At 59.7% G+C, this 110832-nt stretch carries 113 protein-coding genes, 1 tRNA gene and 7 pseudogenes (1 of these 121 only partly in view); 66 read left to right on the plus strand and 55 right to left on the minus strand.

Annotation, left to right across the window (positions count from 1 at the left end; all coding sequences use genetic code 11):
- Positions 1–209: pseudogene (locus tag ACKJSM_RS13365) on the minus strand (IS3 family transposase); the annotation flags it as partial.
- A gap of 76 nt (positions 210–285) precedes the next feature.
- On the opposite strand from ACKJSM_RS13365, the gene ACKJSM_RS13370 reads away from it, so the two are divergent.
- Positions 286–558 carry a bacteriocin immunity protein gene (locus ACKJSM_RS13370; protein ID WP_192560763.1) on the plus strand — a complete coding sequence of 91 codons (273 nt, stop codon included), beginning with the start codon at positions 286–288 and terminating at the stop codon, positions 556–558.
- Positions 555–842: a bacteriocin immunity protein gene (locus ACKJSM_RS13375; protein WP_410237810.1), complete on the plus strand. Its 288-nt coding sequence runs from the start codon at positions 555–557 to the stop codon at positions 840–842. The genes ACKJSM_RS13370 and ACKJSM_RS13375 overlap by 4 nt, the downstream gene beginning before the upstream one ends.
- Before the next feature lie 3 nt (positions 843–845).
- Here ACKJSM_RS13375 and ACKJSM_RS13380 read toward each other — a convergent pair whose 3' ends face one another.
- The 3 genes from ACKJSM_RS13380 to ACKJSM_RS13390 form a co-directional block, all read right to left on the minus strand.
- A complete protein-coding gene (locus tag ACKJSM_RS13380; protein WP_410238022.1) occupies positions 846–2054 on the minus strand; it encodes a DSD1 family PLP-dependent enzyme in 1209 nt (402 codons plus the stop codon).
- 74 nt (positions 2055–2128) lie between these two features.
- Positions 2129–3457 (minus strand): D-arabinono-1,4-lactone oxidase, encoded by a 1329-nt coding sequence (locus ACKJSM_RS13385; protein ID WP_410238023.1) that lies wholly within the window; start codon positions 3455–3457, stop codon positions 2129–2131.
- A gap of 76 nt (positions 3458–3533) precedes the next feature.
- Positions 3534–3896, minus strand: a complete 363-nt coding sequence (locus ACKJSM_RS13390) for a c-type cytochrome (protein ID WP_410237812.1) — start codon at positions 3894–3896, stop codon at positions 3534–3536.
- Between the two features lie 230 nt (positions 3897–4126).
- Between ACKJSM_RS13390 and ACKJSM_RS13395 the strand changes: the two genes are divergently transcribed.
- Entirely contained in the window at positions 4127–5752 is a 1626-nt protein-coding gene (locus ACKJSM_RS13395) for an NADP-dependent glyceraldehyde-3-phosphate dehydrogenase (RefSeq protein WP_410237813.1), read from the plus strand.
- A 46-nt stretch (positions 5753–5798) separates the two neighbouring features.
- Entirely contained in the window at positions 5799–6839 is a 1041-nt protein-coding gene (locus tag ACKJSM_RS13400; RefSeq protein WP_236182619.1) for an FUSC family protein, read from the plus strand.
- Between the two features lie 3 nt (positions 6840–6842).
- On the opposite strand, the gene ACKJSM_RS13405 is transcribed toward ACKJSM_RS13400, so the two are convergent.
- On the minus strand, positions 6843–7736 hold the full coding sequence (locus ACKJSM_RS13405) for a DMT family transporter (RefSeq protein ID WP_236182606.1): 894 nt from the start codon (positions 7734–7736) through the stop codon (positions 6843–6845).
- Positions 7737–7873: 137 nt separating this feature from the next.
- Between ACKJSM_RS13405 and ACKJSM_RS13410 the strand changes: the two genes are divergently transcribed.
- Both ACKJSM_RS13410 and ACKJSM_RS13415 read left to right on the plus strand, forming a co-directional pair.
- The gene (locus tag ACKJSM_RS13410) at positions 7874–8311 is read left to right on the plus strand and encodes an Lrp/AsnC family transcriptional regulator (RefSeq protein WP_236182605.1); all 438 of its coding nucleotides are present in this window, start codon (positions 7874–7876) and stop codon (positions 8309–8311) included.
- Between the two features lie 40 nt (positions 8312–8351).
- Positions 8352–8678 (plus strand): YceK/YidQ family lipoprotein, encoded by a 327-nt coding sequence (locus ACKJSM_RS13415; protein ID WP_236182604.1) that lies wholly within the window; start codon positions 8352–8354, stop codon positions 8676–8678.
- 72 nt (positions 8679–8750) lie between these two features.
- On the opposite strand, the gene ACKJSM_RS13420 is transcribed toward ACKJSM_RS13415, so the two are convergent.
- The gene (locus ACKJSM_RS13420; protein WP_095135472.1) at positions 8751–9422 is read right to left on the minus strand and encodes a Bax inhibitor-1/YccA family protein; all 672 of its coding nucleotides are present in this window, start codon (positions 9420–9422) and stop codon (positions 8751–8753) included.
- A gap of 122 nt (positions 9423–9544) precedes the next feature.
- Here ACKJSM_RS13420 and ACKJSM_RS13425 point away from each other — a divergent pair.
- Positions 9545–9632: transfer RNA gene (locus ACKJSM_RS13425), tRNA-Ser, on the plus strand.
- Between the two features lie 420 nt (positions 9633–10052).
- The gene (locus tag ACKJSM_RS13430; RefSeq protein WP_410237815.1) at positions 10053–10742 is read left to right on the plus strand and encodes a lipopolysaccharide kinase InaA family protein; all 690 of its coding nucleotides are present in this window, start codon (positions 10053–10055) and stop codon (positions 10740–10742) included.
- Positions 10743–11076: 334 nt separating this feature from the next.
- Here the strand turns inward: ACKJSM_RS13430 and ACKJSM_RS13435 are convergent, their stop codons facing one another.
- A complete protein-coding gene (locus tag ACKJSM_RS13435) occupies positions 11077–14166 on the minus strand; it encodes an efflux RND transporter permease subunit (RefSeq protein ID WP_410237817.1) in 3090 nt (1029 codons plus the stop codon).
- Positions 14163–15272, minus strand: a complete 1110-nt coding sequence (locus tag ACKJSM_RS13440) for an efflux RND transporter periplasmic adaptor subunit (protein WP_410237818.1) — start codon at positions 15270–15272, stop codon at positions 14163–14165. Before ACKJSM_RS13440 ends, ACKJSM_RS13435 begins: the two co-directional genes overlap by 4 nt.
- Positions 15273–15483: 211 nt before the next feature.
- Here ACKJSM_RS13440 and ACKJSM_RS13445 point away from each other — a divergent pair, with 211 nt between their 5' ends.
- Positions 15484–16944, plus strand: coding sequence for an efflux transporter outer membrane subunit (locus ACKJSM_RS13445; RefSeq protein WP_410237819.1), 1461 nt, complete (start codon positions 15484–15486; stop codon positions 16942–16944).
- 75 nt (positions 16945–17019) lie between these two features.
- Here ACKJSM_RS13445 and ACKJSM_RS13450 read toward each other — a convergent pair whose 3' ends face one another.
- The 3 genes from ACKJSM_RS13450 to ACKJSM_RS13460 form a co-directional block, all read right to left on the minus strand.
- The gene (locus ACKJSM_RS13450; protein WP_410237820.1) at positions 17020–18291 is read right to left on the minus strand and encodes an OmpP1/FadL family transporter; all 1272 of its coding nucleotides are present in this window, start codon (positions 18289–18291) and stop codon (positions 17020–17022) included.
- A 202-nt stretch (positions 18292–18493) separates the two neighbouring features.
- On the minus strand, positions 18494–19114 hold the full coding sequence (locus tag ACKJSM_RS13455) for a TetR/AcrR family transcriptional regulator (protein ID WP_236182598.1): 621 nt from the start codon (positions 19112–19114) through the stop codon (positions 18494–18496).
- A 129-nt stretch (positions 19115–19243) separates the two neighbouring features.
- Positions 19244–19840, minus strand: a complete 597-nt coding sequence (locus ACKJSM_RS13460; protein ID WP_410238025.1) for a TetR/AcrR family transcriptional regulator — start codon at positions 19838–19840, stop codon at positions 19244–19246.
- Between the two features lie 149 nt (positions 19841–19989).
- On the opposite strand from ACKJSM_RS13460, the gene ACKJSM_RS13465 reads away from it, so the two are divergent.
- From ACKJSM_RS13465 to ACKJSM_RS13480, 4 genes are all read left to right on the plus strand, one after another.
- The gene (locus ACKJSM_RS13465; protein ID WP_410237821.1) at positions 19990–21090 is read left to right on the plus strand and encodes an alkene reductase; all 1101 of its coding nucleotides are present in this window, start codon (positions 19990–19992) and stop codon (positions 21088–21090) included.
- A gap of 39 nt (positions 21091–21129) precedes the next feature.
- Entirely contained in the window at positions 21130–21918 is a 789-nt protein-coding gene (locus ACKJSM_RS13470) for an SDR family NAD(P)-dependent oxidoreductase (RefSeq protein WP_410237823.1), read from the plus strand.
- An 82-nt stretch (positions 21919–22000) separates the two neighbouring features.
- A complete protein-coding gene (locus tag ACKJSM_RS13475; RefSeq protein WP_410237825.1) occupies positions 22001–22870 on the plus strand; it encodes an alpha/beta fold hydrolase in 870 nt (289 codons plus the stop codon).
- A 67-nt stretch (positions 22871–22937) separates the two neighbouring features.
- A complete protein-coding gene (locus ACKJSM_RS13480) occupies positions 22938–23936 on the plus strand; it encodes an NADP-dependent oxidoreductase (protein ID WP_410238026.1) in 999 nt (332 codons plus the stop codon).
- 199 nt (positions 23937–24135) lie between these two features.
- On the opposite strand, the gene ACKJSM_RS13485 is transcribed toward ACKJSM_RS13480, so the two are convergent.
- A complete protein-coding gene (locus ACKJSM_RS13485; protein ID WP_410238028.1) occupies positions 24136–25344 on the minus strand; it encodes an MFS transporter in 1209 nt (402 codons plus the stop codon).
- 230 nt (positions 25345–25574) lie between these two features.
- Between ACKJSM_RS13485 and ACKJSM_RS13490 the strand changes: the two genes are divergently transcribed.
- The 4 genes from ACKJSM_RS13490 (at position 25575) to ACKJSM_RS13505 (ending at position 30660) form a co-directional block, all read left to right on the plus strand.
- On the plus strand, positions 25575–26507 hold the full coding sequence (locus tag ACKJSM_RS13490; RefSeq protein WP_410237826.1) for an AraC family transcriptional regulator N-terminal domain-containing protein: 933 nt from the start codon (positions 25575–25577) through the stop codon (positions 26505–26507).
- A 78-nt stretch (positions 26508–26585) separates the two neighbouring features.
- Positions 26586–27041: a (2Fe-2S)-binding protein gene (locus tag ACKJSM_RS13495; RefSeq protein ID WP_027613020.1), complete on the plus strand. Its 456-nt coding sequence runs from the start codon at positions 26586–26588 to the stop codon at positions 27039–27041.
- Positions 27041–29290 carry a molybdopterin cofactor-binding domain-containing protein gene (locus ACKJSM_RS13500; protein ID WP_410237828.1) on the plus strand — a complete coding sequence of 750 codons (2250 nt, stop codon included), beginning with the start codon at positions 27041–27043 and terminating at the stop codon, positions 29288–29290. Before ACKJSM_RS13495 ends, ACKJSM_RS13500 begins: the two co-directional genes overlap by 1 nt.
- A gap of 17 nt (positions 29291–29307) precedes the next feature.
- On the plus strand, positions 29308–30660 hold the full coding sequence (locus ACKJSM_RS13505; protein WP_410237830.1) for a c-type cytochrome: 1353 nt from the start codon (positions 29308–29310) through the stop codon (positions 30658–30660).
- Between the two features lie 83 nt (positions 30661–30743).
- On the opposite strand, the gene ACKJSM_RS13510 is transcribed toward ACKJSM_RS13505, so the two are convergent.
- From ACKJSM_RS13510 to ACKJSM_RS13530, 5 genes are all read right to left on the minus strand, one after another.
- Positions 30744–32354, minus strand: coding sequence for an AAA family ATPase (locus ACKJSM_RS13510; protein ID WP_410237832.1), 1611 nt, complete (start codon positions 32352–32354; stop codon positions 30744–30746).
- 27 nt (positions 32355–32381) lie between these two features.
- On the minus strand, positions 32382–32903 hold the full coding sequence (locus ACKJSM_RS13515) for a 4Fe-4S single cluster domain-containing protein (RefSeq protein WP_410237833.1): 522 nt from the start codon (positions 32901–32903) through the stop codon (positions 32382–32384).
- On the minus strand, positions 32904–33536 hold the full coding sequence (locus tag ACKJSM_RS13520; RefSeq protein ID WP_410237835.1) for a DUF2997 domain-containing protein: 633 nt from the start codon (positions 33534–33536) through the stop codon (positions 32904–32906). It abuts the gene before it with no gap.
- 2 nt (positions 33537–33538) lie between these two features.
- Entirely contained in the window at positions 33539–34489 is a 951-nt protein-coding gene (locus ACKJSM_RS13525; protein WP_410237837.1) for a hypothetical protein, read from the minus strand.
- Between the two features lie 310 nt (positions 34490–34799).
- Positions 34800–35477: a hypothetical protein gene (locus tag ACKJSM_RS13530; RefSeq protein WP_410237839.1), complete on the minus strand. Its 678-nt coding sequence runs from the start codon at positions 35475–35477 to the stop codon at positions 34800–34802.
- Positions 35478–35647: 170 nt separating this feature from the next.
- Between ACKJSM_RS13530 and ACKJSM_RS13535 the strand changes: the two genes are divergently transcribed.
- Positions 35648–37822 carry a TonB-dependent siderophore receptor gene (locus tag ACKJSM_RS13535; protein ID WP_410237840.1) on the plus strand — a complete coding sequence of 725 codons (2175 nt, stop codon included), beginning with the start codon at positions 35648–35650 and terminating at the stop codon, positions 37820–37822.
- Here the strand turns inward: ACKJSM_RS13535 and ACKJSM_RS13540 are convergent.
- Positions 37819–38736 (minus strand): LysR family transcriptional regulator, encoded by a 918-nt coding sequence (locus ACKJSM_RS13540; RefSeq protein WP_236182595.1) that lies wholly within the window; start codon positions 38734–38736, stop codon positions 37819–37821. The genes ACKJSM_RS13535 and ACKJSM_RS13540 overlap by 4 nt on opposite strands.
- A 100-nt stretch (positions 38737–38836) precedes the next feature.
- Complete coding sequence (locus ACKJSM_RS13545) at positions 38837–40036, minus strand: MFS transporter (RefSeq protein ID WP_410237842.1); 1200 nt, start codon at positions 40034–40036, stop codon at positions 38837–38839.
- Between the two features lie 309 nt (positions 40037–40345).
- Between ACKJSM_RS13545 and ACKJSM_RS13550 the strand changes: the two genes are divergently transcribed.
- From ACKJSM_RS13550 to ACKJSM_RS13565, 4 genes are all read left to right on the plus strand, one after another.
- Positions 40346–41605 carry a c-type cytochrome gene (locus ACKJSM_RS13550; protein WP_410237844.1) on the plus strand — a complete coding sequence of 420 codons (1260 nt, stop codon included), beginning with the start codon at positions 40346–40348 and terminating at the stop codon, positions 41603–41605.
- Entirely contained in the window at positions 41602–42075 is a 474-nt protein-coding gene (locus ACKJSM_RS13555) for a (2Fe-2S)-binding protein (protein ID WP_236182592.1), read from the plus strand. The genes ACKJSM_RS13550 and ACKJSM_RS13555 overlap by 4 nt, the downstream gene beginning before the upstream one ends.
- Positions 42072–44309 (plus strand): molybdopterin cofactor-binding domain-containing protein, encoded by a 2238-nt coding sequence (locus ACKJSM_RS13560; RefSeq protein ID WP_410237846.1) that lies wholly within the window; start codon positions 42072–42074, stop codon positions 44307–44309. Before ACKJSM_RS13555 ends, ACKJSM_RS13560 begins: the two co-directional genes overlap by 4 nt.
- Positions 44310–44457: 148 nt before the next feature.
- Positions 44458–45573, plus strand: coding sequence for an alkene reductase (locus ACKJSM_RS13565; RefSeq protein WP_410237848.1), 1116 nt, complete (start codon positions 44458–44460; stop codon positions 45571–45573).
- Positions 45574–45636: 63 nt separating this feature from the next.
- On the opposite strand, the gene ACKJSM_RS13570 is transcribed toward ACKJSM_RS13565, so the two are convergent.
- Together ACKJSM_RS13570 and ACKJSM_RS13575 are read right to left on the minus strand one after the other, a co-directional pair.
- Positions 45637–46062: a cupin domain-containing protein gene (locus ACKJSM_RS13570; protein WP_410237850.1), complete on the minus strand. Its 426-nt coding sequence runs from the start codon at positions 46060–46062 to the stop codon at positions 45637–45639.
- A 123-nt stretch (positions 46063–46185) separates the two neighbouring features.
- Positions 46186–47088, minus strand: a complete 903-nt coding sequence (locus ACKJSM_RS13575) for a transcriptional regulator GcvA (protein WP_339488526.1) — start codon at positions 47086–47088, stop codon at positions 46186–46188.
- 108 nt (positions 47089–47196) lie between these two features.
- On the opposite strand from ACKJSM_RS13575, the gene gstA reads away from it, so the two are divergent.
- On the plus strand, positions 47197–47811 hold the full coding sequence (gene gstA / locus ACKJSM_RS13580) for a glutathione transferase GstA (protein ID WP_410237852.1): 615 nt from the start codon (positions 47197–47199) through the stop codon (positions 47809–47811).
- Between the two features lie 155 nt (positions 47812–47966).
- Here the strand turns inward: gstA and ACKJSM_RS13585 are convergent.
- A pseudogene (locus ACKJSM_RS13585) lies at positions 47967–48158 on the minus strand (hypothetical protein); the annotation flags it as partial.
- A gap of 205 nt (positions 48159–48363) precedes the next feature.
- On the opposite strand from ACKJSM_RS13585, the pseudogene ACKJSM_RS13590 reads away from it, so the two are divergent.
- Positions 48364–48465 (plus strand): annotated as a pseudogene (locus ACKJSM_RS13590) (paraquat-inducible protein A); the annotation flags it as partial.
- 96 nt (positions 48466–48561) lie between these two features.
- Here ACKJSM_RS13590 and ACKJSM_RS13595 read toward each other — a convergent pair.
- The gene (locus ACKJSM_RS13595; protein ID WP_011333861.1) at positions 48562–49311 is read right to left on the minus strand and encodes an SDR family NAD(P)-dependent oxidoreductase; all 750 of its coding nucleotides are present in this window, start codon (positions 49309–49311) and stop codon (positions 48562–48564) included.
- A 150-nt stretch (positions 49312–49461) separates the two neighbouring features.
- Between ACKJSM_RS13595 and ACKJSM_RS13600 the strand changes: the two genes are divergently transcribed.
- From ACKJSM_RS13600 to phnE, 5 genes are all read left to right on the plus strand, one after another.
- Entirely contained in the window at positions 49462–50358 is an 897-nt protein-coding gene (locus ACKJSM_RS13600) for a LysR substrate-binding domain-containing protein (protein ID WP_410237854.1), read from the plus strand.
- 248 nt (positions 50359–50606) lie between these two features.
- Complete coding sequence (locus ACKJSM_RS13605; protein WP_339488518.1) at positions 50607–51458, plus strand: putative selenate ABC transporter substrate-binding protein; 852 nt, start codon at positions 50607–50609, stop codon at positions 51456–51458.
- Positions 51455–52252, plus strand: coding sequence for a phosphonate ABC transporter ATP-binding protein (locus ACKJSM_RS13610; protein WP_410237856.1), 798 nt, complete (start codon positions 51455–51457; stop codon positions 52250–52252). Before ACKJSM_RS13605 ends, ACKJSM_RS13610 begins: the two co-directional genes overlap by 4 nt.
- On the plus strand, positions 52246–53073 hold the full coding sequence (locus ACKJSM_RS13615) for a PhnE/PtxC family ABC transporter permease (protein WP_410237857.1): 828 nt from the start codon (positions 52246–52248) through the stop codon (positions 53071–53073). Before ACKJSM_RS13610 ends, ACKJSM_RS13615 begins: the two co-directional genes overlap by 7 nt.
- Entirely contained in the window at positions 53070–53837 is a 768-nt protein-coding gene (phnE, locus tag ACKJSM_RS13620; RefSeq protein ID WP_410237859.1) for a phosphonate ABC transporter, permease protein PhnE, read from the plus strand. Before ACKJSM_RS13615 ends, phnE begins: the two co-directional genes overlap by 4 nt.
- A gap of 70 nt (positions 53838–53907) precedes the next feature.
- Here phnE and ACKJSM_RS13625 read toward each other — a convergent pair whose 3' ends face one another.
- From ACKJSM_RS13625 to ACKJSM_RS13635, 3 genes are all read right to left on the minus strand, one after another.
- The gene (locus ACKJSM_RS13625; RefSeq protein ID WP_410237861.1) at positions 53908–54129 is read right to left on the minus strand and encodes a hypothetical protein; all 222 of its coding nucleotides are present in this window, start codon (positions 54127–54129) and stop codon (positions 53908–53910) included.
- A 379-nt stretch (positions 54130–54508) separates the two neighbouring features.
- Positions 54509–55222, minus strand: coding sequence for a peptidoglycan recognition family protein (locus ACKJSM_RS13630; RefSeq protein ID WP_085611814.1), 714 nt, complete (start codon positions 55220–55222; stop codon positions 54509–54511).
- Between the two features lie 6 nt (positions 55223–55228).
- Entirely contained in the window at positions 55229–55762 is a 534-nt protein-coding gene (locus tag ACKJSM_RS13635; RefSeq protein ID WP_410237863.1) for a PAAR domain-containing protein, read from the minus strand.
- A gap of 279 nt (positions 55763–56041) precedes the next feature.
- Here ACKJSM_RS13635 and ACKJSM_RS13640 point away from each other — a divergent pair, with 279 nt between their 5' ends.
- The 8 genes from ACKJSM_RS13640 to ACKJSM_RS13675 all read left to right on the plus strand — a co-directional run bounded on the left by ACKJSM_RS13640 (position 56042) and on the right by ACKJSM_RS13675 (position 60457).
- Positions 56042–56629 carry a hypothetical protein gene (locus ACKJSM_RS13640; RefSeq protein ID WP_410237864.1) on the plus strand — a complete coding sequence of 196 codons (588 nt, stop codon included), beginning with the start codon at positions 56042–56044 and terminating at the stop codon, positions 56627–56629.
- Between the two features lie 112 nt (positions 56630–56741).
- The gene (locus tag ACKJSM_RS13645) at positions 56742–56867 is read left to right on the plus strand and encodes a hypothetical protein (protein WP_410237866.1); all 126 of its coding nucleotides are present in this window, start codon (positions 56742–56744) and stop codon (positions 56865–56867) included.
- 206 nt (positions 56868–57073) lie between these two features.
- Complete coding sequence (locus ACKJSM_RS13650) at positions 57074–57292, plus strand: hypothetical protein (RefSeq protein ID WP_011333849.1); 219 nt, start codon at positions 57074–57076, stop codon at positions 57290–57292.
- A gap of 220 nt (positions 57293–57512) precedes the next feature.
- Complete coding sequence (locus ACKJSM_RS13655) at positions 57513–57869, plus strand: hypothetical protein (RefSeq protein WP_410237867.1); 357 nt, start codon at positions 57513–57515, stop codon at positions 57867–57869.
- Between the two features lie 356 nt (positions 57870–58225).
- On the plus strand, positions 58226–58585 hold the full coding sequence (locus tag ACKJSM_RS13660; protein ID WP_410237869.1) for a DUF6124 family protein: 360 nt from the start codon (positions 58226–58228) through the stop codon (positions 58583–58585).
- A gap of 317 nt (positions 58586–58902) precedes the next feature.
- Complete coding sequence (locus tag ACKJSM_RS13665; protein WP_410237871.1) at positions 58903–59325, plus strand: DUF4952 domain-containing protein; 423 nt, start codon at positions 58903–58905, stop codon at positions 59323–59325.
- 60 nt (positions 59326–59385) lie between these two features.
- A complete protein-coding gene (locus ACKJSM_RS13670; RefSeq protein WP_410237872.1) occupies positions 59386–59742 on the plus strand; it encodes a hypothetical protein in 357 nt (118 codons plus the stop codon).
- A gap of 355 nt (positions 59743–60097) precedes the next feature.
- A complete protein-coding gene (locus ACKJSM_RS13675) occupies positions 60098–60457 on the plus strand; it encodes a DUF6124 family protein (RefSeq protein ID WP_410237874.1) in 360 nt (119 codons plus the stop codon).
- A gap of 150 nt (positions 60458–60607) precedes the next feature.
- Here the strand turns inward: ACKJSM_RS13675 and ACKJSM_RS13680 are convergent, their stop codons facing one another.
- Positions 60608–61129, minus strand: a complete 522-nt coding sequence (locus ACKJSM_RS13680) for an AidA/PixA family protein (protein ID WP_236182693.1) — start codon at positions 61127–61129, stop codon at positions 60608–60610.
- A gap of 331 nt (positions 61130–61460) precedes the next feature.
- On the opposite strand from ACKJSM_RS13680, the gene ACKJSM_RS13685 reads away from it, so the two are divergent.
- The 3 genes from ACKJSM_RS13685 to yfcF all read left to right on the plus strand — a co-directional run bounded on the left by ACKJSM_RS13685 (position 61461) and on the right by yfcF (position 62865).
- Positions 61461–61607, plus strand: coding sequence for a hypothetical protein (locus ACKJSM_RS13685; protein WP_373874353.1), 147 nt, complete (start codon positions 61461–61463; stop codon positions 61605–61607).
- A 143-nt stretch (positions 61608–61750) separates the two neighbouring features.
- On the plus strand, positions 61751–62110 hold the full coding sequence (locus ACKJSM_RS13690; RefSeq protein ID WP_410238029.1) for a c-type cytochrome: 360 nt from the start codon (positions 61751–61753) through the stop codon (positions 62108–62110).
- A 122-nt stretch (positions 62111–62232) separates the two neighbouring features.
- Positions 62233–62865, plus strand: a complete 633-nt coding sequence (yfcF, locus tag ACKJSM_RS13695) for a glutathione transferase (RefSeq protein WP_410237876.1) — start codon at positions 62233–62235, stop codon at positions 62863–62865.
- A 114-nt stretch (positions 62866–62979) separates the two neighbouring features.
- Here yfcF and ACKJSM_RS13700 read toward each other — a convergent pair whose 3' ends face one another.
- Entirely contained in the window at positions 62980–63477 is a 498-nt protein-coding gene (locus ACKJSM_RS13700) for a hypothetical protein (protein ID WP_007955240.1), read from the minus strand.
- A gap of 73 nt (positions 63478–63550) precedes the next feature.
- The gene (locus ACKJSM_RS13705) at positions 63551–63748 is read right to left on the minus strand and encodes a hypothetical protein (protein ID WP_236182695.1); all 198 of its coding nucleotides are present in this window, start codon (positions 63746–63748) and stop codon (positions 63551–63553) included.
- A gap of 227 nt (positions 63749–63975) precedes the next feature.
- Here ACKJSM_RS13705 and ACKJSM_RS13710 point away from each other — a divergent pair, with 227 nt between their 5' ends.
- Both ACKJSM_RS13710 and ACKJSM_RS13715 read left to right on the plus strand, forming a co-directional pair.
- Entirely contained in the window at positions 63976–64275 is a 300-nt protein-coding gene (locus ACKJSM_RS13710; RefSeq protein WP_339488484.1) for a hypothetical protein, read from the plus strand.
- Positions 64276–64550: 275 nt separating this feature from the next.
- Positions 64551–65024 (plus strand): hypothetical protein, encoded by a 474-nt coding sequence (locus ACKJSM_RS13715; protein ID WP_339488482.1) that lies wholly within the window; start codon positions 64551–64553, stop codon positions 65022–65024.
- A gap of 39 nt (positions 65025–65063) precedes the next feature.
- On the opposite strand, the gene ACKJSM_RS13720 is transcribed toward ACKJSM_RS13715, so the two are convergent.
- The gene (locus ACKJSM_RS13720; RefSeq protein WP_410237879.1) at positions 65064–65510 is read right to left on the minus strand and encodes an anti-virulence regulator CigR family protein; all 447 of its coding nucleotides are present in this window, start codon (positions 65508–65510) and stop codon (positions 65064–65066) included.
- Positions 65511–65570: 60 nt separating this feature from the next.
- On the opposite strand from ACKJSM_RS13720, the pseudogene ACKJSM_RS13725 reads away from it, so the two are divergent.
- A pseudogene (locus ACKJSM_RS13725) lies at positions 65571–65846 on the plus strand (alpha/beta fold hydrolase); the annotation flags it as partial.
- A 165-nt stretch (positions 65847–66011) separates the two neighbouring features.
- Positions 66012–66269 carry a hypothetical protein gene (locus ACKJSM_RS13730; protein ID WP_410237880.1) on the plus strand — a complete coding sequence of 86 codons (258 nt, stop codon included), beginning with the start codon at positions 66012–66014 and terminating at the stop codon, positions 66267–66269.
- A 101-nt stretch (positions 66270–66370) separates the two neighbouring features.
- Here ACKJSM_RS13730 and ACKJSM_RS13735 read toward each other — a convergent pair whose 3' ends face one another.
- Together ACKJSM_RS13735 and ACKJSM_RS13740 are read right to left on the minus strand one after the other, a co-directional pair.
- The gene (locus ACKJSM_RS13735) at positions 66371–67105 is read right to left on the minus strand and encodes a DUF695 domain-containing protein (protein ID WP_410237882.1); all 735 of its coding nucleotides are present in this window, start codon (positions 67103–67105) and stop codon (positions 66371–66373) included.
- 237 nt (positions 67106–67342) lie between these two features.
- Complete coding sequence (locus tag ACKJSM_RS13740) at positions 67343–67645, minus strand: hypothetical protein (protein WP_410237884.1); 303 nt, start codon at positions 67643–67645, stop codon at positions 67343–67345.
- A gap of 155 nt (positions 67646–67800) precedes the next feature.
- Between ACKJSM_RS13740 and ACKJSM_RS13745 the strand changes: the two genes are divergently transcribed.
- Positions 67801–68283, plus strand: a complete 483-nt coding sequence (locus tag ACKJSM_RS13745; RefSeq protein WP_410237886.1) for an HIT family protein — start codon at positions 67801–67803, stop codon at positions 68281–68283.
- Between the two features lie 33 nt (positions 68284–68316).
- Here the strand turns inward: ACKJSM_RS13745 and ACKJSM_RS13750 are convergent, their stop codons facing one another.
- Positions 68317–68763, minus strand: a complete 447-nt coding sequence (locus ACKJSM_RS13750; RefSeq protein ID WP_339488479.1) for an anti-virulence regulator CigR family protein — start codon at positions 68761–68763, stop codon at positions 68317–68319.
- Positions 68764–68907: 144 nt separating this feature from the next.
- Here ACKJSM_RS13750 and ACKJSM_RS13755 point away from each other — a divergent pair, with 144 nt between their 5' ends.
- Positions 68908–69600: a phytanoyl-CoA dioxygenase family protein gene (locus ACKJSM_RS13755; RefSeq protein WP_410237888.1), complete on the plus strand. Its 693-nt coding sequence runs from the start codon at positions 68908–68910 to the stop codon at positions 69598–69600.
- 57 nt (positions 69601–69657) lie between these two features.
- A complete protein-coding gene (locus ACKJSM_RS13760; RefSeq protein WP_410237890.1) occupies positions 69658–70575 on the plus strand; it encodes a GNAT family N-acetyltransferase in 918 nt (305 codons plus the stop codon).
- A gap of 67 nt (positions 70576–70642) precedes the next feature.
- On the opposite strand, the pseudogene ACKJSM_RS13765 reads toward ACKJSM_RS13760, so the two are convergent.
- Positions 70643–71266: pseudogene (locus tag ACKJSM_RS13765) on the minus strand (SDR family oxidoreductase); the annotation flags it as partial.
- Positions 71267–71443: 177 nt separating this feature from the next.
- Between ACKJSM_RS13765 and ACKJSM_RS13770 the strand changes: the two are divergent.
- Positions 71444–71653, plus strand: a pseudogene (locus ACKJSM_RS13770) (integrase core domain-containing protein); the annotation flags it as partial.
- A 63-nt stretch (positions 71654–71716) separates the two neighbouring features.
- Here ACKJSM_RS13770 and ACKJSM_RS13775 read toward each other — a convergent pair.
- From ACKJSM_RS13775 to ACKJSM_RS13800, 6 genes are all read right to left on the minus strand, one after another.
- A complete protein-coding gene (locus ACKJSM_RS13775) occupies positions 71717–72742 on the minus strand; it encodes a sensor histidine kinase (protein WP_236182704.1) in 1026 nt (341 codons plus the stop codon).
- A gap of 10 nt (positions 72743–72752) precedes the next feature.
- A complete protein-coding gene (locus ACKJSM_RS13780) occupies positions 72753–74210 on the minus strand; it encodes an ATPase domain-containing protein (RefSeq protein WP_339488472.1) in 1458 nt (485 codons plus the stop codon).
- The gene (locus ACKJSM_RS13785; RefSeq protein ID WP_410237892.1) at positions 74207–74641 is read right to left on the minus strand and encodes a hypothetical protein; all 435 of its coding nucleotides are present in this window, start codon (positions 74639–74641) and stop codon (positions 74207–74209) included. The genes ACKJSM_RS13780 and ACKJSM_RS13785 overlap by 4 nt, the downstream gene beginning before the upstream one ends.
- Positions 74642–74942: 301 nt before the next feature.
- Entirely contained in the window at positions 74943–75944 is a 1002-nt protein-coding gene (locus tag ACKJSM_RS13790) for an NAD(P)H-quinone oxidoreductase (RefSeq protein ID WP_339488470.1), read from the minus strand.
- Positions 75945–76277: a carboxymuconolactone decarboxylase family protein gene (locus ACKJSM_RS13795; RefSeq protein WP_410237894.1), complete on the minus strand. Its 333-nt coding sequence runs from the start codon at positions 76275–76277 to the stop codon at positions 75945–75947.
- Between the two features lie 11 nt (positions 76278–76288).
- Positions 76289–77725, minus strand: a complete 1437-nt coding sequence (locus tag ACKJSM_RS13800; protein ID WP_410237896.1) for an NAD-dependent succinate-semialdehyde dehydrogenase — start codon at positions 77723–77725, stop codon at positions 76289–76291.
- Positions 77726–77946: 221 nt separating this feature from the next.
- Between ACKJSM_RS13800 and ACKJSM_RS13805 the strand changes: the two genes are divergently transcribed.
- The gene (locus ACKJSM_RS13805) at positions 77947–78873 is read left to right on the plus strand and encodes a LysR family transcriptional regulator (RefSeq protein WP_236182709.1); all 927 of its coding nucleotides are present in this window, start codon (positions 77947–77949) and stop codon (positions 78871–78873) included.
- Between the two features lie 76 nt (positions 78874–78949).
- On the opposite strand, the gene ACKJSM_RS13810 is transcribed toward ACKJSM_RS13805, so the two are convergent.
- A complete protein-coding gene (locus tag ACKJSM_RS13810; protein WP_339488451.1) occupies positions 78950–79201 on the minus strand; it encodes a DUF2790 domain-containing protein in 252 nt (83 codons plus the stop codon).
- A 391-nt stretch (positions 79202–79592) separates the two neighbouring features.
- On the opposite strand from ACKJSM_RS13810, the gene ACKJSM_RS13815 reads away from it, so the two are divergent.
- The 6 genes from ACKJSM_RS13815 to arsH all read left to right on the plus strand — a co-directional run bounded on the left by ACKJSM_RS13815 (position 79593) and on the right by arsH (position 83028).
- A complete protein-coding gene (locus ACKJSM_RS13815; RefSeq protein WP_339488448.1) occupies positions 79593–80060 on the plus strand; it encodes a metallophosphoesterase family protein in 468 nt (155 codons plus the stop codon).
- A 42-nt stretch (positions 80061–80102) separates the two neighbouring features.
- Positions 80103–80723, plus strand: a complete 621-nt coding sequence (locus ACKJSM_RS13820) for a LysE family translocator (RefSeq protein WP_236182712.1) — start codon at positions 80103–80105, stop codon at positions 80721–80723.
- A 25-nt stretch (positions 80724–80748) separates the two neighbouring features.
- Positions 80749–81396 carry a hypothetical protein gene (locus ACKJSM_RS13825; protein ID WP_410237899.1) on the plus strand — a complete coding sequence of 216 codons (648 nt, stop codon included), beginning with the start codon at positions 80749–80751 and terminating at the stop codon, positions 81394–81396.
- Positions 81397–81499: 103 nt separating this feature from the next.
- Positions 81500–81847 (plus strand): metalloregulator ArsR/SmtB family transcription factor, encoded by a 348-nt coding sequence (locus ACKJSM_RS13830; RefSeq protein ID WP_410237901.1) that lies wholly within the window; start codon positions 81500–81502, stop codon positions 81845–81847.
- Positions 81848–81856: 9 nt separating this feature from the next.
- Positions 81857–82327 carry an arsenate reductase ArsC gene (locus ACKJSM_RS13835; protein WP_410237902.1) on the plus strand — a complete coding sequence of 157 codons (471 nt, stop codon included), beginning with the start codon at positions 81857–81859 and terminating at the stop codon, positions 82325–82327.
- Between the two features lie 11 nt (positions 82328–82338).
- Positions 82339–83028 (plus strand): arsenical resistance protein ArsH, encoded by a 690-nt coding sequence (gene arsH, locus ACKJSM_RS13840; protein WP_236182715.1) that lies wholly within the window; start codon positions 82339–82341, stop codon positions 83026–83028.
- Positions 83029–83088: 60 nt separating this feature from the next.
- Here arsH and ACKJSM_RS13845 read toward each other — a convergent pair whose 3' ends face one another.
- The 4 genes from ACKJSM_RS13845 to ACKJSM_RS13860 form a co-directional block, all read right to left on the minus strand.
- A complete protein-coding gene (locus ACKJSM_RS13845) occupies positions 83089–86259 on the minus strand; it encodes an efflux RND transporter permease subunit (protein WP_410237904.1) in 3171 nt (1056 codons plus the stop codon).
- Positions 86256–87503 carry an efflux RND transporter periplasmic adaptor subunit gene (locus tag ACKJSM_RS13850; protein WP_410237905.1) on the minus strand — a complete coding sequence of 416 codons (1248 nt, stop codon included), beginning with the start codon at positions 87501–87503 and terminating at the stop codon, positions 86256–86258. The genes ACKJSM_RS13845 and ACKJSM_RS13850 overlap by 4 nt, the downstream gene beginning before the upstream one ends.
- Positions 87500–88756, minus strand: a complete 1257-nt coding sequence (locus tag ACKJSM_RS13855) for a TolC family protein (protein WP_410237906.1) — start codon at positions 88754–88756, stop codon at positions 87500–87502. Before ACKJSM_RS13855 ends, ACKJSM_RS13850 begins: the two co-directional genes overlap by 4 nt.
- Before the next feature lie 98 nt (positions 88757–88854).
- Complete coding sequence (locus tag ACKJSM_RS13860; protein ID WP_236182719.1) at positions 88855–89196, minus strand: hypothetical protein; 342 nt, start codon at positions 89194–89196, stop codon at positions 88855–88857.
- A gap of 158 nt (positions 89197–89354) precedes the next feature.
- Between ACKJSM_RS13860 and ACKJSM_RS13865 the strand changes: the two genes are divergently transcribed.
- Complete coding sequence (locus tag ACKJSM_RS13865) at positions 89355–91733, plus strand: DUF3772 domain-containing protein (protein ID WP_410237908.1); 2379 nt, start codon at positions 89355–89357, stop codon at positions 91731–91733.
- Between the two features lie 42 nt (positions 91734–91775).
- Here ACKJSM_RS13865 and ACKJSM_RS13870 read toward each other — a convergent pair whose 3' ends face one another.
- From ACKJSM_RS13870 to ACKJSM_RS13885, 4 genes are all read right to left on the minus strand, one after another.
- On the minus strand, positions 91776–91940 hold the full coding sequence (locus ACKJSM_RS13870) for a DUF2986 domain-containing protein (RefSeq protein ID WP_236182721.1): 165 nt from the start codon (positions 91938–91940) through the stop codon (positions 91776–91778).
- A 54-nt stretch (positions 91941–91994) separates the two neighbouring features.
- Complete coding sequence (locus tag ACKJSM_RS13875; RefSeq protein ID WP_410237910.1) at positions 91995–92690, minus strand: tRNA (adenine(22)-N(1))-methyltransferase; 696 nt, start codon at positions 92688–92690, stop codon at positions 91995–91997.
- Positions 92691–92890: 200 nt separating this feature from the next.
- Positions 92891–93487, minus strand: coding sequence for a LysE family translocator (locus ACKJSM_RS13880; protein WP_410237911.1), 597 nt, complete (start codon positions 93485–93487; stop codon positions 92891–92893).
- Between the two features lie 51 nt (positions 93488–93538).
- Positions 93539–94375 carry an AraC family transcriptional regulator gene (locus ACKJSM_RS13885; protein ID WP_410237912.1) on the minus strand — a complete coding sequence of 279 codons (837 nt, stop codon included), beginning with the start codon at positions 94373–94375 and terminating at the stop codon, positions 93539–93541.
- Between the two features lie 166 nt (positions 94376–94541).
- Between ACKJSM_RS13885 and ACKJSM_RS13890 the strand changes: the two genes are divergently transcribed.
- Positions 94542–94736, plus strand: coding sequence for a PLDc N-terminal domain-containing protein (locus ACKJSM_RS13890; protein WP_039773123.1), 195 nt, complete (start codon positions 94542–94544; stop codon positions 94734–94736).
- Between the two features lie 211 nt (positions 94737–94947).
- The gene (locus tag ACKJSM_RS13895) at positions 94948–96012 is read left to right on the plus strand and encodes an alpha/beta fold hydrolase (protein WP_410237913.1); all 1065 of its coding nucleotides are present in this window, start codon (positions 94948–94950) and stop codon (positions 96010–96012) included.
- A gap of 21 nt (positions 96013–96033) precedes the next feature.
- Here ACKJSM_RS13895 and ACKJSM_RS13900 read toward each other — a convergent pair whose 3' ends face one another.
- The gene (locus ACKJSM_RS13900) at positions 96034–97062 is read right to left on the minus strand and encodes a GlxA family transcriptional regulator (RefSeq protein ID WP_410237914.1); all 1029 of its coding nucleotides are present in this window, start codon (positions 97060–97062) and stop codon (positions 96034–96036) included.
- Between the two features lie 351 nt (positions 97063–97413).
- Between ACKJSM_RS13900 and ACKJSM_RS13905 the strand changes: the two genes are divergently transcribed.
- Positions 97414–98724, plus strand: a complete 1311-nt coding sequence (locus ACKJSM_RS13905) for an MFS transporter (protein ID WP_339488410.1) — start codon at positions 97414–97416, stop codon at positions 98722–98724.
- A gap of 60 nt (positions 98725–98784) precedes the next feature.
- Here the strand turns inward: ACKJSM_RS13905 and ACKJSM_RS13910 are convergent, their stop codons facing one another.
- Together ACKJSM_RS13910 and ACKJSM_RS13915 are read right to left on the minus strand one after the other, a co-directional pair.
- On the minus strand, positions 98785–100773 hold the full coding sequence (locus ACKJSM_RS13910; RefSeq protein WP_410237916.1) for a peptidase U32 family protein: 1989 nt from the start codon (positions 100771–100773) through the stop codon (positions 98785–98787).
- Between the two features lie 138 nt (positions 100774–100911).
- Positions 100912–101292 (minus strand): RidA family protein, encoded by a 381-nt coding sequence (locus tag ACKJSM_RS13915; RefSeq protein ID WP_236182729.1) that lies wholly within the window; start codon positions 101290–101292, stop codon positions 100912–100914.
- Positions 101293–101801: 509 nt separating this feature from the next.
- Between ACKJSM_RS13915 and ACKJSM_RS13920 the strand changes: the two genes are divergently transcribed.
- The 3 genes from ACKJSM_RS13920 to ACKJSM_RS13930 all read left to right on the plus strand — a co-directional run bounded on the left by ACKJSM_RS13920 (position 101802) and on the right by ACKJSM_RS13930 (position 105184).
- Positions 101802–102185, plus strand: coding sequence for a DUF6124 family protein (locus ACKJSM_RS13920; RefSeq protein WP_410238031.1), 384 nt, complete (start codon positions 101802–101804; stop codon positions 102183–102185).
- A 229-nt stretch (positions 102186–102414) separates the two neighbouring features.
- Positions 102415–104091: an MFS transporter gene (locus tag ACKJSM_RS13925; protein ID WP_410237917.1), complete on the plus strand. Its 1677-nt coding sequence runs from the start codon at positions 102415–102417 to the stop codon at positions 104089–104091.
- Between the two features lie 124 nt (positions 104092–104215).
- The gene (locus ACKJSM_RS13930) at positions 104216–105184 is read left to right on the plus strand and encodes an AraC family transcriptional regulator (RefSeq protein WP_410237919.1); all 969 of its coding nucleotides are present in this window, start codon (positions 104216–104218) and stop codon (positions 105182–105184) included.
- A 30-nt stretch (positions 105185–105214) separates the two neighbouring features.
- On the opposite strand, the gene ACKJSM_RS13935 is transcribed toward ACKJSM_RS13930, so the two are convergent.
- Positions 105215–107125 carry a tyrosine-protein phosphatase gene (locus ACKJSM_RS13935; RefSeq protein ID WP_410237921.1) on the minus strand — a complete coding sequence of 637 codons (1911 nt, stop codon included), beginning with the start codon at positions 107123–107125 and terminating at the stop codon, positions 105215–105217.
- A 225-nt stretch (positions 107126–107350) separates the two neighbouring features.
- Between ACKJSM_RS13935 and ACKJSM_RS13940 the strand changes: the two genes are divergently transcribed.
- The 4 genes and pseudogenes from ACKJSM_RS13940 to ACKJSM_RS13955 all read left to right on the plus strand — a co-directional run.
- Positions 107351–107605 (plus strand): FecR/PupR family sigma factor regulator, encoded by a 255-nt coding sequence (locus tag ACKJSM_RS13940; RefSeq protein WP_236181778.1) that lies wholly within the window; start codon positions 107351–107353, stop codon positions 107603–107605.
- Between the two features lie 55 nt (positions 107606–107660).
- Positions 107661–108155 (plus strand): PaaI family thioesterase, encoded by a 495-nt coding sequence (locus ACKJSM_RS13945; protein ID WP_410237923.1) that lies wholly within the window; start codon positions 107661–107663, stop codon positions 108153–108155.
- A 24-nt stretch (positions 108156–108179) separates the two neighbouring features.
- Positions 108180–108575: a RidA family protein gene (locus ACKJSM_RS13950; protein WP_410237925.1), complete on the plus strand. Its 396-nt coding sequence runs from the start codon at positions 108180–108182 to the stop codon at positions 108573–108575.
- Positions 108563–108703, plus strand: a pseudogene (locus ACKJSM_RS13955) (LysR family transcriptional regulator); the annotation flags it as partial. The gene ACKJSM_RS13950 and the pseudogene ACKJSM_RS13955, both read left to right, overlap by 13 nt.
- A 61-nt stretch (positions 108704–108764) precedes the next feature.
- Here the strand turns inward: ACKJSM_RS13955 and ACKJSM_RS13960 are convergent.
- Both ACKJSM_RS13960 and ACKJSM_RS13965 read right to left on the minus strand, forming a co-directional pair.
- The gene (locus ACKJSM_RS13960; RefSeq protein WP_410237927.1) at positions 108765–109925 is read right to left on the minus strand and encodes a radical SAM protein; all 1161 of its coding nucleotides are present in this window, start codon (positions 109923–109925) and stop codon (positions 108765–108767) included.
- A 69-nt stretch (positions 109926–109994) separates the two neighbouring features.
- A protein-coding gene (locus tag ACKJSM_RS13965) for a LysR family transcriptional regulator (RefSeq protein ID WP_236181782.1) crosses the window boundary here: on the minus strand, positions 109995–110832 show its 3' portion. The gene runs 110 nt beyond the window's last position; only the last 838 of its 948 coding nucleotides appear in the window; its start codon lies off the right edge, out of view — the gene reads right to left on this strand; the stop codon is at positions 109995–109997.

Here is a 110832-nt window from a genome sequence, read left to right on the forward strand (position 1 = left end):
CCCATCCTCGGCGAGCCAATGTATGTGCCCGGGCTCCAATCCTGCCGACCGTGCTTGCGTAACCACATCAGAACGGTTGTTTTGCCTTGAATCCCGTAGCGCTCCTGAGCCTCTTTATAACTCAGCTCGCCTCTTTCGACCTGATCCACGACCGACAATTTAAAAGTCAGCGTGTAGTCTCGCTGACTACGCCTTTTAGCCGTTTCCATTACGTCCTCCTGAAAATAGATCAGAAGGTGTAAACCTTATTCAGGACGGGACATACATCAGAATTAAGGAAAGAAAATGAAGGATCCCTTTATCAAAAACAACATTTCTGAATACACGGAGCGCGAGTTCGTTAGTTTTCTGGAAGAAATATTCAAAGAGGACCAGGCGCCTTCTGATACCCGCGCCGACTTGCTGGTTCGCCACTTCAACAAGATCGTCGGGCATCCGGAGAAGATGAACCTGATCTATCGTCCGCTGCCCGAGGCCGATGACTCAGCGGAAGGAATAACCCGAACCATTAAAGAATGGCGCATATCCCAAGGCCTGCCGGGATTCAAGCAAGAATGAGGGACACTCTGAGCGACTACACCAGGCAGGAACTCAAGGAGTTGATTTCTGATTACACAGAAGACGAGTTCATCCGCTTTCTACAACGCATCCAGGGGAACGAAGAAAGCGAAGAGGACGAAAACTCGCTCGTGCACCACTTCAATACGATCTGCGAGCACCCTGCTGGCTCCGACCTGATTTTCTACCCGGATGACGGTGCAGATGATTCTGCACAGGGAATCACAAGAACCCTGAAAGAATGGCGTTCATCGCAAGGCTTGCCAGGGTTCAAACCCGAATAACCTTCAGGTATACACCGGCCAGGTATCGACAATCTTGCCGCCGCGCACCGCCAGTAAATCACCAAACTGCAGCAACACCGCCTCGGTCTGGGTCGGTCGCAGGAACACCTGATCCTCCACCGTCAGCCCCACGGCATTCGAACCATTGACCATCTCCTGATTCGAACTGCGCCCGTAAACGCCATTGCTCTGCAGCCCCGGCGGCGATTCGAACTCGGCCATCCAGTTGCCGCCGTAAATGAAGAAGGTCTGGCGCTGGTTGGTGTCCCACCACGAAAACAGTTTCGACTTGTCGTCCAGCGCCGGGATGTTCACTGCTCCGGTGCTTTTCAATACCGGCGTGGCGATGTACGCGGCAGGCTCGTGTTCGACCAGCGACGGCAAGTCGTAATGAGTCGGCTTGAGCATCGCCGTGCCCACCGACACTTCACTGCTCAGATGTTCGTTTTCATGCATGCGATAACTCGGACTGCCGGCGGTGTTCAGGCACAAGCCGTCATGCCACAGCGCCGGGTATTGCTGCCGGGTGAAATCGACGCAGCGCTGATAAATCACCATCACCTTGGCGAACAGTTCCTCGGGCGAGCCGAGAATCCCCGGCACGCCCATGCCCACGAACGGGTCGTAGCCCATGAACCCGGCGAACTCCAGGTGCTGCGGATTGGCGGCGATCAGCGCGAGCATCTGCCCCAGCACGTTCAGATCGCTGACCCCGCCCCGGTGCAGGCCGACGTCCAGCTCGATGTTGATCCGCATCCGCGTGCCCAGTCCCTGGGCCAGCGCGAGGTATTGCTGCAGACGTTCGGGGTTGTCGATCAGCCATTGCAGCTGCTTCGCCGGGTCGAACGGGCCTTTGTGGGTCTGGTAGAAGATCTCGGCGGAACGCACCGGCAGCGGCTTGCCGAGCAGAATGTCCGACTGCGGGAACGTCACTGCATCGTGATTGAGAAACGGCTGATGAAACGACATCAGTCGCTGCGTCCCTGCCCGTTGGCCGATGTAGCTGAGCAACCCCGGCGACGGCAGCGATTTCTCCACCAGCCGCAACTGCTTGCCCGCGCGCTTGACCGAGCGCATCACCACGTCAATGTTGTGGTCGAGTCGATCCAGATCGATCAACAACACCGGACGCATCGGGCCTTTGGTCTTGAGCTCATTGTTCAGCGCCCGGAAATAGTCACTGTAAGGCCCGCCGCGATCCCCCGGCCGCAACCATGCCCCCACGCCCACCAGCAAAGCGCCGATACCCAACGTACCCAGCACGAAATGACGTCGATTGACCGCCATCAGCTCACCCCCAGAATCGACGACAGATGCCCGTTGAGAAACTTACCGCTCGGGTCCAGCGCCTGGCGTACCTGAATGAATTCCTGCCAGCGCGGATAGAGCGCTTGCAACGTACGTGCGTTGAGCGTGTGCAACTTGCCCCAGTGCGGGCGACCGTTGTACTTCCAGAAGATCGGCTCGACGGCGGCGAAGAAGTTGTGATGGTCCATCTGATAATGCTGGTGGACCGAGATCGAGCAACTGTCGCGGCCTTCGAACATGCTCAGCGGAATGTCGTCGGCCTTGACGTAGCGGTACTCGATGGGAAACCAGGTGCGCAGGTCCTTGTCGCGGATCAGCTTGAGAATCTCCCGCAGACACGCCGGGCCGTGTTCGGCGGGCACTGAATATTCCATCTCGTTGAAACGCACGGTGCGTACGTTGGCGTAGACGTCGAACGAGTCGCCGACCCGGTCATCGAAACTCGCCAGATGTCGCAGACTGTTGAGCAGCGAACTGCGCAGGCCCGGGAAATCGCTGCCGTACTTGTCGATCTTCTCGATCAGGGTCACGAACGCGTTGCCGCCCTCCTCTTCGGGCGGAATCGGCGGCGTGGGCGGGTCGGTGGTTTCGTTGAGGGCGATCGACAAGGCGTAGTCGGAATGGGTGACGACGAGCATTTCCCAGTGCTGGTTTTCGCTTGTGTTCTTGTCCAGGTCTTCGAGCAGCTCTTCGGTTTTGGCGATCCATTGGGTTTCCCGCAGGCGATAGGCCGGGCGGTTTTGCAGGCGGATTTTGGTGGCCACGCCCAGCGCACCGAGGGACACCCGAGCGGCGTTGAATACTTCAGGATGACGCTGGCTGTTGCAGTCCAGCACCTCGCCGCTGGCGGTCACCAGTTGCATCCCGCAGACATGGGCGGAATAGGACTGAAAAGTTTTGCCAGTGCCGTGGGTCGAGGTGGAGATGGCGCCGGCGAGGGTCTGGTAATCGATATCGGCCATGTTTTGCAGGGCCTGGCCGACGTCCTTGAGTGGCGTGCCCATACGTGACATAGGGGTGCCAGCGGCGAATTCCGCTTGCAGGGTTTTCGGGTCGTGATCGAGCAGACCGTTGAAGTAGCTCAACGACAGCAGCGTACCGTCGGTGGGCACCAGCGCGCTGAAGGAATGCGCCGAGCCGACCGGGCGAATCCTGCCCGGTGCCTGCTGAATGATCGTCGTCAACTCATCGAGATTCTTCGGCGCCACCCGCGCCGCCGGCAGGCAACTCTGCCCGCCCGACCAGTTGCGCCAGGGAATCAGCCGCGGCGCGCGCATCAGTTGGCCCAGCGCCGGATTGGCGGCCAGCGCGCTGAACGCGCCGACGATGCTTGCCCGTTGCAACAACTGCCGGCGTGTCAGATCTATCGGCATGCCAGGGTCCTTATTGTGGGAGCGGCTGATCGGCCATGAAGCCGATCAACCGAAGAAATTGTTCTTCCGAGCACTCGACGCACTGACCCATCGGCGGCATGCCGTTGTAGCCGTTGATGGCGTGGTCGAGCAGCGTGTCGGCGCCCTGCTGGATGCGCGGTTCCCAGGCCTTGCGGTCACCGGTCAGCGGCGCATTGGCGGCGGGGTTGGCGTGGCAGAGCTGGCAGCTGTTGGCATAGATCTGCGCCAGCGCCGGATCGGAGGGCATGGCGCTACGGGCGATGCCGGATGAGGTCGGGGGTTTGGCGTCTTCGCCGCAACCGGCCAGTGCAACGGCCAGCAACAGCAGCCAGGTAAATCGGGATGCCCGCATAAAGATCCTCGCGTGAGGTGCCGCTTATTGTTGTGATCACACCTTAAGGCAGCAACGCCAGCACGTTGAGGGCATTGCGGGACAGTGAGGGGGGCATACGGGGCCAGTCAGGGCTTATGCCTTGCGTGACATTCCCGTGACATTTGCGGGTTTAAATTTCAGTGAATTCAGGCGTATAACCTGTAAAGCCTTTTCAATCGGCCCGCCGACATCTTCTACGGGGTAGCGACATGACCACAGCAAACATCCTTGGCAACCTGTTCCCTTCTGTCAGCGACATCCCGGAAAAATACCGCCTCGACGGTCAGGTCGAGCAACGCGAATACCTGGTCGATGGCCAGTTGCGCCGCTGGGACGGCCCGCTCGCCACGGTGCGCAGCCCGGTTTATCTGCACGGCGACAATGGCGACGAACAAGTGATCCTCGGCAGCACGCCACTGCTGGACGCCGACACCGCCCTCACTGCCCTCGACGCCGCCGTCCGCGCCTACGACCGGGGCCAGGGCCTGTGGCCGACCCTGCGCGTGGCCGAGCGTATCCAGCACGTCGAAGCCTTCCTCGGGCGCATGCGCCAGCAGCGCGATGCCGTGGTGAAGCTGCTGATGTGGGAAATCGGCAAGAACCTCAAGGACTCGGAAAAGGAGTTCGACCGCACCTGCGACTACATCGTCGACACCATCAATGCGCTGAAGGAGCTCGACCGCCGCTCCAGCCGGTTTGAGCTGGAGCAGGACACCCTCGGCCAGATCCGCCGCGTCCCGCTCGGTGTAGCGCTGTGCATGGGTCCTTACAACTATCCGCTGAACGAAACCTTCACCACGCTGATCCCGGCGCTGATCATGGGCAACACCGTGGTGTTCAAACCGGCCAAGCTCGGCGTGCTGCTGATCCGCCCTTTGCTCGAAGCCTTCCGCGACAGCTTCCCCACCGGTGTGATCAACGTCATCTACGGCAGCGGCCGCGAGACGGTCAGTGCGCTGATGGCCAGCGGCAAGATCGACATCTTCGCCTTCATCGGCACCAACAAGGCCGCCAGCGACCTGAAGAAACTGCACCCGAAACCGCACCGTTTGCGCGCCGCACTGGGCCTGGATGCGAAGAACCCCGGCATCGTCCTGCCCGAGGTCGATCTGGACAACGCAGTCAGCGAATCGGTGACCGGTTCCCTTTCGTTCAACGGCCAGCGCTGCACCGCGTTGAAAATCCTGTTCGTGCATGAAGATGTGGTGGACAGCTTCATCGAGAAATTCAACGCCAAACTGGCCAGCCTCAAACCGGGCATGCCATGGGACAGCGGGGTTTCGCTGACGCCGCTGCCGGAATCGGGCAAGGTCGATTACCTGCACGGGCTGGTGGCTGACGCGCAAAGCAAAGGCGCCCAGGTGGTCAACCCGAATGGCGGCGAAGCGCGGGCCTCGTTCTTCTACCCGGCGGTGCTGTACCCGGTGACGCCGCAGATGCGCGTCTATCAGGAAGAGCAGTTCGGCCCGGTGGTGCCGATCGTGCCGTACCGTCACCTCGATACCGTGATCGACTACGTGCTGGAATCGGATTTCGGCCAGCAACTGAGCATCTTTGGCACCAACCCGGTCGCTGTCGGACGCCTGGTCGACACCTTCGCCAACCAGGTCGGGCGGATCAACCTCAACGCCCAGTGCCAGCGCGGCCCGGACACCTACCCGTTCAACGGTCGCAAGAACTCCGCCGAGGGCACGCTGTCGGTACACGATGCGTTGCGGGTGTTTTCGATCCGTACGCTGGTGGCGACCAAGTTTCAGGAACCCAACAAGGACCTGATCAGCGAAATCATTCGCGGACGCGATTCAAACTTCATCGCCACCGACTACATCTTCTGAGGAGGAAACACCGCTGAGCACTTTCAGCCCCCACCGCTGGCCGCCGCTGTTGCGGCGGATTCTGCGGCCGTTGCTCGATCCGTATCGACGTTATCGCCATGCACGAACGATTCACGCGGTGCGGGTCGCGCTGGGGTTGCTGGCGACGATCCTGCTGACCACCGGCATCAATCTGCCTCACGGCGAGTGGGCGTCAGTGACCATGCTGGTGGTGATCGGCGGTTTGCAGCACCACGGCAACATCGGCAAGAAAGCCGCCGAACGTGCCATCGGCACGTTGATCGGTGCCGGCGTCGGTCTGCTGCTGGTAGCGCAGCAGGCGTGGCTGGGCCTGCCGTGGCTGACCTATTTTGCGATGGCCGTGGTGTGCGGTTTCTTCTCGTATCACGCGATCGGCAAGGGCGGCTACACCGCCCTGCTCTCGGCCATCACCGTTTTCATCGTCGCCGGGCATGGCGACAACCCGATCACCGACGGGCTGTGGCGCGGGGTCGATATCCTGATCGGTATCGCCCTGGCCCTGGCCTTTTCCTTCGCCCTGCCGCTGTACGCGGTGTACTCGTGGCGCTACAACCTGGCCGACGCGCTGCGTGATTGCGCCACGGTGTACGGGCGGATCATCGGCGGCCAACCGGTGACGGCCGACGAACACTTGAAATTGATGAACCGGCTGAATGCGGTGATGGTGCAATTGCGCTCGTTGATGCCGTCGGTGTCCAAGGAAGTCAAAGTATCGATGACCGAACTGGACGCGATCCAGCGCAACCTGCGCATGTGCATCAGCACCCTGGAAATTCTCGGCAACATCCGCCCGGACGCCAACGATCCCGACGCCATGGCGCACCTGCAAGCGGCGCTCAAGGCCGAACACCGGCACATTCGCGTGCAATTGATCGGCATGGCCCGGGCGTTGAAATCCGGCGCATCCCAGCGGCTGGGACGCCCGGTGGAGTTGCCAGACGCCAGCCTCGATACACCGGTCTACAGCCCATTGGACGGCTACCGTTTGTTGACCCGGCAATTGGCGGCCAACATCGGCGAGATGCGCCAGCGTCTGGCGAAGACCGCGCCGCGCTGGAACATCTGACGTTTACTGCGCGGCCAGGCGCCGCGCCTTCAAGCCCCAACCCTGTTGCATGCCCGCAGCGGCCAATAGAATTGCCGCCACGCCGATCCATTGCAGGGTTTGCAGTTGATGACCGAAGGCAAACCAGTCGACGAATATCGCCGCGATTGGATAGATGAATGACAGTGCACCGGTCAATGCGGTCGGGAGTTTCTGAATCGCGCCATACAGCAGCACGTACATCAAACCGGTGTGGACGATGCCCAGCGTCACCAGGCTGGCCCAGGCACTCGGTGCCGCGGGCATCGCCGAAAAATGGGCGAACGGCGCGAGCAGCAACACACCGGTGCAGACCTGGATCAACGCAATCAGGTGCGGCGGCGTGCCGGTCAGGCGCTTGATGATCAACGCGGCGATGGCGTACAGAAACGCCGCCCCCAGCGCCAGCGCGATCCCCATCAGGTAATCATTGCCGCCCTCGCCCTGCCCGCCATGGGCACTGACGATGGCCAGCATCCCCATGAAAGAAATCGCCAGCCAGAACAGCTTCTGCAGGGTGATCTTCTCGCCCAGAAACAACGCCGCCAACCCTACCAGCATGAACGGCTGCACGTTGTACACCGCCGTGCCGATGGCAATCGAGGCCCGGGAATACGAGGCGAACAGCAACACCCAGTTGCCGACAATTGCCACCCCGCTGAGCACCGCCAACAGAAATGTTGTGCGGGTCAGTATGCCCGGGCGCAAAAAGCCGAACGCGGCGCAGATCAGCAACAAGGTGCCGGCGCCGAACACGCAGCGCCAGAACACCACGTCCAGTACCGGTTGCCCGGATACCAGCACAAACCAGCCGATCGTCCCGGATATCAGCATGGCGGCGGTCATTTCGAATGAGCCGCGACGGATTGTTTTGTCCATCATCTTTCTCCTTAATGTGTGGCAAAAGTATGCCAAGCGAGGCCGGGGCTTCTCCAGTGCAAAAAGCAGGCTAAACTCGGATTCTGCCTTTTTTATCAAGGGTGGTTTGCGGCATTCGCCTAATGCGGGAGTTTTGTATGACCGACGATATCGACCAGATCCTGATCGGGGCCTTGATGGAGGATTCGCGGCGCTCACTCAAGGCGCTGGCGCAAATCAGCGGGTTGTCATCGCCCAGCGTGGCCGAGCGCCTGCGGCGACTGGAGGAGCGCGGTGTGCTCAAGGGTTACACCGTGGAGGTTGACCCGAAATGCTTCGGTTATCAGTTGCAGGCGATTGTCCGGGTGCGGCCACTGCCGGGGCAGTTGCAGGAGGTCGAACGGCAGATCCTGGCGATTCCCGAGTTCACCGAGTGCGATAAGGTAACCGGCGAAGATTGCTTCATCGCCCGTCTGCATGTGCGTTCGATGGAACAGCTCGACACCCTGCTTGATAGGCTGAATACGCTGGCGGAAACCAATACCGCGATCGTCAAGAAGACCCCGGTGAAACGTCGATTGCCGCCAATGGCGTGAGCGGCGTAGATTGAGTGTTTTCCGGCGAAGGATTGGCGGTATGAAAATTCAGGCAATGATGCTGACGGTGTTGATGCTGGCCGGGTGCGGGACGGTGCAGACCGTGGCGTTCAGCGATAAGTCTTCCACCGACCAGTTGAAGGCTAAAAAATCCTACTGCGGCGCTGTACCGCGCATCTACAGCGGCGTGACGTACGACTTCTGCATGTTGCACGCCGAAAAGCCGGACGACGTCGATGCGTTCAACTACAAGAACGCAACACCGGGTCTGCTGGTCGATGCGGCCGTGTCGGGTGTGCTCGATACATTGCTGTTGCCCTACACGATCTACAAGCAACAGGCTGATGGCAGCCTCGTGATCAACTGATCGCCTGTACGAATTTTCACAGACAACAAAAAACCCGCTTTCGCGGGTTTCTTGTTTGTAGCGGTGTAGCGATCAGTCGTCGCGGCTCATGATGCCGAAGATCTGCAGCAGGCTGACGAACAGGTTGTAAATCGATACATACAGGCTGATGGTCGCCATAATGTAGTTGCGCTCGCCGCCGTGGATGATCGCGCTGGTCTGGAACAGGATGCAGACCGACGAGAACAGCACGAAACCTGCGCTGATCGCCAGTTGCAGGCCACTGATCTGGAAGAACAGGCTCGCCAGCGTCGCACCCAGCAGGACGAAGAAACCGGCGGTGATGAAGCCACCGAGGAAGCTCATGTCCTTACGGGTGATCAGCACGTAGGCCGACAGGCCACCGAACACCAGTGCGGTCATCGCGAACGCGGAGCTGACCACTTCAGCGCCGCCCTGCATGCCCAGGTAACGGTTGAGGATCGGGCCGAGCAGGAAACCCATGAAACCGGTCAGGGCAAACGCCGACACCAGGCCCCAGGCGGAATCACGGAGCTTGTTGGTGAGAAAGAACAGCCCGTAGAAACCGATCAGCACCACGAAAATGTTCGGGTAGCCGACCCGCATCTGCTGGGCCACGAACGCCATCACACCGCTGAATGCGAGGGTGAGCGCCAGTAGACCGTAAGTGTTGCGCAGGACGCGGCTAACCTCTAGCTGCTCAGCCTGCACGCTGTTGTGAACTGCGTAATCCTGTTCGCGCATGGCGACACTCCTGTTGGTTTGAAACGTTCAGTCGCAAAGATCATAACAGACGCTCTGTAACAAGCCATGCACAGAGTTTGACAGTGTGTTTCATTCAGGTATTATGGCGCCCGCAACGCAACGGAGGTGTGGCCGAGTGGTTTAAGGCAACGGTCTTGAAAACCGTCGACTGTAACAGGTCCATGAGTTCGAATCCCATCGCCTCCGCCATCTTAAGTACGACAAAGCCCTGATTATTCAGGGCTTTGTCGTTTCTGGCGTTCGGAAAAATCTTCGACCGCCAGGTTGTGTTCCATAACCAGCAGCTTTTCACTCCCTTCTCCGGCGTCCTGCCAAACATAAAACACTCTTCATGTAACACGGGCATTTATCAAGATGATCCTGGCCGTGTTGATGACACCTGACTGATAACTATCAGCCGAAAGCTGGCTCCTGCGAACGACTCCCCTGGCCGAAACCATTTCATCCCCGACGGCTGCTTTTAGACCGTAGCTGCTGCTCAATAATGGATAAGCGTGTCATCAAAAGGAACTAGCCCAGCACTGAAACGTCTGTTTGAATTACGGCATGATGCCGGCCAACAAAAAGGCCGATGGCGCAGCTGATAACAACACAAGAATGGAGTGCGCGATGAGCCAAACCGACCAACTTTTTTCCTATTGGTGGAATACATCAGGCCCTTGGGTAGAAGAACCCAACGTACGCAGGAGTGGCACGAGCGGAGTGCAGCGAGTGATGCATAACGGTGCCACTGTTTATGTTAAGCGCCAGACGGGTCATTTGTTTCGCAGCCTGAGATATCCTCTGGGGCGCCCCACTACCTTGCGCGAAGGCCGCGCGCTCACAAAGTTACTCCACCTTGGGGTCAACGCCCCTCAACCGGTTTACTACGGTGCGCAAAAAATCAAAGGGGTCTGGCACGGCATCTTGGTCACCAAGGACTTGAACGGTTTCCAGGATTTGGAATCGTGGTACAACCAAGGTGCAAAAAACCAATACACGCCCAAGCAACTGGACAATGTGCTTGAAATACTCGCGTCGTTGATGGCACGAATGCATCTCGGCCGCTGGCAGCATGGCTGCATGCGCTCAAAACATATTTTTATCAAAGTTCGCAATTCGTCGAGCGATCCCGAGTTCGAGCTTGCGCTGCTCGATCTCGAGAAGTCCCATGGGCGAATTAGCTCATTGCGGGCAGCTCGGCACGACATTTTGCAACTCAGGCGCCATTCCTATTGGAGCGAACCGGAGTGGCAACACTTTCTTCGTCATTATGAAAAGCACCTGGGTCGACCGGTAATCACCCAGGGCCGTTCTTAAGAGCCCAACGAAGACGGCAGGCCCTCACATCACATGAATGTCTGCATCGATCTGCCAGGTGAACCGGTGAATGCAGGGGGTGTGCCCGGCGTAACTACCCGGCCCCGCCCCACTCATTGAAGGCTCTACTCTACTGACCCAGCTACCATCCAGTTTTTCGAAAGCACAGGCCACGCCGGACCGGGATCGGAACGGCCGAGAACGATTCGGCGAACATTGACGACCCGCGCGGCGCCGGGTGGTGAGGCTGGAAGCCATCTTTTATACGACAAAGCCCTGATTATTCAGGGCTTTGTCGTTTCCGGGATCAGGCCTCGATTTCCAGCACTTATCGCTACACCGGTTTGACTGTTGCAGCCGGCGGCCTGGTGTCAGGACCGATCTTGAACCAGATCGAGTACATCGCGGGCAGGAACACCAGCGTCATGATGGTGCCGACGAGCGTGCCGCCAATCAAGGTATAGGCCAGCGTCCCCCAGAACACCGAGTGCGTCAGGGGAATAAACGCCAGGATTGCCGCCAGGGCCGTCAACAGTACCGGTCGCGCACGTTGCACCGTGGCTTCGACGACCGCGTGAAACGGATCAAGCCCTTCTTGCGCGTTGTGATGAATCTGACCGATCAGGATCAGCGTATTGCGCATCAGGATCCCCGACAGTGCAATCAACCCGACCAGCGCATTGATGCCAAACGGTTGATTGAAGATGAGCAGTGTCGGCACCACACCAATCAACCCTAGCGGCGAGGTAAGGAACACCATGATCATCGCCGAGATCGAACGAACCTGCACAATGATGATGACGAGGGTCATGGCAATCATGATCGGCAACAACGGCAGGATCGCCTTGCCGGCCTTGCCGGATTCTTCGATCGCACCCGCCTGCTCAATCCGGTAACCGGCAGGCAGCTTCTCGATGATCGGCTGCAATTGCTTCAGCAGCGCACTGGAAACATCCGGCGGTTGCAAATCCTCGGCAATGTCGCCGCGCACGGTGATGGTCGGGGTACGATCACGCCGGCGCAGGATCGGATCTTCCATGCGCACATCGACCTCGCCTATCTGCGACAACGGGATTCGCTGCCCCGAGGCACCGACCAAGGTGAAACCTTCGATTTGCTGCGGATCGAGCCGGATATCGCCCGCTGCCCGCCCCATGACCTGCACTGAACGAATATCTTCACGCACCGCCGTGATCGGTACTCCGCTGAGCAGGAACTGCAATTGCTGTGCAACCGCAGCCGATGTCAGCCCCACTGCCTGCAGACGGTCCTGATCCAGGTTGAAATGCAACGACGGCGTCAGCGGTCCCCAATCAGTGTTCACGGTTCTCATCATCGGGCTGTCCTGCATCACGCCCCGCACCTGCTCGGCAATCACGCGCAACTTCGCCGGATCAGGCCCCATCACCCGGTAAGCCACCGGAAATGGCGAATAAGGACCAAACACAATCTGCGATGCCCTGAGGCGCGCCTCCGGGACAAGCCCTTGAGCCACCGCGTCACGAAAACGCAACTTGAGGGTTTCCCGTGCTTCCTGACTGTCGGTCAGCACCACGATCTTGGCGAACGACGGATCGGGCAGTTCCGGCGCCATCGCCAGGAAGAAACGCGGCGCACCCTGACCGATATAGGCCGTGACGATTTTTGCCTCATCCTGCTGGCGCAGCCAGGCTTCGACCTTGGCGGCCGTGGCGCTGGTCTGCTCGATGGAGGTGCCGTAAGGCATTTGCACCTCGATCATGACTTCGGGACGGTCTGAGGTCGGGAAGAACTGTTTCTTCACCAGGCCCATGCCCGCCGCCGCCACGAAGAACAGGACAATAACCATGCCCGCAACCAGCCATTTGCGCGCGATGACCCGGGTCAGAATCCGACGGAAGCGGTTGTATCGCGGCGTGTTGTAGATCGCCGCGTGTCCACCCTCCACCGCCTTGATGTCCGGCAAGAGTTTCACGCCCAGATAAGGGGTGAACGCCACTGCGACGACCCACGAAGCGATGAGCGCGATGCCCACGATCCAGAACATGTTGCTGGTGTATTCGCCAGCCGTGGACTGAGCGAAACCGTTCGGTAAAAACCCGATCGCCGTCACCAGGGTTCCGGACAGCATCGGCGCCGCCGTGTGGCTCCAGGCATAGGCAGACGCCTTGATGCGATCGTAGCCCTCCTCCATTTTCACCACCATCATTTCAATGGCGATGATCGCGTCATCGACCAGCAGCCCGAGCGCCAGGATCAACGACCCCAGGGTAATACGGTCAAAGTTCTTGCCGGTGGCTGCCATCACCACAAACACGATCGCCAGGGTCAACGGCACGGCAGCGGCGACCACCACGCCGACACGCCAGCCCATGCTCAGAAAGCAGACGAGCATGACCACCAGCAGCGCGACAAAGAACTTGACCATGAACTCGCCAACGGCGGAGTCGATATTCACTGCCTGGTCGGTGACCTTGGATAGGCTCATGCCCAGGGGCATTTCCTCATTGATCCTGACGGTCTCGGCATCCAGCGCCTTGCCCAGATCAAGACCGTTCCAGCCCTCGCGCATCACTACGCCGAGCAACAGCGCCTCTTCGCCGTTATTGCGCACCAGAAAGGTGGCCGGGTCTTCATAGCCGCGTTCGACCGTCGCCACATCAGACAGCTTGAGTGTCCGCCCTTGCACGACCACAGGGGTGTCGCGGATTTTCTGCAGTTTGTCGAACGCACCATCGAGACGCAGAAAAACCTGTGGCCCGCTGGTGTCGATTGATCCGGCCGGGGTCAGTGCGTTCTGACTGTTCAGCGCGGCAAAGATGTCCTGCGGTGACAAGCCCAAGGTGGCCAACCGGTCATGCGAAAACGAAACAAATATCCGTTCGGCTTGCTCGCCGATGATATTGACCTTCTTTACCCCCGGCACATGCAACAGGCGCTGGCGCATGGACTCCGCATCGCGGACCAGCAAGCGCTGCGGCTCGCCTTTGGCTTTCAGGGCAAACAGCGCAAAGGTCACGTCCGAATATTCGTCGTTGACCATCGGCCCGATGACGCCGGCCGGCAACTTGATCGCTTCATCGTCGAGTTTTTTACGCGCCTGATAAAACTCTTCCTGCACTTGCGAAGGTGGCGTGCTATCGAGCAACGACACCATCGTGAAAGCGAGCCCTGGCCGGGTATAGGTTTCCGAGCGGTCGTACCATTTGAGTTCTTGCAGGCGTTTTTCCAGTGGCTCCGCGACCTGATCCTGCATCTCCTGTGCGGTCGCCCCCGGCCACGCCGTAATGACGGTCAGCTGCTTGACCGTAAATGGAGGATCTTCGGCACGCCCCAACTGAAAGAACGCCAGAATGCCGGCAACGGCGATCAGGAAAATCAGAAAGACCGTGATCGCGCGCTCGCGAACGGCAATGGCGGAAAGGTTGAATCGTCCTTCGCTCATGGACGACTCCCGGCAACGGTCGCCGCATCAGACACGGGGATTCTGACTGGCTCACCTTCGCGTAACAGATGAGCGCCCAGCGCCACAATCTGCTCGCCGACGCGAAGGTCGCCGGCCACTCGCGCCGAATCGTCGCTCAACCCCAGCACCCGAACCGGTCGCCAGGTCACGGTTGACGGTGTGCCGGCGATGACCCACACGCCAGGACCGCTGCCCGCGTCGTAAAGCGCGGCGATGGGCACTTGCAACGACGCTGCAGGTTTCGAGCCCTCGGCGATTCTGAGGGTGACTGTCGAACCTATCGGCGCATTGGCCAATGCGCCTTCCAGTACATAGCGCGCCTCGAACGTACGCGTCGTGCGGTCCGCCGAATCCGAAAGCAACCTCAGTTTCGCGGTAACAGCACCCGAGGCGTCACCATAGAGCGTGGCTTGCGCGGTGGATCCTGCTGCGGGACGCAAGGTCTCGGGCAAGTGCACGATGGCCTCACGCTGCCCTGCCCGCGCCAGTCGAACCACCGGTTGTCCGGGACTGACGACTTGTCCGGGTTCGGCAAGTGTTTCCACCACAACGCCATCGGCATCGGCGACCAGCACCGCATAACCGGAAGCGTTGCGGGCAACGTCCGCTTGCGCTTCAGCGGCGCTGAGTTGCGCCTTGGCTGTGTCTGCCGCGGCTTTGATCTGATCGTAGGCCGATGCGGAAATGGCGCCGGCGCTGACCAGGGTGCGATAGCGGGCTTCGTCATCGGCTGTCTGCCTGGCGCGGGCCCGGGCGGCGATGACCGACTCCTGCTGCGCGCGCGCCTGCAACCCCAAGTCGATGGGATCAAGCCGCATCAGCGGTTGACCGCGTTTAACAGTCTGCCCCGTGTCAACCAGACGCTCGAGCACCTTGCCCGATACGCGAAAACCCAGATCGCCCTGAATGCGCGCCGTCACCACCCCTGTGAAGGTGCGAGAACCGTCAGCCGCAGCCTGAACGGCGGTGAACCTGACCAGAGGCGCCTGTGTGCGCGGGTCTGCAACGGAGGAAGAATCACCGCACGCCGTCAGGGCGAGTGGCAACAGGCATACGGCAATGGGGAACATTCGGAGCCGGCGCATAGATTCTCTTACTAAAATAGGATGACGATCATATTCTCAGGCTTTGTGACCATTAGCGTCAATAGTCACACTTCACGAGATATTCCACGCTCCAGCCTTATTATTTATGCCTTGAACACCTTTTAATCTGAGAAACAAGATCAATCATCCTTAATTGACACAACGTGACCATTACGTAATATGGTCACTAAAATCTCGTTAAGGAACGCCGATGCCTCCCCTACGCCCGATTGCTTTTTTAGTGACCGCCAGCCTCATGACAGGTTGTGCGGTGGGTCCGGATTACCATCGTCCAGACGCCCCGCTTTCAGATCATTATCTGGGGCAGTCTGCTGTCGAATCGCGATCCGGTTCGACGCCGGACAGCCTTGCCGCTTGGTGGGAAAGCTTTAATGATCCGCTGCTGACCGGCCTCATCGACCAAGCCTTGCAGCAGAATCTGGATTTGGCACAGGCTTCGGCGCGCGTCACCCAGGCCAGGGCCGGCCTGGGCGCCGCCAATGCAGCACTGCTGCCCTCGGCGAACATCAGCGCACAGGCGGCACGCGCTTATCAGTCAGTCGAAACACCACTGGGCCAGGTGTTGAATTCAACACCGGGCTACGACCGTTCCGGCAATGCCTACGAGGCCAACCTCGAGGCGGGCTGGGAAGTCGATGTCTTTGGCGGACTGCGCCGCGGACGCGAGGCGGCACTGGCTGAGTACCAGGCCTCGGCGGCGGGTTTCACGGCGACAAGGTTGGCGATCGCTGCGCAAACGGCCGATATCTACATCACCCTGCGCGGATTACAGGCTCGGCTGGACATTGCCAACCGGCAAGTCGATACCCGGCGCACGTTGCTGGAAAAGGTCCGACTGCTTTACGGCAAGGGTCTGGCCGCGGAGTATCAGGTGCGCCAGGCCGAGGGTGAGTTGTCGCAAGTCGAGGCGACCGTTCCGCTACTGCAAAGCGGTCTGGAGGCGGCCATGAATGCGATGGACGTGCTGCTCGGCACGCCTCCCGGCACTCACCGCACGCAACTGGCACGTGAGGGCGAAATTCCCGATGTGCCGTCGCTGACTGCGCTGGGCACACCGGCAGATCTGCTGCGGCGCAGACCGGATCTGATCGTCGCCGAACGCCGTCTTGCGGCCTCCAACGCGCGCATCGGTGAAGCGATTGCCGAGTACTACCCGAAATTTTCCCTCAGCGCCTTGCTCGGCAGCGCGACTGCCGTCTCCGGCGGCAATCTTTTCACTGGCGGCGCGAGCCAGTCGAGCGGCGTCGTGGGCCTGCGCTGGCGGCTATTTGACTTCGGACGCATCAACGCCCGGATCGATCAAGCCAAAGGTCAGGAATCTGAAGCATTGGCCGCCTATCGCCAGTCGGTACTGCGCGCCACCGAAGATGTCGAGAACGCGCTGTCCTCACTGGTGAATCGGCGAACCCAGACCACCACCCTGACCGGCGGCGAAGCGGCGCTGACTCAAGCTCGCCAGTCCTCGTTCACCGCCTATGAAAAAGGCACCGCCAGCCTGATCGATGTCCTGCACGCCGACGAAACACTGCTGCAGGCCTCCGACGCCAGAGCGCAGGCGCGGACGGAATCGGCCCGTGCGGCGGTGGCGGTATTCAAATCGCTCGGTGGAGGATGGCAACCCGTTGAGCCGGGGTCTGTAGCGGCGCGCTGAGCAGCAACCTCAAAACGCTTCAAGAGCCGGGAGACACGTGCACTCCCGGCCCGCATTTGGCTTGGCAGCGCTCAACTAGAAGCGATAACTGACAGAAGTACCGAACCCGCTGGCACTGTTCTTGTACTTGGCACTGTAGGCACCCCTCGATGCCGAGGTGTCGTTGACCTCCACGCGTTCCTCCCAGAGATAGGAATACGCGAGATCGATCGTGACATTGTCCACGGGCGTCCAGCCGGCGCCGATGCTGACAACCTTACGGTCGCCCGTCGGAATGCGCGGCCCCCGATTGGTGTTGTTGGCGGGTGACTGATCGACCGAAAACCCGCCACGCAGCACCCATTGGTTATTCAATTGATAGGCTGCACCGATCGCGTGTGCCCAGGTGTCATGCCAGTTCTGCTCTTCGCTGATCGTCCCCAATTGCCCGCTCAGCAACGGCGGCAAGCCGCTGTTCTCAATCGTCAGTTCCTTGAAGCGGCTCCAGCGCGTCCAGGTACTGCCCACATAGAGAGTCCAGTCGTCGTTGAATTGATGCGTCAGCGAAAAGTCCACCGACTCCGGCGTGTCCACATCCAGCGATGCGTCATAGCTACGGCCGCTGACGCCCAGCACGCTGAAGATGCCATCGGTGACCTTGGTTTTGGCGTCCAGGTGATAACTGACTTTGGAGTGATACGTCAGGCCGAGGCGGGTCTGATCGGTCGCCTGCACCAGCACGCCAGCATTGAAGCCCAGTGCGGTGTCATCGCCGGTGCTTTTGAGTTTGCCATCATTGCGCCCGGGGCTGAGTGGGTTGGGCACCATGCCCGATATCTCTCCGCCGATACGATTGATGGTCGGCCCGAATCCGATCGACACCTTTTCGTTAAAGGCGTAGCTGATGGTCGGCTGGAAGGTCAGCGTGGTGACTTCACTTTTGTTGGCGTAATAGCGTCCGGCAAAACCACTGCCGTAGTCGGTGATCAGCCCGAAAGGCACATAAAACCCGACGCCGAATGCCCAATGCTCATCGATCGGTTTCACGTAATACCCCATGGCTACTGTGGTGGTGGGCACCATGTCGCCGTCTTCCTTCCCCCCAAACGTACTGCGTGTCTGGCTGATGTCCGACTTGGCGAACAGCGTCGCCGCCCCCACGCTCACCTGCTCTTGTTTAAGCCGCGCCATGCCCGCCGGGTTGCCGTAGATCGTACTGGCGTCTTCGGCAGATGAAGATCGACCGGCAAAACCGGAACCCATCCCGCTGATGCTTTGTTCGTTGAGGGCAAAGCCACCGGCCAACACGTTGGAAGACACCAGCGCAACGGCCAGGCCGACAGGATTCTTGAGCATTATTTTTTTCATTATCTGGGACTCTATGGGGATCACTGAAAAACAACATCGAGAACGACAGCGAAGCCATACTATCCAAGTGACCATTTCAGTCAATGGTCACATAAAGCAAAATTGAACGCTGCTCCGGCATACATGTGCGGGAACAGGAAATCTGATTGGGAAGGATGTCGCGCTGTGGCCCAGCTCACCTGAACAGGTGAGCTGGGTTGGGTCAGGGCATCAGGCTACGCAGAATGAGGTTGGAAGTCAGCGTGGGCGCGACCTCGATAAAATCCAGATTGTGCTGCAACAGCAACGGGTTGACGAAGGGCCGCAGGGCCAGATGAATCGCCTCGACGGTCTCGTCCAGCGGAGTCTTGCGCTCGAACTCTCCTAGCTCCCGCCCTTCACGCACGATGTCGAAGATAAAGCGCTTGATCTGGTCTTCATACATCTGGGCACTGGGCCAGCGCTCCCCGGCGGAAAATGCAGCGATGTCGTAGAGCTTGCGATCATTGAAGAACAGGTCCACCCCCGTTGCTATCACGGTTTTCACCAGTCGGCGGAACCGCTCGGTCGGCGAAATCGCCTCTGCGTTAACAGCCTGTTCTACCGCTGCAACGATTTGGCCCAGACAGTTTGAGCAGATCGCTTCACCGATCGCTTGTTTGGAATCAAAGAACTTATAGATGTACGCCTTGGAAAAACCGATGGCCCTGGCCAGATCGGAAACCGTGGTTTTGCCATAGCCGTATTGGCTGAAGTGTTCATTGGCTGCCGCGACAATCTGATCACGAATCTCGTGATCGACTGGGCCACGAGGGCCGGGCGAAGATAGGGATGGCTGGTTCATGGGCGTAGCTTACTCACCCTGTCGAGGACTTACAAATCGTGACCAACAGAATACATAGTCACGAAAAGCCGGCTGATCGGCTGATAACAGGCTGACGTTCAAGTCATCGAAAAGGCCGGATCGGCCCTTCTACGGTGTTTCCACTTGATCGACCGGCAGCACCGGTAATGAAGCAAACATTTCAGCGCGGCAAACCTCAAGAATTTCGTCCGCCAATGCCGAATCATCCGGGCAAGCGCGTGACAGGACAATCGCGCCGACCGCCCGCGACAGCAGGTCGATCATTTTCTTTCTCCCCTCGCCCTCTGCGGCATCCGTGCCCACAGGATATTTTTCCGCCAGGGTTTGCAGGATCTGTTCAATGCCTGCGGCAAACGTTGCCTTCACATCGTCCGACTGACGCGCCGCGTCGCCACACAGTGAGGCCATCGTGCAACCGCTGCCGCGTCCGTCGCGATGTTCTCTGTTCACGTAGACGTCGATGAAACCGGGAACATCGAGCGCCTGGGCGCCGGTCAACGATTTGCCAAGACTGCAGGCCGAGGCTTCGGCCATCAGGTCGGCCTTCGAGCCGAAGTGCTTGTAGAAGCCTCCATGGGTGAAACCGGCAGCCGCCATGAGATCGGCCACACCGACGCCATCAAACCCACGTTCACGGAACAGCGCTGAAGCCGTTTCAACGATGTGTTCTCGATTGGCCTGCGCCTGGGCCTTGGTCACTCTCACGTGCAATACCTCGTGTTTAGCGGGAATTCCTGCGCTCGATGATACATTGATGTTATCCATAATCAAAACGGTTGACAGTTTAGATTTCGATCATCATCCTAATTCCACACCCCACCGATCTCCCTCAACGGGCACGGAAGAATCATCAGATGACCCAGCAGACTCTGTTCACCCCTTACACGCTAGGCAGTCTCACGCTGTCGAACCGCGTCGTTCTCGCACCGCTGACACGCAACCGCGCAGGCCAGGGCTTTGTCCCCAGCGAATACGCGGCCGCCTATTACAGCCAACGCGCCAGCGCCGGTTTGCTGATCAGCGAAGCGACGCAGATTTCCCAACAGGGTCAGGGTTATCAGGACACGCCCGGGATCTACACTCAGGCACAGATTGACGGTTGGCGCACAGTCACCGATGCCGTCCACGCCAAAGGCGGAAAAATCTTCCTGCAGCTTTGGCATGTCGGCCGCGTGTCGCACGTTGACCTGCAAGAAAACGGCGCCGCACCGGTGGCCCCTTCTGCGCTGCGTGCCGCGACCAAAGTGTTCGTCAACAACCGTTTTGAAGACGTCTCCGAACCCCGCGCCCTGGAAACCAGCGAACTGGCGGGGATCGTCTCCGATTTCCGCCAGGCTGCGGCCAACGCGGTCGCTGCCGGGTTCGACGGCGTGGAGATTCACGGTGCAAACGGCTATTTGCTGGATCAGTTTCTCAAGGACAACGCCAATCTGCGCACCGACGCTTACGGCGGTTCGATTGAAAATCGTGCGCGTCTGTTGCTCGAAGTGACGGCGGCGGTCGTCAATGAGATCGGCGCGGATCGCACCGGTGTGCGCCTGTCTCCAGTGTCGCCGGCCAACGGCGTATCCAGCAGCGATCCGCAGGCGCAATTCAATTACGTCGTCGAGCAACTCGACGCCCTCGGCGTGGTTTACCTGCACGTGGTCGAAGGCGCGACCGGCGGCCCGCGTGACGTAGCCCCCTTCGATTTCGACGCCCTGCGCCAGCGCTTCAAAAACACCTATATCGCCAACAACGGCTATGACCTGGACCTGGCGACTGCGCGGCTGGCCGAAGACCAGGCCGATCTGATCGCCTTCGGTCGCCCGTTCATTGCCAACCCGGATCTGGTGGAGCGCCTCAAGCAGGGCGCGCCGCTGTCCGCGTTCAATCCCGCCACCCTGTATGGCGGCGGCGCGGTGGGCTACATCGACTACCCGACGCTGGCTGAATCGAGCGTCAGCGCAAGCTGAGCGCGTTCCGTTTCTCACCTTCTGAAAGAGAGATACCCCATGAGCACTCGCCCTACTGTTCTCATCACTGGCGCCTCTACCGGCATTGGCGCCGTCTACGCCGACCGCTTCGCCCAACGCGGCCACGATCTGGTTCTGGTCGCCCGCGACAAGGCCCGCCTGGACACACTGGCAGCGCGCCTGCGCAGCGAGCACGACGTCGCCGTCGATGTCATCCCGGCAGACCTGACCCAACTGGATGATCTGACCACCGTTGAAAGCCGCCTGCGCGACGACGCCCGTATCGGCATCCTCGTCAACAACGCCGGCGCTGCGCTGTCCGGCCACTTTGTCGACCAAAGCACCGACAGCGTTGCGCAACTGGTGGCCCTCAACACCACGGCGCTGGTGCGGCTCGCCAGCGCCATTGCCCCACGCCTGGCCAAGGCCGGCGACGGCGCGATCATCAACATCGGTTCGGTGGTAGGCCTGGCGCCGGAGTTCGGCATGAGCGTCTACGGTGCGACCAAGGCCTTCGTGCTGTTCCTGTCCCAGGGACTGAGCCTGGAACTGTCGCCGCAAGGTGTCTATGTGCAAGCCGTGTTGCCCGCCGCCACCCGCACGGAAATCTGGGATCGCTCCGGCGTCGACATCAACACCCTGAGCGAAATCATGGAAGTGGGTGATCTGGTGGATGCCGCACTGGTCGGCTTCGATCGTCGCGAACCTGTGACCATCCCGCCGCTGCACGAAGCGGAGCGCTGGGACGACCTGCAGGGCGCACGCCAGGGCCTGCTGGGGCAAATCCGCCAGTCTGCGGTCGCCCAACGCTACCAGACGCCACAGTGATTTTTTGCTAGCGAGCATTCGCGGCAGATTCGATGCAGGCACATGGCATTGCATCGAATCCTGCCCGCTGTCCGGAGTGACAATGAGTTCAATACAGACAAATTCCCGCTCCGGTTCGCCGACGTCATTCATCGACGCAGCGAACCAGTCGATCACGGTCAACGGCATTCCCTTTGCCTACCGCGACACCGGGCCCGCAACCGGCGTGCCGCTTGTACTGTTCAACCATTGGGGCGCGGTGCTGGACAACTTCGACCCCGCGATCATCGATGGCCTGGCGCAAACCAGACGCGTCATCACCACCGACTATCGCGGTATCGGCAACTCGGGTGGGACCGCGCCACTGACGGTGGGTGAAATGGCCGACGATGCCATCCAGCTGATCAGGGCGCTGGGGCTGAAAACCGTGGATGTGCTCGGATTTTCCCTCGGAGGTTTCGTCGCTCAGGACATTGCCCTCAAGGCGCCTGACTTGGTACGCCGGTTGATTCTGACCGGTACTGGACCGGCGGGCGGCACCGGCATCGACAAGGTCGGCACAGTGTTATGGCCATTGATCCTCAAAGGCTTGCTGACCCTGCGCGATCCCAAGTCCTACCTTTTCTTCACCTCGTCGGCCAATGGGCGACGGTCTGCCTCGCAGTATTTAAGACGCCTCAAGGCACGCAAGAACAATCGCGACAAGGGCCCGACACCCCGCGCTTTCCTGCGGCAATTGAAAGCCATCACGGCGTGGGGCAAACAACCGCGACAAGCGCTTGGACGCTTGCGCACGCCGACGCTGGTCGTCAACGGCGACAACGACATCATGGTGCCCAGCATTAACTCGTTTGAACTGGCCAGGCTTATCCCCAACGCACAGTTGGTGATTTATGAGGATGCCGGGCACGGTGGGATTTTCCAGCATCACGCCGACTTTGTGACCAAGGCGCAGGCGTTTCTCGATGCTTGACCACGTCACGCAGCAACACCGCAATGCACCGGCTAGCCTCCTTACTACCAGCAAGAGCCGCACCACGATGAAAGCATTTCTGATTGATGGCTATGGCAAGAACCCCGGACGCATTGGCGAAGCGCCCGCCCCCGCAGTCGGTGCCCACGACGTCTTGATCGAGGTCCATGCGAGCAGTATCAACGTGCTGGATTCGAAGATCAGCAAAGGCGAGTTCAAGCTGATTCTGCCCTACGCCTTTCCGTTGATATTGGGCAATGACCTGGCGGGGGTCGTGGTTGAAGTCGGTTCGAAGGTGACACGCTTCAAACCGGGAGACGAGGTGTACGCTCGCCCGCCCGAAGCGCGGATCGGGACGTTCGCCCAATTGATCGCCGTGAACGAAAACGCGGTCGCCCTGAAACCCGCCAATACCGACATGGCACAAGCCGCATCCCTGCCCTTGGTTGCACTGACCGCCTGGCAAGTACTGGTTGAAACCGCCCGGCTGCAAAAGGGCCAGAAAGTGCTGATTCACGCGGGTTCCGGCGGCGTCGGCACAAGTGCGATTCAGCTTGCCAAACACCTCGGTGCGTTTGTCGCCACAACTACCAGCACCGCCAATGTCGAATGGGTCAAGGCGCTGGGGGCCGATCTAGTCATCGACTATAAACAGCAGAACTTCGAAAATGTGCTGCATGACTACGACGTGGTGCTGAACAGCCTCGGCGCCGACGTGCTGAAGAAGTCACTCAAAGTCCTGAAGCCCGGCGGCCAACTCATTTCCATCTCGGGCCCACCCACTGTGCAGTTCGCGCGGGAGCAAGGATTGTCCTGGCCATTGCAGCAAGTCATGCGCCTGCTGAGCCTTGGCATTCGTCGCAAAGCGCGCAAGCAGGATGTCAGCTACGCGTTCGTGTTCATGCGGGCCAATGGCGCTCAACTGCAACACATCACCGCGCTCGTGGAGGACGGGATCATCAAACCAGTGGTTGATCGTTCCTTCCCCTTTGAATCAACGGCCGAGGCATTGAAGTACGTCGAGCGGGGACGCGCCAAGGGCAAGGTCGTTGTTTCGCTCAAATGACCACGCAGCCTACTCATGAGTCGACCATAGAAACTGCACAGCTTTTACTGCTTGAGCGCTCATCATCCGAAGTGATTTCGCCAGAGGTGCAGGAACAGCAAGCGCCGCAACCGGATGTTGCGCGGGTTGAACCGCCCGTTATCGTTTGGCGCAGTTTGATGCTTGAGCCATAAGGCGAAACCGGTTGCAGGTGATCTCGTCAGGCTGTCGCGTTCGGCTCGCCAAGATGAACTTCCGTGGCATTGCGTCCGGCCAGCCAGGCCAGCACAGACGCGGCGACCAGGACAGCGGCGCTAAGCTCGAAGGTGGCTTTGTAACCGCTCAGATCAAACGCCAGGCCGCCAACGATTGCGCCGCCGGCGATCGCCAGTTGGACGATGGCCACCAGCAAGCCGCCTCCCGCTTCCGCATCATCCGGGAGCGTCTGCGCCAGCCACGTCCACCAACCAACCGGCGCGGCTGTGGCGACCAGTCCCCAAAGTCCGAGCAACACGGCGGTCAGCACCGGCGATTTGCCGAAGCTGACCAACGCCAGCGCGATCACCGCCATGATCAGCGGAATGGCGGTCAGCGTGCGGTAGAGGCCACGGCCCATAAACCGTTCGATCAGAAAGGTGCCGATAAAACCTGCCAGCCCCAGGCCCAGTAGCATCAAAGACAATGTTGAAACACTGACACCGGTGACCCCTTCGAGAAATGGCCGCAGGTAAGTGAACAGCATGAACTGGCCCATGAAAAAGACGCTGACGGCGACCATGCCCAAAGCCACTGGCAATTGCCTCATCAACCGCAGAACGTTGCCGCTACCGGCCTGGCGCTCGGCCTTGAAAGACGGAAGGCTGATCAGTAGCCACACGGCGGCAAGCACCGCGACCGGAACCACACAGAAGAATGCGCCGCGCCAGCCGATCAACGAACCAAGAAAGCTGCCCGCCGGTGCGGCGATGACCGTGGCCAAAGCGTTGCCGCCATTGACGATGGCCAGCGCACGGGAAACCTGTTCAGGCTTCACCAGGCGCATGGCAGTCGCCGCCGACAGCGACCAGAAACCACCAATCGCAATCCCGATCAACGCACGTCCGAACATGAACGACGGGTAGCCCGGGGCGAGCGCGACGACCGTTCCGGAGACGATCATCAGCAAGGTCAGGCCCAGCAGAAGCTGCTTGCGTTCGATGCGAGCGGCGACCGAGGCGATCAACAAACTGGTGATCAAGGCAAAGCCACCGGACACGGAAATCCCCTGCCCGGCCTGGCCTTCGGTGATGTGCAGGTCTGCCGCAATCGGCGTCAGCAGGCTGACGGGCATGAACTCTGAAGCGACCAGAGCGAATGCGGCCAGCGACATCGCCAGCACGGCGCTCCAGCCGCCTGTTCTTTTAGAAGGATCTGAAGAAGGAAACGTCATGGAAACTACCTGTGGTGCGAAAAACGTGTGGGGTGTGATGCGCAGGGGCAAACAGTTTGTCGCCCGTCCGGGCATTGTCCCTGTAACAGATAGACACATTCTCCCGGTCAGTCCGGTGCTTCCCTAGCGCATTCCTCTTGAATGCTTGCCTGATCCTCTGGCGATGCAGGGTGATGGATAGGAAACGTCTCGCGCGCGGATTAGAGTTCGGTCAACAGGAGTGACCCGACATGATCCCGACCCCTCTGCCCCAGGAATCGCCCTTGGCCGTGCACATCGATCGGCGTGTGAACGCGCCGGGTGACTTCGCCACGTCGATACCCGGGCTGTCGCTGTTTCGTCGCGACCAGCCGGCGCCTCCCGTTGTGTGCATGATCGAACCCAGCCTGATTCTCGTGGGTCGCGGCGAAAAGCGCTTGTGGGTCGGTGGTGAGGGCTACAGCTATGACCCGTCGCGGTTTCTGGTCACGTCGCTGGACCTGCCCGCCAACTCCGAAGTGATGCTCGCCAGTCCCGAACAGCCCTGTGTCGGCCTCGTGCTGAAACTGGATGTCAGCATGCTTGCCGAGGTCATTACCAAGAGCGGCTTGCCCGCGAAACGCCAGCCATCAACGGGTACGGGCGCCGCGATTGGCAGCCTGTCGTCAGCGCTGGAAGACGCGCTCGATCGCCTGCTGGCCCTGCTCGATGAACCCGAGGCGATCCCGGTCCTGGCGCCGCTGATTCTGCGAGAAATCCACTATCGGCTGCTCCACACCGACCAAGGCCCGCGGCTACGGCAGATCACTGCCGTCGATGGCCAGGGTTATCGCATCGCCAAGGCCATCGACTGGCTCAAGGTCAACTACACCGATGCCCTGCGCATCGACGATCTGGCCGCGCGGGTGCAGATGAGCGCGCCGACCTTTCACCATCATTTCCGCCAGCTCACCGGCATGAGTCCGCTGCAGTATCAGAAATGGCTGCGGTTGAACGAGGCCCGCCGACTGATGCTGGTCGAGCGCCTCGACGTTTCGCGCGCGGCGTTTGCGGTCGGCTATGAAAGTCCTTCGCAGTTCAGCCGTGAATACGGCCGGCTGTTCGGCACCGCGCCGAGTCGTGACATGGCCCTTTTGCGCGGGCAGCCATACGAGGCAGAAGCACTCGGCACACTAGTGAATTGAACGAAAACCGGTGATGCGCCTCGCCGCGTGTCACCGCTCATAACAATGCACGTCAACCGATGATCAAGCGGGTGAATCATGGAACTACGAATCAACCAGAAGACCTATCAGGTCGATGCCGACGCCGATACGCCCTTGCTGTGGGTGATCCGCGATGATCTGGGCATGACCGGCACCAAGTACGGCTGCGGACTGGCGCAATGCGGCGCCTGCTCGGTGCTGGTGGACGGCAATGTGGTGCGTTCGTGCGTCACGCCGGTGGCGGGTGTGGTCGGCCGCGAAGTCACCACGATTGAGGCCATCGAGGCCGATGACGTAGGCAAACGGGTGGTCTCGACCTGGGTCGATCTGCAGGTCGCCCAGTGCGGCTACTGCCAGTCCGGGCAGGTGATGGCCGCCACCGCGTTGCTCAAGCAAAACCCCAAACCGAGTGATGCGCAGATCGAGGCGGCGATGGTCAACCTGTGCCGCTGCGGTACTTACAACGCCATTCATGCCGCCGTGCATGAGCTTGCCGGCAAGGGGGACGCGTGATGAACGTTCGTATCGACCCTTCGCAGCACGCTTCAGTACTGGATCTGCAGGAACCGATCAATGTGTCGCGCAGACGTTTTCTGACCGGTACCGCCGTCGGCGCATTGGTGCTCGGCTTCGGTCTGCCACTCGGTGTGACACGGGTACAAGCGGCAGCGGCAGCGACGGCCGAGCGCGGCACACAGGTCCCGGCATTCCTCGAAATCCGCCCGGACAACCGCGTGCGCCTGCTCTGTCCGTTCATGGAAGGCGGACAGGGTACGTTCACCGCCATGGCGCAGATCGTCGGTGAAGAACTGGATGCCGACCCGGCGACCTTCCTCGTCGAAGCCGCGCCGCCCGGCGAAGCCTATGTGGTGATGGAAAACGGCCTGCGCATCACCGGCGGCAGTATGTCGGTGCGCATGAGTTACCCGGTCATGCGTCGCCTCGGCGCCCTCGCCCGCGCCATGCTGTTGCAGGCCGGCGCGCAGCAACTGGGCGTGCCGGTGAGCGAGTTGACCACCGAGCCTGGCAAAGTCGTGCATGCCAAGTCGAACCGCTCGCTGACGTACGGTGAACTGGCCGAGCGCGCGATGGATCTGCCGGTTCCCGATCCGGCCTCGGTGAAGCTGCGTGATCCGAGTCAGTTCCGCTGGATCGGCAAACCGGTGAAGCGTCTCGACGCTTACGACAAATCCACCGGCAAGGCGCTGTACAGCATCGATCTGAAAGTCGACGACATGCTGCATGCCGCCGTTCAACATGCCCCGCGCCTGGGGATGACCGTGGGCAACTTGCGCAACGAAGACCAGGTCAAGGCGATGAAAGGCGTGCATTCCGTGCACCGTCTGCCGGGCGCTGTAGCGGTGGTCGCCGAGCGCTGGTGGCACGCCAAACGTGCCGTCGAGGCGATCCAGGTCGACTGGCAAGAGCCGACGGCCGACAGCCAAGTGCGGCCGATGCCCGCCGACTTTTCCAGCGATGCCTGGTTCAAGCGCCTCGCTGAAGATAAAAGCCCCGCCAAAGATGATGAACACGAAGGCGATGTGGCTTCGATTCTCAAGGAGACCAAGGCCCGGATCGACGCCACTTACCACAACCAATACCTGAACCACGGACAGCTGGAGCCGCCTTCAGCACTGGCCCGATTCAATCCGGATGGTTCGCTTGAGGTCTGGCTGCCGAATCAGGCGCCGGACATGTTCCGCGCCGACATCGCCAAACGCACCGGGCTCGATCCGTCACGCATCACCTTGCATTCGCCGCTGTTGGGCGGGTTCTTCGGTCGGCATTTCCTCTACGACTCGGCCAGTCCCTACCCTCAGGCCATCGCGCTGGCCAAAGCGGTTGGGCGCCCGGTCAAACTGATCTGGAGTCGCGAAGAAGAGTTCCTGCGTGACGTGCTCCGCCCGGTTGCCGCAGTGAATTTCCGTGCCGCACTGGACAACGATGGCTGGCCGCTGGCAATTGAAGCGATCAGTGCCACCGAAGGCCCGACCGAAGCCCTCGCCGGCAAGCAAGGTGAAAAGCTCGACCCGACGGCGCTTGAAGGCTTGTCGGGCAAGTCCTACGCGATCCCCAACAAACGCATCGCACAGATCTACGTCAAAGGCCCGGCGATGCTCGGCTACTGGCGTTCGGTGGGTAATTCGCTCAACGACTTTTTCTATGAGTCGTTCCTCGATGAACTGGCCGACAAGGGTGGCAAAGATCCGTTCGACCTGCGCCTGCATTTGCTGCGCGACAACAAGCGTTTGACCACCCTGCTGCAAGCGGTGGGTGAACTGTCGGGCGGCTGGAAGCGCGGCCCGTTTACTGCCGAGGACGGCAGCCGACGTGCGCGCGGGGTGGCCATGGCTTCGCCGTTCGGTACCGAGACGGCGGTGATCGCCGAGGTGTCCATCAAGAACGGCCAGGTCAAGGTGCATGACATCTGGCAGGCGATTGATCCGGGCAGCATCGTCAACCCGGCGATTGTCGAGGCTCAGGTCAATGGCGCCGTAGCACTGGGACTGTCGCAGACGTTGGTGGAAGAAGCCGTGTGGATCGATGGCAAACCCCGGGCGCGCAACTACGACTTGTATCCGATCCTGCCGCCTGCGCGGATGGCACGGGTCCATGTGCGGGTGGTCGAGAGCGGGGAAAAAATGGGTGGCATTGGTGAACCGCCGTTGCCTGCGGTCGCGCCCGCTGTCGCTAACGCGGTGGCAGCGCTGACCGGTCAGCGAGTGCGCAGCCTGCCCATGAGCCGACACACCTTCAGTTGATCAGCGCCGGAGCGTCCATGAATAACAGCCGATTCGCAAGAACCGCTGGCTGGCTGGCGGTGCCGTGCATGGTCGCGGCAGGCCTGCTGGCCTGGTATGTCACCCGCGAGCCTGTCTCGCGCCTGGAGAACCACCAGATCGCCGTGGCCGACATCGACCCGGCGCTGGTCGCCCGTGGCGAATACGTCGCCAGGCTCAGCGATTGCGTGGCCTGTCACAGCGTGCCGGGCGGTGCGCCATTCGCCGGTGGGCTGGAAATGGCCACGCCGCTGGGCTCAATCCATGCGACCAATATCACCCCGGACACAGAAACCGGCATCGGTCACTACAGCCTGGCGGACTTCGACCGTGCCGTTCGCCACGGCGTGGCGCCCGACAGTCGCCGTCTGTACCCGGCGATGCCCTACCCGTCCTACGCCAAGCTCAGTGATGACGATGTTCGAGCGCTGTATGCTTTCTTCATGAAAGGCGTGGCACCGGTGAAACAAGCGAACATCCCGAGCGGGATTCCGTTTCCGCTGAACCTGCGTTGGCCGATTGCGCTGTGGAACGGTGTATTTGTTGACACCGAACCTTATGTGACTAAACCGTCGCAGGATGAACGATGGAACCGCGGCGCTTATCTCGTGCAGGGCGCCGGGCACTGCGGCAGTTGCCACACGCCGCGCAGCCTGGCGTTCAACGAGAAGGCACTGGATGAGTCCGGCAAGCCATACCTCGCCGGCGCCCTGCTCGATGGCTGGTACGCGCCGAGCCTGCGCGATGACCACAACACCGGGCTGGGCCGCTGGAGTGAGCAGGAGATCGTGCAGTTCCTCAAGACCGGTCGCAACCAGCACGCAGTGGTCTACGGCTCGATGACCGAGGCGTTCAACAACTCCACGCAGTTCATGAGCGACGACGATCTGACGGCCATTGCCCACTACCTGAAGTCGCTTCCGGGAGATCGCGAACGGGATGGCGCGCCTTGGCAGTATCAAGCGGTTTCGGCAGCGCAACGTCTGGACTCGCCCGGTGCACAGACCTACGTGACGCGCTGTGCGTCGTGCCACGGTCTGGACGGCAAGGGTCAATCGCAATGGATGCCGCCGCTGGCCGGCGCGACTTCTGCAATGGCCAGGGAAAGTGCCTCGGCAATCAACATCACCCTCAATGGTTCGCAACGAGTGGTGGCGGCCGGCGTGCCGGATGCCTATCGCATGCCGGCCTTCCGTGAGCAGCTGTCGGATCAGCAGATCGCCGAAGTGCTGACGTTCATGCGCAGCAACTGGGGCAATCAGGGCAGCGCCGTTGATGCGCAGACCGTGGGCAAACTGCGTGAACACACCGATCCGGCCAGCAGCAGCCCGATCATCCTGCAGATGCGTTAAGAGGAAAACCGGATGGAAAGCATCGACTTGCTGGTCCTGCGCACAGCGCAAGACCAGCAAGTCGCCTGCTAACGTGTGTGTCATTAAAAATCGATCTGCCTGCCACCGATTTGAGTTTCCGTGTCATTCAGGCCGGCAACCATGGCCGAAGCACTGATCGCGTTTTGATTCGCCCAATCACGAAGCCTTGTAAACTCGTCCTTGCGCATTTTGCTCATGGGGACCAGGCGCGAAATAGTGGTTTCGAAATCAGCCATCGTCAGATCGCTTGCATCATCAAAACCATTCATGCGCCGTGAGAACGCTTCAATCAGGGAATCCCCGACCCAGGCTTCGATCTCAGCACCAGAAAGCACAACGTCCTGACCAAAGTTCGACTCGCCTCCTAAAGCAGACAACCGATCCAGATCGAATTTTTCCGGGTCACGCTTCAATTTCTTCAGGTGTATTTCAAGAATCTTCTTTCTTTCCAGTGTCGACGGAAAATCAACGAAAAATATTTCGTCGAACCGCCCCTTCCTCAACAACTCCGGCGGCAGGCTATTGATATTGTTGGCGGTAGCAAACACAAAAACAGGCGCCGTTTTTTCTTGCATCCAGGTCAGCAACGTGCCGAATACCCGTGTAGCCGTGCCACCGTCCGATGCTCCTCCGGAAGAACCGGAAAGACCTTTTTCAATTTCGTCGATCCACAGGATGCAGGGGGAAACCGCTTCTGCGGTACGCAGGGCGGAACGAATATTGGATTCTGAAGAGCCAACCACCCCCTGAAAGATCTTGCCCATGTCCAATCGCAGTAAAGGCATGTTCCATGACGACGCTACGCATTTCGCCGTCAGCGACTTGCCGCAACCGGGAACACCAGTCAAGAGCAAACCTTTCGGGGTTCCGACACCGAACTCCTTGGCAAGCTGCCCAAAACACTGGCTACGCAAATGGAGCCACTTCTTGAGCGTTGCCAGCCCTCCGACATCCTCAAGATTCAGCTTTGAGTCGATGTATTCCAGGATCCCTGTCTTGCGTATGATTTGTTTTTTCTCGGAAAGCAGATCGTTTACGGTGTTTTCATTCAAACTCAAACTGGATACCAATGAACGAGACAGACTATTGTCAATCTCCAATCCCGTGAGACCCAATGCGGCATCAATGAGTTTGTCTCTGACTTCGCTGGAAAGATCAATCTTGACGCTGTCATTACCTTGCCAGGAATTAACAAAGTTATTTACCTGACCCTTGACTTCGTCTCTTGACGGCAAAGGAAAATCAATCAGCGTGATTTCCTTTTGAAGATCATTGGCAATTTCAAAGCTGGGCGCTACGACAATGCAATTACTTCGATACCCAAGTGAGCGGATATTGATGGCCAAGTCTCGAAGTCGGCGGCGATAAACCGGATTGGAGCTTGAGCCAAGGTAGTTATGTGCATCACAAAAAACAAAGATATTCTTGCTGCCCTCCTCCTTCGCCTTTTCTTCGCAAAAATCCAGGGCCATTTTCAAATCAAAGGTTTTATCTCCGGCCACGACGCCATTTATCTGCACGCCCATCGTCGAGTTCCAGACGAATAAGCGATGGCTCAGCGTCTTGGCAATTTCAGAAATTTCATTGAGTGCACGCTCCTCCTCAAAAGTCTCGATGACCAAAATCGCATAACGCGCCTTGAGGTAATCTGTGATTTGCTTGGTGCGGTTCATGCCTGTTATCCCTGCGCTTGAACTGGGTTATAGATGAATCGGAAAACCGGTTTTGGTAACGCCAGAATTTGAAACAACAAACTCGACTACTCGTTTGGCACGGAAAAAATCCATATCGACTCTGTCGCTGGTTTGAATAATCTGTTTGTGCTGATAGGGATGTTGCGCGTTTTGCCGATACCGACCCGCCAGTGTCAAGTCTACGGCCTTGACAACACGGATCATGGCTTCATTCCCGAATATCTCTTTCGGCGTATAGCCGGTATAAAGTATCCAGTTTTTCTCGCCATCGACGGCATGTATCAATTGCTCCAGGGCTAGCGCCTGATCGAGTGGTTCCCCTCCGGATAGCGTAACCCCCGCGATGTCCAGTGCATTTATCTTCTGTGCCAATTCATGAACCGACATCAGCGCACTTGCTTCGCGAGCGTGGGTACTCTGATTGAAGCATCCCTTGCAATTCAGCGCACAACCCTGCACCCATAATACCAAGCGCAACCCGGGTCCATTAATGCTGCTCAACTCCATATGGTGCACATTGATTTGCATTCAGAAATTCGCACTGAAGATTTTAAGGGTTTGTTCTTCATGGACGACGGTATATTCCGGCTTCCACTCCGTCACAAGCTCTGCGGTAGGGCTGGAAAGCAGAGATTCAAGCTCTTCAGTAAGCTTTGTGCAGACATCTCCTTTTACGCCACGCACTTCTTCTGTAATTTCATCGCCCGTGACAGTGACGTGAATGCTGTATTCGTAGTGGGGTCCAAATTCAATCTCGAACCCTTGAAGCGTTTCTTTTACTTTTGATGGAACACCTGATGCGTCTATGCGCCGGACGGTTTCATCGACGGCTATGCTGATATACGCTTTCTGGAACGCCAACGCCAAATCAGCCATTATCGCTTCATCACCGGCCGAGACAGTCTCCCGTTCGATAAGGAGTTTGTAGGAACCCTCCTCGATTTTACAAACGAACAGATTGAAGTTGTCCGCCGTTTCGGCACAAACAGCTCTGAATTGTTGCGTACCCATATAGCCGATTCTGCCCAGCACGTTTTTACTGAATTCGCTGGTAAACATGGAAACCAGACCAGTCGTTGGAATAAGCCCCATCTTGCCGAAGGCTTTGGCAATAGCCTCTTCATTGGCATAGGAAAATTCAAACTTTGTACAATGGGACATTGTTAAAGCTCCAGCCTGCGACCGGGAGCAACTTCTTCGGCGTTCTGGATAGCTGCCAATACGGCAGGGGCAACCTCAATATTGCGCATAGGCGCCATCTCAGCCTCGGACGCAGTGTCTTTTGAAATCGAGGCTGGCGTGCCAGAGTGGACAACCACACGACGTCGTTGCGCTGGCTGTGGCGCTCCACTACCCGAAAGAAGGCTTGCATCTATCGTTTCCAACAGCTTTCTGACTACCAGTACCGGATTGGAGGTGAGCTTTTCATATAGACCAATGCACAACAACACATCTGTACCATCATTGAACTGCAACTTCACAAAGTAACTTTGACTCTCGTTACCACAGATGCCAATGCCCGAGATCTGACTCAGTTCACGTGACAGCTTTACCCAACCTTGCCCATCAAACGACGCCACCACCAACTTTGTCGCCGTTGCTGCAAAGGCGTTACTACCCGTTTTAATGTCGTCAGAATCAAAGTTCTGGTAACTGACCAGAATTTTCTCCCCTGCCGGGAATCCCAGAGCAGTTGCCAAATATTCATTTGTCGAGAAATCCACATCTTCGTGAAACTTCAGGCTTTTGGAAAAAATATAAAGGCCATAGATAGCTGCCAACCCATAACCGATTGACTTTATCGCGTCTTCCGGTGCAAGGGCCGCAAGACCTGCAAAAATAAGGACACAGATTCCGTAACCATAATTTACGGCCTTTTGCGTAATGAATTTTTTATTCCTGTAAAGCTTGAATGTTTTACCGGGTATATATGTTGTTGCAGGTATAAACAGCACACCGCCCGCCCCAAAAAAAATAAAACCAATAGCCCCCATTGCAGCTTGACGATATTGCCCACTTTGCAGCCCTTCAAGAAACATCCACGCACCGGCGATAATAAAAACAGGTAAGAATGCCAGAATCACAATTCCAATTATCTTACCTTTGGTGGCCATCGCCATTTTCCACAGAGGGATAGTCTTTATCATTCACAAACCTTCCAAGTTGGTGCACAAGCGCGTAGTGAGGGATGACTGTAGAACGAGTCATGACCCTATGCTACATGACGGCCTTTGCTTTATCACGCGCGCTAGAGGGTCTGAAGTAGCCGTGTGTTTCGGTATGAATTCGATCTCCCATGTACGACAAAGCCCCGATTAGTCGGGGCTTTGTCGTTTCTGGCGTTCTAAAAATCCTGCCTATTAGGATAAGCCCGCACCGACCAACAGGCTGGCAACGGGCAAACCCGAACAGCCATCGAGCACCTTAGGCGAACGACGTCTCGTGCTCGCTTTCGTGGACATAGATCCACGAGATGCCCGATGGCGATGCAGGGTCCAGCCGCATGAGCGCCGAATCGACTTTCTTCTTGGTGATCCCGTTCTTGACCAGGTCGAAAACCGTGAGGAAGCAGTCACCAGGAAGCGGCGTGATCGAGAGATTGATGATGTGCGACTCCGGGCTGCCGGCACGTTTGCCGTGCAGCCCCCAAAGACGTTCCCAGTAGTTCTCGCGGTCCATGATCTGACCGTCCGTGAGCACCACCCGAAAATCGTTCGCCAGGGCATCGTACAAAGGCTTTATCGCGTCTTTCGACTGGGAAGCCACGCCGCGCGACCACGGGAAAAAGAGGTTGTACCAGCGGTACACCTCGGCTTTGACGAGTGCGGTGTTATCGGCTGTTTCGGTGACTCGGCTGATTGCCATCTGCGTTCTCCTTAACGAGGTCAAAGGCGCGGGTTTTCCGTTGCGCATCGCCTGGGCGATGCTCCGCGCCTCATTCAAGATCCATCCTGAAATCAACGTCACGGGGCCAGCTCCAATGCGCGTCAATGACTTCAGAATTTCTCCTGTCATTTGGCTGGCCCGGCCACAAAAGTAGGCGCCAACCTGTTGGTCTGCATTGGAAGCTGACAAACGGTTTTCCCGCTGAATGCGCTGCAAGGGCCGCGCTTGAGCTGTTCCGTGCAAGCTCAGCCCCCCCCTCCTTCTTCCACTGCGCGATTTCACATTTTTTTCACGAAGCGCTTTGTCGCTGTAAAAAACCCTGACACAATTATTAGCAATGATTCTCAACAGCTCTTTATTTGCTATTTAAAAATCAGGAAGCCTTCATGTCGCGCACCACCTCGCAAGATCGTTTCAATCCGTCACGCAATCTCCTGTCGATGGCCATCTGTATGGCTGTCATGGCCCCGGCGCTGGCCGATGAAACCCGCGAGGTGCAGGACACCGCCCCGCCCGCCACCCTCGAACTCGGTGCGACCGCGATCACCTCCACCCAACTGGGCAGCACCACCGAAGGCTCCGAGTCGTACACCACCGGCACCATGGCCACCGCCACCAAGCTGCCGTTGACCCTGCGCGAAACACCGCAAGCCGTCACCGTCATCACCCGCCAGCGCATGGACGATCAGGCGATGACCAGCATCAATGATGTGGTCAACGCCACGCCGGGGCTGTTCCTCGACTTCTCCAACGGGCCCGGCCGGCAGTCCTACAAAGCCCGGGGTTTCGACATCGACAACCTGATGTACGACGGCATACCGAGCGGCTACAACGGCGCGAACGTCGGATCCCAGCCGAATCTGGCGATGTTTGATCGGGTTGAAGTCGTACGCGGTGCGACCGGTCTGGTGACCGGTGCCGGCAACCCTTCGGCGGCGATCAACCTGGTCCGCAAACGGCCATTGGCCGAGCAGCGCGTGACCCTGACCGGCGCCGCCGGAACCTGGGACAACTATCGCGGCGAGATCGATGCTTCCAGCCCACTCAACGACAGCGGCACCCTGCGCGGTCGGGTCGTCACGTCCTACCGCGACGCCAACAGTTTCATCGATGACGTGGACGAGCAACACAACCTGTTCTACGCCGTCACCGAGGCGGATCTGAGCGAAGACACCACCCTGACCCTCGGTTTCTCGCACCAGAAGGACCGGACCAACTACTTCTGGGGTTCGTCGATGATCGGCCTCGACGGCCATCACCTCGACCTGCCGCGCTCGTACAACCCCGGCACCTCCTGGGAGGACAAGGATCAGGAGATCAACACCGTTTTCGCCGAAATCCGTCAGCAACTGGCCAACGACTGGACGCTGCAGGTCAACGCCAACTATTCCGAACAGAACGCGCTGTTCTCCGGCTCCTACCAGTCGCGCTGGGTCAACGACACCCTGGCCCGCACGGTTTACCAGTCCAAGGCCGATGAAAACCAGGCCGGTCTGGACGCCTTCTTCAGCGGCCCGTTCGAAGCCTTCGGGCGCAGCCATGAACTGGTGGTCGGTGCCAGCAAACGCATCTATGACCTGACCACCCACAACTACTCGCCGTACGACACCAACTGGCCGATCAACGCCGGCAAGCCGGACTTCGTCCACACCAACAACACGCGCGAAGTCACCACTCAGGACGGCGTGTACCTGACCACTCGCCTGAGCCTGGCCGATCCGCTGAAGCTGATCCTCGGCGGACGTCTGGACTGGTACGACTACGACAACCGCGATGGCGACGGCGATTACAAAGTCACCCGCAACGTCACCCGCTATGCCGGCCTGATCTACGAGCTGGACGACCATCATTCGGTGTACGCCAGCTACAGCGACATCTTCACCCCGCAGAGCAACAAGGACACCTCCGGCAGTCCGGTCAAGCCGATCGTGGGCAAGAACTACGAGGTCGGCATCAAGGGCGAATACCTGGGCGGCGCGCTGAACGCCAGCCTCGCCGTGTTCCGGGTCGATCAGGAAAACCGCGCGGTGCAGGTGTTCGTGCCGAACTGCCCGCAGTCTTCCTGCTATGAAGCCTCCGGCGAGATTCGCAGCCAGGGTATCGACTTCGAACTGCAAGGCGCCCTCACCGACAACTGGCAGGTCGGCGGCGGCTACACCTACGCCCGCACCCACACCATCAAGGACGCGGCGAACCCGCAGAAGGTCAACAAGCAGTTCGACACTGACACGCCGGAACACCTGTTCAAACTCACCACCCGCTACAACTTCCAGGGCCCGCTGCAAAAGCTGCGCGTGGGCGGCAACATCTCCTGGCAGAGCCGCCTGTACAACGACATCGAACTGCTCGATGGCGGCAACTACCGCCTCAAGCAAGGCGCGTATGCGGTGACTGACCTGATGGCCGGCTACCGGGTCAATGACAACCTCGACTTGCAGCTCAACGCCAACAACATCTTCGACCGCAAGTACTACTCCACCATCGCCAATTCCGTCAGTTACGGCGGCGACAGCTACGGCACCCCGCGCAACATGATGTTGACGGCCAAATACACCTTCTAAGCTGTCGGGGCGCAGGGACGCGCCAGAATGTCTTCCAGAAAATCGATGAACACATTGATACGACTGGAGCCCCGGTGATTGGGCAGATACAACGCATTGATGCAGCAGCTCGCATTACCGGGGTTGACTTCATAACCCTCCAGCAGTCGCGTCAACCGCCCCGCCTCGACGTCGGCACGCACCAGCCAATCGGCCAGCAGAGCCACCCCGCGCCCCGCCACCGCGGCTTCACGCAGGATGTCGGCGTTGTTGCTTTGCAGGCGGCCATGCACATTGAGCTGGATGGTTTCGTCGTCGCCCTGGAACGTCCAGTGCTGGTGCGCAGCACCGTAATCGAAGCGCAGGCATTGATGCTCGAGCAAGTCTCGCGGGTGCAAAGGCGCAGCGTGATGATTCAGGTAATCCGGACTCGCCACCACCCAGCGCTGGAAGCCGCCCACGCGCTTGCTGACGATATCGTCACTGACCACTGACGAGCCCAGTCGCACCGAGACATCGATCTGCTCACTCAGCAGATCGCTGACCTGATCGCTCAACGACACACTGACTTCCAGCCCCGGATGGCGGTCGAGCAATATCCCCAATTGCGGTGCAATGATCTGGCGGCCGAATTCCACCGGCACGCTGATGCGCAGGCGTCCCTGCGCCTCGCTGCCACGGTCGGCGACAACCGCGTCGGCCTCGTCGATGGCATCGAGAATGGCCACCGCTTTCTCGAAATAGGTTTGGCCGGCGACCGTCACGCTGGTGTTGCGTGTCGTGCGGTTGAGCAGGCTGGCGCCCAGCTCGTGTTCCAGCCCCGCCACCTGGCGTGTCACCGAGGACGTCGAGATGCCGAGTTTGCGCGCCGCCGATGAATAACCACCGCAACGAACGGTTTCAACGAACATCTTCAGTGCCAGCAACTTGTCCATAAGTGGAGCCCGATCAAAAGGAAACGGTGATGATTGTGCCTCACCGTTCGCCAATCGTCTTGTAAGGCCGTGCTTCATCGGACTCACCGGTGCCTGAGGTTCAGGCATCGGCCTTGCGGCTCAGAAACATCGCCAGGGCCAGGGCCGGCAGCAACGCCACGGTCACGGCAGACAGGTTCCAGCCAAAATGCTCGTAGAGCGGACTGGCGACCAACGACCCCAGCGCGCCGCCGACGAAGATGCTGGTCATGTACACGGCATTCAGGCGGGCCCGGCTGTGCGGATCGATGGCGTACACCTCGCGCTGGCCCAGCACCATGTTCAGTTGCACGGCGAAGTCCAGCAGCACCGCGCAAACCACCAGCCAGACATAACTGCTACCCGGCAGCGCAGCGATCAGCAAGGAGGCTGGCGCCAACAACAGTGCAACGAGCGTCCCGCGCCGACCGTGCCCGGCATCGGCCAGTCGCCCGGCAATCGGCGCTGCGACCGCGCCGACGGCGCCGACCAGGGCAAATATCGCCACCTGTGCCTGACTGAAACCGTGGTGCCGCATCAGCTCGATCGGTGCGAGGGTCCAGAACAGGCTGAAGCTGGCGAACAGCAAGCCTTGATACAACGAACGCTGACGCAGAACCGCGTGCCGACGGGCCAGCGCAAACACCGAACCGATCAGCGCAGCGTACGTCGCCTGATGGCTTGGGACGCGGCGCGGCAAGGCAATCGCCATGATCAGGGCGATGACCGCCATCAGTGCCGCTGCGCTGAAAAACACCCCGCGCCAGCCGAACACTTCCACCAGCAGACTCGACAGTGGCCGCGACAGCAGAATGCCCAGCAACAGGCCACTCATGATGTTGCCCACCACCCGGCCACGAGTCGCCTCGGGCGCCAGATGCGCGGCCAACGGCACCAGGATCTGCACCGCCACCGAAGTCAGGCCGATCAGCAACGACAGCACCAGGAACATCGACGGCGAATGCGTCAGCCCTGCGCACAACAGCGTCACGCTCGCCGCGAGGGTAAACCCGACCACCAGCCGGCGGTTTTCCATCAGGTCGGCCAGCGGCACCAGCAACAGCAGGCCCAATGCATAACCGAACTGCGTGAGTGAAACGATCAGACTGGCGTTGGCACTGGACAGGCCGATCTGCGGCGCGATCAGTTCGACGATCGGCTGAGCGTAATAAAGGTTGGCCACGACCGCGCCGCAGCAGAATGCCAGGAACGCGACCATCAGGCCGGAAAGAGAAGCGGATTGTTCGGCCCTGGCCGCCGCTGCCGGATTGCTCGTAAGCATGATGACACCTCGATAAGTTTGGAAAAGTGACGCCAAGGCTAAGGGCTGCGCGGGCGTTCGAGTATCCATCCCTCGGGCAATTGAGTGATGCGCCAAATGCAACGACCCCGGGCGTTGCACTTGGCGCAACGTGCTATTGCGCGGTCTGGCAATACTCGGACGCATGCGCCTTCTCTAACCTTGGGCACTTGGCGCAGGGCTTTGCATCGGCGCCCTTACCCGGTCGTTCAAGGAGTTGTCGAAGATGCCGAATCCGTCCCCCAAGCCCACCGCGTGCTGCTCAGGCAACTGCTCATGAACGGCCATTTCATGAGATCCAGAGCGCTGTGGACCAGCGCGGCAGCCCTCGCCTCGATCGGTGCAATCGCGGCCCTGGCGCTGATGTGGCGTCCGGCAATTGCGCCGGTCGAGCGCCCGCGAACCTTCGACTCCGCGCAACTGCAACGTGGCGCGCGCGTCGTCGAGGCGGGCGACTGTGCGGTCTGTCATACGCGGCCCGGCGGCCAATACCTGGCCGGCGGACTGCCGCTGGTGACGCCATTCGGCACCCTCTACAGCACCAACATCACCCCGGACCCACAGACCGGCATCGGCCAATGGTCGTTGCCGGCCTTCGAGCGGGCGATGCGTGAAGGGATCTCCCGCGACGGTCATTTTCTCTACCCGGCGTTCCCTTATGTTCATTACCGGCGCATGAGCCAAGACGACATCGCCGACGCCTATGCGTACCTGATGAGCGGCCCGGCCGTGGACTCGCCGCCACAACAGAACCGCATGAACTTCCCGATGAACATCCGGCCGCTGGTGTCGTTCTGGAACCTGCTGTTCCTGCACGGGAAGCCGCTGACGCCGGTGGCCGAGCAATCGCAGGCGTGGAATCGCGGGCGCTACCTCGTCGAAGGTCCCGGCCACTGCGCGGGCTGTCACTCGCCGCTGAACCTGATCGGTGCCGAGACGTCCGGCGAAAACCTGGCCGGCGGCAGCGTGGATGGCTGGGACGCGCCGTCTCTGCTGGGCATGGCGCACCGGGCAAACCCGTGGAGCAGCGAGCAACTGGTGAAGTACCTGCGGGCCGAAGTGGTCGACGGACACGGCACGGCGGCGGGCCCGATGCGCCCGGTCAGTCTCGGTCTGGCGCGCTTGCCCGCAGAAGATGCACAGGCGATTGCCGAATACCTGCTGAGTCTGCCGGCGAAAACCGCGATCAACGAAATTCCGAGCGCCAGCGCTGAACCTGCGGATTCATCCTCGGGCGCCCTGCTCTTCACCAGCGCCTGCGCCGGCTGCCATGCCCCAGGCGCGCCGATGCGTGAAATCGACGGCCGCCCGGCACTGGATCGGACCTCGGCGCTGCTGGCCGCCAGTCCGCGCAACTTTGTGAAAACCGTACTCGACGGCATCCCGGCAGAACCCGGCCAACCGGGACCGGTGATGCCCTCGTTCGCCGCCAGCCTCGACAACGCTCAACTCAACGCCCTGGCCCTATACCTGCGCCATCAGGCCAGCCCCGATCAACCGTGGACCGACCTTCCTGCTACCCTCCAAGCGCTACGTCAGGAGACGAAATGACTCAGATCACCCTCAACGTCAACGGATCCTCCCGGGCTCTCGAGCTGGAACCCGACATGCCGCTGCTCTATGCGCTGCGCAATCACCTGGGCCTGAACGGCGCCAAGTACGGCTGTGGCCTGGGCCAATGCGGCGCCTGCACCGTCATCGTCGATGACCAACCGGTGTTTTCCTGCCTGACACCCTGCGCCGGCCTCGAGGGCAAACAGGTTCGGACGGTCGAAAGCCTGGGCACGGCCGACCACCCCGGCTCCCTGCAGCAAGCGTTCATCGACAAACAAGCTGCCCAATGCGGTTACTGCATCGCCGGCATGTTGATGCGTGCGCAGTCACTGCTCGAAAGCAATCCGCACCCCGACGAGCAGACCATTCGCGAGCACATGGCAGGCAACCTGTGCCGCTGCGGTACGCACCTGCGCATCATCGAGGCGATCAGCCTTGTCGCCCGGCAAAACGGGAGTGCGCAATGACGACAATCAACGAGGTCGATCACAGTCGCCGCGCCTTCCTGCGCGGGGGCGCCCTGCTGGTGGCGTTCGCTCTGGTGCCGATCACGCGCCGCGCCCTGGCCGACACCGAAGTCGACACCCTGGGCACGGTCGTATTGGCGCCGGACCTGCCCGGCAGCCTGCGCACCAACCCTTGGCTCGATGCCTGGATTCGCGTCGGCGCTGACGGCATCACCGTCTACACCGGCAAGGTCGAACTGGGCACCGGGGTCAAAACCGCGTTGCTGCAAATAGCCGCCGAACGCCTGGAGGTGGCCCCGACCGCGATCAACCTGCTCACCGCCGACACCGCACTGACGCCGAACGAGGGCTACACCGCCGGCAGCCACACGATTTTCGACAGCGGCACCGCGCTGTTCAACGCGGCGGCACAAGTGCGCGAGATGCTGCTGGAATCGGCCGGGCGCAGCTGGAACGTTGCGCCGGCGTTGCTGACGACCCGGGACGGCATCATTCTCGGCCCGACCGGGCAACGCATGTCCTACGCCGACGCCGTGCAGCAGGTCGATCTGCACCGCTACGCAACATCCGAGTCACCCTCGATGCCGCCGGCGTCATTCAAGCTCATCGGCCATTCGCTGCCACGCCTGGATATTCCAGGCAAAGTCAGCGGCGGCGCTGCATTCGTGCAGGACATTCGCCTGCCGGGCATGCTCCACGCCCGGGTCATCCGCCCGCCGCGTCCCGGCTGCACACTGGAAACCATCGATATTGAATCGATCAAGGCGCTGTCCGGGGTGGTGCAGGTGATCCGCGACGGCAATTATCTGGCCGTGGTAGCACGGGACGAATGGCAAGCGATCAAAGCCATGCGTCACGGATACGCCTCAGCGCGCTGGAGCGGCGGGCAGGCGATTCCCGAATCGCGGGACATCCACACCGTGCTCAAACGCCTGCCCTCGCGTCGTTATCCGATCAGCCATGAAGGCACGCCCCAGGGCGCGACCATCAACCAATACCGCGCCCGCGTGACCAAGCAGTATCTGATGCATGGCTCGATCGGACCGTCCTGCGCCGTGGCCTGGTTCAAGGACGGCACCCTCACCGTCTGGACCCACACTCAGGGCGTGTATCCGCTGCGTGCCGGAATCGCCGAAATGCTGCGGCTGCCACCCGAGCGCGTGCGCTGTATCCACACCGAAGGTTCCGGGTGCTATGGCCACAACGGCGCCGACGATGCCGCGGCCGACGCAGCGTTGATTGCCATGCGCGTACCGGGCACGCCGGTGCGGGTGCAATGGATGCGCGAGCAGGAAAACCTCTGGGAGCCCTACAGCTCGGCGATGGTCAGCGAAGTGCAAGCCAACCTTGACGCGCAGGGTCGGCTGCAGGACTGGAACTATGAGCTGTGGACCACGCCGCACAACGAACGCATCGTCAACGCCGGGCGCTTGCTGCCCGCACGCCTGCTGGCCCGGCCGTTCACCTCCGCACCCTCGGTGCCGATCGCCCAGCCCGAAGGCGATGGCGATCGCAACGCGGTGCCGCTGTACACCGTCGCCTCCTCGCGGATCGACATGAACTTCGTCACCGAAATGCCGTTCCGCACCTCAGCCATGCGCTCGCTCGGCGCGCACATCAACGTCTTCGCCATCGAAGCCTGTATCGACGAGCTGGCCGCCAAGGCCGGAGTCGATCCGGTTGCCCTGCGTCTGGCGCACCTGACCGATCCTCGGGCGCGGGCGGTGGTGGAACGGGTGCGCGATGCGGTCGACTGGCCACAAAAAAGCAACGAACCCGGCGCTGGCATAGGCTTTGCCTTCGCGCGCTACAAAAACATCATGGGCTACTGCGCCATCGCCGTGCGTCTTCGAGTCCATCCACAAACCGGCGAAGTGCAGATCGATCACGTCGTCACCGCAGTGGATGTGGGGCAGATCGTCAGTCCCGATGGCCTGCGCAATCAGGTCGAGGGCGGGATTGTGCAGTCCACCAGTTGGACGCTGTATGAAAAGGTCGCCTATGACGCCGGCGGCATCCGCAGCTACGACTGGAGCGGCTACCCGATCCTGCGCTTCTCGCAACTCCCCAGACAGGTCGACGTTCATCTGCTCGACCAGCCGGGGCAACCGTTTCTGGGGGCCGCCGAAATCGTCCAGGGCCCCATGGCGGCCGCCATCGGCAATGCCGTGGCGAACGCCACCGGACGGCGCTGGCTGAACCTCCCCCTGACTCGCTCGCAACAGCCTTCCTGAACCGCGCCACGTTGCATTTCACGCAATGCAGCGTGGCGTCGCGTGTGGATTATCAAGCACCGGATAGCCGCTTAACGTAGGGCCATCCGATGCCGGCCCCAATGCCCGACACCGTCCACCGACCTTTTTCGAAGACTGGAGAACCCCCATGACACAACATCTGTTCCGCCCCATCGCCCTCGGCCCCTACACACTTCCCCACCGGATGGCGATGGCGCCGTTGACCCGCTCCCGTGCCGGGCAACCGGGCGACATCCCGACGTCCATGAACGCCGAGTACTACCGCCAGCGAGCGAGTGCCGCGCTGATCATCACCGAGGCAACGCAGATTTCCCGCCAAGGCCAGGGTTATGCGTGGACGCCTGGCATCTACAACGACGAACAGGTGCAAGCCTGGCGCGAAGTCAGCCGTCAGGTACACGAGGCCGGCGGGTTGATCTTCATGCAGCTGTGGCATGTGGGCCGCGTATCGCACCCAAGCTTTCAACCGGACAACGCGCTGCCGGTGGCGCCGAGTGCATTGCCCGTACCGGGCAAGACTTTCATCGTCGACGCCGAGGGCAATGGTGTATGGGGCGACGTGCCGGTGCCGCGCGCCCTGCAGGTTGCGGAAATCGCCGACATCATCAACGACTACCGCCGCGCCGCACGCAATGCGCTGAGCGCCGGGATGGATGGCGTGGAAATACACGCGGGCAACGGCTATTTGCTGGACCAGTTCATCAACAGCAACAGCAACCAGCGCACTGACGGTTATGGCGGCACCCTGGAAAACCGTGCACGCCTGTTACTGGAAGTCGTGGCGGCCGTGGTCGACGAAGTCGGTGCCGACCGTGTCGGCGTGCGCCTGACGCCCATGGGCCGTTTCATGGGCATGGGCGATGAGTCGCCGGAAGCCACATTCGGCTACATCGTCCGCTCGTTGAACCGCTGGAAACTGGCCTACCTGCACCTGGTCGAGCCGGCCGTGGTCGGCACCGTCAAGGACGAGAATTTCGACCCGCGCTGGGACGCGATCATCGCGCAGCTGCGAGATGCGTGGGGTGGCGTGCTGATGATCGCCGGCGGCTACGACCCCGAGTCGGCGGAACAGGCCCTGGCCGACGGTCGCGCCGACATCATCGCGTTTGGCCGACCGTTTCTGGCCAACCCCGATCTGCCTCGGCGAATCCGCGAGGGCCTGGCGCTCAACACACCGGACCCGAGCACATTCTTTGGCGGCGATCAGCGTGGTTATACCGACTACCCGGTGTACGCCCACTGATACGTTGAACACCGGACGCACAAAGGCCTGCCAGATCGGCAGGCCTTTTCGTTTCAGCGACCGTTACTGTTTGAGAATCAGCAGCGGCTCGCCCTTCTTGACGATGTAAGTCGCCAGTTCCGAGCCCTCCTCGTTGCCGACGTTCTTGGCGATATGTGCCACGCCCGCCGGAATGAACAGCGAATCACCCGCCTTGAGCGTCACCGGTGCCTGACCTTCCAGTCGGTATTCGAACGTGCCACTGATCACGTAAGCCACCTCCACACCCGGATGCGCATGGTTGGGCGACGTGACGCCCGGTTCGAAATCGACGCGAGCCTGGATCACCTCGCGATCCGCAGCGCCCAGGTCCTGTCGGACCAGATCGGTACGGCTCAGGCCTTGTTGCCAGTTCTTCGCCGGGGCGGCGGATGGGGTGTCAGCCGCGTGGGCGAGGCCGGTCAGCGAAACGAGTACGGCGGCAGCGGTCATCAGAAGTGTGCGGCGCATGGTGTTGCCCTCTTGGAGGTCGTGGTGTGTTGGCACCTACTGTGGGCGAGGCCTGTATGCGGGATGTGTCCTGATGACGGGGTTTGTTACCCGTTTGTGTACGGCGGCGCGATGGATACACGCTTATACAAAGGGTTTGGCCAGCACCTGCGATAGCCAGCCTCTGAATGCCACGATCTTTTTCGATTCGGCCTGATCGTGCGGCGTGACCAGGTAAAAGCCGGAAGCGGATTTCAAGCGCAGATCAAACGGCGCCACCAGCCTGCCCGCGCGCAGATCGTCATCGACATAGGTCGAGCGACCGATGCACACGCCCTGCCCGTCAATCGCTGCCTGCACCGCCATCATCGCCAGGTCGAAGGTCAATCGCGGGCCTTTGGCCGTCAGTGGTGGCTGGCCTGCCGCATGCAGCCAGTCGTTCCAGTCATTGGCGGTCACGCCGCTGACTTGCAGCAACGGGTGATGGGCCAGGTCCACCGGCGTATTCAACGGCTTGTCGCCGGTCAGCAAACGCGGGCTGCACACCGGAAAGATCTCATCGGACATCAACCAGTCGGCGCGCAACCCCGGCCAGTTCCCGTCGCCGTAGCGGATCGCCGCATCGATGCCACCCTTGCGAAAGTCCACCCACTCGGTGGAAGCACTGATCCGCACATCAATCTGCGGATGCGCCTCGCGAAACGACGGCAGGCGCGGCAACAGCCATTTGGACGCCACCGATACCAGGGTGCTGATCGTCAGGACGCTGTTGTTGCTGGATTCCAGCAGCTTTTCAGTCGAGTAGCGCAATTCAAGAAACGCCGAACGAATGCCAGGCAAGTACGCATGGCCCTCCTCGGTCAACGCCAAACCGTCCTTCAAACGCATGAACAGACGCACGCCGAGTTCATCCTCAAGGCGACGGATCTGATGGCTGATTGCAGTTTGCGTGACGTTCAGTTCTTCGGCGGCGCGGGTGAAGCTCATATGCCGGGCGGCACATTCGAAGGCTCGCAATCCATTGAGCGATGGCAGTCGGGGGAGCATATGACCTCTTCAGTCCATGAGATTTTGTCATACGCTAGCACCGGATTTGTCCTTTGCGAAGCGGCGCGGCCATAGCGGATTCTGAGGCTCCATCTGTAAGGAGATCCCATGAAACTGTACTTCGCCCCCATGACCTGCTCACTGGCGCCGCACATCGTACTGCGCGAACTGGAGCTGCCGTTCGAGCTGATCCGGGTCAACAACCAGACCAAAGAAACCGCCGACGGCCGGGACTTTCGCCAGATCAACCCTAAGGGTTACGTGGCCGCGCTGATGCTGGACAACGGTCAAGTGCTGACCGAAGGCCCGGCCATTCTGCAATACCTCGCCGACCTCGTGCCCGGCCATGCAATGGCCCCGGCCAATGGCACTTGGGAGCGCTCGCGTTTGCAGGAATACCTGAACTTCATCAGCTCGGAAATTCATGGAGGCAGCGCGCCGTTGTTCAGCAGCGAAATCCCGGAAACCACCCAAACGATCTTCAAACACAAGCTGTTCAAGCGTCTGGATTACCTGAACCGCCTCCTCGCCACCCAGCCCTTTCTGATGCAGGCCTTCGGCGTAGCGGATGCCTATCTGTTCACGGTGCTGAAGTGGTTGCCGACATTCCGTATCGCTATCGAAGACTGGCCAGCCCTGGCGAACTACCTGACAGGCATCGCCGAGCGGCCCAGTGTGCGGGCTGCCATCGCGGCAGAGGACGCCACGCAACCGGTGCTCTGACGCGACCGATTGCGCTGAACGCCCTCAAATGCGCCGGCGCGCAGTCAGGCGCCCGACTCCGGATCACTTGCCGGCAGGCCCCGCGCCTCTCTGTCTTCATCATCCTTGGCGGTGCTCTGCGGGTTGGCGTCGGCGCTTCCCGAGCCGTTGCCGTCCTGCGGATGCTCGGATCCCACCGAATCGTTGGCCGCCACATCGCTCATGTCTTCTTCCAGTGGCGCTTCATCGTCCGGCGGCAGAGGGACTGGCGACTCATCCTTGCGGGGATCATGGCCGGTTTCGTTGTCGGTTGTGCGCGTCACGACCTGTTGTGACAGGTTGCCGGGTGCATCTTCATCAATGTCCATGGGTGCCTCCATTCTGATGCGCAATGTTCGTACCTGAAGGTGTGAAACGAGCGGGTGGTGTTTAGTGCCCGGCATTGGACGAATGGCACCCCGGTTGCCGAATGCCCCAGCGCTTCTTTAATGAAGGGGCTCATGCCCTCCTCCCGTCGAGCGCCCCATGGCCAGCAACGATCAACTGATCATCTGCGAGCATTGCGACTGCGTGTACGAAAAAGTCGCGCTGGCGTTCTACGTGCCGGCCAATCTGCTGCCGGTGATGAACACCACTCTGCTCGGCAGTGGCGCCGACAGCACCATCGTGAGCGGTTCGACCCACGCCTGATCTGGGATAACGCGCCGGACGAAGAAACGGGAAAACCCCGGCACTCGCCTGAACAAGTGCCGGGGCATCAAGCGACTTAAATCAGATCTGCGCAGTACCGCCGTCAACGAACAACTCGATGCCGTTGACGAAGCTGCTGTCATCCGAGGCCAGGAACAGCGCAGCCTTGGCAATCTCGCTCGGCTCGCCCAGACGACCGATCGGCACGATAGACGCCAGTTGATCGAACAGCCCCTGAGTGTGTTCCGCCGGCACCAGCCCTGCCAGGCCCGGCGTACGCACCGGGCCGGGGCTGATGGCGTTGACGCGGATGCGCCGTGGTTTCAGGTCCAGCAGCCACGACCGCGCAAAGTTGCGCACCGCCGCTTTGCTCGCGCTGTAGACGCTGAAGTTCTCCGTGCCCTGCACCGACGTGGTCGACGAGGTCAGCAGAATCGAGGCGCCATCGCGCAGCAGCGGCAAGGCCTTCTGCACGGTAAACAGCGTGCCCTTCACGTTGGCGTCGAAAATCCGGTCGAAGTGCTCTTCGGTGATCGAGCCCAGCGGCAGCATGTCCCCGCCGCCGGCATTGGCGAACAGGATGTCGAGGTGCCCGGCCTTCGCGGAAATCTCGCTGTAAATGCGGTCCAGATCCTCCAGCTTCGCCACATCGCCCTGGATGCCGATGGCACGCGGGCCGATGGCGGCGACCGCTTTGTCCAGTTCAGCCTGACGACGGCCGGTGATGAATACGGTGGCGCCCTGGGCGACGAATTCCTGCGCCGAGGCCAGGCCGATGCCGGTGGTGCCGCCAGTGATCAGCGCGATTTTGCCTTCAAGTCTGTTGCTCATGATTAATCTCCAGTAACCGTTTCGAGGTAGGTGAGCGGTTGGAAGCGACTTTAGGCTGATCGATTGAATTGAAAAATCCGCAAAATCGGTTTTGTTTGTGCACAGACATGCACAATACTCAGCCCTGTCTTTTTCACTGAGCCCGAACCGATGAATCAGTTAATGGCGATCCGCACCTTCGCCCGCGTCGTGGAAAGCGGTTCGTTCACCAAAGCCGCCGACTCGCTGAACCTGCCGAAAACCACGGTCAGCAAACTGATCGGCCAACTGGAAAACCACCTCGGTGTGCGCCTGCTGCAACGCACCACCCGCCGCCTCACCGTCACCGCCGACGGCGCTTCCTATTACCAGTTGACCCAGCAACTGCTGCATCAACTGGACGACATCGATCAGGGTTTCAGCCAGGCGCAAGGCCTGCCGCGCGGCAAGATCCGCGTGGACATCGGCGGCTCGACCGCGACGATGCTGGTGATTCCCGAACTGCCGAAGTTCTTCGAACGCTATCCGGACATCCAGATTGACTTGGGCGTCAGCGACCGCCCGGTGGACCTGATCAGTGAACGGGTGGACTGCGTGATTCGCGGCGGCCAGTTGACCGAACAAACCCTGGCGGTACGGCGCCTCGGTGAAGTGTCGTGGACCACCTGCGCCACGCCCGATTATCTGCAACGCCACGGCACCCCGAGCCACCCGCTCGACCTGGCCAGCCATCAGCTGATCGCCTACCGCTCGGCCTCCACCGGGCGCATCCTGCCGTCGAACTTCCAACGTAACGGCGAACGCCACCAGATCGAAGGCAAAGGCCTGATCAGCGTCAACGAGAGCAACGCGCACCTGGCGGCCGGGCTCGCCGGGCTGGGGATCATCCACACCTTCAACTACACGGTCAGGACGGCCATCGAGCGCGGCGAACTGGTGCCGATCCTTGAGGATTGGCGTCCGCCGGCGTATCCGTTTCATGTGCTGTATCCGCCAAACCGGCATTTGAGCAATCGGGTGCGGGTGTTGATCGATTGGCTGGTGGAGCGGTTTGCGCAGGTTGATTAAGCCTCGGATCCGCCCGGGAACGGGTTTGTTCATGCTGACGTCTTCGTCGGATCGCCGCCCGGACCAAGCCCGCTCCCACAGGGTTTGCGCCGTCGTTGTGGGAGCGGGCCTGCCCGCGATAGCGGCAGTTCAGACACCTTCATTCCTACCGGCAAGACGCGCCGTTTCGTCTAACCTGACGTTGCACCCGACGATGATTGCCCATCGACGGGTGCATCGACCTTGATGCCCACGAAACGGAGAATTCCATGCTCAAGCGAACCCTGGCACTGACCGCTGGTTTGGCCCTGTCCCTGTCCGCCGTGCTGGCGCAAGCCGCAGAGGTGTTGAAGGTCAGCGCAATTCCCGATGAAGCCCCGACCGAACTGCTGCGCAAGTTCGAGCCGCTGGGCCAGTACCTGCAACAGCAATTGGGCATGGACGTGCAGTTCGTTCCCGTGGCGGATTACCCGGCGGTGGTCGAAGCGCTGGCCACTGATCGTCTCGACCTGGCGTGGCTCGGCGGTTTCACCTTCGTCCAGGCGCGGCTGAAAACCGGCAACGCCATTCCGCTGGTGCAGCGTGAGCAAGACGCGCAGTTCACCAGCAAATTCATCACCGCCGACCCGAACGTCAAAAGCCTCGCCGACCTCAAGGGCAAGACCTTCGCTTTCGGCTCCGTGTCGTCCACCTCCGGCAGCCTGATGCCGCGCTATTTCATGCTCAAGGACGGCATCAAACCGGAAAGCTATTTCAGCCGCGTCGGCTATTCCGGCGCCCACGACGCCACTGTCGCCTGGGTGCAGGCCGGCAAAGTCGACGCCGGTGTGCTCAACGCCAGCGTCTGGCAGAAACTGGTGGACGCCGGCAAGGTCGACACCAATAAGGTCAAGGTCTTCGCCACCACCCCGGCCTACTTCGATTACAACTGGACCGTGCGCGGCACCCTCGACCCGGCGCTGGCGGCGAAGATCAAAAAAGCCTTCCTCGACCTCGACCCGGCCAACCCCGAGCACAAGAAAATCCTCGACCTGCAAGCCGCCAGCCGCTTCATCGAAACCAGCCCGGACAATTACAAAGGCATCGAGGAAGCCGCCCGCGCCGCCGACTTGCTGAAATGACCCTGCGCCTCAAACAGGCTTTTCTGCACCACACCAATGGCGTGGAAGCCTTGCGCGGCGTGGATTTTCACATCGAGGCCGGCGAGCAGGTGGCGATCATCGGCCCGTCCGGCGCCGGCAAATCGAGCCTGCTGAACCTGCTGGCGACCGCCATTCGGCCCAGCAGTGGCGACATCGAAGTGCTGGGCGAACGCGCTTGGCATTTGTCCGCCCGCCAACGGCAACGCCTGCGTGCGCGCATCGGCCTCGTGCATCAGGCGCCGCCGCTGCCGCCCCGGCAACGGGTGGTGACGGCGGTGCTGGCCGGCAAACTCGGGCAATGGAGCCTGGGCAAAAGCCTGATCAACCTGCTGCACCCACTCGACGTGCCCGGCGCCCGCGCTGCCCTGGCGAAACTGGATCTGGCCGACAAACTCTTCAGCCAATGCCAGCAACTGTCCGGCGGGCAATTGCAGCGGGTCGGCATTGCCCGCGTGCTGTATCAGGCGCCGGAGGTGTTGCTGGCGGATGAACCGGTCTCGGCCATGGACCCGGTGCTGGCCGGGCACACGCTGTCGATCCTGTCGCGCCATGCCCGCGAGCACAACGTCACGCTGGTGGCGAGCCTGCACGCGGTGGAACTGGCGCTGGCGCACTTCCCCCGGATCATCGGTTTGCGCGAGGGGCAAATCCTGTTCGACTGCCCGTCCGCGCAAGTCAGCCGCGACATGCTCGACACCCTCTACGCCAACGAACAACTGCAATCCCCGGCGCCCGCCGTCACCCCGCTGATTGTGCAGATTCCGCGATGCTGAGCGCCGACACCCGCGACCCCGCCGCGCTACCCCGGTTGCTGCTGACCGTACTGGCGATTGCCTTGCTGTGGCCGGGGATCCAGCTCAGTGAACTGGATCTGGGCGTGCTGTTTCACGCCGACAGCCAGAGTGAAATGGGCCGCTTCGTGTCGATGTTCTGGCCACCGGCCCATGACCGCGAGTTTCTGCAATTACTGCTCAAGGCCACCCTGCAAACCCTGGCCATCGCCACCGCCGGCATGGCCCTGGCGCTATTGTTGGCCGTGCCGGCCAGCCTGCTCGCCAGCCGCGCCCTGTCGCTGACCGCCGCCTCCCGCAGCGGCCGCCCGAGCCTGCTGGGCCGCCTGCTGCGCTGGCCGGTGCGCGGGCTGCTGATCTTCTTGCGCAGCGTGCCGGAAATCGTCTGGGCGCTGCTGTTCGTGCGCGCCGTCGGCCTCGGCCCGGCGGCGGGCGTGCTGGCCATCGCCATCACCTACAGCGGCATGCTCGGCAAGGTCTACGCCGAAATCTACGAATCCACCGACCAACGCCCGGCCCACGCCCTGCTCCAGGCCGGCAGCGGCCGCCTCGCCAGCTTCGCCTACGGCGTGCTGCCCAACGTCGCGGCGGAACTGCTCTCCTACACCGTCTACCGCTGGGAATGCGCCATCCGCGCCTCGGTGGTCATGGGCTTCGTCGGCGCCGGCGGCCTCGGCCAACAGATCGACCTGTCGATCCGCATGTTCGCCGGCGGCGAAGTCGCCAGCATGCTCCTGACCTTCCTCCTCCTCGTCCTCGGCGCCGACCAACTCAGCCGCCTGCTGCGCTGGAGGCTGACATGAAACGCCTGATCAACTCGGTGCTGATCCTCGCCATAGTCGCGGCCGTTATCGCGTCGTTTGCCTACCTGGGCCTTGATCTTGAAGAACTCGGCAGCGCTACCAGCCTGAAACAGATGGGCCTGTATGTGGCGCGCTTTCTTAGCCCGGACCTTAGCGCGGACTACCTGAACGCAATCCTGCGCGGATCGATGGAAACACTTGCCATGTCAGCCCTCGGCACACTCCTCGCTGCCGTGCTGGGTCTGTTGTTGGCCCTCCCCGCCGCTGGCCGATTTGGCTGGTTTTTTCAAAGTGCTGCGCGCCTGGTGCTCAATGCACTGCGCGCGATTCCTGAACTGGTGTGGGCTGCGTTGATGGTGTTGGCGGCTGGGCTTGGGCCGAATGCCGGGACACTTGCGCTCGCCCTGCACACCACGGGCGTGTTGGGGCGGCTGTTTGCTGAAGCGCTGGAGAACACACCGCCGGAACCGGCGGATGCGATTCGGTTACAGGGGGGGAATCCGGTGACGGCGTTCTGCTACGGCACGCTGCCGAACCTGGCGCCGCAGTTGCTGGCGTACTGTTTGTATCGGTGGGAGAACAATATTCGGATGGCCAGCGTGCTGGGGTTTGTCGGGGCTGGGGGGTTGGGGCAGATGTTGTATGTGAGCTTGAGTTTGTTTCAGGAGGCGCAGGCGGGGACGGTGATTTTGGCTATGCTGATTTTGGTGTGGGGGGTGGATTGGTTGAGTGGTTGGGGGCGGGGGCGGTGGGTAAAGGCTTAGGTTGTAGTCTTTTAAGTTGCTTAAAACAAATATTCATCGAGGTCCGCGTCCGGCCAATAGTGCACCCGCTTCAGCCGAAGATGTATACGCAGTCGTCAATGTGTTCCAATTCTTGCTGCGTGTATCGGGCGTTGCCATATCGTCGAATATCCTCCAGTACTCCCCTGACAGGAACTGGCTGCGATGAGTCATCAATCAACTCAATTAAGAGCTGATAATCAGGAGCTTTCCCTTTGAGATACTTCTCTACTAGCTCTTTGAGTGCTATTCGAGCTTGCTGATCGGTTAGCATTGTTTCTCCGGAAAAACAGCCCCATTTGGTCGCAATCGATAAGAGTCGCCAGATGCGCCTCAAAGAAATCTACGATTGACAGGGACGACTTACCATTACCTTTGTTTGCACTTTTCAAGCTCGCTTTGACTTTTTAATGTCGTATCCAACCCAACTCGATACTTGCAATAATTAATAACCAGATTTCGCTCCGCCTCGCTTAGCTCACTCAATTTTTTATCATCGGATTCGTACGCGAAAATATTTTCAAACTCCATCTGAAATGTGGGGCTCTTTTTAATAAAGAATACTTTTTCCGGATAAGCGTCCTCCATCTTTTCGTAAAAACCTATATAAAGCATGGCGACAATCGTGGTTGACAATATGATTAGCAGCAATTTCATGATGAAGGCGGTCGCAAAAGTTTGGTTTTAATCCGAAGATTTCTAACAAGCTCCATGCCGATATTACCAGGGCAAATTTTTCCTTCGCCGGCTTGCATGGGGAATTCACGGTGCCCACCTAACGTCGTCACCCTGAAAACGCTGGTCAGGGCCTGAATCAAGGTCAGAAGGGTATCAATTTGTATAGCAGGAATTTTCTGATCCATGTTGCCGTTGATGCTCTCGAGGGCTTGCCGAGCAAAAGCGACCATATCGCCCCCCTCTTCGGCGGTTGTCAGGTTTTCCAGTAAAACAATACCAATCACACCCGTGTTGTAGTTATGTACGCTTGATCCCTTGAACCGTATGTCACGTCCTTCAAAGACCTTACCCGTACAATCGATGCCGTAGTGATAGCCGATATCATCAAACTTAGCCTGATGTTCACTCTGAATCGCACGCATTTGTCCTGCACCAGCACCGCAGCCTACACTTCGTCCTGCGTGGTGAAGGGCGATCATCGAGTAGTCCCAGTCATCGACCATTTCACCTTTTGCTTTATGCGCTCCCCATGATGATCGCTCTACAAATTCGCACTTGTTTTTGCTGAGTAGTCTGATGATCGCTTCTCTAGTGGCAGCTCTATCGTTGACGGTGATAATCGTGGGAGCAACTGGCACAGCGGGTTTGACTTCAGTCGCTTTTGCTTCAGTAGTAAATTGTTCAGCCATTCTGGGTCAGTCCGTTAGTTCGTTAAGCGTCCGAGCTGGAGAAGTGAAATCAATACTGATGGAAATATTGGCATCTTTGACTGGCGTTTTGATCTTCGCCATCCCGGCGCTGTCGGTAACGCCTGTAATCTTTTGACCATTTACAGTGGCAGTGAAACTTCTTCCGACTAGAGGTTGACCGGTCTCGCTATCAACGATGCTGAAAGTATGCCCATAGGCTTTCTGCAGTAAAAGCGGGAGTGGAGGCGTGAACGGTGCAGGAGTATGGGAGTCGCCGATGATCACCGTACCCGAACCACCAATAACTACGTCGCCGTGTGTGCCGACGGTTCCCACCAGAGCGGCATTCTTGCCATTGATGAACACCGTCGCAGACACTGCCGAGTCCAAAGCGCTGCCGCAGGTGCAAGTGTCGCCTTTCCTTGCAGCTGCGAGGCCGTCAAAAAACACATCGGGAGATCCGGACGCAATGGCTTTGGGCCCGTGCCCAGGCATAGGGCAACTGGTGGGGTCAGTTATGCGTGCAGCTGGCTTTGCCATGTATGACTTCCTGTCTACGATTTTTCCAAGGGCGACTGTATCAGAGTTGCGTCGAACAGTGGCTCAGGGCATCGCTCTGGTTGGCATATCGGCAACCGTTTTTTGAATCCACAGCCGATAGCCGCCTCTCATGAGCAGCAGCTATCGGCCAGAAGCGGACAACAGACCAGTGAATCTGTCCCCTTTTCCGCGGGTCAGCTCGGCCAACTGTAAAAATGTTGAATATTTTTGATGTTTGATGGTATTGCGGAAATTAAACAAATAGTGCGAGAAAATAGCATGAGCGAAGAAAAGAATTACATTAGGACAATGCTGGTTAATAGTAAAAACCATAGGTACGTAGCTGAACTGGATAGTATGGGTGTCAGCGAATATATGCAATTGATGATAAAGTCACAACAGGGGGTGCCTTCTTTTGTTCTGGATTTCTCTCCATTAGTGGATGCGCTCCACAAAAAGATTGACGAAAAAAATAATTACCATGAGGAAAGTGAGATTAAGCTCGGAAGATCTTCAATCTATAATATCTGGAGGCAGATAAAAGGATCTAGCGAAAGTAGCTTTGCGGGAGCACTTGGAGCTAATCTAGTAGCAAAATCAGAAGATCTTCTTAACTTGATTCATTCGAGGCTGCCTAGACTAACGATAGATTATCGCTCAAATTACCAAAATACTCCGCTTGAAGCTTCTAGTAAGAGGGCGGCTGCATTCTCTAAATTTATATCTGACATAGACGCAGCTTTGGAGATACTGCTCTGCAGGGTCTATATATCTGCAAAATTTGGCTTCGAAACATTGATTGATGATATTGTGATGACGGGACACTGCCGAGCCATCAGAAATGTTGTACTTGCAGAGTTAAAATAGGCTTATTGCTGAGGGTGATAGCAATCACGACGGGTACGGCCAATTTCAGACTACTTTGCGTTGGACCTGGTGTGATCGTGAGAAGGCAGAGCGAATTCGAGAGCTTTCTAAAATGTTGGTCAGGCTGAACATGTTGCTTGGCATGCTAGAAGAGCTGCATGGGACAGAAATCCGGTTCGATAACGAAAATAACTATCGGGAAGATTTTAAAGATGCGCTGGCCAAGCTTCTGATTTAAAAGTTGACGTAGTCGCTTGAGTCCCCGTCTCCATATGCAGTACAGAGCGTCCGCTTTGGCCGATAGCGGACACTCGCAACGAAAGAGGAGACGGATTTTTTTCAGACGAAGAGCTCATTCTCTTGGCCAGTGAAGGCACTGTGATAGCATGCGTCCGCCCCCCGGAGAGGGGGAATTTATCCACATCCCGCAAGGAATACGCCCCCGTGAAAGACTTCGTCATCAGCGTCAACAACACCGTCCTCTATCTCTCCCTGGCATTCATCTGGCTGGTCGCTATCGTCGCGATTTTCACCAGCGGGTTCTTGCCGGCGCTGGGTATTTTCGTGGCCGGCACCCTGTGCTGGTGCATCATTTCCGGCTTCTGGTTCGTCCAGTCGGCGACCTACGAAGAACTGCGCAAGCTGAACGCCAGCAAAAACTGAAACATCAGGGTGGAGCCGTAGTGCCCCGCCCTACCCTGAGCGCTTGGTTCCGTGCCAAGTGCTCTCGCCCTCCGCGAATGGCTCGCATAACTCCCGCATTTTCCGAAATCCTGAAATTCCCGCCTTCCCTTTCTGCCAATAAAGCCCAGTACTATCTCTCAAGAAATATCCCCGTCTCTTGTCCTCATCCACTGAGTGGCGAACTAAAAGGAGTTTGGTTTTGGGACATCTTCTGACTGAGCCGCAACTGACTGACGTCAGAGCTGCACTCTCCTGGCCTTTCAACGATTCTCCGACCGATTACGACTACATCGCGCGTGAGGTCGAAGGTGTCGATCCGGACGTGCTGTACAAAATCCTGTATTCCGAAGTGGCGCCCGTGTGTTTCACCAATCTTGCAGCTGTCTTGCCCACTATCTGGACAGGCTTCGATCCTGACTCGCTCAGAGCCTCAATAGAAGAAAGGCTCGCTGCGAGAAAACGTAACTGGTTTCGCAGGCAGTTTGATAAGGCGTTGGTTCGCTGGCTGCAATACAACTACGGCTACATCTGGAAGGAGATTTCCTCCAGGCTTTGAGCGCTTAAACAGCTCCGTTTAAAGCAACCCGCCGTAACTTCCCCAAGGCTACAACGCCTTGCGTCATTGCCTACGACTACGCCAGAATCCGCCGGCTTGTGTGTCTACGGCACGGGTTTTATCGTTCCTGGGTCACTGAAAAACAGTGATCGGGTTTGGTAGCCCGAGACAAACACAAGATGCAGAGCACACCATCGCGGCGGTCAATCGCCTCGGCTTTATGGTGGCCATGCACAGGGCGTCTTCGGGCGCGCCGGTCTCCTTGTGTCCCGGTCTACCAACCTGCGTATGGCCACCACCCAACGTTTGGTAGCGTGTGGGTAATGGCTCCTGATGACGACACAAGGAGTTTCACCATGATCAAACCAACACCCAACCCACCCGAAACCGACCCCACCTCTCCCTACGAATCCCCAAACTCCAAAAAACTCCACGATGCCGCCGAGCGCGCGCTGGATCACTACCTCTGCCCCGCCGCCGGGATCATGTCGTCCTTGAACGAGCCCGAGCGGATGTACCTGGCCAATCCGAAATTCAACACCGAATGCTTGCTGGCCAACGCCAGCGAAAACCTCGGTGCAGCTAGTGAGATGCTCAGCAATTTCGCGGCAACGCTCGATCCGTCGCATCGCAAGACGGCAATCGGTATTGCGCAGGTGGTGATGATTGCCGAGCTGGCGGTGAATCAGGCGCTGGATCACGTCGAAGTGGCGTAATCGGTCGGCTCCTGTAGGAGCAGTCAGTGGCTGCTTCTACAGCGAAATTTGTGTGGGATGCCTGGGTGCCCGTTCAGCTTTCACAATGCTGGATATGGTGAAATTTGGAGATTCAAGAATCAGACGTACCTCATGGCCCTTGAATCGCTGAGCCCTCTCCAGTTGATGATCTGCTGATAAGAGCCACCCAGAAATCCCATGCTTATTTACCCTCGCTATACTGCCGCGCAGCAGACGAAGGTTTAGCTGTTCAGTACCGATCTTTGTTTCTGGCGGTGCGAGGGTGTCTTGGGAGAAATGAGGTCGTGGAAAAATAGATGAAAAAGTTATTCCTTGGGCTTTTATTCGGAGTGCTTTCTGTCTTGGCCGGTTGCGCAAAGGCCGAACCGCACTGTGAGGACTTCCTGGCAAAAATCAGCGACAAACCTGAATTTGTTGAGCTTCTGGCGTGCACCCAGGACAACGACATACAAGGAAAACCTTTCGTTGCTCGCTACCGAGTAAAAGGCCTTGATGCGCTTGAAGCTGAGCGATACATGAATCAAAGCTTCGGTCTGCCACAGCTTCAGCATATGTGTTGCGGATGGGATTCAGCACCGTTCTTCTATCGCGATAAAAAAACAAATGTGGGGTACATGCTGGGTATGGGATCCGAAGAGACGCCAATAGACAAAAGGGATTTGTGGTCAGAAATTAAGTATTTCTACATCAACGTTTCCCTCTTTACTGAAGACACCTAAGCACAACGTCGCCCAACTCGGATTAACCAAAAAAGGTCGCTAGTCGGAGGTGTTTTCGCAGTGGGACATCTTCTGACTGAGCCGCAGCTGACCGACGTCAGAGCTGCACTCTCCTGGCCTTTCAACGATTTGCCGGTCGAATACGATTACGTAGCGGCGAAGGTCAGAGGCATCGATCCTGACGTGCTCTACGAAATCCTTTATTCAGAGGTCGCTCCGGTGTGCTTCACCAACCTTGTGGCCGCTGTGCCTCCGGTATGGACTGGCTTTGATCGAGATTCGCTCAGGGTAATGATCGAGGAAAGGCTGGCAGCGAGGGAGAACAGCTGGTTTCGCAGGCAGTTTGATAAGGCATTGGTTCGCTGGCTGCAATACAACTACGGCTACATCTGGAAGGAGATTTCTTCCAGGCTTTGAGCGCTTAAACAGGTCCGTTTAAAGCAACCTGCCGTAACTTCCCCAAGGCTACAGCGCCTTGCGTCATTGCCTACGACTACGCCAGAATCCGCCGGCTTGTGCGTCTACGACGCGGGTCTTATCGTTTCCCGGTCACTGAAAAACAGTGATGGGGTTTGGTAGCCCCGGATTATCGTAGGTTGCATAAGCATCATGATGTGCAGTGTCTGAAAGACTCCGCGTCATGGTGGTCATGCACAGGGCGTCTTCGGGCGCGCCGGTTCCTACGTCCCGGTCTACCAACCTGAGCATGGCCGCCACCCATCGTTTGGTAGCGAGAGTGTCGGCTCCCATTTGACGATGTAGGAGTTTCACCATGATCAAACCAACACCCAACCCACCCGAAACCGACCCCACCTCTCCCTACGAATCCCCCAACTCAAAAAAACTCCACGACGCCGCCGAGCGTGCGCTGGATCACTACCTCTGCCCCGCCGCCGGGATCATGTCGTCCTTGAACGAGCCCGAGCGGATGTACCTGGCCAATCCGAAATTCAACACCGAATGCCTGCTGGCCAATGCCAGCGAAAACCTGGGCGCGGCCAGTGAGATGCTGAGTAATTTCGCGGCCACGCTCGATCCGTCGCATCGCAAGACAGCGATCGGTATTACGCAGATCGTGATGATCGCCGAGCTGGCGGTGAATCAGGCGCTGGATCACGTCGAAGTCGCGTAAGCAGTCGTCGAAAGCTTGTCTCCAGCGGGCGTTGTTGAGTCCGTTTTTGCCGCTGGAAATATCTGGCTCAGAAGATGTGGAATGTAAACAGCCCGGCCCGGCACCCTCGTCAATGACGACGGATGCCGGGCCGGGCTGTTTGCGTTTCAGTTACTGGTTATTGACGGTGATGTACGGGTCCCAGGTGTGTTGTGGGCCGAGTTGGTTCAGGTCGCGGTCGAGCAGGACGAAGGTGATCTGGTACCAGAGTTTGCCCGGATTCTCGGCCGTGGCTTGCCACATGGAATAGATCACATCGGTTTTGGAGATACCGCCGTTGGCAGCCTTGTTCAGGTAAGGCACTACGCCGGGAATGTTGTAGGTGAGCGGTGTCGACATGGTGCCTTTGTAATCGCCGCCCTGGTGGGGGTCGCCGCTCTGGACGTTTTTGATCAGGGCGATGCGGTCGAAGTTGCGCGACAGGGTGGTGGCGCGCCAGCGGATGTTGTCGCCGGGTTTGACGTCGATCCACAACTCGTCGCCGCCTTCGCCGGTGTTGCCACTGGCATTGGGGTCGACGGCGTCGCGCGTCACCAGCATGGAGACCGCGCCGCCTACGTCGTTGGGATGGGCAAGCAGGTAATCGGCATCGACATTGACTAGCACGTCAATGGTTTGGGTAGCACTGGACATTTTGAGGCTCCTTGTTTTTGGAATCGCATAAGCGACCGCGCCCGCGAAGGCTGTCCGGCTCATCCGGTCCATGGATGCGGTCTGCGGAGAACGATAGGAGATGGCCTAATAGTGTCAAACCGCGATTCCTTGACGCGGAAAAACGGGAGCACTGCGCGGCACGACCAAGGTCTTGATTTGCTTCTGTGCGAGTCAATCTCTGATGGATTTTGAGTTGTTCTCTGGCGGTAACTGTTGGCGAAGGCGCACAGCTGGTGTTGGCATTAACGACGAATCGGCTACACCCGGCCTTTTGTGGAGCGGCAAGCGATCCTGCTGCGGGTCATTTTTGATGTACTGGTGGCAACTGGATGCCGACACAGGGGTGTACCTGGTGCGGCCTTCGGCGCGGTTCAACACGGCGACGACCACAGCGTTCAAGGACTGGATCGAGTGCGCTTTTGCCGAAGGGGCGCCTTGGATGACGCTGCACCGCTGATTGACAAGCCGCAATGGGATATCGTGCCGGCCTCGGAATAGACGTGCTTTCAAGGAGGAAAAATGCGGTTTTACAGGACAGGGGCTTTTTGTGCGGGCGTGTCCATACCGGGACGCCTGAGATTCCAAACATTCCTCATCGCCATGTCAGGCCTCTTTGCCCTCACCCAAATGGCGCCATCCCTCGCCGATACCGCCAATGGAAAAGCCCTCTACTCCCAGCGATGCGCCGTGTGCCACGGAGCCGATATAAAGGGGACCGGGCCGTTGGCCAGGAAAAGCAACCCGCCAACACCTGACCTGACAACTGCTGCCTTCAAGAAGCGACTGAGTGATTACCCCGGCGTTATCGTGTCCTCGGTGATACTTCGCCCCAACGGCGACTTGATTCCAAAGACCTTGCGAGAGAATGGCGTGAAGATTGCGCCGCACGCCTGGAGCGTTAACGACTTTCGCGACTTGCATCAATATATGAGCGGTGTGATTTCGCATACGAACAAATGACATTGAGGCAGGCCCCATTCCTGACACGGCATTCCTGACAGGAATGCCTCCATAAAAAACGTGAATTTTATTTACGACCCTCAATCTTTTAGCGTGGCCATACCGCATATGGAGATGACGCTATGAATGACTCAAGCCTGCGCCTTTACGTCGATGCTCAATTCACCAGTCCCTACGCAATGTCGTGCTTTGTGGCCCTTCGAGAAAAGGGAATCGAGTTCGAAATGAGCACCCTGGACCTGGACAAACTGGAAAACCAGGCCAGCGATTACGCCCGTCTTTCCCTGACTCAAAGAGTTCCCACCCTCGTGCATGGCGACTGTGCGTTGTCGGAGTCATCGGCGATCACGGAATACCTGGAAGATGTGTTCCCCCAGACAGCAATTTACCCGCAACACCCACAAAAACGCGCCGTGGCGAGACAAGTTCAAGCGTGGCTACGCAGTGATCTGCTCCCGATCCGACAGGAGCGCTCTACCCTTGTGGTCTTCTATGGTCAGAAATACGGACCGTTGTCAGCGTCGGCTGAGGCTGCCAAGCAAAAGTTGATTGATGTCGCTCAATGGCTGCTGACCGACAATCCGGAATACCTTTTGGGTGAATGGTCGATCGCCGATGTTGACCTGGCGTTGATGCTGAACCGGTTGATACTCAACGGGGATACTGTGCCGGCTCAACTGGAGGATTACGCTCAACGCCAATGGCAGCGCCCGACAGTACAAGAGTGGATCAAGCTGGAACGACCTCGAATGTAACGATCCCCATTTTTTGAGTCTTCAGTGTTCACTAGCTGCCGGGAGCCCCCGGCAGCAAATCTGAAAATAAAGCTGCCCCCATTAAATGAAGCCGGACAACAGCCCCCTTCTGCTTCAGCCCGTCTTTTTGTCGGAGCCTTTTATGTTCTCGATCAGGTCAACGACATAGTCTTGATTGAAGCCCGCCACAAATGACCAGAACAGCAACTTGGCATAGGCCGCATACCCCTCCGCGTGTTGGCAAAAGATATCGTTGAAGATTTGCCTCAAACACTGCGGATCGTCGTCTGGAACGATCACCGGAAACAGGTCGCCCTTGATAACGCCGGAAAGGAACAAAAGATACAGAAGCCCTGCCAAGATCCCGCCTATGAATGAAGGCAGGATCAAAGCGAACCATGATCTGGAGAGGTTTTCGATTTCCGGATCAGTGAGTATCGACAGTCGCCTGTGAAACCCAACGTAGCCCCCGATATTCCCGGCGATACAAACGATAAAGGGCACTTTGTAGTCGGGCAGACTGTAGGTGACGATAATCGCCAGCACCAACAGGGCGATGAAAATCCAGAATATCCGCTTCCAGATGATGTTCAGGTCTTCCTGACGATTCATGATCAGCTCCCTGATCTTGACCCTGTGATGATTTTTTAGACGATAGACGAATCCTGACTCATGACCAGCGGCTTTACCCGCTGCGAGACAGGATGAGCAAAGCAATGAATGCCACGAACAGTGCAATCAGCACCAGCCCACCGACGGCGACCGCCCAGCCCCAGGCAAAACCACGTTCCCCCTTGAATCGACCGACACTCAGCAAGCCAAGTACGTAGACCCCGATTCGATGAGCCAACCGGTTGAGCAAGATATCGAGGATGTAATCCATTCTTTGGCCCTGCCTCTCTGCACTCTAAAAATGGGGACAGATCTATTTATCCGGTGGTGAAAAAATAGATCCGTCCCCATTCCTCTCCAGCAGTTCGGAGCTCCTCGGGCGACCGAGCCCAATCATTGACCGAATCAATAAAACCATTAATTCAATGAAGTTCTCATATCGAATCCAAAGCGTAGGATCTGCTCCATTCCAACCCACTGCACACGGAGTACAGAACCATGAAACGCCAAACCTTCCTCGGTATCGCCTTCTCGCTCTTCGCCCTGAATGCTTTTGCGGCGACCGAGACTGACCCACTGTTCAGCGATGCTGTTGCCTCTGCGACTCAAACTGATCCACTGTTCAGTGACGCCGTTGCCGCGACTGAAACCGATCCGCTATTCAGTGATGCCGTCGCCGCGACTGAAACTGATCCGCTCTTCAGCGATGCTGTAGCCGCAACCGAAACCGATCCGCTGTTCAGCGATGCGGTGGCCGAAGGTGGTTCTGACCGTCTGATCGAACGTCGTAACGTCTGAATGCAGGGTTTTACCGCAGTTCTCGACAAAAGCCCGGCCTTATCCGCCGGGCTTTTTCACGTTGGTCTGGAATTGAAACGGGTCACCCACGACGACAGCAACCCCCTGTTCCACGCGTTTTTTTGGGTGTCATCCGGATGTCCTCAATGAGAATTTTCTGCAGAACGAATAGAATCGCCAGCCCTGCACCTCGACACTTTTGGTCATGGACCGCAGCCGCCTGAACCAAATCCAGACAACCCACACCACCCGATCAATCAAGGACTGATGCCCTCATGTTTATGCGGAAAATAACGTTTGTGGTGCTTTTGGCCGTTGCACTGGCAGCCTGTGGTGGTAGCAAGGACAAGGCGCGTGAACTGGTCGAATCCACTCGCGACGATGGTTTCGAGTCGCGCATGGACGACTTGATGAAAGTGTTCTCTTCACACTACTGGGCACTGCCCGACGATACGATTCGCGAGACCGTGATAGAAAAACTCGATATGGACGGTATCCGAAGTCTGATCGTCGATGTCTACGCCGATCGGTTCAACGACGAAGAACTCGAAGTGATGATCCGTGCCAACAACAAGAGTCTGGAGGAAACCGAAAGCATTCTGTCCAGCACCAAGGAAGGCCGCGCCCTGTTCGACAGAGTGGTGGAAGCTCAAGCCGTTATTGATCAAGTCACGGAGGACGCGATGAAAACCCGAACGACCGCCGTCATCGAGGCGCTGGACAAGCTGAATGAGCCCTATGTGAACTAGGGCACAGTTCCTCCTGTGTCAAAGGGACAGATCTATTTTTCAATCGAAGGCGCCATTCAGCACTTCATAAATCAGCCCCGTAGCGAGCGCGACCAGGATCAGATCAGTGCCGACCTGCTGCCATTCATAGCCGTCGTAGTGCGGCAGTCTGCCCACCAGTCGACCATCGAGCTTCTTCGCAATCCCGGGCGGCAGCGGTTTGCCTCGGGCCAGGTTCTTCTGGATGCCGGGCGGCAACGCCGGGCCCGGGGTCCAGTAGCCACGATAGTCTTCCACGATCCCGATCACCCCGCCGCGATCGATACTCGGGCCATGCCCCTGATAACCGCCCCCGCCTTTTTTCCCCTGATTGCCATGATCCTGGCTGTTATGCGGATTGCCTTTGCCCTGCCCCTTTCCGTTGCCAGGGTCGGCCAGCGCGGTCACCGAACTGCACAGCAGCGCAATACAGGTCGTGGTCGCAATCAACGTGCGTAAACCGGACATGCGTAAAAATGGGGACAGATCTATTTATCCGGTGGTGAAAAAATAGATCCGTCCCCATTCCTCTACGCCCGCCCCGGGGCCATGCGCGCGGCGTTCGCCCAGTTCCGCGCGATTCGCCAGGACGCTGTAGACAATGAAGCGTCGATGAAGACCAAACTGAAAATGCCGGTGCTGGCGGTCGGCGGTGAGAAATCCTTCGGCGACAACGAAGCCATCGTGATGCGCAATGCCGCCGATAACGTCACCGAAGTGGTGATTGCCGGCGCGGGGCATTGGCTGATGGAGGAAGCGCCCGTCGAAACCACTCAAGCGATTCGCAGGTTTATTGCGCAGTGACTGGCAAGCGGGTAGTTGTCATCGGTGCCGTTCAGCGCATCTAAGGCCACCGAGCTCAATCATTGGCTGCATCAATAACAACCATTAATTCAATGAAGTTCTCATATCGAATCCAAAGCGTAGGATCTGCTCCATACCAACCCACTGCACACGGAGTACAGAACCATGAAACGCCAAACCTTCCTCGGTATTGCCTTCTCGCTCTTCGCCCTGAATGCTTTTGCGGCGACTGAAATCGATCCATTGTTCAGCGATGCCGTAGCTGCGACCGAAACTGATCCGCTGTTCAGTGACGCCGTAGCCGCAACCGAAACCGATCCGCTTTTCAGCGATGCAGTGGCCGCGACTGAAACCGACCCGCTGTTCAGTGATGCAGTTGCCGAAGGTGGTTCTGACCGTCTGATCGAAAGTCGTAACGCCTGAATGCTGGGTTTTACCGCAGTACCCGACAAAAGCCCGGCCTTATCCGCCGGGCTTTTTCATGTCTGATGGGTATCGCCCTGTCCTTTGTGGCTATGCAGCTGTCACTCCACGCATTTTTTGGGGGTGATGCGAATCACCTCCGCCAGGTTGTCAGCAGGCTGAAAACCGGTACTCAACACCACATCCCGGCGTGCACTCAACTCGATAGGGTATGGCCCTCCCTGCGAGAGCGCCGACCGCATCCTGGCGGTAAACGCTTCATCGTTTTGCGTATAGAAAATCCACTCCCGCTGGTGTCCACCCGTCACCGTGCAGACCCACTTCGCCAGTCCCTTCTCCTCTACCGCCGGCACTATCAACTTCTCCATTTCAGCCATGCGGATGGCGTCCCGACGCTCCGGTATCACGCCTGTCGATGTGTACTTCCAGACGATCCTGATTTTGAAAGGCAACGCTCGTTTCTCAGTCAGCGATATCGAGTCCAGCCCCTTGTAGATCATGGGTGCGGGGGACTCTGGAAAATCGGATGGCTGATACTTGCTTTCAGAGGCCTCGACAATTTGCTGCTGTGGGGGATAAACGAATTTGTCGTCGAGAAGCGCTTCGAGCGCCGCCCTGCTTCTGCGTTCTCGATTCGCTACACAATTATCGTAATCAACACTTTGGGCCGGACCAGCCGCCAGGCACGCGTCACGCTCGATCGGAGGCGGCGATTTGGAGCTGGAGCAGCCAGCGACGACTACGCTGACTATCGCCAGCAAGCGGAAGCGGTTTGTGGCGTGCATTACGCCAAAACCGGACCTCATCAGAGAGCGCCCGGTTTTATCAATGACCATGAATAGCTTTTCCTTTAAACCTTGACCTGCGGCTGCAAACCAGCCCCGCTGGCTTCAATTTTTATTGCGTCCATGATGTCCTCCTGAAAATGGATCAGCAGGTGTAAAGCTTCTTCAGGACGTAACAGTTGTCGTCATCGCGAGCATTTTCTGAAGCTCGGAGAACCGGCTTAAAGAGGACGGATCTTTCGTCGGGGGGAGAAGAACCTGTCACCTCTGTGCCCGGCAATACGACGGTCACTCATAAAACTTTCCAGCGAACAGAATCGCTGCACAGCGCTGCCATACATTCGATTGGGCATTATCGGCCAAAGGAGATCGGTTGCTGGCATGCGCCCATGCAGCTGCCGCATTGAGAAACGCATCAACCGTTCCGTTTTCCCATTCCTGGCTATCTGATCGATCTATCGATGAGGGAGCGTTATGTTCCAACAAACGTTCACTGGCAAAATCAGCCCCCAGCGCCTCGACAAAACGAATGAACGACTCCTCGTCTCTGACAAGCGCTAACAATTCATCAAAATCGACAGGCGTGGGCATAGGTTTTCCGGGTAAGGCGTTTTGAGTGAATGCATGCTGCGACAGGGAAACGCGAACGGTCAACTCAACGTCGGACGTAACGGCACAGTTCCTCCGGCAGAAAGGTCTGCACTTTTGCTACGCTGGCGCACCGCTTGCCCCAGGCCCCATGGCACATGGAAATTGCCCCGCACCTCATTCTTCATGAAACCGAGCACTGGATCATCAACCACCATCTGGCCAGTGCACTTCCCGGCTATCTGATGCTGGGGACCAAAATCCAAACCAATTCACTGGCCGAGCTGTCGACCGAGGCACTGGCGGAGCTTGGAGGGTTGCTCGCAAGAACTCAGCAAATCATTGAGCGCCATCTGAAGCCCAAGCGCCTTTATATCGGCCGCTTCGGTCATGAACCCGGTCTTCCCCTCCACTTCCATTTCATACCGGTCTATGACTGGGTCGAAGACTTGTTCTGGAAAGACTCCCGCTATCGCCTGCTCGAGTCTTTCGCCTACGCCGAGAATCCCTTGCCATCAACCGATGGCGCAGAACTGACGCTGTTCGTTTGGCGAGAATTTGCCGAGAACCCCACACCGCCGGCGATTCAGGGGTGCTCTGTTGAAGAGGTGATTGAGGAACTGCGCAGCGCCTTCAAATGATCAGTTCATCGAGTCGCCCGGTGCGCGGATGACTCAATCGAAGGCGCCATTCAGCACTTCATAAATCAGCCCGGTGGCCAGCGCGACCAGAATCAGATCGGTACCGACCTGCTGCCATTCATAGCCGTCGTAGTGCGGCAGTCTGCCCACCAGTCGACCATCGAGCTTCTTCGCAATCCCGGGCGGCAGCGGTTTGCCTCGGGCCAGGTTCTTCTGGATGCCGGGCGGCAACGCCGGGCCCGGGGTCCAGTAGCCACGATAGTCTTCCACGATCCCGATCACCCCGCCGCGATCGATACTCGGGCCATGCCCCTGATAACCGCCCCCGCCTTTTTTCCCCTGATTGCCATGATCCTGGCTGTTATGCGGATTGCCTTTGCCCTGCCCCTTTCCGTTGCCAGGGTCGGCCAGCGCGGTCACCGGACTGCTCAGCAGCGCAATACAGGTCGTGGTCGCAATCAACGTGCGTAAACCGGACATGGGTCGTTCCTTGAATGAATGGGTGTGTGTGGATTCTAGTCAGTTTTTGTTCACCGATGAGAGACGGCGCTCTAATCGCGGTTTATGTTTGTGCCGAGGCCAGTAATCTTCCTTCGATAATGGCGACACGGAAATCGACCGATCATGACGGACCGTGAACATCCCCACCAAAACGGCTACGTGCTGCTGCGCCAGGCAATTGCGCCGGCATGGCTGAACACTCTGCGCGCTGTCTTCGACGCAGGCGTGAAACCCTCCGGCGAATGGCCCGTGCCCCGCGGCATCGACTGGCGTCATTCGCAACTGGACACTGACCCGACCGTTCAAGCCGTGTGCCGACTGCCACCCTTGCTGGCGGCGGTGGGCGAGTTGATCGGCGAACGCTTCTTCCTCTCTCAGGTCGAGGGCCGCGAACCGCTTGCCGGTGGCGGCCACCAGCAGTTGCACCGCGACCTGTCGGCGCAACGCCCCGGCGACACCGTCAACGCGCTGGTGTACCTCGATGATTACGGCCCGGAAAACGGTGCAACCCGCATCGTCCCCGGCAGCCATCGCCCTGCACCGGGCGAGCCCCCATTCGATTTCACTGACGAATCCCGATCTGTGCAACTGACAGGCAACGCGGGCGACATCCTGGTCTTCGATGCCGATCTGATCCACGCCGGTAGCCTGAACGCCAGCAGCGCACGCCGCCGAACCCTGCTGATTACCTATTTTTCTGAGTTGCTCTACGCGACGCATCTGGAAACGGTGAGCCTCAGAAACATACGAATGGACACGACTGAGCGGTTCGATCCGGCCGATTTTGCATTCGGGATCGTGAAATCATTCATTTGACTTGATTGCCTCAGGCAACTATATAGTTGCCTAAAGCAAGTATATGAGCATCACGCCATGTCCACGATCACCGACCGCGCCGACATCGTCCGGCAATTCAACCGTTTCTACACCCATCAGATCGGCGTGTTGCAGGAACACTTACTGCAAAGCGACTACTCGCTGACCGAGTTGCGCATCCTCTACGAACTCGCCTCGGGCGGTGACCTGACCAGCACCGACCTGCGCCAGATGCTCGGCCTCGACGCGGGCTACATGAGCCGGCTCATCAGCGGTTTCGACAAAAAGGGCCTGATCGAGAAAGTCCCCTGCGCCACCGACGCCCGCGCCAGTCAGTTGCACATCACCGACCTCGGCCGCGAAATCCTCGCCCCGCTGGAACAAGCCTCGCGGCAAGAAGTCATCACCCTGCTCGAACGCCTGGCCGAACCGCAGCAACTGCAACTGATCGCCTCGATGAAGCAGATCCAGACGCTGCTCGAGGGCAGTCAGCCGACGACCTATCTGCTGCGCGATCCGCAACCCGGTGACATGGGCCTGGTGGTGCATCAACAGACCGCGATTTACAGCCGTGAGTACGGCTGGAATTCAGAGTTCGAAGCGCTGGCGGCCGAGGTTGTAGCCAAATACCTGCGCGAATTCGACCCCACGGGCGAGCGCTGCTGGATCGCGGAAAAGGACGGCAAGGTGGTGGGTTCTGTGTTCGTCATCCGCCACGACGAAACCACCGCGAAACTGCGCATGCTCTACGTGGATGCCAGTGCGCGGGGCTTGGGAATCGGCAATCGATTGGTCGAGGAATGCCTGCGTTTTGCCCGGGATGTCGGCTACAAAAAGATGATCCTGTGGACCACCAGCAATCTGGTGGATGCCCGCCGGTTGTACCAGCGGGCGGGGTTCGAGCTGGTCGAGGAAGAGCCGATTCACAGCTTCGGCAAGGATTTGGTCAGTCAGACCTGGGCGATTGAGCTGTGAGGTCTACGCCCACTTTGTGGTCAGGCAGGACGGGCCACAAACCACAGGAGATTGCTCCAGGGACTCCTCAGTGCGGGCTGGCGGTCGGACGCACCACAATCTCACTCACATCCACATCGTCAGGCTGCTCGATGGCATAGGCGAGCGCTCGCGCAATGGCGTCTGCATTGAGCGCCACACGGCGGAAGGCTTTCATTTCCTCGCGGGCCACCTCATCGGAAATCGTATCCGCCAACTCGGACTCAACAACTCCGGGGCACACCACGGTGACCCGGATCTTGTCCGTTTCCTGGCGCAGACCGTCCGAGATAGCCCGGACGGCGAATTTGGTCGCGCAGTACACCGCGGCGGTGGGAGAAACCGCGAGGCCACCTATCGACGAGACATTGATGACCTGACCGAAACCCTGCGCCTGCATGTCCGGCAGGACGGCGGCAATTCCGTGCAGTACACCGCGAACGTTGACATCGAGCATCTGGTTCCATTCGTTGACCTTCAACGAGGCCAGCGGCGACAACGGCATCACGCCCGCATTGTTGATGATCACATCGACCTTGCCATGCTGCGTCTTGGCGAATGCCACGAAGGCGTGCATCGATTGCAGATCCGTAACGTCCAGTGCGCAGGCACTGGCAGAACCACCTTCGGCCTGAATCTCGCTGACCAGTCTGTCCAGACGCTCGAGTGCCCGCCCTCCAGAGATGCCAGCCGGGTTCGGCATCCTGCGTGAGAGCCTGACCGGCGGCTTGGGGATGGAGCCAGTCCAGGTCATTTGTGCGTCTGGGACGCGGTTTTTATCGTTTCCGGGTCACTGAAAAACAGTGATCGGGGTTGGTAGCCCGCTTCGTTCTAGACTCATGGCTTCACCGTGTGCAGCCCGCAGAGCAACGGCATGGCCGAGAGTTTTGTGAAGACGATCAAACGTGATTACGTGGCGCACATGCCTAAGCCGGATCGCGAAACGGCACTGCGTAACCTGGCGATTGCCTTCGAACACTACAACGAGCAGCATCCGCACAGCGCCTTGAACTATCGCTCACCGAGAGAGTTCAGGCGCTTGGCGGCAGCATCAATTTAATAGGGAGTTGGTGTCCGGTTTTGTAGGGGCAAGTCCACTGCCCCCCCAGATGGTGTTAAGAAGTTAATAGTTGAGCAACGTTAAAGTCACCACAAACTCGCTCCCGTTGCCATCTCCAGCACTGCGGCCGGTAACTGTGCCACCGTGAGCTTCCACCAGCTCTCGCACCACTGTCAGACCAATGCCCAGGCCCGCCCCGTTAAAACCCACCGCATGGACGTCTTGCACAAAAGGCTCAAAGATGAACGGCAACGCTTTGGCGGTAATCCCAATGCCGGTATCGCGGATGTTTATCTTCATCACTCCGTCCTCGGCGGTCACCGAAAGGCTGACGGTACCGCCCGCAGGGGTGTACTTGGCAGCATTGCCCAGCAAGTTGCCAAGAATTTGAGTCAAGCGCATAGGGTCACCCTTCACCATCAATGCGCGTTCAGGCAGTACCGCGCTAAATTGCAACTGGTGAGCGATCATGACGGGTGTGCAGATGTCTATAGCGTCATGGATGATCTGAGTCATATCGACATTGCTGCAATCGAGGTGAAACTTGCCAGTGCTGGCACGGGCGATGTCGAGCAAATCCTCCACCAAACGGGACATATGCTTCACCTGACCTTCGATCAGCTCCTGCATGCGCGGCAGTTCCTCACTGGGCACGCGTACCAGACGACCGGCTATCATGCTGATGGGCGTCAATGGGTTGCGCAGCTCGTGGGCTACAATTGTCAGGACTTTGCGTTGCTGTTCCAGCGCGAGTTCGGCAGCCGCCTGCAGGTGTTGTGCGCTGAGCGCTGCGATCACCAATTGCTCGTTGGCTTCGCGCATTTCCAGGTACAGCCGCTGCTCTTGCTGTTTGCGCTCTGGCTTTTCTGCATCGGACTGGGCCAGAAGGATCGCCAGGACCAATTGCTGATTGGCCTCGATCAGTTGTTCGAGCTGCAGGTTATCGGCGATCTGTGTGTTGGCGTCGTTTAGTTCCCTATGAAGCGCCGCAAGCACCGCGCGGGCCTCGACAGTTTTCTGGCCAAGCAGGAATAGTTCTCTAGCGGCGGTGACTAGCGCCTGCTTGGTCTTGCCATTGGCCTCATTCATGATGGTTTGTTCACCCGTCGTCTTTGCCCACACGCCTGGTAGGTCGTCCGCCGAGCAGGCCTTCCTGATCCGACAGCATTTCGCCAATCTGTAATCCGTTATCGTCAATCTGGTACAAACGCAGTTCATCGGAGTGAGCACTCGCACGCACTTTGACGACAGCCATGATGCGCAATAAACGGCTCTCCACTTCAATATAGCGCTGGACGATGATGGCGTCGGTGAGAAATGCCGTGCCGTAAGGACTGAAACGCAGGTCGGTATAGCGATCTTCCAACTCCGAGGTCATAAGCACGCTGACGCCGACGCTCGTCAATGCCGTGACCATTCGCGACAGGGATTCACGGAAATCTTCGCGGAAGGTTGGGGCCAGTGCCAGTTCGAACCCCGACAATGAGTCGATGACCACGCGGGTCGCGTTCAATCGGGTAATTTCGCCCAACAACAAGTGTACGATTTCATCGATGGACAAATCAGGGGCACGGCTGTCGACCAGCCCGACCTGGCCGCTCTGAATTAGCGTTGCCAGGGTCGCGTTCTGCGAATGATTGGGCCGTTGTTCGAACACCGCGATCACGCCGGTTTCGCTATTGCGCGCGCCTTCGGCAAGGAAGGTGGCTGCCAGAATGCTTTTGCCCGATCCCGACGGCCCGGCCACCAGCAATGAGTAACCTCGAGGCAGACCGCCCCCCAGCATTTCGTCGAGCTGCGGCACGCCCATTTTCAGACGCTGGAGCGGAAACTCCAGTGGCGCTTCAACAGAGTTGAATGCGGCCGGCGCGAAGACCTTGATGCCCGAGGAGGCGATACGGAAGGTGTGCAACCCCGGCAAGGTAGGCTGGCCACGCATCTTCATGATTTCCATCTTGCGCACCATAGAGTTGCGCTGAACACTCTGACGCAGCCAGATCAGGCCATCGGCCACGGTGAAAATCGGGTTGGTCTCAGTTTCGGTGAAGTACTCGCCAATCAGGAAAGTCGTCGCGTGCCAGGTGGTCATCAGCATGCCCAGTTGCTGAATGAACTGTGGCAGGTTGTTGTTGGGGTTGTTTTGGGTCTGGCTGGCCAGCACCACCGAACGGAACGAGTCGACAAACACCAGCGCCGGTGAATGATCCTCTACTTCATCGACTATCCGGCGCAACACTTCGTCCAGATCTCCGGCCAGCGTGTCGTCAGCCAGGTTGATGTAGCGGATCGAGCGGTTAAACGCTTCAGTGTCGAAAAAGTCGAATTGCTGCTGGTAGCGCAGCATTTTGAGCGGTGGCTCGCCCAGTACTGTGAAGAACAATGCGGGGCGCTCAGGTGTTGCCAGGGCAAACATCATTTGATGGGCCAGGGTGGTCTTACCGCAACCGGGCGGGCCTGCAATGAGGTTGAACGAAAACTCCGGCAAACCACCGCCCAGCACCTCGTCCAATCCTGGCACGCCGGTGGCCAGGCGGTTGATAGTCACTTTGGTGCTCATGGCGATTTTTCCTGCGAGGGGGTGTCGCTCAAAGGAGGCTCCCACACGTCGCGAAGCAGCCTCGCGGTGAGCGAGGGCCCGATCAGAGTGGTGAGTAATTCATAGAAGGTGGTCAACATCACTTCACCGAAGAACAACGCATCGTCTTCGCTTTGTTCAAGTAGCGCCTGCTTGAGAGCAGTCAGATCGAACGCAACCTGTGCCTGATCATAGATACCGGCCAGGCGCGGATTCCGGGAGGTGCACAGGAGGAGACTGCGCCGATAGAGCGCAGCCCCGCCTTGGTGACCAATGATGGGCGTGAGGGCGGCGTCCATACCCTGCAAGGTTGAAACAATCGCTTGCGCGATCGCTGCGATGTCAGCGTTGGCGCCAATCCGGTGCGCCAGAGAAGCTACAATCTGGCGGCTCTCTTCGCTTAGCGCGGACATGGCTAAATGGTTTCCGATGGACAGGCTTTGATGGTACACCCTATTTTTGCCTTCGGAGCGCTTATCCAGACACGGCATACCAATTGCCGTCCATTACGCGATGAGGTTTAAGTTTAAGCGGCCGCCGGGGGTCAAAAGCTGCCTCCTGTGAACGACCATTTTCGGCCAATGACCTGTCACGATTAGTCGAGTTGTCGTGATCAGCCTATTGAGAGCGCACTGCTCAGAGGTGTTCCCCACCCCCGTTGAAGGTGCCCACTTAGGGCACCATTTTTCAGCTCTATCCCTCATGTGGCCATACTTAAAGCAAGTCTTCAGGTCGCATCGTCAAAATGATTTTGCCCACGTTCTCCGAAGACTCCATCCGGCGATGCGCATCGGCAGCCCGCGATAGCGCAAACGTGCTATCGACGACCGGCTCAAGGCTTGCGGCACCCTCGAATCGATCAAGCCAGTGCTCGCGGAAACGCTTGATCATGTCGTGCTTCTCCGGCTGCGTGCGCGACTTCATGACCGTACCGATGATTTGCAAGTGGCGGTAAAGAATGTCTTCCAGCGCCACCGTGACGTTCCCGCCACCGGCGAGAATCCCCACCTGAACCAAGCGACCGCCCCGTGCAAGGGACGCAATATTGCGGGCAAAGTAGGGCTCGCCGATAAAGTCGATGATGACATCGACGCCGCGCCCCTGGGTTTTGTCGGCGATCACTTCAGCGAAGTCCTGCGTCTTGTAATCGATCGCCACGTCAGCGCCCAAATGCTCTACACGCGCCAACTTGCTGCCTTCGGTTGTCGCATACACCGTGGCGCCGGTGGCGTAAGCCAGCTGCACCGCAGCAGATCCGACGCCGCCGGCGGCCGCGTGAATCAAAACCGAATCGCCAGCCTTGAGCCGAGCCAGATGCATCATTGCTTCATGGGCCGTGACGAAGACCTCGGGAATGGCTGCCGCGTGTACATAGTCAAGCTGCGCGGGGATGTGCATGGCCATGCGGTAATCGATGCGTGCCAGCTCGGCGTAGGCACCGCCGCCGACCACGCCCATGACTCGATCTCCGACCTCGAACCCTGTCACCGCGTTACCTTTGCCGATCACTTCGCCGGCGATTTCCAGGCCGATGATCAGCGAGTCACCGAAATTCGGATGGCCGTACCCGCCGGTCCGGTGAGTCAGATCCGCACGGTTCACCCCGGCGGCATAGACACGCACCAGCAGGTCGTCAGGACGCACTTCAGGATTGGCGAACTCGACGAGTTCCAGAACGTCTGGCGCACCAAATTCTCTGATGTTGATGGCTTTCATTCAGTTGTTCTCCGTTTCGCTGAACGTGGCATTGGCGACAGCCGATGCGGTGATGGCGCCAGGGAAGCCCACATAGAAAGCCAGGTGCGTGATCGCTGCCGCCAGTTCGTCTTGGGTCACACCGTTGCCAGCCGCCCGGCGCAAGTGGGCAGGCAACTCTTCCGAGTGCCCAGCGGCAATCAATGCCGCCACGGTGATCAGGCTACGGTCGCGCGGGGACAGCGCGGGGTCACTCCAGATCTGCGGATAAAGCGTCGAGTCGACGAATTGCGACAACTTCGGCGTGAACGCGCGCGCAGCTTCCCGGGGACTGCTGAAGTTGAGCTTGGGCATGGACGAGTTCCTTAAACCTGGCTGATGAATTTGTGGGTGAGATAGTGTTCGATGCCTTCAATGCCGCCTTCGGAGCCGTGACCGCTTTCTTTCATGCCGCCGAACGGGAGCTCGGTTGCGACGATGCGGTATTGGTTGATGCCGATCATCCCGGCCTCCAATCCGTCGGCGACATCAATGGCCGTGCGCGCGCTGGAGGTGAAGGCGTAAGCCGAGAGTCCGTAGGGCAGGCGGTTGGCTTCTTGCAGGCCATCGGCCAGTTCATCGAACGGCATCAGTACGGCGATGGGGCCAAAGGGTTCTTCGTGCATGACGCGGGCATTCATCGGCACATCTGCCAGAACCGTGGGTTGGAAGAAGTAGCCTTCGCCTGACAAGGCTTCGCCACCGACCAATACCCGTGCACCTTTTTCGACAGCATCGGCGACCAGTTCTTCCATCTTTGCCAATTGCCTTGGGTTGGCCAGGGGGCCGACCTGAGTGTCCGGATGCAGGCCGTCACCTATTTTCAGCGCTTGGGTGGCACCGACAAAGTGATCGACAAAAGCTTGATAGGCACCACGCTGGATCAGAAACCGAGTGGATGAAATGCACACCTGCCCGGTACCGCGAAAGCGGTTGGCGACGCCTTCGATAGCAGCTTTTTCAATGTCGGCATCTTCGAAGACCAGCACCGGTCCGTGCCCACCCAGTTCAAGGGTGATGGGCTTCACACCTTCGGCAGCTCGTGCAGACAGCAGGCGCCCGATCGGCACTGACCCGGTGAAGGTGACTTTGCGAATGATCGGCGAGGCGATCAGATGGCTGGACACTTGATCCGGTACGCCGAAGACCACTTGCAGTACACCTTTGGGTAATCCAGCATCGTCGAGTGCACGCGCCAGGGCCAGCGCTGTGGAAGGGCTTTCTTCACCGGGTTTGAGAATGACGCTGCAACCCGCGGCCAGCGCTGCCGAGAGCTTGCGTGCCGGGGTGATGGCCGGGAAATTCCACGGTGTGAATGCGGCCACTGGGCCGATGGCCTGGCGTTTGACCAGTTGCAATACGCCTGGACGGTTGGCCGGGACCACACGGCCATCGATACGCCGGGCGCTTTCGGCAAACCATTCGAAATACTCCGCCGCGCGGGTCACTTCATCCAGGCTTTCACCCAGCGGTTTGCCTTCCTCCAGGGTCATCTGCGCGGCAATCTGCGGTGCACGGTCGAGGATCAGGTCGGCGGCACGCTTGAGGACCTTGGCGCGCTTGTCAGGCACGGTCTGGCGCCATTGCTCGAAGCTCAGGCGAGTTACTTCCAAGGCGTGATCAAGGTCGCCTGCGGTGGCGAGTGGGACGCGTCCGATTTCCCGGCCGGTAGCAGGGTTAACGACGGCGGCAGTATCGCGCCCTTCAGCACTGATCCATTCGCCACCGATGAAAAGATAAAGCGGGTCGTAGGAGGTTTTCATAATGTGCCCTTCAGTTGGTTGTCGGAGATTCGGATAAAACCCGGTGCCTGTTCAGGCGTCCTGTGCAACCAAGTCTATGGAAGGAGGGCCCATTGATTTAGACGGGCCAGAGGGAATCATTGTTGTCGCCAGAGGTAATATCGAGCCGCGGGCCGAACGTGTAGCATCCGGAAAAAATGCGCGTTATCACGGGTGAGCGTCAGATCTACAGGAAGGTCGCGATGGATAAGCTGTCGAACATGTCGGTGTACATAAAGGTTGTCGAGATGGGTAGTTTCACGGCCGTGGCCAATCATCTGGACTCAACGGTCGGTAACGTATCGCGTGCTGTCTCTGCGCTGGAAAACGTACTCGACGCGCGCCTGTTGCAACGCTCGACCCGACGCCTGTCGGTCACCGATGCCGGGCGAAGGTTCTATGAGCGCTGCACGAAAATTCTCGCTGATCTGGAGAGTGCCGAAGCCGAAGCCAGCAATGCCGCCCTGGAACCTCGAGGAACACTGCGGGTGCATTGCGTTCCTGGGTTGGCCCGGCATCTGGTCACCGGGGCTGTGCTGGAGTACCGCAAGCAGTTCCCGGAAGTGACGGTGGATTTATTGCTGTCACAACGCATGCCTAACCTGTTGGAAGATCAACTGGATGTCTCGATCCTGATCGCCCGCGCGCTCCCCGATTCGGCCTATGTCAGCCAAAAGATCGGTGTCAGCCATTGTGTGCTGGTGGCGTCGCCAGACTATCTGGCGCGGCATGCGGCCCCGGAGACGCCCGAAGACCTGCGTGATCATCAGTGTCTGCTGTTGGGCACCGTCGACTATGTGCGGGATGAGTGGCAGCTAAAGAGCAAGGCGGAGGACGCGACATTTGTCCCGACAGGGCCAAGTTTCAGCGTTAACGATATGGATGCGATGGCACATGCCATTCGAGAGGGAGCAGGGATTGGCTTGCTGGCCGGGTTCACAGCCGTCGACGATTTGCGTTCCGGCAAGCTAGTGCGGGTTTTGCCTGAGTACCATACCTATGAGCGCAACGTGTATGCCGTCTATACCTCTCGGCAGTTTGTCGATGCAAAAATCACCCGCTTTATCGACACGTTGAAAGATCGGGTTGGCAGTCAACTGGCCGCCACGGCCAAAGAACTGATCGATTGAAATGCCACGGAGCAAAAAGGTATTTGCGCCTCGATGAAACAACGCTTCGAGGCGCAATGATTGTCGAACAGCTGAGTTATCCCTGGCTGCAACGGCCCATGACGTTATAGGCCAGTACGTGCTGTTTGCCTTGCGAATCCTGGTAGGTCATGTGCGTCGGCACCACTGCGCAAACATCCGGCACCGGGTCTTCGGAGATGACCTTGGCGACATCGAGGTGTGTGCTGTAGCTATATTGCTCGGCAGGCTGAATCCTTGCAGTTCCTTCCTGCGCTGCTACCACAGAGCTGAAGCCCAGAAGTGCGACGATGATCATTGTCGTTTTCATAATGAGATTTCCTAAAGTAAGTCTGATGTTGCTGGCAGGACCTACTTTAGGTTCGAGGGTTTTCTGCAAACAGGAGCGAATCAGGGAAAGACTTTTCTAAATTCCGAACACAATGTGGGGATGCCTGACGTAAAGGCAATTCGTCTGTGACCGTCCGCTTTTGGCCGATTCTGTTGAAAAAGTCGGTTCTTCCAGACTGCCCGCATACTGATCGCTGAAAACGCCTTTTTTGCGCGCAGCTACGCGAAATCTGAGCCCGGAGTACTCTGCTCAATGCAAAGATTTCAATCTCAAGTGCGGACTTTTCTACCGTGGAAACCATGGCCGACTTTTTCAACAGAATCGGCCGAAACCAGCCACTCCCACCCGAACCACCAACGGAGAGCCCCCCATGAAAACCGCCCTGATCTCCGACACCCACAACCTCCTCCGCCCCCAAGCCATCGCCGCGCTCCAGGGCTGTGACCAGATCATCCACGCCGGCGACATCGGCAACCCGGACATCCTGGCCCAACTGGCGAAAATCGCCCCCGTCCATGCCGTGCGCGGCAACAACGACCTCAACAGTCCGTGGGCCGACAACCTCCCCGACCTCCTGACCTTCACCCTCAACGGCTGGCCAACCCTCCTCGTCCACGACATCGCCGACATCCCCGCTGATCTCGATCCTGGCATCAAGCTCATCATCACCGGCCACTCCCACAAACCCCGCATCGAATGGCGCGGTGAGCGTCTCTACGTGAACCCCGGCAGCGCCGGCCCTCGGCGATTCAAGTTGCCGGTCACGCTGGCGATCCTCGAGATACAACCCGACCGCATCGAGCCGCGCCTCATCTCCCTGCTGGATCCCCCCGTCTGAAACCGCTACCGTTCCCCATCCAGTACCGGGAACCCACGCGCCATGTCCATCGCCGACAACCTCCTCGCCTTCACCCTCGCCGCCACGCTGTTGACCCTGACGCCCGGTCTCGACACCGCGCTGGTCCTGCGCACCGCCACCGTCGAAGGCAAGCAACAGGCCTTGCGTGCAGCGTTGGGGATCAATGCCGGTTGTCTGTTGTGGGGCGCGGCGGTGGCGTTTGGGTTGGGGGCGTTGATTGCGCTGTCGGAGCTGGCCTACAACCTGTTGAAGTATTGCGGCGCGGGATATCTGGCGTGGCTGGGGTTGAATATGCTGCTGCGCCCTCGCCGCTCGCTGGCACCGGCCGAGGCCGACGGCAAGCCGGGGGCGAACTGGTTTTTCAAGGGCATGCTGGGGAATGTGCTGAATCCGAAGATCGGGATTTTCTACGTGTCGTTTCTGCCGCAGTTCATTCCGCAAGGTCAGCCGCTGGTGCCGTGGACGTTCGGGCTGGTGAGCATTCATGTGGTGCTCGGGCTTATCTGGTCGCTGGTGTTGATTGGCGCGACGCAGCCGTTGTCCGGGTTCCTTCGGCGCCAGAAGGTGATTCGCTGGATGGATCGCACCACCGGGATGATTTTCGTGTTGTTTGCTGCGCGGTTGGCGTTCAGCAAGCGCTAAAGGCCTGAAGGATCACTATCAATCCATGAAGATCTGTTTCCCGATGTTCTGGTCAAAAGACTCCGGTATCGATTACAGCGCCCCGATTCTTGACCTGAAAGATCTCGTGCCAAGTGTCGGTCAGCGCGCACTGGCCCAATTTCACAACCACGAGCCAATCACCGTTGGTGAAACCCTCCAGGTCATTTGGTGCCCGCCCATTTCCGATCTGAATGGCTGGGATGAGCAGCCATCTGAGATTACTCAGAGCTATCTCCTGACTGCCAGAGTCGTCGGCATTGCTCCCTCAGGTAGTGATCGATACGAACTCGAAATCCTGAACAGCGAGCAGTTTGTGAGTGTATTGCGAGCGCTTGCGGAGGATTTGCAGGGGCAGCAAAGCTTCGTACACCTGGATCGTCTGGCCTGGGATGAAATTAATTGGGCTGGCAGCGCTACCGTTGAGGAGTTCACCTATCTGAACGCCCTCACACCGCATGAAGCGTTCATGGAGTTGATCGTCAAAGTCATCGGGAACGAGATCATCGGCCTGTTTTCGTTGCACATCGATCCGGGCGGTGTTTTCTGCAAACTGGGCGGCACGCGTCTGGCCGATTCGGAACTGGCAGCAGTCAAACGGACGCTCGCCACTGCTCGCCCACTGCATGACAAGCAGGCCCATTACCTTGCTTGATCCTCTCTGACACCACTCGCGCAAAAGACATCAAACAGAAGGCTTGCCCGTTACATATGGATATCCGTATATTCGGACAACCATATGTACTGAAGACCTCGTCATGCTCACCCCCGCTTCCGTTTTCAAATGCCTCGCCGACGAAACCCGCGCCCGGGCCACGCTGCTGATCACCCGTGAGGGTGAGTTGTGTGTCTGCGAGCTGGTCTGTGCGCTGGACGACAGTCAGCCGAAAATCTCCCGCCATCTCGCGCAATTGCGCACCTGCGGTCTTTTGCTGGATCGCCGTCAGGGCCAATGGGTTTATTACCGGCTCAACCCTGACCTGCCGGCATGGATCCGCACGCTGCTTGAAACCACGCTCGCCGCCAACACCGCCTGGCTGGAAGAGAACAGCGCGCGGCTGGCGGTCATGGGCGATCGCCCGCTCAATACATCTACCTGTTGCTGAGGATTCACCATGCGCGTTCTTTTCATGTGCACCGCCAACAGCTGCCGCAGCATTCTGTCGGAGGCGATGTTCAATCACCTGGCGCCACCCGGTTTCGAAGCAGTCAGTGCCGGCAGTTTCCCCAAGGGCCAGGTGCTGCCGCGCAGCCTGACCACGTTGCAGGCAGCCGGCATTTCCATCGCCGGGTTGAGCAGCAAGGGCAACGAGGCCTTCGAGGACAACCCGCCGGACATCGTCATCACCGTGTGCGACAAGGCCGCCGGTGAAGCCTGCCCGGTGTACTTCGGCCCGGCCCTGAAAGCCCATTGGGGGCTGGAAGATCCGTCGGATGTGGTCGGCGATGAACGCACCATTGATGCCGCCTTCAGCGCCACCCTCGCCCAAATCGAAACCCGCTGCCGGGCCTTCCTTGCCCTGCCCTTCGCCCAACTTGACCGTGATGCCCTCAAGCGCGAGCTCGACCGCATCAGCACGCTGTAACCGGAGCCGACATGACCGACCTGCCCAACCTCGATCCTTCACTGGTTCAAACAACCACCCGTGACGAAGGCGCGCACAAGCCGCGCATCCTGTTGCTGTACGGCTCGACCCGCCCGCGCTCCTTCAGCCGCTTGCTGGTGGAAGAAGCCGCACGGTTGCTAGAGCACTTCGGTGCCGAAACGCGAATCTTCAATCCTTCGGGCCTGCCGCTGCCGGACGATGCGCCGGGCGATCACCCGAAAGTCCAGGAACTGCTCGAGCTGATGCAATGGTCGGAAGGCCAGGTCTGGTGCTCGCCGGAACGTCACGGCGCGATGTCGGCGGTGTTCAAGGCCCAGATCGACTGGGTGCCGCTGGCCCTCGGCGCGGTGCGTCCGACCCAGGGTAAAACGCTGGCGGTGATGCAGGTCTGCGGCGGTTCGCAGTCGTTCAACGTGGTCAATCAACTGCGCGTGCTGGGCCGCTGGATGCGCATGTTCACCATCCCCAATCAGTCGTCGGTGCCCAAGGCCTGGCTGGAATTCGACGAAGGCAACCGCATGAAACCCTCGGCGCTGTACGACCGGGTGGTGGATGTGATGGAGGAGTTGGTGAAGTTCACGCTATTGCTGCGTGATCGCCCGGACCTGGTGGATCGTTATTCCGAGCGCAAGGAATCGGCGGAGGAACTGATGCAGCGGGTCAATCAGCGGTCGATTTGATGACCAAACCCTACAAAAAAAACGGTGCGAACGTTCGCACCGTTTTTTTTCGTCACCGGGTTATGGCTGGATGGAAGCAGCGTCGCTTTCAGGTGACTTGTTTTCCACGGGCAACTGTCGACGGCGCATCAGGCGATACGCCGCCGGAATGACAAACAGGGACAACAGTGGCGCCGTGACCATGCCGCCTACCATGGGTGCGGCAATACGGCTCATGACTTCACTGCCGGTGCCACTGGCCAGCAAAATCGGCAACAGGCCGGCAATAATCACGGCTACGGTCATCGCCTTGGGACGCACGCGTTGCACGGCGCCTTCGCGAATCGCCGCGACCAGCCCGCGCTCGGAGTGGTCGCCGAGGCCTTCGCGCTCGGCCCAGGCGTTTTTCAGGTAGAGCAGCATGATGACGCCGAACTCGGCCGAAACCCCGGCCAGCGCAATAAACCCCACCCCGGTGGCGACCGACAGGTTGTAGCCCAGCAGATACAGGAACCACGCACCGCCGCTCAATGCGAAGGGCAACGTGGCCATGATCAGCAGCGCTTCATCGACGCGAGCGAACGTCAGATAGAGCAGCACGAAGATAATCAGCAGCGTGGCCGGCACGACCAGTTTCAGCCGCGCGTTGGCCCGTTCCAGAAACTCGAATTGCCCCGAATAGCTCAGGCTCATACCGGGCTGCAATTTCACCTGCTCGCTGACGGCGCGACGCAGATCGGCCACCACTGAAGCGATGTCCCGTCCGCGCACATCGATGTACACCCAGCCGGACGGCCGGGCATTTTCGCTCTTGAGCATCGGCGGGCCGTCCGTGACCTTGATCTTCGCCAGCATGCCGAGGGTGACTTGGCTGCCCGAAGGCGTGTAGATCGGCAGTTGCTCCAGGGCGCCGGGCGAATCACGCCACGCTCGCGGGTAACGGATATTGATCGGAAACCGCGCCAGCCCCTCGATGGTTTCCCCGACATTTTCCCCGCCAATGGCACCGGCCACGATGGACTGCACATCGCTGATGTTCAGCCCGTAGCGGCCGGCGACGTTGCGGTCGATATCCACATCGATGTAGCGACCACCGGTCAGGCGCTCCGCCAGTGCCGAACTGACACCGGGCACACTTTTGGCCACCCGCTCGACAGCCTGGGTCGCGGCGTCGATCTGGGCCAGATTGTTGCCGGCGACTTTCACGCCGATGGGGCTTTTGATCCCGGTGGCAAGCATGTCGATGCGGTTGCGGATCGGTGGAATCCAGATGTTGGTCAGGCCCGGCACGCGCACCACGCGATCCAGTTCTTCCACGAGTTTTTCCGGAGTCATGCCCGGACGCCATTGATCGTGGGGCTTGAATTGGATAGTGGTCTCGAACATCTCCAGCGGTGCCGGGTCGGTGGCGGTTTCTGCGCGGCCAGCCTTGCCGAACACGTGCTCGACCTCGGGCACGGTTTTGATCAGGCGGTCGGTCTGCTGCAACAGTTGCGCGGCTTTTTGCGCTGACAATCCCGGCAAGGCCGAAGGCATGTACAGCAGATCGCCCTCGTCCAGCGGCGGGAGGAATTCGCCACCGAGCCGCGCAATCGGCCAGGCCGCGCTGAAAAACACCAGCAATGCCGCCAGCAAGGTGAATTTCGGCCGGCGCAACACTCTATCGAGCGCCGGCTGATAGATCCGGATCAGCCAGCGGTTCAGCGGGTTGTGGCGCTCATCCGGAATCCGCCCGCGAATCCAGTAGCCCATCAGCACCGGTACCAGCGTGACCGACAGCCCCGCTGCCGCCGCCATGGCATAGGTCTTGGTGAAGGCCAGCGGGCCGAACAGCCGCCCTTCCTGGGCCTGCAAGGTAAACACCGGAATGAACGACAGCGTGATGATCAGCAAACAGAAAAACAGTGCCGGCCCCACTTCCGCCGCCGCGTCGGTCATCACCTGCCAATGACGCTCGCCCTTGAGCACCTGCCCCGGATGGGCCGCGTGCCACGCCTCGATTTTCTTGTGGGCGTTCTCGATCATCACCACCGCCGCATCGACCATCGCACCAATGGCGATGGCGATCCCGCCCAACGACATGATGTTGGCGTTCAGCCCCTGATATCGCATCACGATGAAGGCGATCAGCACGCCCACCGGCAACGAGATGATCGCCACCAGCGAAGAGCGCAAATGCCAGAGGAAGATCCCGCACACCAGCGCGACGACGATGAACTCTTCGAGCAGTTTGTGGCTGAGGTTTTCCACGGCGCGATCGATCAGTTTGCTGCGATCGTAGGTGGTGACGATCTCCACGCCGGGCGGCAGGCTGCTTTTCATGTCATCGAGTTTGGACTTGACCGCCGCAATGGTCTCGCGGGCGTTCTTGCCGCTGCGCAGGATCACCACGCCGCCGACGGTTTCGCCCTGGCCATCCAGCTCAGTGATGCCCCGACGCATTTCCGGCCCGATCTGAATCGTTGCGACATCGCCCAGGGTCACCGGCACGCCACCCACGCTGAGTTTTAACGGGATCGCCCGAAAGTCATCAAGCGTCTTCAGGTAGCCGGAAGCGCGCACGATGAATTCGGTTTCGGCCATTTCCAGCACAGCGCCACCGGTTTCCTGATTGGCCTTGCCGATGGCTTCGCGTACTTGCGCCAGGGTGATGCCGAGGCTGGCCAGCCGCACCGGATCGGGCTGCACCTGATACTGCTTGACCATGCCGCCGACAGTGGCGACCTCGGCGACGTTGGGCAGAGTCTTGAGTTCGAACTTGAGAAACCAGTCCTGCAACGCCCGAAGCTGCGCCAGATCATGCCCGCCACTGCGATCCACCAATGCGTACTGATAGATCCAGCCAACGCCGGTGGCATCCGGGCCCAACGCCGGTTTGGCACCGGCCGGCAGGCGACTCTGGATCTGGCTCAGGTACTCCAGCACCCGCGAGCGCGCCCAGTATTGATCGGTGCCGTCCTCGAACAGCACATACACGAAGCTGTCACCGAAGAACGAATAACCGCGTACGGTTTTTGCCCCCGGCACCGAGAGCATGGTGGTGGTCAGCGGATAGGTCACCTGGTTCTCGACAATCTGCGGTGCCTGTCCGGGGTACGGCGTGCGGATAATCACCTGCACATCGGACAGGTCCGGCAGCGCATCGATCGGCGTGCTCTGTACCGACCACACACCCCAGGCCGTGACAAACAGTGTCGCCAGCAGCACCAGAAAACGATTGGCGACGGACCAGCGAATCAGCGCGGCGATCATGGCTGGCTCCCCGAAACGTTCCCGCCCGCTTCAAGCGGCTCGGCGACGATGCCCTTGAGACTGGCCTCGGAATCGAGCAGGAACTGTCCCGACGTCACGACGCTCTGCCCTTCAGTCAGGCCATCGAGGATCACCGTTTTGCCGTCGCTTTCCCGGCCGAGCCGCACCTCCACCGGGCGATAGTGCCCCGCTTCTTCGGCGAGCATGACCAGGGCACGCTTGCCGGTGCGAATGACTGCTTCGCTCGGCACCCACAAATGATTCTGTCCGGTCGACCGGTTCAGCCGCACTTGCGCCGTCATCCCCGGCCGCAATCGGCCATTGGCATTGGACAGCTCGACCCGCACGCGCAGAGTGCGGCTGTCCGGGCTGGTGTCCGGCAGAATCGCGCTGACGGTGCCGTTAAACACTGTGCCGGGAAAAGCCGGCAGATGCGCTTCGACGGCCTGTCCCACGGCAACCGAACCAGTCTCCGATTCCGGCACCGCCACAGCGAGCCAGACACTGTTCAGCCCATTGACCCGTGCCAGGGTTTCACCGGTCGCCACGGTCATGCCCGCCCGCACGTTGAGCTCTTGCAGTACACCGCCCAAAGGGCTGGTGACCGTGAGTTCGGACTGCACCTTGCCGCTGCGCTCGACCTGAGCGATCAGGCTTGCTGGCATCCCGGTCAGTCGCAACCGCTGGCGCGCCGCCGCGATGAGATCGGCATCGCCGCTGCGCTTGAGCGCCAGAAACTCGCTCTGGGCCGCCGTCCATTCCGGCACGAGAATGTCTGCCAATGCCGCACCCGCCGTGAGCACATCCCCCGGCGCACGGGCGTAGACCCGCTCGACAAACCCGTTGGTACGCGCCTGGATCACCGCTACATCGCGCTCGTTGAACGCCAGCACACCGCTCACATCGAGGCTCGACGTGAAGGCGCCGCGACTGACCGGCGCCACACGCAGCCCCAGATTCTGACTCAGCCCCGGATCAATGCTGACGGTGGCACTGCCCTCCCCGCCGCTGGCGTATCGTGGCACCAGTTGCATGTCCATGAAGGGTGACTTACCCGGTTTGTCGAACTTCTGCTGCGGGAACATCGGGTCATACCAGTACAAGGCCTTGGGCTCAGTGCTCGGCGCAGGGGCTGAAGCCGTTACTCCATTCATTCGCTGATAGGCCAATCCGTAACCGCCACCCACGCCCACCGCCAACGCGAGGCCGGCCAGCCACACGCCGTTCCATTGTTTAAGGTTCACAGGCTGGTCTCCCCATAAGCGAAATGAAGACGCGCAGCGGTCAGCGCGCGCTGTTCTTCCATGTCGATCTGTTTAAGGCGGGCCTCGATGAGTTCACGGCGGGCGCTGACCACCGCGTTCAAATCGCCCTGCCCGGCGCGATAACTGGCCAGGCTCAGATCGACTTTCTCTCTGGCCAGCGGCACCAGGCTTTCCTCGGTGCGGCGCACGGCCCGATCGAGGCGCTGATAGTCGGCCAACTGGTTTTCCAGTTGTTCGGTGTATTCGCGGGACAGGGCCTCGCGCTCGGCTTGCAGTTGGCTGACTTCGGCCTGTCTGGCAGCGATTTTCGGGTTCTGCCGCGTCTCGGGAAACAACGGCAGATCCCAGGAAAACTGCACGCTGACCATGTCGCCAAACTCGCGGCCCCGATGCTGGTAATCCACCTCCCAGCTCCAGTCGGACTTTTTCTCGGACACCGCCTCTTGCACCCTGGCCTGGGCTTCGCGGGTCATGGGGGCGAAGGCGGCCAGTTCGGGGTGGCGTTGCAGGTGATGATTGAAGATCGAAGCATCGACCGGCCACACGGGCAAACCGCCTTCGGGCTTGTCGTTGGCGGCGGTGCCGATCCAGCGTTTGAGCGCGGCTCGCGCCTGGGTACGTTCGAGGGCCAGATTGTCCTGTTGCTCGGCGAGTCGGGCCGCTTCCTGCTTTGGCGTCACCGCATCGGCAGGTTGCGCACGGCCACCGGCGATCTGCGCCCGGACGGTCTCGCTCAGCAGGCGGTTTTCCTTGAACAAATCCTGGAACAACGCCTCTTTGCGCTCGACCGAATAGCCGCTGATCCAGGCCATCGCTGTCGCCTGACGTACTTTCAAACGTTCGACGCGGCGTTCGGCCGCCGCGCGTTCAATGGCGGCGTCGGCAACCTCGATGCGCGCCTTGCGCTTGTCTGCGTTGGGCATGTCCTGCCGATAACCGACCATCTGCATGGTCATGAAGTCCTGATCGACGCTCCAGCGATCCGGACCGCCCACCGGGTAGTTCTGCAAACCGAGCACCAGCTTGGGATCGGGCAACTCGCCCGCCGGAATGGCTGCGCTGCTGGCGGCCTGGATTTTCTGATCCTGTGCGGTCAGCGACGGCGCGTTGTTTTCCGCCAGCCGCAGCGCTTCATCGAGCGTCAGCGCGGCAGCGAATCCCGGCCATGCGAGCACGCTTGCCGCAAGGCCGGCCACCAGAGGCCAACCCGTGCAATTGCACTTGTATGTCATGTTTACGATTCCTGTGATCGTCCACTGCACGCGGTGAAAACACGCGCACAGCCAAATCACTCCGCCTGGGCGGAATGAGCTTCAAGGGGAGACAGGCATCAGCTGCGGGGCGGTCGCCAGACCCCGGACGGGGCCGTCACGGGCAGGGAATCATTGAAGAACGAATGCGTCACAGGCCTGAACACAGCGACGGACGGCTTGAGAGTCGCGACTTGCAGCAGGCCGCCGGTCTTGCACTCCTGGCCGGGCTTGCAGGGGGAACCGTGGTCGACAGGACTTTTCATGTCCTGGCAGCAATCCATGTTCATGCCGTCCATCATCGCCATGCCCATCGATTGCATCGGGCAGGGTTCCGTCGGCGCCTGCACACCCGCCATCCCGCTGAGGGGAAGCGCCAGGCTGAGCAGAAAAACGAGACAAAACCGCAGATAGCGTTTCATGGCCGGGAGTCTAGTCGTGAAAACGGGCGCCTACAATCGGCTGCCCGGCGATCTCACCGGACACGCATTAAGCCAGGATTAGCAGCAGAAAATGATGCAACAGGCGCCCGATCACCTAACCTCAATGTTTGTGTGATCAACCGGAACCGCCCAGCCCCATGCGTAAGGCATTGACGTCATTGATGTTCGTCGCTTTGATCCTGCTCGGCTCAGGGTTCGTGGCGGTATCGGCCGCCGACCTGCCCGGCACGCCCGATGTCGGCGCCCCGCTCCCCGGTGTCACGCAAAGCGATCTGCAAGCCCTGCAACTGCGCCTCGACGGCCTCAAGCAGCAGATCTCGTCCGCCAACAATTACAACCAGCTCGAAGGCCCGCAGGATCGAGTGCAGGCGTTCATTCTGGACATTGATCGGCTGTCGGCATCGCTGTTGCCGCAGCAGGCGCAATTGACCGTGCAACTGGGCGTGCTCGGGGCCGCACCGGTCGACGCGGTCGCCGCCGAACAAGCCGATATCGCGGCGCAACGGGCGACGTTGATCGAGCACAAAACCAAAGTCGATACAGCGCTGAAGAACCTCGCCACCCTCAAGCAGAGCGCCACGGATCTGATCACCCAGATCACCGGCATCCGCCGCACGTTGCTCGAAAGCGAACTGACCCTCAGCACCCACAGCATTCTGAATCCCGGTTTCTGGGCTCCCCTTGTCAATCCGTCGGCGGACGACCGCCAGCGCCTGCGCTTTTTCGTTGAACAGGTGCAACAGACCGGCGCCGAAGCCTGGCGACCGGGCCAGCGCTTTTACACTGCCCTGCTGGTGGTGCTGGCCTTTGTTGTCTGGACACTGGGCCGGCGGCTGGCCGACCGCTGGCTGGCGTGGGTGTGCATCCATCGCATGCCGGAGGGTCGACTGCGCCGCAGTTCGCTGGCGTTCGCCTCGGCATTGGCGACACTGGCGACCACCGCCATCGCCCTGCAATTGCTGTTCTATGCCTGCACCCGTCACGTACCGTTGCCACCGATGCTGGCGACGTTTTCCGATGAGTTCGAGAAGGTCGTTTACGCCTGCGTGCTGATCACAGGGCTCAGCCGCGCCTTGCTGTCCACCGAGCACCCGTCGTGGCGGTTGCCCGCGGTGGCCGACGAGGTGGCAAACGCGCTGCAGCCCTTTGCGCGGATCCTCGCCGCGGCGCTGCTGGTGCTGGTGACGGCGGTGCAAGTCAGCAATGCCGCCGGCATGAGCAGTCAGATCGTGCTCGCAGGCAGAGGCATCATTGCACTGGTGGTGCTGGGTATCATCACCACGCTGCTGATGCGCGTCGGCAGGGTGCGCAAAACACTGGCCGCAGCCGGTGACACCCAAGTGGCGGGCAACACCTTCGCCGGGGTGGTCTACACCGTGGCCACCCTGGCCATGGTGCTGTCGTTCGGCACCCTGCTGACAGGGTATGTGTCGCTGGCGCGGTTCATCACCTACGAGCTGGTGTGGGCGTTTATCGTGTTTTCCGGGTTTTACCTGCTGATGCAGTTGCTCAAGGACAGCTGCGAGTACTGCTTCTCGCCCCGCCATTCCAGCGGCAAGGCGCTGAAACAGTTGCTGGGCGTCGGCGACCGACGCCTCGAACAAGCTTCAACCCTGCTGGCCGGATTCGGTCGGGCCGCGCTGTTGCTGCTGGCGGTCATCACTCTGTTCGTCGGCGGGATCGGCACCACCCTTGGCCAACTGGCAACCAACATCGGCACGATCCTCGGCGGCGCGGGCCTGCGCAAACTGAACATCGTCCCCGGCCACTTGCTCAACGCCATGCTGGCGCTGCTGATCGGCATCTACCTGATCCGCGCCCTGCGCCGCTGGCTCGACAACGAGTTCCTGCCCAAGACCGACATGGATCCGGGCATGTGCGCCTCGCTCAGCACGCTGTTTTCCAACATTGGTTATGCGGTGGTGATCCTGCTGACCCTGTCATCGCTGGGGGTGCAATGGACCAACCTGGCGTGGATCGTCAGCGCCCTGTCGGTGGGCATCGGCTTCGGTTTGCAGGAGATTGTGAAGAACTTCGTCTCCGGGCTGATCCTGCTCACTGAACGCCCGGTCAAGGTCGGCGACCTGATCAGCATCAGCGGCGTCGAGGGCGACATTCGCCGGATCAACGTGCGCGCCACCGAGATCCAGCTCAGCGATCGCTCGATCGTGATCGTGCCCAACTCGCAACTGATCTCGCAGAACCTGCGCAACGTCACCCTCGGCGGCAGCGCCCAGGGCGTGGCGACGCTGGAGCTGATGTTCCCGCTGGACATCGACCCCGAACAAGTGCAGAACCTGCTGTTCGACACCTACAAGGAACACGAAACCATCCTCGAAAAACCGGCGCCGTTCGTGCGTTTCAGCAAGCTGACGCCGGACGGGATTACGTTGACGGTGACCGGGTATGTGGCGAGCCCGAGGATCGTCGGGACGACCAAGAGTGATCTGTTGTTCGAAATACTCAAGCGGCTGGGGGCGGCGGGGATTGAACTGGCAAAGCCGTCGAGTACCTGAGGAAAAACCTGATGGAGTCTGTATCGCTGCGCGCCTGCCTGATCAGGCCTCAGGGGTTTCAATCGACTCTGGAGCCGCTTCCACCGCCATTTTCAGTCGATCCGCCTTACTGATGTACTTCGGCTTGTTGCTCTTGGGGGCCAGTTTGGCATTGGCCTTTCTGGATTTTTCCTTGAAGAGCTGTTGCAGTTTTTTCTGACGGTTCATGGTGTTTTTTGGCCTGCTTGAAAGTTGTTGGATGATATCAGCGTTGGGCGTGCTTCACCCCAGCACGTCAGTGATCCAGCGCACTTGCTGCGTCAGATCCTGCACCTTGCGCTCGCAAACGCCATGCCGTGCCCGCCCAAAATGAGCCAGGGTCTGCTGCTTGTGCCGCAGCCGATGCTGCCACTTTGTGACAAACGCCGGACTGCGCGCCTGCAATTGCAGCGGGCCGAAATACAGTTCCTCGGCGGTATACGCCACTGGCCCGTCCCGCTCGGCCACGATGATCTCGTAGTCGAAGCGGTTCTCCCGCAGCACTTCTTCGCAGAGGATTCGGTAGTCGTTGTCCATCAGCCATTGGCGCAGCGCTTGTTCGCCGCCGTTGGGTTGCAGGATCAGGCGCTCGCGGCCGCTGAGGCGCACCTTGCCGGCTTCGAGGATGTCGCGGATGGTCTCGCCGCCCATGCCACACACGGTAATTGCCGTAACCCCGTCTGCCGGTTCGACGGCCATCAAGCCATTGGCCAGGCGCACGGTGATCTGCTGCTCAAGATCGTTTTCGCGCACGGTGCGTTGCGCCGAACGGAACGGCGTCTCGGCCATCTCGCCCGCCACCGCCGCCGCGATCGCGCCACGGCGCATCAGGGCCACCGGCAGGTAACCGTGATCCGAGCCGATATCGGCCAGCCGCGCACCGGCAGGCACGTGCGCCGCCACCCGCTCCAGTCGCATGGACAATGTCTGTTCGTTCAACCGCAACCCCTTTCACTCTGAACGCCCGGCACTGGTGGCCGGATCGGGGCGCGATTCTGGGGGGATACGCCGGGGAATTCAAATGTCTGCGACCAGATCACTTTGATCGATCCCTCTCCCTCCGGCCGGACCAGGACGCGATTGTGTCGGATAACGCGTTGAATTCAAGAGGGCTGTGACAGTGGCCATGATCGGCCCTGCTAGACCAACACCGTCAACCAAGCCGACACCAACAACAAAAACGCCAGCCCGGCATTCATGCGCCGCAATGCCCGTGGCGAGCCAAAGAACCGCGCGCTGCCCACACCCAGCAGTGCCCACGCCGTCATGCACGGCAGGCAGATCAACAGAAACAAGAAGGCCAACAGCAGCATCCGCGCACTCTCGTCGCCGTTGCCGCCAAACACACTCACCACCGCGACGGCCATCATCCACACCTTGGGGTTGATCAATTGCAGGCCGGCGGCGCCGAACACGTTGAAGCCGTCATCATTCGACGTCGAGGACTCCAACGACGGCGGCGTGCTGCGAAAGATCTGCCACGCCAGCCAGCTCAACCACAACACGCCGGCCCAGGCCATGGCCTGCTGCACACGGGGATAGCGCAGCAAGGTTTCCCCCACGCCGAGCCCGACCACCAACACCACCAGCGCCGCCGACACACACGCACCAAAAATGATCGGCAGTGTCGCCGTCAGGCCACGTCGCGAGCTGTGGCTCATCACCAGAATATTGGTCGGCCCCGGGGTGATCGAGGCAACGAAGGAAAACAGCAGAAAAGGCAGCAACGATTCCATGACAGGACTCCCGAATCAAAACAGGAGGCCATGGTCGCGGTTACGCGGGGTTCAGTCTGGAAGGTTTGAGCAGCGCTTGCGGTAATCCGCCGGCGTCAGGTGATAGGCACGGCGGAACCAGCGCCCGAGATGGCTCTGATCGGCAAAACCGAGGGCGCTGGCGACGGTGGCGGGTGTTTCACCACGCGCCAGCAATTGGCGGGCGCGGGCCAGCCGCAGCTGGATCAAATAGGCATGGGGCGCCAGCCCGAAAGCGGCCTTGAACGCTCGGGTCAGGCGAAAGCGATCAATCCCGCAGGCTTGGGCCACATCGTCCAGCCCGATGTCCTCGAAGGCGTGCGCATGCAGATAGTCCCGCGCCACCTGGGCCACCCAGGGCAGCCGCGGATCGAACGGCTGGCGCTTGCGCCAGTCGAGGTGGGATGTCAGCGCACCGAGCAAGGTGTCGATGGCGGTCTGGCGCACGATGCGCAAGTCGCCTTGATGCAGGGCGTTGAAGGCCTGATTGATGGCCGTGGACAGGCGCGGATCCTGGCTCAGGGTAACGGTGAACCCGAGCTGGCTGTTGTCCGGCGCATGCTCGAACAGCACGCGCAATTCGCGCTCCAGCCAGTGCGGGTCGAGGTAAAGCATGGAATAGGTGAAACCCTCCTGCGTCGGCGCGTGCCCGTCGTGGATCTCCCCCGGTTCCAGCATGAAAATCTTGCCCGGCGTACTCAGATGACGCACGCGCCGGCAATGAAACTGCTGCACGCCCTGCTCGGTGACGCCCACCAGAAAACTGTCGTGCCAGTGCGGATCATAGGCATGGCCCTGGAAATGGGCGCGAATCGACTCGATCCCGGTGTCGGCATCCTGAGACAGCTCGATCCAGTTGCGTTTGTCCACGCAAGGCTCCGAAGGCAGTGTGGGTCGTTTAGGACGCCTACGTTACCGCGACTTTGCCGATGGGTTTAGAACATTTGTGCACGGGAGCCAGGCAGGCCATCCAGCAAATTTAATGAACCCTGAGTGTCACGGCCCGCCTAAGCCAAAGACCATCAGGAGGTAGCTCATGCAAATTGAAACCACGTGGATCGTACTGGCCGTCGTTCTTTTGCTCATTGAATTGTGGGCGATCAACCGGGTGCGCAAGAGTGAGGGGAAAGCCAGCAACAAAGGCGTCTGGATCGTATTGATCGTGTTTGTGCCGCTGTTCGGGCTGATCGCCTGGGCATTGGCCGGGCCCAAGCAGGTTACTCAGGCCTGAAAACCCAAGGCAAGCAAGAGCCCCGAACATTCGGGGCTTTTTGTTGGCCGCAGGTTTGTATCGCAGTGTGTACGAACGCCGCCGGGATACATGCCCGCGCATCAGCGAGCGAAAACGGAAACAGCGCAGATACGTGACCCGCCTTTAATGGACTCCAGATTCGAAGGGTTCAGCCAGAACCCGGCCTTCGCCGATCACAAGGAGACTTGCCATGAAGCACGCACCACTCGCCAGCGTCACCACCGGAAAAAACCGTCGTCGCCTGCTGGGCCTGTCGATTCTAGCCACCGCGCTGCTGCAATTCGGCGCCTTCGCCCAGGCACAAACCGCAGCCCCCGAGCCGGTCAAGACCGAAGCCGCCAGTGTGCAAGCCGACCTGCCCTTCGGCCCGCTCAAGCATGTGCAGGCCGGCGTACTGGACGTGGCCTACGCTGAAACCGGCCCGGCCAATGGCCCGGTGGTGATTCTCCTGCACGGCTGGCCCTACGACATTCACAGCTACGACGCCGTCGCGCCGCTGCTGGCGGCCAAGGGTTATCGGGTGCTGATGCCGTATGCCCGTGGCTATGGCGACACGCACTTCCTGTCCGACAAGACCGTGCGCAACGGTCAACCGGCGGCGCTGGCCAGTGACGTGATCGATTTCATGGATGCGCTGAAGATCAAGCAAGCCGTGCTCGGCGGTTATGACTGGGGCGCGCGTTCGGCGGACATCGTTTCGGCGCTGTGGCCGGAGCGGGTCAAGGCACTGGTGTCGGTCAGCGGTTATCTGATCGGCAATCAGGCTGCCGGCAAGAACCCGCTGCCGCCCAAGGCCGAGCTGCAATGGTGGTATCAGTTCTATTTCGCCACCGACCGTGGTGAGGCCGGCTACAGCAAGAACACCCACGATTTCGCCAAGCTGATCTGGCAACTGGCGTCACCGAAGTGGGCGTTCAATGACGCCACGTTCGACCGCAGTGCCAAGGCGTTGCAGAACCCGGATCACGTCGCGATCACCGTGTTCAACTACCGCTGGCGCCTGGGCCTGGTGCAGGGTGAAAGCCAGTACGAGGCACTGGAGCAGAAACTCGCCACCGCACCGTCGATCAGCGTGCCGACCATCACCCTCGAAGGCGATGCCAACGGCGCCCCGCACCCGGCGCCCGAGGACTATGCCAAGCGCTTCACTGGCAAATACCAGTTCCGTCTGGTCAACGGCGGCATCGGTCACAACCTGCCGCAGGAAGACCCGAAAGCCTTCGCTCAGGCGATCATCGACGCCGATCACCTCTGAAGCCGCACGCCGAACGGCTCGTCATTTGACGAGCCGTTTTTCCTTGGACGGGCGATAACCGAAATAGGCGCTGTAGCACTTGCTGAAATGACTCGGCGAGACGAATCCGCAGGCCACCAGCACGTCCACCTGGGACAGATCGGTGTGTTGCAGCAGGCGCCGGGCCTCGGTGATACGCAGCTCCATGTAATAACGCTGCGGCGTGGTGCCCAGTTGCTCCTTGAACAGCCGCTCCAGCTGACGCCGGGATCGGCCGGCATACACCGCCAGTTGCTCCAGCTCCAGCGGTTCTTCCAGATTGGCGTCCATCAGCTTCACCACTTCACGCAGCGGCGCACTGACGCAGATGTTCTCGGTCGGCTTGATCCGCCGGTAGCGCGATTCCTCGAACGCCAGAATGTCTTCGATGCCTTCGACCAGCGCCTTGTCATGCAGCGCCTTGATCCAGTCCAGCGCCATGTGGAACGCGCCGGACGGACTGGATGCGGTCAACCGGTCGCGGTCGATCACATAGGGTTCGCTGCTGACCTGGGTCGCCTTGGAAATCTCCGCCAGTGCCGGCCGATGTTCCGGGTGAATCGCACAGCGGTAGCCTTCCAGCACCCCTGCCCGGCCCAGGAACCACGCGCCGTTCCACAACCCGGCCAGTATTACCCCGGCCTCGGCGGCCATTTTCAGCAGGTTGATGAACTCGTCGCTCGCCTTCAATTCCGTGCGGTAACCGCCGCAGATCACCAGCAGGTCCAGTTCCTGCAACACGCGGGTTTCCAGACGCGAGTCCGGGCGGATCACCAGCCCCAGATCGCTGATCACCTCGCCGTCGCTCAGGCCGAAAGTGCGCGTGGAAAACAGACCGGGGCGCAGCAGATTGGCGGTGACCAGGGTGTCCAGCGCCTGAGTGAAGGCCGGCAGGGAAAAATGCTCCAGCAGCACGAACCCGGTGCGGGTCATGCGTCCCGGCCCGCTGGCGGGCTCGTTCAGGTAGCGAAGGTTCTTGCCCTTCATGCCACCGCTGAATTGGCGTCGTTCGATCAAGGTGGGGTCCGTCATTTCGTTGTTATGGCGCCATGCTAACCGGCGCCGCAGCAAAATACTCGCGAACGGTGAGTACTGCAGGGGAGATCGTTCCCACGCTCTGCCGCCCTGCGTCCCAACGTCGCAGGCCCGGCACCTTGGCAAACGCCACACAAGGCTTAAAATCGCGCCTCCTCTTGCAGTCGCCCGACCGGCGCCTGCCCGCAGCCATGACAACCCTCAGGTTTGAACAGCCGGCGACTTTCACGAAGTCAGCCAGGCTCAATCGCCCTGCCCGTTCGGCGGTCGTTTGTCTTCAACACACTTCGGCTTGGCACTCGCATGCGCAGAGGCGCACGTTCCGCTGTTCGATCACTTGAGGTTTTTATGACACCGCGTTTGCTGGCCATGGCGCTGGCGCCCCTGCTCGGGCTATTCATTGTTGCGCTGGGCAACGGCTTTCTGTCTTCTTTGACCACCCTGCGCCTGGGCGCGGCCGGCGAATCGGCGACGATGATCGGCATCGTGTCGTCGGCCTATTTCATCGGCCTGACCCTGGGCGCGATCTTCAACGACCGGCTGATCCTGCGCATCGGCCACATCCGCGCCTACACCAGCTTCGCTTCGCTGATCGCCGCGACCATCCTGCTGCAAGGTCTGTTTTATGACACCTGGGGCTGGGTCGTGCTGCGCCTGATCAACGGCTGGGCCACGGTCGGCGTGTTTCTGGTGATCGAGAGCTGGCTGCTGCTGGCCGGTGACGCGAAGATTCGCGGCCGTCTGCTGGCGCTGTACATGATCGTCCTCTACGGCGCCGGCGTGCTGGGTCAGGCGTTTTTGGGAAAAATCACCGGTCTGGGCGACACTGCGCCGTTCATGGTCGCCGGCATGCTCGCGACCCTGTCGGTGCTGCCGATCGTGATCCTGCCGCGCGTGTCGCCATTGCTGGAACAGGTCGAACCGCTCAAGCCACGTGCGCTGCTCGGCGTATCCCCTACCGGACTGGTCGGCTGCTTCGGCTCCGGCGTGACCATCGCGGCGATCTACACTCTGCTGCCGCTTTACCTGCAACGCATTGGCCTGAACGTCGGCGAAGTCGGCAGCATGATGGCCTGGACGATCCTCGGCGCGATGCTCCTGCAATACCCGGTCGGGCGCTGGTCCGACCGCAAGGACCGCCTGCAAGTGCTGACCGTGCTGTGCGCCGCGTGCACCGTGCTGTCGCTGGTGATCGTGCTGGTGCCGCTGTCCTCGGCCATGCTCGCGGCGATGTTGTTCCTGCTGGGCGGCGGCGTGTTCGCGTTGTACCCGGTTGCGGTCAGCCACGCCGCCGACCGTGCGCCGGTCGAAACCCTGGTGCCGATGATTCAGGGCATGTTGCTGATCAACTCGCTGGGCTCGGCGATGAGCCCGCTGCTGATTTCCCCGGCGATGAACGCCCATGGCGAAACCGGTTTGTTCTGGGCCTTTGCGCTGGTCAATCTGAGCATGGTGACGTTCTTCTTCTGGCGTCGCGGCAAACGTCCGGTGCCGGCCAACCCGGCGCCGTTTGCGGCGGCAGCGACGTTCTCGCCAACCGGCGCCGAGCTGCGGGTGACCGAGGATTTGCGTCAGGCCGCGCAGGAGCATCCGCCGATGGTCGATGCCTTGAGTGGCGAAGCGGCGCCGGCAACGGGATCGCGCTACGAAGCCAGTTGAGTTTCTGGCAGGCATAAAAAAACCGGTGACTGTCGTCACCGGTTTTTTATTGCCTCTGAATCAGTGCGGCGCGCGCGGGATCGTCTTCAGCAGATCCTCAGGGCTGATATGCCCCACCACACTGCCCGGCTGCGGCAGATTCAGGATGTGGCCCTTCATCTTGCCGATCACGTGCATTTCGCACGGCTTGCAGTCGAACTTCAGGGTCAGCACTTCGTCGCCGTGAATCAGTTGCATCGGTGCGACTTTGGTCTTCACGCCGGTCACGCCTTTGGCCTGTTTCGGGCACAGGTTGAAGGAGAACCGCAGGCAGTGCTTGGTGATCATCACCGGCACTTCGCCCGCCTCTTCGTGGGCCTCGTACGCCGCGTCGATCAGCTTCACGCCGTGACGGTGGTAGAAGTCGCGAGCCTTCTGGTTGTAGACGTTGGCCAGAAACGACAGATGCGCTTCCGGGTACACCGGCGGTGGCGTGGTCTCGGCCTTGCGCGAACCGCGCGGGTGGGCGGCAACGCGGGCGGCGGTCAGCGCTTCGATCACTTCACGGCGCAACGACTTGAGCTGCGAGTTCGGGATGAAGAACGCTTGTGGCGCATCCAGTTTGATCGAAGTCGCGTGGTACTCGGTGGTGCCGAGTTGGCCGAGCAGGTCGTGCAAGGTGTCCAGCGCCTGTTCCGGTTTGTTGGCGACGCCGAACGGGCCTTCCAGCGCGACGCTGGCGCTGATGCCCTCTTCGCTGGTCACGGTCAGTTCCAGGCGTTCTTCACGCAGCTTCGCCAGCCAGCTCACACCGATACGACGCTCGGCAGACGTCTTGAGCAAGGCCTGCTGCCAGTTGTGGTCGAGGTTGCGGTTCAGCGGGTGGTTCGGGCGCAGTTTGTACAGGCCCTCCGGCATCTCGTTCGGCTCGACGCGGTAGCGGTAGCGCTTCTCGCCTTCTTCCTCGAACTCGCCCTTGGCCTCGGCAATGTTGGCACGGAACCCCACCACTTCGCGCTTGACCAGCACGTTGAGGCCGTCGCCATTGGACAGCGGCTCGTGGGTGATGACCTGCATGTCACGCTTGCCGACTTTCTCGACCGTACCCACCGCCAGACCGGTGAAAGTCGGCGAATCGAACGCACCGATATCGATCTTGCGCTCGCTGACGAAGTAGTCGGTGCTGCCACGGTGGAAGGTTTTTTCCGGGTCCGGCATGAAGAAATGCGCGGTGCGGCCGCTGGAAGCGCGGGCCAGGTCCGGGCGATCGTTGAGCACGTCGTCGAGGCGCTGACGGTAATAGGCGGTGATGTTCTTCACATAGCCCATGTCCTTGTAGCGACCTTCGATCTTGAACGAACGCACACCGGCCTCGACCAGCGCGCGGATGTTGGCGCTCTGGTTGTTGTCCTTCATCGACAGCAGGTGTTTTTCGTAGGCGATCACGCCACCCTTTTCGTCTTTGAGGGTGTACGGCAGACGGCAGGCCTGGGAGCAGTCGCCCCGGTTGGCACTGCGCCCGGTCTGCGCGTGGGAAATGTTGCACTGACCGGAAAACGCCACGCACAACGCGCCGTGAATGAAGAACTCGATGGCGGCATCGGTTTCATCGGCGATTGCGCGAATTTCCTTGAGGTTCAGTTCACGGGCCAGTACCAGTTGCGAGAAACCGGCCTGATCGAGGAACTTCGCCCGCTCAAGGGTACGGATGTCGGTCTGGGTGCTGGCGTGCAGCTCGATGGGTGGAATGTCCAGTTCCATCACGCCCAGGTCCTGGACGATCAGCGCATCGACGCCGGCATCGTACAACTGATGGATCAGCTTGCGCGCCGGCTCCAGTTCGTTGTCGTGCAGGATGGTGTTGAGGGTGGTGAAGATGCGCGCGTGGTAGCGACGGGCAAATTCCACCAGTTCGGCGATTTCGCTCACCTCGTTGCACGCATTATGGCGCGCGCCGAAGCTCGGGCCGCCGATGTACACCGCGTCGGCGCCATGCAGGATGGCCTCACGGGCGATGGCCACGTCACGGGCGGGGCTGAGCAGTTCCAGGTGATGTTTGGGCAAGGACATATATAGTTTTTAGTCAGGCTGTCACGGTCGAGGCGCGCATTGTAGCCGCGAAACGCCTGGCCGGCACGCCTGTGCTGCCGGGTGGCTGTTTTCAACCGATCGTTCCCACGCGCAGCGTGGGAACGATCATTACGTGGGTCAGGCCTTCGCAGCCATCGCAGTCACTTCGACCTTCATTCCTTCAACCGCCAGCGCCGCCACCCCAACCGCCGCACGCACCGGCCAAGGCTTGGCGAAAAAGCGCTTGTACACCTCGTTGAACGCTGCGCGATCAGCCATGTCGGTCAGGTAAATGGTCAGGTGCAGCACGCGGTCCATCGAGCTGCCGGCCTTCTCCAGCGCCACTTTCAGGGCCTGCAACGTGCATTCGCTTTGCGCAGTGACGTCGCCCAGTTCCAGGCTGCCGTCCGCACGGGTCGGAATCTGGGTCGACATCAGGATGCCGTTGAATTCGGTCACGTCCGAAGAGATCGAGTCTGCATCCGGGTCCGGGGTGTAGGTGATGTCTGGGTTGGCCATGAGAAAGTCCTTCGCTGGCAGTGAGGACGGCGCCATCGCGCGCCGTTTCGGGCGGCCAGTTTACAGACACCGTGGCGGGTTTGAAGCCATCGCGGTTTTCGGGGGTGGTTTCGAGGAAATGTTCCAGCTTGTTTTAAGTACCCGTAAACACGTTTCGGCGACGGTGTTTAAAGACACCTGAAGTTACGCGCCATTGCCCACAAATCCTTGCGCCAGAGCCTACGGCTACGCCAGAATCCGCCGGCTTGTGCGCCTTGGGGTCGGCCGGTAACTTGGATCGGGTCACTGATTTGCAGTGATCGGGTTTAGTAGCCCGTTGGTAATTGAAGAATGCACAGGCGTCTGTCAGTCAGGTATTTCCATACCTGGATTTGATGGTGGCTGTGCGTAGGGTGCCCTCGGGCACGCCGGCTTTCTTCTTTTCCCCGGTCTACTAACCTGCGCACAGCTGCCTCCACCCCTGTTTAGTAGCTCGGGTCTGGCGGCTTCAAAACAGGAAAAGAATGAATATGTTCAAAGTAACGCCGAATCCCCCGGTCACCGAACCGGCTAGCATCACCGACCCAACTTCGCCGTACGAATGTCCTGACTCCAAGAAATTCAACGAAGCCGCCGAACGCGCCCTCAACTACTACCTCGGCCCGCCCGGGCCCTACATCATGGCCGCGCCCTACACCCCCAACCGCCTCTACCAGACCAACCCGGCCAGCAACACCGAATCCCTGCTCGCCGACGCCTGCGAAACCCTGGGCTCGGCCAACGTCATGCTCAATAACCTCGTTGACGCCCTCGAAGGCCCCCATCGCAAAACCGCGCAAGGCATCGCGCAGATCGTGATGCTGGCAGAACTGGCGGTGAATCAGGTGCTGGACAACGTTGTGCCGACGGAATAAAACCCTTGGCGGCAGGTATCTCCTGCCGCCCCTGCATCAGTCGATCAATCCCCGCCACTGGATATCCCCCCAATCCCAATTATGCTCAATGAAACCCCGCCCTCCCACGCGGGCGGTGATTCTGTGCACGCTCCAAGAAACACCTGCTCCAGCACCAGCCAAAGGCCTCGGGTACGCGACGTTGATGAAGTGCTCCGGCCTACAAAAACAAGCACGACGGAGAACCCCCATGGCAGTACTCGACAGCATGTCCACAGGCAGTGCCCCGCACCACAGCGTTACCCGAGAGGAGCGCAAAGTCATCTTTGCGTCGTCGCTCGGCACGGTGTTCGAGTGGTACGACTTTTACCTCTACGGCTCCCTGGCGGCGATCATCGCCAAGCACTTCTTTGCCGGGGTGAACGAGACCACGGCGTTCATTTTCGCCCTGCTCGCCTTCGCCGCCGGTTTTGCGGTGCGGCCGTTCGGGGCGATTGTGTTTGGGCGGTTGGGTGACATGATCGGGCGCAAGCACACGTTTCTGATCACGATTGTGATCATGGGGGTGTCGACGGCGATTGTCGGGTTCTTGCCCGGTTACGCGACCATTGGCGTGGCGGCGCCGATCATTCTGATTACCCTGCGCTTGCTGCAAGGCCTGGCGCTGGGCGGCGAGTACGGCGGCGCGGCAACGTATGTGGCCGAGCATGCGCCGAAGGGCAAGCGCGGGTATTTCACGTCATGGATTCAGACCACCGCGACCCTGGGCCTGTTTATGTCGTTGCTGGTGATCCTCGCCTGCCGTACCGCGCTGGGCACCGAAGCATTCGAGGACTGGGGCTGGCGGATTCCGTTCCTGCTGTCGATCCTGCTGCTGGCGGTCTCGGTGTACATCCGGCTGCAACTGAACGAGTCGCCGGTGTTCAAGAAAATGAAGGAAGAAGGCAAGTCGTCGAAAGCCCCGCTGACCGAGTCCTTCGCCCGTTGGGACAACCTGAAAATCGTGATCATGGCCCTGCTTGGCGGTACCGCAGGGCAAGCGGTGGTCTGGTACACCGGGCAGTTCTACGCGCTGTTTTTCCTGCTGCAAACACTGAAGATCGATCCGCAGACCGCCAACCTGCTGATCGCCGGCTCACTGCTTATCGGTACGCCGTTCTTCGTGATTTTCGGCAGCCTGTCCGACCGCATCGGGCGCAAGGGCATCATCATGGCCGGGTGCATTCTGGCGGCGGTGACCTACTTCCCGATCTTCCAGGCGCTGACCCAGTACGGTAACCCCGACGTATTCGTCGCTCAGGAGAAGAACCCGGTCAAGGTGATCGCCAACCCCGACCAGTGCTCGTTCCAGTTCGATCCGGTGGGCAAGGCCAAATTCACCAGTTCCTGCGATCTGGCGAAAACCATCCTGGCCAAACGGGCGATCCCCTACGAAAACGTGGTGGCGGAACCCGGCACCGTGGCCCAGGTGCGTATCGGCGACAAGGTCATCGAAAGTTTCGAAGGTACCGCCATGCCGGCCGCCGACTTCAAGACCCGCAACGATGCCTTTACCGCCAGCCTCGGCACCGCGTTGAAAGAGGCCGGTTATCCGGAAAAGGCTGATCCGGCCAAGACCAATTACCCGATGGTGCTGCTCCTGCTGACCATCCTCGTCATCTACGTAACGATGGTCTACGGCCCGATTGCGGCATGGCTGGTGGAGCTGTTCCCGGCGCGCATCCGCTACACCTCGATGTCGCTGCCGTACCACATCGGCAACGGCTGGTTCGGCGGGTTCCTGCCGACCGTGGCGTTTGCGATGGTCGCGGCCACCGGGGATATCTACTACGGCTTGTGGTACCCGATCGTGATTGCGGTGATGACGGCGATTCTCGGGATCTTCTTCCTGCCGGAGACCAAGGATCGGGACATTCATCACACCTGAAATGACTTCGCTCGATGCTGTGCGTGGCGTTCACGCACAGCATCGAACGTTGTCACATCGGCGTCATTCTCCCTTGATAACGTCCTCGCGCCCCCTCGCCCCGACCATCAAGGTGCCCCTCCCGGTGTACTCAAGTCCGACACGCCAGACCCTCATCCTGCGATCCGACAACATGGCCAGTGACGACTTTGGCGCGCTGTTCTCGCGAATGTTCGGCAACCGTTATGGCGACACACCGCCGCCGCCCAAAGACATCATCATTGGCGGCGTTTACGGGCGGTACGACGGCGTGAGTTTCCGGCGCATGCATTACCGGGGTGATTTCACCGTCGCGTTTCCCGAGCCATTCGACGAAATCACCTTCGTCATTCCCACCGCCGGCAAGATCGTTTTCAACCATGAAGCCGTGGGGCTGAGCGATGTGGGGCTGGCCATCGACAAGGCCGATCTGCGTTCGATGCGCTTTATCGACAATCATGCCCAGCACGGCATGTCGATCAGCCGTGCGGCGCTCACCGAACGCCTGTCGACCCTGCTGGGCAAGCCGATCGTGCACAAGCTGCATTTCGAGCCGAGGGTTGATCTGAACAGCCCGGCGTTTCAGGGCATTCGCGCCTTGATCGATCTGGCCACCGGTAGCGAATTCGATCTGCTGCTCAATGCCGGTTCGCTGATGCCGTCTCGGCTGCGGGAGATGCTGGTGGACGCGGTGCTGGAGGCCTGGCCGCACAATTTCAGCCAGGCCTTGCGCCGCCCGGAGGCATTGATTGCGCCGAGGCATGTGCGGCAGGCAATCGATTACATTCAGGCGCATCCCGAGATTCAGGTCAGTGGCACAGACCTGGCGCGGTTGGCGAATGTCAGCCTGCGTGCGTTGCAGGAAGGCTTCCGGAGATTCGCCGGGACGTCGATTGTCGGCTATCAGCGACAGGTGCGGCTGGAGCGTGCTTACGACACGTTGCGCCAGGGCACTCCTGCGTCGGTGACCGAAGTGGCGCTGCGATTGGGCTTCAGCAATGTCGGCCGGTTCAGCCAGTATTTCCAGAGTGCCTACGGCGTGAGCCCGGCCGATGTGCGAAAAGGACTGCGATAGCGCAGTCCTTTTTTGTGTCGCTCAAATGCTTCAGAACTGATAGCTGGCCTTGAGTGCGCCACTGAAACCGTGGCTGTCGCCGCCACCGCTGGCACCGACTTCAGCCCCCAGGCTTAGCGCACCAAGGCTGGCCATGACGTTCACGCCGCCGTTGAACTGATCGCGGTTGTCGAACGCCGCGCGCTGCTCGATGTCCAGCCCCAGCAGATGGCCCTCGCTGTCGACCTGATGATCGCCGAGCACACGCTCATAACCGACCCGCACGCCCGGCACCAGTTGCCACGCGCCCATCGCCACCGGGGCGAACGCAACGTCGAGGATGGCCACCGCGCTGCGCCGGGTTTCTTGAATGTCATCAACGTCCAGAGCCAGTTCGCTGCCCTTTTCCTGGAAGCCCGACAGGTCCAGACGGCTGACCCGCACGCCGAGGCTCGGCTCCAGAATCACAGTGTTCAGCGGCACGCGATAACCCAGCGCCATCGTAGCGCCGCTGAGATGGCCGTGGGTGTCGCCCTTCGCCGAGCCAAGGCCACCACCGAGGTCGCGTTTGCTGTCGTAGTCGACGTAACCGGCGCTGATGTCAGCGTCGACAAACAGGCCACGTTCCAGGCTGGCGAAGCCATAACGAGCGCCCAGGTCGAAGAAGGTGAAATCGGTATCGGCCTCACCGCCCGCGCCACCCACCGAGCCTTTGCTGTAACCGATCCCTGCGCGCGCACTGAGTTGTTCCGAGAAACGCTGGGTGACGCCAACCATCAGGCCCTGGCTGTGTTCGTTGCTGCTTTGCGCATGGTTTGAACCGTCAGTGCCCAGGTAACCGGCGAGCGCGGTGCTCCACAAACGGTGTTGGCCGACCTTGAGGTCGGTGCCGCTGGCGAACGGCGCGGCGGCCTGCTCGATCATTGCGTTCTGACGCAACAGGTAACTCGCCGCATCGGCGTGCACCTGACCGCCGACCGTGGACTCGACACCACCCAGAGTGCCGGCGTCGATGGCCGATTGCAGGTAGTAGTTATAGGCGCTGTAAGTGCCCGACAGGCTGCTGTTCTGCAGTTGCTGCAACAGCTGCGCCCCGGCGGCGGCGTTGCCGATCAGCCCGGCCTGACCGGGCAGGCTGTTGTACTCGACCATTTTGCCGCGCAGCACATAGATGGTTTCCTGGGACAGGCCCAACCCCTGCTTGAGGTAGTTGTCCATGCTGCCGTACTGCGCGGCCACCTGATCCAGACCCGCTTGCAGGTAACTGGCCTCGACGCCCAGCAGCGGCGCGTAGATCGCGGCCATGCTCGGCGGCAGCATCGCCAGGGTCTTGGCCACCCGTTCGGCGGTGTAGTCGTTGGTCTCCAGGTAGTTGCTCATGATCGTGGCGTTATCCACGCCGGCGATGCTCAACAGAACGGCAGCGGTCCAGCCCGTACGGTCCTTGCCGGCGGTGCAATGGAACAGCGCGGCGCCGTCGACACCGGCCAGTTCGTTGAACAGCACGTTGAACTGGCTACGCATCCCCGCATCGCTGACAAACGCGCGGTTGGTCTCCTGCATCATCGCAACGGCCTCGGCCGCACTTTTGAACGACACGGAGGTGATGTTCGCGCCGGAGGTGGTGCTGCCGATGATGTCGATATTCTGGTAGGTCGCACCGCTCGGCATCGTGTCCGGTGTGGCGGCGATTTCGCTCGGCGTACGCAGGTCGTACACCGCCCTGATTCCCAGACTGTTGAGGGTCGCCAGATCCGCCGTCGTCGGCGTCAGAGCATTGGAGCGATAAAACACGCCGGCGCGCATCGTGCCGTCATGGGCCGTGGAATAGGCGGTGGTGGTGCCGGCGATATCCCGGAAGTTGTCGATGCCCGCCAGACGCGGGGTTTCGAGGTCGGCCGCCTGGGCGGCAGCAATGGACAGACTCAGCACGGACAGCGAACACACAAGACGTTGAAACACGGGGCAGCCTCACTGAAAACACGTTGGGCTGCCCACTATCGGCATTGAAATGTGACGGAATATGACAAACCGAAGAAGCCCCGAAATCATGGCGCGATCTGTCCATCGGCGGCGTTTTTTGTCCGTTGAACGTTCACTAACCGTTTAAATACTCAAGGTGCTTTGACGTTTTTTTTGCAAGCGGCAACGTAAAATGCCCCTCTCCGGCCATTGTGGAAACCGTCAATGAACGACGCAGATGAAGAAATCCTGAACCAGGCAGCGCACTGGTGCCTGCGCCTGCAGGAGGACGATTGCACGCCCGACGAACGCCAGGCATTCCAGCAGTGGATTCAGCTCAGCCCGCGCCATGCCTTCGAATACGCCAAGATGCTGGAAATCTGGGACATCAGCGAGCAACTGCCCAACCACTCCACAACCCGCAAAAAACTCCTGACCGATCCACAACAGCCCGCGCAAAAGGAGCCATCCTCACGGTGAGCATTCGGGGTTAGAATCCGTCCGGTTCGGCTTACCGTTTAAGGATGACTGCGCCATGACCTCCCCCGACATTTCCCTGCAAGACACCGCCGCCCCCGAGGGCGTTTGTTTCGGCTGCGGCAGCCGCAATCCGCACGGGCTGCACATCAAGAGCTTCTGGCACGAAGACGGCGTACACGTCGTGGCCGAGCATGTGCCCGAAGCCAAGTACAGCGGCTGGCCGGAGCTGGTCTACGGCGGCCTGATCGCCATGCTTGTGGACTGCCATTCCAACTGGACCGTAATGGCCTACCACTACCGGGCGGAAAACCGCGAACCCGAAAGCCTGCCGCGCATCAATTGCGTCACCGGCAACCTCGGCATCAAGTTCATCAAACCCACGCCAATGGGCGTACCGCTGACGCTGAAAGCCAAGGTCGAAGGAGACGTCGGGCGCAAGACCCGGGTGATCTGCGAGGTCTACGCCGGGGATGTGCTGACGGCGGTGGGTGATTCGGTGTTCGTGCGGGTGGATACCGAGCAGTTGGCAGCGGCCGCCCATGGTCGCTGAGACCTGTCACTCAAGGAAAACAACATGCCCGATCGCAAAATCATCATCCCCGAATCCATGAAACCCATCGTCGAACGCGCCGGTTACGCCCCGGCGGTGCTGGTTGGCGACACGCTTTATTGCGCCGGCCAGGTGGGCCGCACCGCCGACCTGCAGGTCATCGAAGACCCCGAACAGCAATTCATCCGTGCCTGGGAAAACCTCGAAGAGGTGCTGCTGGCCGGCGGCTGCACGTTGAACGATGTGGTGGAGATGACCACTTATCACGTCGAGATGAGCCGGCACATGCCGGTGTTTCGCGAAGTGAAAAACCGTGTGTTCCCCAAAGGCTTCTGCGCCTGGACCTGCATCGGTGTCAGCGAACTGGCCCATCCGGGGCTGCTGGTGGAAATCAAGTGTGTGGCGGTGCGCAGGCGCTGAGCCTCACGCTGTCGGCCATCCGCCAGCAGATCCGCAGCCTTGAGGCGTACCTGGAACAGCCGCAGTTTTTCCGCAGCGTCAGCCTGACCAACGCCGGCCATGATCTGCTTTCTATCCGGCGTGTCATCAGAGCGTGTTAGCGCAACCCGCAGCGCAGTCAACTCAACTGACAGCGCCCGCCCCGCAGATTCAGACCGCCGTGAAATGACCTGCGCCGAGCCGGCCTTCCAGCCGACCGAACAGGACGTAATGCTGATAACCGCTGGTAAAGGCTCCCGTGGAAATCGCATTCTTGACGTCCTGATTCATATGCAGGTATTGCGCTTCGTCGAAGTGCTCGGCGCTGACTTCGCCATTGCGCCCAAGCTTGTCGCTCTCGACTGGCATACCCATGATCGTGCGTCGCTGAAAATCGATGATCCGGTTGACGGCGTGACTTTCGAGCGGTCCCCGGTTGGAGTGCGCCGAGTAGATGTGCAATCCGTTGTTCGCGCAGCGATTGCACATGTCGATGCAGTTCGGCTGACTGGACTTGCGTTCGGTCAGTTGGGCCAGCGGCATGTCCAGGTATTTGCCGACCTGATATTCGGTCTGATTGAAGATGGAACAACACAAGATGGTGTTGCCATTGCAGTCGAGCACCAACCAGTCGTCCTTGAGCGTACAGGCCTGCTGTGGGTACTGGCGGACCAGATTGACCAGGTCGTCGTAGGGCGGCAGCGCGAGTCGCTGCAGGGTCTCGCGGTCGGTATCGGTCACCGACGGGTCGCGCTCGATCAGCGCCAGCGTCTTCTCCAGCGGCATCATCACTGAATAGCCGGTCGAGAACTCAAAGCCCAGGCTCTGGCTGAATTCGCGCATCAGCCCTTCTTCTTCCATGTTGTCCAGGTAGCGGTGGTAATAGACCTCGATCCGCGTGTTCAAGCCGTGTTGCTGCTTGAGCTCATGCAGCTTGATCATGTTGGCCTTGACGACCTCAATGTCGCCGCCCACGTGTCCCTGTTCGTATGTCTGCTGATAAAACCCGGACAGCGAGATGCGGAAGAACCATGGATTGGCGAGCATCGCCGTCTCCATGTTTTTCGCCAGATTCAGATTGGAACTGATACCGCTGCGCAAACCGGCCGCGTTGATGATTTCGACAAATTCGCCGATGCGCGGGTGGATCAATGGCTCGGTCCAGTTATACAGAAAGATCGACTCGACCCCTTCGCTTCGGGCCTTCTCGACAATCTTCCTGAACATGTCAACTTGCATGGCTTTCTTGAAGTTGACGTTTTCCGAGTTACCCATCGGACACGAAGGGCAGCTCAAATTGCACGCGCCGACAATATCGATGTACATATTCATTGCGAGTGACGCTCCTGGAGTGAATAGCGGTGCATCCCGACTGTCGACTTTTGTGATTGCCGTTATTCGCTATTTTTTTGACAGTCCCGGAGCGCGGCGAGCAAGTTCCGGGCCATTGGCGTGCGTGGCCATCAATTCGACGATCCAATCGATAAATACCCGCAGCTTTTGGCTGATATGCCGGTTCGGCGGGTACGCAACGTACAGCGGCATCGGGTCAAGCGCCCAGCCCTCGAACAGGGGCAACAACTCCCCCCGAGCCTCGTGCACCGCCGACATGTAACGCGGTAGCCAAAGCACACCCAACCCGGCAAGGCCTGCCGCCAGGTAGGCGTTGCCATCATCGACCGCCAGGACATGCTGGCCCTTGATCAGCAGGTTCTCAGAGACATTGCGCAAGGCGTAAGGCACCGGCCTGCCGGTGCGCGCCCAAAGAAAACCGACCACTCGGTGATGGCTGTCTTCCAGCTCTCGGGGATGCGTCGGGGTGCCGGCGCGGGCCAGGTAACTCGGCGCGGCATACACGCCCAGTTGCAGATCGGCGACCCGCCGGGCCATCAGCGATTGATCCCGCAACTCGCCGCCGCGGATCACGCAGTCGACGTTTTCATCGATGATGTCGACGATCCGGTCGCTGACGCCCATGTCGATCTGGATCTGCGGGTAACGCGCGTAAAACTCGGGCAGCGCCGGCACCAGAATCAGATTGGCCAGAGGGCTCGGCACATCCACCCGCAAGCGCCCCTTGGGCTGCGCCGCCGCCCCCGGAAGGCTGGTCTCGGCATCGTCCATGTCAGCCAGCAGCTTGATCACCCGCTCGTAATAGGCCGCGCCGTCCGCCGTGGCGTTGACCTTGCGTGTGGTGCGGTTGAGCAACTTGACCCGCAGGCGCGCCTCCAGTTGCTGA

The sequence above is a fragment of the Pseudomonas sp. PHC1 genome (assembly GCF_046487845.1).
GTDB lineage: Bacteria > Pseudomonadota > Gammaproteobacteria > Pseudomonadales > Pseudomonadaceae > Aquipseudomonas > Aquipseudomonas sputi.

Coding starts and splice junctions, on each gene's coding strand:
- ACKJSM_RS13730 (WP_410237880.1), top strand. CDS start 66,012: ATGAAACGCCAAACCTTCCTCGGTATTGCCTTCTCGCTCTTCGCCCTG.
- ACKJSM_RS13685 (WP_373874353.1), top strand. CDS start 61,461: ATGTACTGGTGGCAACTGGATGCCGACACAGGGGTGTACCTGGTGCGG.
- ACKJSM_RS13715 (WP_339488482.1), top strand. CDS start 64,551: ATGTTTATGCGGAAAATAACGTTTGTGGTGCTTTTGGCCGTTGCACTG.
- ACKJSM_RS13960 (WP_410237927.1), bottom strand. CDS start 109,925: ATGAATATGTACATCGATATTGTCGGCGCGTGCAATTTGAGCTGCCCT.
- ACKJSM_RS13500 (WP_410237828.1), top strand. CDS start 27,041: ATGAACGTTCGTATCGACCCTTCGCAGCACGCTTCAGTACTGGATCTG.
- ACKJSM_RS13830 (WP_410237901.1), top strand. CDS start 81,500: ATGCTCACCCCCGCTTCCGTTTTCAAATGCCTCGCCGACGAAACCCGC.
- yfcF (WP_410237876.1), top strand. CDS start 62,233: ATGAATGACTCAAGCCTGCGCCTTTACGTCGATGCTCAATTCACCAGT.
- ACKJSM_RS13745 (WP_410237886.1), top strand. CDS start 67,801: ATGGAAATTGCCCCGCACCTCATTCTTCATGAAACCGAGCACTGGATC.
- ACKJSM_RS13665 (WP_410237871.1), top strand. CDS start 58,903: ATGAAAAAGTTATTCCTTGGGCTTTTATTCGGAGTGCTTTCTGTCTTG.
- ACKJSM_RS13625 (WP_410237861.1), bottom strand. CDS start 54,129: ATGCTAACCGATCAGCAAGCTCGAATAGCACTCAAAGAGCTAGTAGAG.
- ACKJSM_RS13820 (WP_236182712.1), top strand. CDS start 80,103: ATGTCCATCGCCGACAACCTCCTCGCCTTCACCCTCGCCGCCACGCTG.
- ACKJSM_RS13810 (WP_339488451.1), bottom strand. CDS start 79,201: ATGAAAACGACAATGATCATCGTCGCACTTCTGGGCTTCAGCTCTGTG.
- ACKJSM_RS13480 (WP_410238026.1), top strand. CDS start 22,938: ATGAAAGCATTTCTGATTGATGGCTATGGCAAGAACCCCGGACGCATT.
- ACKJSM_RS13495 (WP_027613020.1), top strand. CDS start 26,586: ATGGAACTACGAATCAACCAGAAGACCTATCAGGTCGATGCCGACGCC.
- ACKJSM_RS13555 (WP_236182592.1), top strand. CDS start 41,602: ATGACTCAGATCACCCTCAACGTCAACGGATCCTCCCGGGCTCTCGAG.
- ACKJSM_RS13720 (WP_410237879.1), bottom strand. CDS start 65,510: ATGTCCGGTTTACGCACGTTGATTGCGACCACGACCTGTATTGCGCTG.
- ACKJSM_RS13570 (WP_410237850.1), bottom strand. CDS start 46,062: ATGCGCCGCACACTTCTGATGACCGCTGCCGCCGTACTCGTTTCGCTG.
- ACKJSM_RS13610 (WP_410237856.1), top strand. CDS start 51,455: ATGACCCTGCGCCTCAAACAGGCTTTTCTGCACCACACCAATGGCGTG.
- ACKJSM_RS13560 (WP_410237846.1), top strand. CDS start 42,072: ATGACGACAATCAACGAGGTCGATCACAGTCGCCGCGCCTTCCTGCGC.
- ACKJSM_RS13535 (WP_410237840.1), top strand. CDS start 35,648: ATGTCGCGCACCACCTCGCAAGATCGTTTCAATCCGTCACGCAATCTC.
- ACKJSM_RS13445 (WP_410237819.1), top strand. CDS start 15,484: ATGCCTCCCCTACGCCCGATTGCTTTTTTAGTGACCGCCAGCCTCATG.
- ACKJSM_RS13895 (WP_410237913.1), top strand. CDS start 94,948: ATGAAGCACGCACCACTCGCCAGCGTCACCACCGGAAAAAACCGTCGT.
- ACKJSM_RS13470 (WP_410237823.1), top strand. CDS start 21,130: ATGAGCACTCGCCCTACTGTTCTCATCACTGGCGCCTCTACCGGCATT.
- ACKJSM_RS13865 (WP_410237908.1), top strand. CDS start 89,355: ATGCGTAAGGCATTGACGTCATTGATGTTCGTCGCTTTGATCCTGCTC.
- ACKJSM_RS13575 (WP_339488526.1), bottom strand. CDS start 47,088: ATGCTCCCCCGACTGCCATCGCTCAATGGATTGCGAGCCTTCGAATGT.
- ACKJSM_RS13660 (WP_410237869.1), top strand. CDS start 58,226: ATGATCAAACCAACACCCAACCCACCCGAAACCGACCCCACCTCTCCC.
- phnE (WP_410237859.1), top strand. CDS start 53,070: ATGAAACGCCTGATCAACTCGGTGCTGATCCTCGCCATAGTCGCGGCC.
- ACKJSM_RS13550 (WP_410237844.1), top strand. CDS start 40,346: ATGAGATCCAGAGCGCTGTGGACCAGCGCGGCAGCCCTCGCCTCGATC.
- ACKJSM_RS13405 (WP_236182606.1), bottom strand. CDS start 7,736: ATGGACAAAACAATCCGTCGCGGCTCATTCGAAATGACCGCCGCCATG.
- ACKJSM_RS13600 (WP_410237854.1), top strand. CDS start 49,462: ATGAATCAGTTAATGGCGATCCGCACCTTCGCCCGCGTCGTGGAAAGC.
- ACKJSM_RS13375 (WP_410237810.1), top strand. CDS start 555: ATGAGGGACACTCTGAGCGACTACACCAGGCAGGAACTCAAGGAGTTG.
- ACKJSM_RS13800 (WP_410237896.1), bottom strand. CDS start 77,725: ATGAAAACCTCCTACGACCCGCTTTATCTTTTCATCGGTGGCGAATGG.
- gstA (WP_410237852.1), top strand. CDS start 47,197: ATGAAACTGTACTTCGCCCCCATGACCTGCTCACTGGCGCCGCACATC.
- ACKJSM_RS13860 (WP_236182719.1), bottom strand. CDS start 89,196: ATGAAACGCTATCTGCGGTTTTGTCTCGTTTTTCTGCTCAGCCTGGCG.
- ACKJSM_RS13815 (WP_339488448.1), top strand. CDS start 79,593: ATGAAAACCGCCCTGATCTCCGACACCCACAACCTCCTCCGCCCCCAA.
- ACKJSM_RS13880 (WP_410237911.1), bottom strand. CDS start 93,487: ATGGAATCGTTGCTGCCTTTTCTGCTGTTTTCCTTCGTTGCCTCGATC.
- ACKJSM_RS13505 (WP_410237830.1), top strand. CDS start 29,308: ATGAATAACAGCCGATTCGCAAGAACCGCTGGCTGGCTGGCGGTGCCG.
- ACKJSM_RS13690 (WP_410238029.1), top strand. CDS start 61,751: ATGTCAGGCCTCTTTGCCCTCACCCAAATGGCGCCATCCCTCGCCGAT.
- ACKJSM_RS13775 (WP_236182704.1), bottom strand. CDS start 72,742: ATGAATGAGGCCAATGGCAAGACCAAGCAGGCGCTAGTCACCGCCGCT.
- ACKJSM_RS13835 (WP_410237902.1), top strand. CDS start 81,857: ATGCGCGTTCTTTTCATGTGCACCGCCAACAGCTGCCGCAGCATTCTG.
- ACKJSM_RS13395 (WP_410237813.1), top strand. CDS start 4,127: ATGACCACAGCAAACATCCTTGGCAACCTGTTCCCTTCTGTCAGCGAC.
- ACKJSM_RS13940 (WP_236181778.1), top strand. CDS start 107,351: ATGAACGACGCAGATGAAGAAATCCTGAACCAGGCAGCGCACTGGTGC.
- ACKJSM_RS13760 (WP_410237890.1), top strand. CDS start 69,658: ATGTCCACGATCACCGACCGCGCCGACATCGTCCGGCAATTCAACCGT.
- ACKJSM_RS13855 (WP_410237906.1), bottom strand. CDS start 88,756: ATGACATACAAGTGCAATTGCACGGGTTGGCCTCTGGTGGCCGGCCTT.
- ACKJSM_RS13680 (WP_236182693.1), bottom strand. CDS start 61,129: ATGTCCAGTGCTACCCAAACCATTGACGTGCTAGTCAATGTCGATGCC.
- ACKJSM_RS13595 (WP_011333861.1), bottom strand. CDS start 49,311: ATGAGCAACAGACTTGAAGGCAAAATCGCGCTGATCACTGGCGGCACC.
- ACKJSM_RS13455 (WP_236182598.1), bottom strand. CDS start 19,114: ATGAACCAGCCATCCCTATCTTCGCCCGGCCCTCGTGGCCCAGTCGAT.
- ACKJSM_RS13805 (WP_236182709.1), top strand. CDS start 77,947: ATGGATAAGCTGTCGAACATGTCGGTGTACATAAAGGTTGTCGAGATG.
- ACKJSM_RS13700 (WP_007955240.1), bottom strand. CDS start 63,477: ATGAATCGTCAGGAAGACCTGAACATCATCTGGAAGCGGATATTCTGG.
- ACKJSM_RS13370 (WP_192560763.1), top strand. CDS start 286: ATGAAGGATCCCTTTATCAAAAACAACATTTCTGAATACACGGAGCGC.
- ACKJSM_RS13485 (WP_410238028.1), bottom strand. CDS start 25,344: ATGACGTTTCCTTCTTCAGATCCTTCTAAAAGAACAGGCGGCTGGAGC.
- ACKJSM_RS13845 (WP_410237904.1), bottom strand. CDS start 86,259: ATGATCGCCGCGCTGATTCGCTGGTCCGTCGCCAATCGTTTTCTGGTG.
- arsH (WP_236182715.1), top strand. CDS start 82,339: ATGACCGACCTGCCCAACCTCGATCCTTCACTGGTTCAAACAACCACC.
- ACKJSM_RS13630 (WP_085611814.1), bottom strand. CDS start 55,222: ATGGCTGAACAATTTACTACTGAAGCAAAAGCGACTGAAGTCAAACCC.
- ACKJSM_RS13435 (WP_410237817.1), bottom strand. CDS start 14,166: ATGAGCGAAGGACGATTCAACCTTTCCGCCATTGCCGTTCGCGAGCGC.
- ACKJSM_RS13750 (WP_339488479.1), bottom strand. CDS start 68,763: ATGTCCGGTTTACGCACGTTGATTGCGACCACGACCTGTATTGCGCTG.
- ACKJSM_RS13525 (WP_410237837.1), bottom strand. CDS start 34,489: ATGGCCACCAAAGGTAAGATAATTGGAATTGTGATTCTGGCATTCTTA.
- ACKJSM_RS13605 (WP_339488518.1), top strand. CDS start 50,607: ATGCTCAAGCGAACCCTGGCACTGACCGCTGGTTTGGCCCTGTCCCTG.
- ACKJSM_RS13780 (WP_339488472.1), bottom strand. CDS start 74,210: ATGAGCACCAAAGTGACTATCAACCGCCTGGCCACCGGCGTGCCAGGA.
- ACKJSM_RS13490 (WP_410237826.1), top strand. CDS start 25,575: ATGATCCCGACCCCTCTGCCCCAGGAATCGCCCTTGGCCGTGCACATC.
- ACKJSM_RS13540 (WP_236182595.1), bottom strand. CDS start 38,736: ATGGACAAGTTGCTGGCACTGAAGATGTTCGTTGAAACCGTTCGTTGC.
- ACKJSM_RS13740 (WP_410237884.1), bottom strand. CDS start 67,645: ATGCCCACGCCTGTCGATTTTGATGAATTGTTAGCGCTTGTCAGAGAC.
- ACKJSM_RS13645 (WP_410237866.1), top strand. CDS start 56,742: ATGTTGGTCAGGCTGAACATGTTGCTTGGCATGCTAGAAGAGCTGCAT.
- ACKJSM_RS13825 (WP_410237899.1), top strand. CDS start 80,749: ATGAAGATCTGTTTCCCGATGTTCTGGTCAAAAGACTCCGGTATCGAT.
- ACKJSM_RS13920 (WP_410238031.1), top strand. CDS start 101,802: ATGTTCAAAGTAACGCCGAATCCCCCGGTCACCGAACCGGCTAGCATC.
- ACKJSM_RS13420 (WP_095135472.1), bottom strand. CDS start 9,422: ATGCGCGAACAGGATTACGCAGTTCACAACAGCGTGCAGGCTGAGCAG.
- ACKJSM_RS13615 (WP_410237857.1), top strand. CDS start 52,246: ATGCTGAGCGCCGACACCCGCGACCCCGCCGCGCTACCCCGGTTGCTG.
- ACKJSM_RS13785 (WP_410237892.1), bottom strand. CDS start 74,641: ATGTCCGCGCTAAGCGAAGAGAGCCGCCAGATTGTAGCTTCTCTGGCG.
- ACKJSM_RS13675 (WP_410237874.1), top strand. CDS start 60,098: ATGATCAAACCAACACCCAACCCACCCGAAACCGACCCCACCTCTCCC.
- ACKJSM_RS13640 (WP_410237864.1), top strand. CDS start 56,042: ATGAGCGAAGAAAAGAATTACATTAGGACAATGCTGGTTAATAGTAAA.
- ACKJSM_RS13635 (WP_410237863.1), bottom strand. CDS start 55,762: ATGGCAAAGCCAGCTGCACGCATAACTGACCCCACCAGTTGCCCTATG.
- ACKJSM_RS13950 (WP_410237925.1), top strand. CDS start 108,180: ATGCCCGATCGCAAAATCATCATCCCCGAATCCATGAAACCCATCGTC.
- ACKJSM_RS13735 (WP_410237882.1), bottom strand. CDS start 67,105: ATGGTCATTGATAAAACCGGGCGCTCTCTGATGAGGTCCGGTTTTGGC.
- ACKJSM_RS13870 (WP_236182721.1), bottom strand. CDS start 91,940: ATGAACCGTCAGAAAAAACTGCAACAGCTCTTCAAGGAAAAATCCAGA.
- ACKJSM_RS13390 (WP_410237812.1), bottom strand. CDS start 3,896: ATGCGGGCATCCCGATTTACCTGGCTGCTGTTGCTGGCCGTTGCACTG.
- ACKJSM_RS13410 (WP_236182605.1), top strand. CDS start 7,874: ATGACCGACGATATCGACCAGATCCTGATCGGGGCCTTGATGGAGGAT.
- ACKJSM_RS13465 (WP_410237821.1), top strand. CDS start 19,990: ATGACCCAGCAGACTCTGTTCACCCCTTACACGCTAGGCAGTCTCACG.
- ACKJSM_RS13565 (WP_410237848.1), top strand. CDS start 44,458: ATGACACAACATCTGTTCCGCCCCATCGCCCTCGGCCCCTACACACTT.
- ACKJSM_RS13515 (WP_410237833.1), bottom strand. CDS start 32,903: ATGCAAATCAATGTGCACCATATGGAGTTGAGCAGCATTAATGGACCC.
- ACKJSM_RS13925 (WP_410237917.1), top strand. CDS start 102,415: ATGGCAGTACTCGACAGCATGTCCACAGGCAGTGCCCCGCACCACAGC.
- ACKJSM_RS13510 (WP_410237832.1), bottom strand. CDS start 32,354: ATGAACCGCACCAAGCAAATCACAGATTACCTCAAGGCGCGTTATGCG.
- ACKJSM_RS13915 (WP_236182729.1), bottom strand. CDS start 101,292: ATGGCCAACCCAGACATCACCTACACCCCGGACCCGGATGCAGACTCG.
- ACKJSM_RS13945 (WP_410237923.1), top strand. CDS start 107,661: ATGACCTCCCCCGACATTTCCCTGCAAGACACCGCCGCCCCCGAGGGC.
- ACKJSM_RS13475 (WP_410237825.1), top strand. CDS start 22,001: ATGAGTTCAATACAGACAAATTCCCGCTCCGGTTCGCCGACGTCATTC.
- ACKJSM_RS13430 (WP_410237815.1), top strand. CDS start 10,053: ATGAGCCAAACCGACCAACTTTTTTCCTATTGGTGGAATACATCAGGC.
- ACKJSM_RS13450 (WP_410237820.1), bottom strand. CDS start 18,291: ATGAAAAAAATAATGCTCAAGAATCCTGTCGGCCTGGCCGTTGCGCTG.
- ACKJSM_RS13905 (WP_339488410.1), top strand. CDS start 97,414: ATGACACCGCGTTTGCTGGCCATGGCGCTGGCGCCCCTGCTCGGGCTA.
- ACKJSM_RS13910 (WP_410237916.1), bottom strand. CDS start 100,773: ATGTCCTTGCCCAAACATCACCTGGAACTGCTCAGCCCCGCCCGTGAC.
- ACKJSM_RS13795 (WP_410237894.1), bottom strand. CDS start 76,277: ATGCCCAAGCTCAACTTCAGCAGTCCCCGGGAAGCTGCGCGCGCGTTC.
- ACKJSM_RS13790 (WP_339488470.1), bottom strand. CDS start 75,944: ATGAAAGCCATCAACATCAGAGAATTTGGTGCGCCAGACGTTCTGGAA.
- ACKJSM_RS13440 (WP_410237818.1), bottom strand. CDS start 15,272: ATGCGCCGGCTCCGAATGTTCCCCATTGCCGTATGCCTGTTGCCACTC.
- ACKJSM_RS13705 (WP_236182695.1), bottom strand. CDS start 63,748: ATGGATTACATCCTCGATATCTTGCTCAACCGGTTGGCTCATCGAATC.
- ACKJSM_RS13520 (WP_410237835.1), bottom strand. CDS start 33,536: ATGTCCCATTGTACAAAGTTTGAATTTTCCTATGCCAATGAAGAGGCT.
- ACKJSM_RS13755 (WP_410237888.1), top strand. CDS start 68,908: ATGACGGACCGTGAACATCCCCACCAAAACGGCTACGTGCTGCTGCGC.
- ACKJSM_RS13710 (WP_339488484.1), top strand. CDS start 63,976: ATGAAACGCCAAACCTTCCTCGGTATCGCCTTCTCGCTCTTCGCCCTG.
- ACKJSM_RS13415 (WP_236182604.1), top strand. CDS start 8,352: ATGAAAATTCAGGCAATGATGCTGACGGTGTTGATGCTGGCCGGGTGC.
- ACKJSM_RS13545 (WP_410237842.1), bottom strand. CDS start 40,036: ATGCTTACGAGCAATCCGGCAGCGGCGGCCAGGGCCGAACAATCCGCT.
- ACKJSM_RS13900 (WP_410237914.1), bottom strand. CDS start 97,062: ATGACGGACCCCACCTTGATCGAACGACGCCAATTCAGCGGTGGCATG.
- ACKJSM_RS13890 (WP_039773123.1), top strand. CDS start 94,542: ATGCAAATTGAAACCACGTGGATCGTACTGGCCGTCGTTCTTTTGCTC.